General features: G+C 67.7%; 75 protein-coding genes, 2 tRNA genes and 1 pseudogene (1 of these 78 running past the window's edge). 46 read left to right on the top strand and 32 right to left on the bottom strand.

Annotated features, from left to right (window positions below; genetic code table 11):
• Positions 1–74: 74 nt before the first annotated feature.
• Positions 75–725: a DUF480 domain-containing protein gene (locus V3B30_RS13675; protein ID WP_100475070.1), complete on the bottom strand. Its 651-nt coding sequence runs from the start codon at positions 723–725 to the stop codon at positions 75–77.
• 101 nt (positions 726–826) lie between these two features.
• Here V3B30_RS13675 and V3B30_RS13670 point away from each other — a divergent pair, with 101 nt between their 5' ends.
• The 5 genes from V3B30_RS13670 to plsB all read left to right on the top strand — a co-directional run bounded on the left by V3B30_RS13670 (position 827) and on the right by plsB (position 7382).
• Positions 827–1750 (top strand): 5'-nucleotidase, lipoprotein e(P4) family, encoded by a 924-nt coding sequence (locus V3B30_RS13670; RefSeq protein ID WP_100475069.1) that lies wholly within the window; start codon positions 827–829, stop codon positions 1748–1750.
• The gene (pyrF, locus tag V3B30_RS13665) at positions 1747–2472 is read left to right on the top strand and encodes an orotidine-5'-phosphate decarboxylase (protein WP_262084093.1); all 726 of its coding nucleotides are present in this window, start codon (positions 1747–1749) and stop codon (positions 2470–2472) included. The genes V3B30_RS13670 and pyrF overlap by 4 nt, the downstream gene beginning before the upstream one ends.
• A gap of 218 nt (positions 2473–2690) precedes the next feature.
• Positions 2691–3512, top strand: coding sequence for a serine protease (locus tag V3B30_RS13660; RefSeq protein WP_100475067.1), 822 nt, complete (start codon positions 2691–2693; stop codon positions 3510–3512).
• Between the two features lie 280 nt (positions 3513–3792).
• On the top strand, positions 3793–4746 hold the full coding sequence (locus V3B30_RS13655) for a hypothetical protein (RefSeq protein WP_315973637.1): 954 nt from the start codon (positions 3793–3795) through the stop codon (positions 4744–4746).
• Positions 4746–7382 (top strand): glycerol-3-phosphate 1-O-acyltransferase PlsB, encoded by a 2637-nt coding sequence (gene plsB / locus V3B30_RS13650; RefSeq protein WP_262084092.1) that lies wholly within the window; start codon positions 4746–4748, stop codon positions 7380–7382. The genes V3B30_RS13655 and plsB overlap by 1 nt, the downstream gene beginning before the upstream one ends.
• Positions 7383–7508: 126 nt before the next feature.
• Here plsB and V3B30_RS13645 read toward each other — a convergent pair whose 3' ends face one another.
• Positions 7509–7712, bottom strand: coding sequence for a YdcH family protein (locus V3B30_RS13645; protein WP_100475064.1), 204 nt, complete (start codon positions 7710–7712; stop codon positions 7509–7511).
• A gap of 91 nt (positions 7713–7803) precedes the next feature.
• On the opposite strand from V3B30_RS13645, the gene ttcA reads away from it, so the two are divergent.
• The 3 genes from ttcA to V3B30_RS13630 are packed head-to-tail and all read left to right on the top strand — an operon-like array spanning position 7804 to position 10505.
• Positions 7804–8724 carry a tRNA 2-thiocytidine(32) synthetase TtcA gene (gene ttcA, locus V3B30_RS13640; RefSeq protein WP_262084091.1) on the top strand — a complete coding sequence of 307 codons (921 nt, stop codon included), beginning with the start codon at positions 7804–7806 and terminating at the stop codon, positions 8722–8724.
• Positions 8725–8760: 36 nt separating this feature from the next.
• Positions 8761–9666, top strand: coding sequence for a recombination-associated protein RdgC (locus tag V3B30_RS13635; protein ID WP_005411825.1), 906 nt, complete (start codon positions 8761–8763; stop codon positions 9664–9666).
• Between the two features lie 59 nt (positions 9667–9725).
• Positions 9726–10505 (top strand): SprT family zinc-dependent metalloprotease, encoded by a 780-nt coding sequence (locus tag V3B30_RS13630; RefSeq protein WP_100475062.1) that lies wholly within the window; start codon positions 9726–9728, stop codon positions 10503–10505.
• Between the two features lie 406 nt (positions 10506–10911).
• On the opposite strand, the gene V3B30_RS13625 is transcribed toward V3B30_RS13630, so the two are convergent.
• The gene (locus tag V3B30_RS13625) at positions 10912–11778 is read right to left on the bottom strand and encodes a methylglyoxal synthase (protein ID WP_100475061.1); all 867 of its coding nucleotides are present in this window, start codon (positions 11776–11778) and stop codon (positions 10912–10914) included.
• A 167-nt stretch (positions 11779–11945) separates the two neighbouring features.
• Between V3B30_RS13625 and V3B30_RS13620 the strand changes: the two genes are divergently transcribed.
• The gene (locus V3B30_RS13620; RefSeq protein WP_262084090.1) at positions 11946–14354 is read left to right on the top strand and encodes an ATP-binding protein; all 2409 of its coding nucleotides are present in this window, start codon (positions 11946–11948) and stop codon (positions 14352–14354) included.
• On the opposite strand, the gene V3B30_RS13615 is transcribed toward V3B30_RS13620, so the two are convergent.
• The 3 genes from V3B30_RS13615 to V3B30_RS13605 all read right to left on the bottom strand — a co-directional run bounded on the left by V3B30_RS13615 (position 14340) and on the right by V3B30_RS13605 (position 20865).
• On the bottom strand, positions 14340–15785 hold the full coding sequence (locus V3B30_RS13615) for an FAD-dependent oxidoreductase (RefSeq protein WP_100475059.1): 1446 nt from the start codon (positions 15783–15785) through the stop codon (positions 14340–14342). The two genes, V3B30_RS13620 and V3B30_RS13615, sit on opposite strands and share 15 nt — an antisense overlap.
• A 61-nt stretch (positions 15786–15846) precedes the next feature.
• Positions 15847–20301 carry a glutamate synthase large subunit gene (gene gltB, locus V3B30_RS13610; RefSeq protein ID WP_100475058.1) on the bottom strand — a complete coding sequence of 1485 codons (4455 nt, stop codon included), beginning with the start codon at positions 20299–20301 and terminating at the stop codon, positions 15847–15849.
• Between the two features lie 174 nt (positions 20302–20475).
• Positions 20476–20865, bottom strand: coding sequence for an I78 family peptidase inhibitor (locus V3B30_RS13605; protein WP_262084089.1), 390 nt, complete (start codon positions 20863–20865; stop codon positions 20476–20478).
• Between the two features lie 111 nt (positions 20866–20976).
• Between V3B30_RS13605 and V3B30_RS13600 the strand changes: the two genes are divergently transcribed.
• The gene (locus V3B30_RS13600) at positions 20977–22035 is read left to right on the top strand and encodes a DNA topoisomerase IB (protein ID WP_262084088.1); all 1059 of its coding nucleotides are present in this window, start codon (positions 20977–20979) and stop codon (positions 22033–22035) included.
• On the opposite strand, the gene V3B30_RS13595 is transcribed toward V3B30_RS13600, so the two are convergent.
• Positions 22023–22331, bottom strand: a complete 309-nt coding sequence (locus V3B30_RS13595; RefSeq protein ID WP_201117764.1) for a hypothetical protein — start codon at positions 22329–22331, stop codon at positions 22023–22025. The two genes, V3B30_RS13600 and V3B30_RS13595, sit on opposite strands and share 13 nt — an antisense overlap.
• A 195-nt stretch (positions 22332–22526) precedes the next feature.
• On the opposite strand from V3B30_RS13595, the gene V3B30_RS13590 reads away from it, so the two are divergent.
• From V3B30_RS13590 to V3B30_RS13570, 5 genes are all read left to right on the top strand, one after another.
• On the top strand, positions 22527–23633 hold the full coding sequence (locus V3B30_RS13590; protein WP_100475055.1) for an SDR family oxidoreductase: 1107 nt from the start codon (positions 22527–22529) through the stop codon (positions 23631–23633).
• Positions 23634–23749: 116 nt separating this feature from the next.
• A complete protein-coding gene (locus V3B30_RS13585) occupies positions 23750–25159 on the top strand; it encodes an XVIPCD domain-containing protein (RefSeq protein ID WP_262084087.1) in 1410 nt (469 codons plus the stop codon).
• The gene (locus V3B30_RS13580; protein ID WP_262084086.1) at positions 25160–25975 is read left to right on the top strand and encodes a hypothetical protein; all 816 of its coding nucleotides are present in this window, start codon (positions 25160–25162) and stop codon (positions 25973–25975) included.
• A gap of 366 nt (positions 25976–26341) precedes the next feature.
• Entirely contained in the window at positions 26342–26728 is a 387-nt protein-coding gene (locus tag V3B30_RS13575; protein ID WP_014035478.1) for a BlaI/MecI/CopY family transcriptional regulator, read from the top strand.
• 3 nt (positions 26729–26731) lie between these two features.
• Positions 26732–28720, top strand: a complete 1989-nt coding sequence (locus V3B30_RS13570; RefSeq protein WP_262084085.1) for a M56 family metallopeptidase — start codon at positions 26732–26734, stop codon at positions 28718–28720.
• Positions 28721–29247: 527 nt separating this feature from the next.
• Here V3B30_RS13570 and V3B30_RS13565 read toward each other — a convergent pair.
• Positions 29248–31353, bottom strand: a complete 2106-nt coding sequence (locus V3B30_RS13565) for a phosphoglycerol transferase I (protein WP_262083620.1) — start codon at positions 31351–31353, stop codon at positions 29248–29250.
• A gap of 244 nt (positions 31354–31597) precedes the next feature.
• Positions 31598–33253: pseudogene (locus V3B30_RS13560) on the bottom strand (AarF/UbiB family protein); the annotation flags it as partial.
• A gap of 200 nt (positions 33254–33453) precedes the next feature.
• Here V3B30_RS13560 and V3B30_RS13555 point away from each other — a divergent pair.
• Positions 33454–34380 (top strand): DUF808 domain-containing protein, encoded by a 927-nt coding sequence (locus tag V3B30_RS13555; protein ID WP_262083619.1) that lies wholly within the window; start codon positions 33454–33456, stop codon positions 34378–34380.
• Positions 34381–34402: 22 nt separating this feature from the next.
• On the opposite strand, the gene V3B30_RS13550 is transcribed toward V3B30_RS13555, so the two are convergent.
• A complete protein-coding gene (locus V3B30_RS13550) occupies positions 34403–35941 on the bottom strand; it encodes a GGDEF domain-containing protein (RefSeq protein WP_262083618.1) in 1539 nt (512 codons plus the stop codon).
• Positions 35942–36046: 105 nt separating this feature from the next.
• Here V3B30_RS13550 and V3B30_RS13545 point away from each other — a divergent pair, with 105 nt between their 5' ends.
• The 3 genes from V3B30_RS13545 to V3B30_RS13535 all read left to right on the top strand — a co-directional run bounded on the left by V3B30_RS13545 (position 36047) and on the right by V3B30_RS13535 (position 37989).
• A complete protein-coding gene (locus V3B30_RS13545; protein ID WP_262083617.1) occupies positions 36047–36682 on the top strand; it encodes an NAD-dependent dehydratase in 636 nt (211 codons plus the stop codon).
• Positions 36682–37389: a YafY family protein gene (locus tag V3B30_RS13540; protein WP_262083616.1), complete on the top strand. Its 708-nt coding sequence runs from the start codon at positions 36682–36684 to the stop codon at positions 37387–37389. Before V3B30_RS13545 ends, V3B30_RS13540 begins: the two co-directional genes overlap by 1 nt.
• Positions 37390–37602: 213 nt before the next feature.
• Positions 37603–37989 (top strand): VOC family protein, encoded by a 387-nt coding sequence (locus tag V3B30_RS13535; RefSeq protein WP_262083615.1) that lies wholly within the window; start codon positions 37603–37605, stop codon positions 37987–37989.
• A gap of 111 nt (positions 37990–38100) precedes the next feature.
• Here V3B30_RS13535 and V3B30_RS13530 read toward each other — a convergent pair whose 3' ends face one another.
• From V3B30_RS13530 to pdhA, 4 genes are read right to left on the bottom strand one after another with little or no spacing between them, the layout of a single operon-like run.
• Positions 38101–39495, bottom strand: a complete 1395-nt coding sequence (locus V3B30_RS13530; RefSeq protein ID WP_100474262.1) for a dihydrolipoamide acetyltransferase family protein — start codon at positions 39493–39495, stop codon at positions 38101–38103.
• Positions 39492–39845: an SH3 domain-containing protein gene (locus V3B30_RS13525; protein ID WP_005411349.1), complete on the bottom strand. Its 354-nt coding sequence runs from the start codon at positions 39843–39845 to the stop codon at positions 39492–39494. The genes V3B30_RS13530 and V3B30_RS13525 overlap by 4 nt, the downstream gene beginning before the upstream one ends.
• 1 nt (position 39846) lies before the next feature.
• Positions 39847–40914, bottom strand: a complete 1068-nt coding sequence (locus V3B30_RS13520; protein ID WP_006474353.1) for an alpha-ketoacid dehydrogenase subunit beta — start codon at positions 40912–40914, stop codon at positions 39847–39849.
• Complete coding sequence (pdhA, locus tag V3B30_RS13515) at positions 40907–41989, bottom strand: pyruvate dehydrogenase (acetyl-transferring) E1 component subunit alpha (protein ID WP_100474259.1); 1083 nt, start codon at positions 41987–41989, stop codon at positions 40907–40909. Before pdhA ends, V3B30_RS13520 begins: the two co-directional genes overlap by 8 nt.
• A 335-nt stretch (positions 41990–42324) precedes the next feature.
• Here pdhA and V3B30_RS13510 point away from each other — a divergent pair, with 335 nt between their 5' ends.
• From V3B30_RS13510 to V3B30_RS13495, 4 genes are all read left to right on the top strand, one after another.
• Positions 42325–43200: a tryptophan 2,3-dioxygenase family protein gene (locus V3B30_RS13510; RefSeq protein ID WP_262083614.1), complete on the top strand. Its 876-nt coding sequence runs from the start codon at positions 42325–42327 to the stop codon at positions 43198–43200.
• 181 nt (positions 43201–43381) lie between these two features.
• Positions 43382–44881: an oligopeptide:H+ symporter gene (locus tag V3B30_RS13505; RefSeq protein ID WP_014038761.1), complete on the top strand. Its 1500-nt coding sequence runs from the start codon at positions 43382–43384 to the stop codon at positions 44879–44881.
• 16 nt (positions 44882–44897) lie between these two features.
• Positions 44898–45503 carry a thioredoxin family protein gene (locus tag V3B30_RS13500; protein ID WP_262083613.1) on the top strand — a complete coding sequence of 202 codons (606 nt, stop codon included), beginning with the start codon at positions 44898–44900 and terminating at the stop codon, positions 45501–45503.
• Positions 45504–45761: 258 nt separating this feature from the next.
• Positions 45762–46901, top strand: coding sequence for a hypothetical protein (locus tag V3B30_RS13495; protein ID WP_262083612.1), 1140 nt, complete (start codon positions 45762–45764; stop codon positions 46899–46901).
• Between the two features lie 80 nt (positions 46902–46981).
• Here the strand turns inward: V3B30_RS13495 and V3B30_RS13490 are convergent, their stop codons facing one another.
• Entirely contained in the window at positions 46982–47473 is a 492-nt protein-coding gene (locus tag V3B30_RS13490) for a MarR family winged helix-turn-helix transcriptional regulator (RefSeq protein ID WP_057501376.1), read from the bottom strand.
• 129 nt (positions 47474–47602) lie between these two features.
• Here V3B30_RS13490 and hppD point away from each other — a divergent pair, with 129 nt between their 5' ends.
• Positions 47603–48715 (top strand): 4-hydroxyphenylpyruvate dioxygenase, encoded by a 1113-nt coding sequence (gene hppD, locus V3B30_RS13485; RefSeq protein ID WP_202908132.1) that lies wholly within the window; start codon positions 47603–47605, stop codon positions 48713–48715.
• Positions 48716–48819: 104 nt separating this feature from the next.
• Positions 48820–50127, top strand: coding sequence for a homogentisate 1,2-dioxygenase (gene hmgA / locus V3B30_RS13480; RefSeq protein WP_262083611.1), 1308 nt, complete (start codon positions 48820–48822; stop codon positions 50125–50127).
• A gap of 133 nt (positions 50128–50260) precedes the next feature.
• Here hmgA and V3B30_RS13475 read toward each other — a convergent pair whose 3' ends face one another.
• The gene (locus V3B30_RS13475) at positions 50261–50809 is read right to left on the bottom strand and encodes a hypothetical protein (protein ID WP_262083610.1); all 549 of its coding nucleotides are present in this window, start codon (positions 50807–50809) and stop codon (positions 50261–50263) included.
• A 125-nt stretch (positions 50810–50934) separates the two neighbouring features.
• Here V3B30_RS13475 and V3B30_RS13470 point away from each other — a divergent pair, with 125 nt between their 5' ends.
• Together V3B30_RS13470 and V3B30_RS13465 are read left to right on the top strand one after the other, a co-directional pair.
• Positions 50935–51588, top strand: a complete 654-nt coding sequence (locus V3B30_RS13470; RefSeq protein ID WP_262083609.1) for a hypothetical protein — start codon at positions 50935–50937, stop codon at positions 51586–51588.
• Positions 51589–51661: 73 nt separating this feature from the next.
• Positions 51662–52627: a sodium:calcium antiporter gene (locus V3B30_RS13465; protein WP_100474237.1), complete on the top strand. Its 966-nt coding sequence runs from the start codon at positions 51662–51664 to the stop codon at positions 52625–52627.
• A gap of 134 nt (positions 52628–52761) precedes the next feature.
• On the opposite strand, the gene V3B30_RS13460 is transcribed toward V3B30_RS13465, so the two are convergent.
• The 8 genes from V3B30_RS13460 to V3B30_RS13425 form a co-directional block, all read right to left on the bottom strand.
• Positions 52762–53151, bottom strand: a complete 390-nt coding sequence (locus V3B30_RS13460) for a Na+/H+ antiporter subunit G (RefSeq protein ID WP_100474234.1) — start codon at positions 53149–53151, stop codon at positions 52762–52764.
• Positions 53148–53432: a K+/H+ antiporter subunit F gene (locus V3B30_RS13455; RefSeq protein WP_005411334.1), complete on the bottom strand. Its 285-nt coding sequence runs from the start codon at positions 53430–53432 to the stop codon at positions 53148–53150. Before V3B30_RS13455 ends, V3B30_RS13460 begins: the two co-directional genes overlap by 4 nt.
• On the bottom strand, positions 53429–53935 hold the full coding sequence (locus V3B30_RS13450; RefSeq protein ID WP_100474231.1) for a Na+/H+ antiporter subunit E: 507 nt from the start codon (positions 53933–53935) through the stop codon (positions 53429–53431). Before V3B30_RS13450 ends, V3B30_RS13455 begins: the two co-directional genes overlap by 4 nt.
• A complete protein-coding gene (locus tag V3B30_RS13445) occupies positions 53932–55467 on the bottom strand; it encodes a monovalent cation/H+ antiporter subunit D (RefSeq protein WP_262083608.1) in 1536 nt (511 codons plus the stop codon). Before V3B30_RS13445 ends, V3B30_RS13450 begins: the two co-directional genes overlap by 4 nt.
• Positions 55464–55856, bottom strand: a complete 393-nt coding sequence (locus V3B30_RS13440) for a Na+/H+ antiporter subunit C (RefSeq protein WP_049423184.1) — start codon at positions 55854–55856, stop codon at positions 55464–55466. The genes V3B30_RS13445 and V3B30_RS13440 overlap by 4 nt, the downstream gene beginning before the upstream one ends.
• The gene (locus V3B30_RS13435) at positions 55856–58684 is read right to left on the bottom strand and encodes a monovalent cation/H+ antiporter subunit A (protein WP_100474225.1); all 2829 of its coding nucleotides are present in this window, start codon (positions 58682–58684) and stop codon (positions 55856–55858) included. Before V3B30_RS13435 ends, V3B30_RS13440 begins: the two co-directional genes overlap by 1 nt.
• Positions 58685–59017: 333 nt before the next feature.
• On the bottom strand, positions 59018–59503 hold the full coding sequence (locus V3B30_RS13430; RefSeq protein ID WP_100474222.1) for an Mpo1-like protein: 486 nt from the start codon (positions 59501–59503) through the stop codon (positions 59018–59020).
• A gap of 140 nt (positions 59504–59643) precedes the next feature.
• Complete coding sequence (locus V3B30_RS13425) at positions 59644–60570, bottom strand: phosphoribosylaminoimidazolesuccinocarboxamide synthase (RefSeq protein ID WP_162292088.1); 927 nt, start codon at positions 60568–60570, stop codon at positions 59644–59646.
• Positions 60571–60714: 144 nt separating this feature from the next.
• On the opposite strand from V3B30_RS13425, the gene V3B30_RS13420 reads away from it, so the two are divergent.
• From V3B30_RS13420 to V3B30_RS13375, 10 genes are all read left to right on the top strand, one after another.
• Positions 60715–61044 carry a DnaJ domain-containing protein gene (locus V3B30_RS13420; RefSeq protein WP_005411327.1) on the top strand — a complete coding sequence of 110 codons (330 nt, stop codon included), beginning with the start codon at positions 60715–60717 and terminating at the stop codon, positions 61042–61044.
• A 29-nt stretch (positions 61045–61073) separates the two neighbouring features.
• Positions 61074–61748 (top strand): ribulose-phosphate 3-epimerase, encoded by a 675-nt coding sequence (gene rpe, locus V3B30_RS13415; protein WP_100474216.1) that lies wholly within the window; start codon positions 61074–61076, stop codon positions 61746–61748.
• Positions 61749–61806: 58 nt separating this feature from the next.
• A complete protein-coding gene (locus tag V3B30_RS13410) occupies positions 61807–62289 on the top strand; it encodes a GNAT family N-acetyltransferase (RefSeq protein ID WP_262083607.1) in 483 nt (160 codons plus the stop codon).
• A 248-nt stretch (positions 62290–62537) separates the two neighbouring features.
• The gene (yegS, locus tag V3B30_RS13405) at positions 62538–63491 is read left to right on the top strand and encodes a lipid kinase YegS (RefSeq protein WP_262083606.1); all 954 of its coding nucleotides are present in this window, start codon (positions 62538–62540) and stop codon (positions 63489–63491) included.
• 197 nt (positions 63492–63688) lie between these two features.
• Positions 63689–65164, top strand: coding sequence for an anthranilate synthase component I (gene trpE, locus V3B30_RS13400; protein ID WP_049424043.1), 1476 nt, complete (start codon positions 63689–63691; stop codon positions 65162–65164).
• A gap of 67 nt (positions 65165–65231) precedes the next feature.
• Positions 65232–66011: an SIMPL domain-containing protein gene (locus tag V3B30_RS13395; protein ID WP_262083605.1), complete on the top strand. Its 780-nt coding sequence runs from the start codon at positions 65232–65234 to the stop codon at positions 66009–66011.
• 2 nt (positions 66012–66013) lie between these two features.
• Positions 66014–66601: an aminodeoxychorismate/anthranilate synthase component II gene (locus V3B30_RS13390; RefSeq protein WP_100474204.1), complete on the top strand. Its 588-nt coding sequence runs from the start codon at positions 66014–66016 to the stop codon at positions 66599–66601.
• Positions 66602–66617: 16 nt separating this feature from the next.
• Complete coding sequence (trpD, locus tag V3B30_RS13385) at positions 66618–67649, top strand: anthranilate phosphoribosyltransferase (protein WP_262083604.1); 1032 nt, start codon at positions 66618–66620, stop codon at positions 67647–67649.
• A 74-nt stretch (positions 67650–67723) separates the two neighbouring features.
• Positions 67724–68518, top strand: a complete 795-nt coding sequence (gene trpC, locus V3B30_RS13380) for an indole-3-glycerol phosphate synthase TrpC (RefSeq protein WP_100474198.1) — start codon at positions 67724–67726, stop codon at positions 68516–68518.
• Positions 68515–69231, top strand: coding sequence for a haloacid dehalogenase-like hydrolase (locus tag V3B30_RS13375; RefSeq protein ID WP_100474195.1), 717 nt, complete (start codon positions 68515–68517; stop codon positions 69229–69231). The genes trpC and V3B30_RS13375 overlap by 4 nt, the downstream gene beginning before the upstream one ends.
• 73 nt (positions 69232–69304) lie before the next feature.
• Here the strand turns inward: V3B30_RS13375 and V3B30_RS13370 are convergent, their stop codons facing one another.
• A complete protein-coding gene (locus V3B30_RS13370; RefSeq protein WP_262083603.1) occupies positions 69305–70066 on the bottom strand; it encodes a sulfite exporter TauE/SafE family protein in 762 nt (253 codons plus the stop codon).
• Positions 70067–70128: 62 nt separating this feature from the next.
• Positions 70129–70818, bottom strand: coding sequence for a cAMP-activated global transcriptional regulator CRP (crp, locus tag V3B30_RS13365; protein WP_010482649.1), 690 nt, complete (start codon positions 70816–70818; stop codon positions 70129–70131).
• A gap of 149 nt (positions 70819–70967) precedes the next feature.
• On the opposite strand from crp, the gene speD reads away from it, so the two are divergent.
• Together speD and sugE are read left to right on the top strand one after the other, a co-directional pair.
• Entirely contained in the window at positions 70968–71762 is a 795-nt protein-coding gene (gene speD, locus V3B30_RS13360; RefSeq protein WP_014648662.1) for an adenosylmethionine decarboxylase, read from the top strand.
• Between the two features lie 168 nt (positions 71763–71930).
• Complete coding sequence (gene sugE / locus V3B30_RS13355) at positions 71931–72251, top strand: quaternary ammonium compound efflux SMR transporter SugE (protein ID WP_100474189.1); 321 nt, start codon at positions 71931–71933, stop codon at positions 72249–72251.
• A gap of 92 nt (positions 72252–72343) precedes the next feature.
• Here sugE and coq7 read toward each other — a convergent pair whose 3' ends face one another.
• Positions 72344–72988 carry a 2-polyprenyl-3-methyl-6-methoxy-1,4-benzoquinone monooxygenase gene (coq7, locus tag V3B30_RS13350; RefSeq protein WP_100474186.1) on the bottom strand — a complete coding sequence of 215 codons (645 nt, stop codon included), beginning with the start codon at positions 72986–72988 and terminating at the stop codon, positions 72344–72346.
• Between the two features lie 196 nt (positions 72989–73184).
• Here coq7 and rplM point away from each other — a divergent pair, with 196 nt between their 5' ends.
• Both rplM and rpsI read left to right on the top strand, forming a co-directional pair.
• The gene (rplM, locus tag V3B30_RS13345) at positions 73185–73613 is read left to right on the top strand and encodes a 50S ribosomal protein L13 (protein ID WP_005414692.1); all 429 of its coding nucleotides are present in this window, start codon (positions 73185–73187) and stop codon (positions 73611–73613) included.
• Between the two features lie 2 nt (positions 73614–73615).
• Positions 73616–74008 carry a 30S ribosomal protein S9 gene (rpsI, locus tag V3B30_RS13340; RefSeq protein WP_005411311.1) on the top strand — a complete coding sequence of 131 codons (393 nt, stop codon included), beginning with the start codon at positions 73616–73618 and terminating at the stop codon, positions 74006–74008.
• 298 nt (positions 74009–74306) lie between these two features.
• Here the strand turns inward: rpsI and V3B30_RS13335 are convergent.
• Together V3B30_RS13335 and V3B30_RS13330 are read right to left on the bottom strand one after the other, a co-directional pair.
• Positions 74307–74381: transfer RNA gene (locus V3B30_RS13335), tRNA-Gln, on the bottom strand.
• A gap of 55 nt (positions 74382–74436) precedes the next feature.
• A tRNA-Met gene (locus V3B30_RS13330) sits at positions 74437–74513 on the bottom strand.
• A 120-nt stretch (positions 74514–74633) separates the two neighbouring features.
• Between V3B30_RS13330 and V3B30_RS13325 the strand changes: the two genes are divergently transcribed.
• The 3 genes from V3B30_RS13325 to bfr all read left to right on the top strand — a co-directional run bounded on the left by V3B30_RS13325 (position 74634) and on the right by bfr (position 76186).
• Positions 74634–75254, top strand: a complete 621-nt coding sequence (locus V3B30_RS13325; protein ID WP_329809662.1) for an RNA pyrophosphohydrolase — start codon at positions 74634–74636, stop codon at positions 75252–75254.
• Between the two features lie 109 nt (positions 75255–75363).
• Positions 75364–75573: a bacterioferritin-associated ferredoxin gene (locus V3B30_RS13320; RefSeq protein ID WP_262083602.1), complete on the top strand. Its 210-nt coding sequence runs from the start codon at positions 75364–75366 to the stop codon at positions 75571–75573.
• A gap of 142 nt (positions 75574–75715) precedes the next feature.
• Complete coding sequence (gene bfr, locus V3B30_RS13315) at positions 75716–76186, top strand: bacterioferritin (RefSeq protein ID WP_005419804.1); 471 nt, start codon at positions 75716–75718, stop codon at positions 76184–76186.
• A gap of 1 nt (position 76187) precedes the next feature.
• Here bfr and V3B30_RS13310 read toward each other — a convergent pair whose 3' ends face one another.
• From V3B30_RS13310 to V3B30_RS13300, 3 genes are read right to left on the bottom strand one after another with little or no spacing between them, the layout of a single operon-like run.
• Positions 76188–78404 (bottom strand): ATP-binding protein, encoded by a 2217-nt coding sequence (locus tag V3B30_RS13310; RefSeq protein ID WP_262083601.1) that lies wholly within the window; start codon positions 78402–78404, stop codon positions 76188–76190.
• 1 nt (position 78405) lies between these two features.
• Positions 78406–80295, bottom strand: coding sequence for an EAL domain-containing protein (locus tag V3B30_RS13305; protein WP_262083600.1), 1890 nt, complete (start codon positions 80293–80295; stop codon positions 78406–78408).
• 44 nt (positions 80296–80339) lie between these two features.
• A complete protein-coding gene (locus V3B30_RS13300) occupies positions 80340–80957 on the bottom strand; it encodes a DUF4126 domain-containing protein (protein ID WP_262083599.1) in 618 nt (205 codons plus the stop codon).
• A gap of 179 nt (positions 80958–81136) precedes the next feature.
• On the opposite strand from V3B30_RS13300, the gene V3B30_RS13295 reads away from it, so the two are divergent.
• Positions 81137–81880 (top strand): DUF6776 family protein, encoded by a 744-nt coding sequence (locus tag V3B30_RS13295; RefSeq protein WP_315973630.1) that lies wholly within the window; start codon positions 81137–81139, stop codon positions 81878–81880.
• A gap of 4 nt (positions 81881–81884) precedes the next feature.
• Positions 81885–81893: the 5' end (the start) of a polymer-forming cytoskeletal protein gene (locus V3B30_RS13290; RefSeq protein ID WP_100474163.1), read on the top strand. It continues 456 nt past the right edge of the window; the window shows 9 of its 465 coding nt (coding positions 1–9); it begins with the start codon at positions 81885–81887; the stop codon falls past the right edge of the window.

Below are 81893 nucleotides of genomic sequence, written 5' to 3'. Positions count from 1 at the left end.
GTGGCGCCCCCGCCCGGGGGGGCGGCGGGTTTTGGGGGGGGGGGGGCCCCCCCGGGGGGCCCCCCCCCACTCCTTCAGCCGCGCAGTTCAGCCAGTTGCGCCTGCAGTTCGGCCACGGCCGCTTCCAGCTGGGCCACGCGCTCGGCCAGGCCCGGGTCGTTGGCCTCGCTGCCACCACCGCTGCTGGCGTACCTGGCGGCCAGTGCCGCGCCGTCCACTTCGCCGCACAGCAGGTGCATGTAGCGGTCTTCGCGCTGGCCGCTGGCGCGCGGCAGCACCACCAGCAGCGCGCGCTGCTGCAGGCGCTCGATGGCATGGCGGGCCTCGTCGATGTCGGCGAAGCGGTGCAGGCGCTCGCTGCGCGTCACCAGCTCGCCCAGGGTCTGCGGCCCGCGCAGCAGCAGCATCGCCAGCAGCACGGTCTGCTGCCGGGTCAGGTCCAGCGCGGCCTGCAGGCGGTGCTCGTAGCGGTCGGCGCGCGAAGAGAAGTGCTGGCGGGCCAGGCCCAGCGTCTCCAGCTGGCGCAGGGCGTGCTGCACGCTGCCGGCGTCGACGTTCATCACCGGCTCGCGGGCGGTCTTCTGGTTGGCGGCCGACTGCGCCGCGTTGACCGTCAGTGGGTAGGTATCCGGGGTGGTCGCCTCCTTCTCCACCAGGCAGCCCAGCAGGCGGGCCTGCACGGCGTCGAGCAGGGGGACGTCGGGGGTCTGGGCGGAATCGGTCATGGCGGCCTCCGGAAGGGCAACGGGTCAACCGCCAAGCATAGCCGTCCCCGGGCCGGCTTTGCCGGTAAAATGCGCCGGTATATCTGATTGCCGGTGAACCCATGCGTCGTCCCGTTTCCCTGTCCCTGACCCTGCTCGCCACCGCGGCGCTGGGCCTGTCCGCCTGCAAGCGCGTGGAGGCGCCTGCCGCTGAAGCAACTGCCGCGCAGGCCCCGGCCGCCGCCGCCAAGGTTGATGGCGCGCGTGATGCGACCGCCAACGACAACCTCAACGCGGTGCTGTGGATGCAGCGCGCGCAGGAGTACAAGGCGATCACCGAGCAGACCTACCGTGCCGCCGCCGACCACCTGGATGCGGCGCTGAAGGAAGCCCACTGGGACGCGCTGGTGCCGGAAGAGCGCGGCAACGAGGCCAAGGGCCTGAAGCCGGCCGTGGTGCTGGACGTGGATGAGACCGTGCTGGACAACTCGCCCTACCAGGCGCGCCTGGTGCGCGACGGCAAGGAATACGACGAGCTGACCTGGGACCAGTGGGTGGCCGAAAAGAAGGCCAAGGCGATCCCCGGCGTGGTTGATTTCGCCAAGGCCGCCAACGCCAAGGGCGTGACCCTGCTGTACATCTCCAACCGCGCCGTGCACCTGAAGGACGCAACCCTGGCCAACCTGCGCGAACAGGGCCTGCCGGTGGCCGACGACAGCGTGTTCCTCGGCCTGGGCACGGTGGTGCCGGGTTGCGAGCAGAGTGGCAGCGAGAAGAACTGCCGCCGCCGCCTGGCCGGGCAGAAGTACCGGGTGCTGATGCAGTTCGGCGACCAGCTGGGTGACTTCGTGGAAGTGACCGCCAACACCAATGAAGGCCGCGACGCCCTGCTGCAGCAGTACCACGACTGGTTCGGCGAGCGCTGGTGGATGCTGCCGAACCCGACCTACGGCGGCTTCGAGCCGGCGCAGTTCAACAACGACTACAGCCAGTCGCGCCAGGCTCGCCACGACGCCAAGCGCGCTGCCCTGGACTACGCACCGTGAGCCGCGCACCGCTGCCGCTGCGCGATGACGAGCGCCTGATCTTCGCGCTGGACGTGCCTGACCGCGCGCAGGCGCTGGAGTGGGTCGATCGCCTCGGCGACAGCGTGGCGTTCTACAAGATCGGCATGGAACTGCTCGCCTCCGGCGAGTACTTCCAGGTGCTCGATGAACTGGCCCGCCGCGACAAGCGCGTGTTCGTCGACCTGAAGTTCTTCGACATCCCGGCCACCGCTGCGGCGGTGATCAAGCGCCTGTCGCAGTGGCCGGTCAGCTACGCCACCATCCATGGCTGGCACCCGGCGATGATGGAAGCCTGCGCGGCCGCCAACGGCAGCGACATGCGCCTGCTGGCGGTGACCGTGCTGACTTCGATGGGCCGCACCGACCTGGCGCAGATGGGCATCGACCGCGAACCGGTGGAGGTGGTGGTCGAGCGCGCTCTGGCCGCGCAGGCGGCCGGCATCGACGGCGTGATCGCCTCGGGGCAGGAAGCCGGCCCGATCCGCGCCGCCACCGGCGCCGGGTTCTCGATCGTCTGCCCGGGCATCCGTCCCGGTGGCCCGGTCGGCGACGACCAGAAACGTACTGTTGGCGTGGCGCAGGCCTTTGCCGATGGCGCCGATGCCATCGTGGTCGGCCGCCCGATCCGCCTGGCGGCCGATCCGCAGGCCGCAGCGCGGGCGATCCAGCAGGAGATCGCGTCGGCTCTGGCTGCACGCTGAGCCCAGCGCCGACGCCGGTCACGCCGGTACCACGAACGCCATCCCGATCCATGCGGGATGGCGTTCGCATTTGTGGGTCTGCGCCTGTCGCAGGCAGCGCAATGCACCGGAACTGTGCGGGCGTTCGCGCTGTGGGCCTCACCACTGCTCCTCAATCGATGCACCGGCACGGACCGCGGCCGTGCCGGTTCCAACCATCGCTAGAGGAGTACAGGGATATGTATCGCAGCACCTCTTTGTTCATCGGCCTGCTGTTGGCCGCATCTGCCGTACCCGCCATCGCTGCGCCGCAGGTTCGCGAAGCACCGCGCATCATTGGCGGTGAAGCGGCCCCGGCCGGCGAGTACCCGTTCATGGTCAGCATCCAGGGCATCTCCGGCGGCGATTCGGATCATGACCGCCACTTCTGCGGGGGCACCCTCATCTCACCGTCGTGGGTGTTGACGGCCGCGCATTGCATGCAGGGGGAATCGCCTGGCGGCATCGCCGTTGTCGGCAACACCACTGCCCTGTCTACTGAAGCCTCGCCCCGTGCCTCCAACGTCAAGGCGATCCACGTGCATCCTGCATTCAACAGCGGTAATTCGCTGGAGCACGACGTGGCCCTGATCCAGCTCAGCACACCCGTGGACGGTGTACAGCCGGTGGCACTGCGGTTGCGGCCCGACGCCAGCTACCTCAAGCCGGGCCGCGAATTCACGGTGATCGGCTGGGGAGACACCGACATCGGCGATGGCCGGGTCTACCCGACCCAGCTGCAGACCGTGCAGGTGCCGTTCGTGGCGTTCAATGAATGCCAGCAGGCCTATGGCGGGGAACTGTCGCGCGGCAAGGTGATCTGCGCCGGCCGCGAGGGCATGGATAGCTGCCAGGCGGATTCCGGAGGCCCCTTGCTGCTGCGCCTGCGTGAAGGCTGGACCCAGTTCGGTGTCGTTAGTTGGGGTGAGGGTTGCGCGCTGGCCGGCTACCCGGGGGTTTATGCCCGAATCGCCGAAAAACACGCCGTAGATTTCATTGAATCCGTCTGGCAGCACGATTGATTCAATAAAATCAATAACATACATACTATTACGTGAAGTGTTGCCTTAACTTGAAGGGCAGCGTAGGATCGCCGCCATCCGGTCCTCGGACCGGACATGTGCCACACCACTGTCCCCCGGCCTCGTGCCGGTTTGAAGAGCCTGCGATCCCCGTGATCCGGGCTCTTTTTTTATGCCGATCAATGGTTTGTGCTGGCAATGCCGGAAACCGTGACCGCGCGGCTTGCCGCTGTCACGTCGCAGGCCGCAAGATGCGGGCCGGTCCGGGGAGTCCGATTGCATGAGCGTGGCGGTGCGAGGAAGGTCTGCGCGTGGATGGGGGCTGGTGGCCATGCTGCTGCTGGCCGTGGCGGCGTGCCGCGAGTCTGCCAACGATCCGGCCAGCCCGGCGGCCGAGCCGGTGGCCGCGGTGCAGGCGATGGCGTTGCGCCTGGCCGAAGATGATCTGGTCGGCTACGCAAAGCTGTCGGTACCGCCGGGCCAGTACCAGCGCCTGCAACAGGCCTGGGCCGAGGGCCACAGCCAGTGGCCGCTGACCGAGCTGCCGCTGGGGGACCAGCTGCTGCCGATGCTGGCCGCGCTGCGCAAGCCCGATGCCAGCGCCGAACTGCAGCGCAGCTTCGACCGCCAGCTGGCCGGCCAAGCCAGCGCTGTGCGCCAGGCTGCGCAGTCGATGGGCAACTTCGGCGTGCAGTACCTGCGCCATCAGAAGGGCTACACCCCCGGCCAGCAGGCCCATTACATCGCCCTGGTCGAAACCCTCGCCGGGTGGGCGCAGGGCGCGCCGATCAGTGACCGCGCCCGCGCGCGCAGCACCATCGCCGCGCTGGTCGGCGCGGCCGGCAAGGTCGGCTTCGATGACGAGGCAGGCCTGCAGGCCGCGGGCATGGAAGGCAGCCTGCAGCAGCTGGCGCCGTTCATCCACACCCTCAAGGCGGTGCTGGGCAGCTACGGGCTGGGCGTGGACGACGCGCTGCGCAGCGTGCGGGGCGAGCTGCTCTCGGTGGAGGGCGACAATGCGCTGGTACGCCTGCACTACGACCTGGCCGGGCGCGAGATGACCCTGCAGCTGCCACTGAGCCGGCGCGAGGGCCACTGGTACCTGACCCGTACCCTGGCCGACACCGACGCGTTGCTGCGCAAGGCTGACGCGGCCCGCGCTGCTGCGTCGCCGGCACCGGCGCAAGCCCCCGCCGAGGGTGGGGAAGCGGCAACGCCGCCGCCTAAGCCATAATGGCGCCGATGTCGAAACAGAACCCGCTGCCGTTCCCCGGCGAAGAATCCCAGTCGACGCCCGCCGATACGGTGCCGGCGTCCCCCTCGACCGGTACTGGCCCGAACCCGGTACCGCCGCCCGCGCACGCGCGTCCGGCCGGTCGCCGCCCGCTGTGGGCGCGCCTGCTCGGCCGCCTGGTCGAGCCGTGGCTGTCGCTGAAGATTGAACCGGAAGACCCGGGCCAGTACAACGATGGCCGCCCGGTCATGTACGTGCTGGAGGACTACGGCCTGTCCAACGCGCTGATCCTGGACAAGGCCTGCCGCCAGGCCGGCCTGCCGTCGCCGCTGGTGCCGCTGGCCGGTGACCCGACCGGCCGCAAGCGCGCCTACCTGGCCCTGTCGCGGCGCAGCTCCAGCAATTCGCTGATTCCCGAACAGCGCGGCGCGAAGACCCACTCCGATTCGCTGGCCAAGGTCCTGCAGGCACACCGCGTGCGCGATGACCTGGACGTGCACCTGGTGCCGGTGTCGATCTTCGTCGGTCGCGCCCCGGACAAGCAGAGCGGTTGGTTCGCGGTGCTGTTCTCGGAAAACTGGGCACTGGTCGGCCGCTTCCGCCGCCTGCTGGCGGTGTTGCTCAACGGCCGCAGCACCATCGTCCGCTTCGCCCCGCCGATCTCGCTGCGCAGCACCGTGGACGAAGGCCTGGAGCCGGAACGCACGGTACGCAAGCTGCAGCGCGTGCTGCGTACGCACTTCCGCCGCATCCGTGAATCGGTGATCGGCCCCGACCTGTCGACCCGGCGCCTGCTGGTGGACCAGGTGCTGGCCGCCGAGCCGGTACGCGAAGCCATTGCCGCACAGGCCAAGCGCGACAACTCGAAGCCGGCCGACGCCTGGAAGAAGGCGCACGCCTACGCCTGGGAAATCGCCGCGGACTATTCCAGCCCGGTGGTGCGCTCGGCCAGCTTCATGCTCAGCCACGTGTGGAACCGCATCTATGCGGGCGTGCTGGTGCATCACCTGGACAAGTTCAAGGCCGCCGCGCCGGGCCACGAAGTGGTCTACGTGCCCAGCCACCGCAGCCACATGGACTACCTGCTGCTGTCCTACCTGCTGTACGACCGTGGCATCGTGCCGCCGCACATCGTGGCCGGCATCAACCTGAACCTGCCGGTGGTCGGCACCCTGCTGCGCAAGGGCGGTGCGTTCTTCATCCGCCGCTCGATCCGTGGCAACGCGCTGTACTCGGCGGTGCTCAGCGAATACGTCGCGCAGCTGGTGGCCGGTGGCTACTCGCTGGAGTACTTCGTCGAAGGCGGCCGCTCGCGTACCGGCCGCCTGCTGCAGCCCAAGGGCGGCATGATCTCGATGACGCTGCGCGCATTCCTGCGCCAGCCGCGCAAGCCGGTGCTGTTCCAGCCCGTCTACATCGGCTACGAGAAGCTGATGGAAGGTGGCAGCTACCTGGACGAACTGTCCGGCCGGCCGAAGGAAAAGGAATCGATCTGGTCGTTGCTGTGGGGCATCCCCAAGGTGCTCAAGCAGAACTACGGCCAGGTGGTGGTGAACTTCGGCGAGCCGATTGCACTGAACGACGTGCTGGCCGAGAAGGCGCCGGAGTGGAAGGGCGAGGCGGTGTCCGAGGATGAGAAGCCGGCCTGGCTGTCGACCACGGTGGATACGCTGGCCGAACGCATCCAGGTGCGCATCAACGGCGCCGCCGACGTCAACCCGATCAACCTGCTGGCGCTGGCCCTGCTGTCCACGCCAAAGCATGCGATGGGTGAGGCCGACCTGATCGCGCAGATCGAACTGTGCAAGACCCTGCTGGTCGAGATGCCGTACTCGGACCGGGTGACGGTGACCCCGCACTCGCCGGAGCGGATCATCGCCCATGCCGAGGAAATCAACGTCCTCACCCGCATCAAGCATCCGCTGGGCGATGTGCTCAGCGTCAGCGGCGACACCGCGGTGCTGCTGAGCTACTTCCGCAACAATGTGCTGCACCTGTTCACCGCCTCGTCGTGGGTAGCCTGCTGCTTCCAGAACAACCGCCGCATGAGCCGCACCGGCCTGGTCCAGCTGGGCCGCACGGTGTACCCGTTCCTGCAGGCCGAGCTGTTCCTGCCGTGGAGCGAGGACGAGTTCGCCCAGCGCATCGACCAGACCATCGATGTGTTCGTGCGCGAGGGCCTGCTGCAGAACGTCAACGATGACGACGGCGGCATCCTGGCGCGCAATACGGGGCAGACCGACGAGGTGTTCCGCCTGCGTGCGATCGGCCATTCGCTGCAGCAGGCGTTCGAGCGCTACTACATCGCCATTTCGGTGCTGGTGAAGAACGGCCCCGGCGTGCTCGGCGCCGCCGAGCTGGAAAGCCTGTGCCAGCAGGCCGCGCAGCGGTTGAGCCTGCTGTACGCACCGGCGGCGCCGGAGTTCTTCGATCGCGCCCTGTTCCGCGGCTTCATCCAGAAGCTGCGCGAACTGCGCCTGGTGTGGCCGGATGAAAACAGCAAGCTGCTGTTCGACGAACGCCTGGATGCCTGGGCCAAGGATGCCAAGTTCATCCTGGGCCGCGAGCTGCGCCACACCATCGAGCGGGTCAGCCCGGAAGCGGCTCGCCCGGACGAGCCTGCGCCGCAGGATTGACGGCAGCGCCGGGCGATGCGGTGGGTGTGGACCTTGGTCCACACCTTCCAGCCGTGCCAACCCGGGTTGGCACCTACCAGAGCAGTAGGCCAACCCAGGTTGGCACCCCCATGGATGGGCCGTCGGTCAGGCCGGTTCGTCGGGAATCTGCAGGCTCTCCAGCCTGGCGATGCAGTCCTTCAGCTGCAGCTTGCGCCGCTTCAGGCGCTTGGACTCCAGCTCGTCCTCGCCGTTGGCGGCCATGCGGGTGATCTGTTCATCCAGCAGGCGGTGCTCGGCGCGCAGGGCGGCGAGGTGCTCGGCGATCTCGGCGGGGCTGTAGGTGTCCACAGCCTCCGAGCATACACAGCGATGATGACCGCCGGGAGAGGGGAATCCCCGCCCCCGGCCGGGGCGGCTCCGAGCCGTTAGAATGGAACCCATGAGTGCCGTGATTTCCCTTCCCGATCCCCAGCCGCGCGTCGCCCGTGATCCGCGCGTGGCCGAGCGCGAGCAGCACAAGCTGGCCAAGCGCCTGCGCCGCCAGGTTGGCGAGGCGATTGCCGACTTCGGCATGATCGAAGCCGGCGACAAGGTCATGGTCTGCCTGTCCGGCGGCAAGGACAGCTACACCCTGCTGGACGTGCTGCTGCAGCTGCAGAAGAAGGCGCCGGTGCCGTTCGAGCTGGTGGCGGTGAACCTGGACCAGAAGCAGCCGGACTTCCCCGAGCACGTGCTGCCGGCGTACCTGGCCGGGCTGGGCGTGCCGTACCACATCATCGAGCAGGACACCTATTCGGTGGTCAGCCGGCTCATTCCGGAAGGCAAGACCATGTGTTCACTGTGCTCGCGCCTGCGTCGTGGCGCGCTGTACAACTACGCCGAAGCCCATGGCTTCACCAAGATCGCGCTGGGCCACCACCGCGACGACATGGTGGCCACCTTCTTCATGAACCTGTTCCACCACGCCAAGCTGTCGGGCATGCCGCCGAAGCTGCGCAGCGATGACGGCAAGCATGTGGTGATCCGGCCGCTGGCCTACGTGCGCGAGAGCGACATCGTCGACTACGCGCAGGCTCGCCAGTTCCCGATCATTCCCTGCAACCTGTGCGGCAGCCAGGAGAACCTGCAGCGCCGCCAGGTCGGCCTGATGCTGAAGCAGTGGGAAAAGGACCACCCGGGCCGCATCGAGCAGATCGCGCGTGCCATGGGCGAAGTCCGGCCCTCGCAGCTGGCCGACACCACCCTGTTCGACTTCATGGCGCTGGGCCGTCGCGACGACGCGCCGCTGCCCGATGCCCATGCCTGGCTGGCCGGCTCCCCGGCCGACGCCGACGCAGATCCCGAGACGCCCACCGTTTAAGGTCGGTCGCCCTTCCTCTTTGCCATCCGGAATTCCATGTTCTTTCGCAACCTGACGTTCTTCCGTTTCCCGACCACCACCGATTTTTCCGAAGTCGACACCCTGCTGCCGCACGCCCTGCTGAAGCCGGTCGGCGCGCTGGAAATGAATTCGCGCGGCTTCATCTCGCCGTTCGGCCGCGAGGAGAAGGAACTGCTCTCCCACCGCATCGCCGAACACCTGTGGCTGACCGTGGGCGGCGAGGACAAGATCCTGCCGGCGGCGGTGGTCAATGACCTGCTCGAGCGCAAGCTGGAGGAGATCGAGGAGAAGGAAGGCCGTCGCCCGGGTGGCCGCGAGCGCAAGCGCATGAAGGACGACCTGCTGCATGAACTGCTGCCGCGCGCCTTCGTGAAGTCATCGCGCAATGACGCCTTCATCGACCTGCAGCACGGCTACGTCGCGGTGGATACCTCCAGCCGCAAGACCGGCGAGTACTTCATGTCCGACATCCGCGGCCTGCTTGGCAGCTTCCCGGCAATGCCGCTGAACGCCGAAGTCGCGCCGCGCTCGATCCTGACCGGCTGGATCGCCGGCGAGCCGCTGCCGACCGGGCTGAGCCTGGGCGAAGAGTGCGAGATGAAGGATCCGGTGGAAGGCGGCGCAGTCGTCAAGTGCCAGCACCAGGAACTGCGCTGCGACGAGATCGACAAGCACCTGGACGCCGGCAAGCAGGTGACCAAGCTGGCGCTGATCTTCGAGGACAACCTGTCGTTCGTGATCGGCGACGACCTGATCGTGCGCAAGCTGAAGTTCCTCGATGGCGCGCTGGACCAGCTGGAGCATGCCGACGAAGACGGCCGCCGCGCCGAGTTCGACGCCCGCTTCGCCCTGCAGAGCGCCGAGATCCGCCGCCTGTTCCTGTTGCTGGAAGAAGCCTTCAAGCTCAGCAAGGCTGACTGAACAGGCACCCCGTGCGCCGCCGGTCATCCGGCGGCTCGAACCAGCGCTATGCTGGGCGCATGAGCCGTCTGCTGCGCCGCCTGATCTCGCCGACCCCGCCCGCCACCGTGCAGCGCGACACCGTTCGCCTGCGCCTGGAGGATGCCGAGATCGAGGTGCTGCGCGTGCGTGATCCGCGTGCACGCCGGATCAAGCTGAGCGTGGACGAACGCGGTGCACGCTTGACCCTGCCGCCGCGGGCCAGCCTGGTGATGGGCGAGCGTTTCCTGGAACAGCACCGCGACTGGTTGGCGCTGCAGCTGCGCCAGTACCAGAGCCAGGGCCTGCCGGCCCCGCTGCAGCCCGGCGAGGACGGCGTACTGCCACTGCGCGGCGAACTGCTGCCGTTGCGCTGGCAGGAAGGCCGCTATGCGCGGCTGGAGATCGACGCGCGGGGCGCCTGCGTGCAGTGGCCGACCCGTGCCGGCGATGCCACCCTGCGCCGCCTGCTGCGCGAGTTCTACGAAGCACAGACCCGTGCCGATGTCGGCCGCTGGCTGCCGAAATACCTGCCCACCCTGCCACGTGCACCCAGCCGCCTGCGGCTGAAGGTGATGTCCTCGCAGTGGGGCTCGTTGGCCCCCGACGGCAGCATGGCACTGGACCTGGCACTGGTGCTGGGGCGCCCTGAAGCATTCGAGTACGTGCTGGTGCACGAACTCTGCCACCTGATCCAGCCGAATCATTCGCCCGCGTTCTGGCAGGAAGTGGAACAACGCTTCCCCGCCTGGCGCGAACAGCGCGATTACTTCCAGCTCGAAGGCCGACGCTTGAAAGCTATGCTCCGGCAACTGCTGTAGCGCCAGCGCTACAGCAGTTGCCCACGCATTCTTCCTCTACCCCCGCCTTCGGCGCACCCCTTCAACAGAAGGGGCTTCACTCCAGAGCGTGTGCTGAGCAGTCGAGCAAGCTCGACGCTACAGAGTGAAGAACAACAACTCCGCGGAATGGGAGCGCGCCGCAGAGCGCGCGCAGCGCGCGACCCGCTTTCGCTCCTGCTCTTCTTTCTTTCTTCCGTGGTGGGCACACCGGAAACTGTCGAAGGACGGGATGGGTGGGATTGCGGGGGTGTCCGCGGCATGGATGCCGCGGCCAAGCCCCCATGGATGGGTTCACGGCGTCCCCCGCAATTCCACCCATCCCGGCCAACCTCATGACCGCGCAGGCCCCACCCACCACGAGGGGCTCAGCCGTTGGCCGAAACCCTCACCCCGCTCGCAACGCCGCCGCCGCCGCCCAGCGCGCCGCCACCCGCGGCGCCGTGATGCACACCGCCTGGTCGGTCACCGTCGTCACCGCGCGCTCCAGCAGCTGGATATCGGCCTCGTGCTGGCGTGCCACATGCGGGTCCTCGAAGAAGATCGCGCGCTGGCAGCGCCCCTCCAGCACCCGGTCGGCAATCTGTGCATCGCCGCCCATCGGGCCACTCTGGTAACGCGTCACCCACGGCGTATCGCTGGGCCAACCACGGCTCCAGGCCAGCTCGTTCAAGCGCTGGCCGGTGGTGCCCGTCGCAACGCGTTGGCCAAACCGGGCCAGCACATCGAAGTGTTCATCGGCGAAGGCCAGCATTGCCGGCTTCATCGCATCATGCGCGATCAGCGCCAGCGTCTGTGCCTGGAAGGCATGCAGGTCGTCGGCACCGGCATCGGCAGCGAGCCCGGCGTGGATGCGCTCCACCTCGATCCAGTCGCGAGCGGTGGCCACGGTGGAAATGAACGGCTTGCCGTGGATCACGCACTGCCGCTTGAGCGCGGTCGCTTCCGGAAACACCGAGGACGGATCGACAGGGTCGATCAGGTAGATCGCACCATCCAGTGTCCGCTCCGGCCCCATGCCGACCACCTCGGCCACCAGTTTCATCAGGCCGCCCTCGCGGCCATAGGGATACCGGTGCAGGCCACCGTAGCCGGCCAGGAAGCCCTGCCGTTCGATCGCATCGTGGGTGCGCCCGACCGCATGCAATGACACCCCCAGCTCACGCAGGCCTGCCTCGCTGGCACGCAGCCAACGGAACAGCGCGGCGCGCGCATCGTGGTGATGGAGACGGTTGGCGGCCAGGCCGATACGCATCGAGCGCTCCGTTGGGGCAGGTAGAAGCGGCAGTGTATGTCGGCATTAGCCGGTGCGGATGCTTTTCAAATTTTTCTCATTGTCGCGGGGGACTGCCTCGCTAGCGTGGCTGGCAGCGGTACCGCTGCGCGGCCGTGGTTCCTGCCCGCGATATGAGGACGTCTACCGTGAATGTCGCCGGCCGCCGCGCCGCCGCCGCTGTCATGGCATTGCTGTCGCTGCCCGGCATCGCGGCTGCATCCGGCTGTACGAGCCCCTTGCAGGTGGCATGGCGCTCCGATCGGGCGCCGTTGTCATACAGCCTGCAGGGCGAGGTTGCGGGACTGGCCGCAGGTTACCTGCCGCTGTTGGGCATGCCGTCGCCGCCGCATGCCAAGCCGCTGCCGGCTGCGGTGCTCACCGAGGGCTCGCTGCCGGCCGGCACCCAGGTGCTGCTGGGCTGGCCGCGAGCGCAGCTGCCGCCCGACTGGGTGGCCAGCAGGGCCTACCTGGAGGTGCCACAGGTGATCGTGCGGCGTGAGGGCGCCGCTGCCGTGCTGGGGCTGGAGGGCCTGCGTGGCCGCAGCGTGGCCAGTCCGGACAGGGTGCCGCTGGGCGCATTGCTGGCCGAGCAGGCCCCGGGGGCGCAGCTGCTGGCACCTGCGCCGCTGGACCACGCGCTGTCACTGCTGCGCGCCGGGGTGGTCGACGCCGTGGTCGCCAATCTCGCTGAAGTGGAAGCCGCGCTCCGCGCAGAGCCCGGCGACTCCCTGGTGATCGCGGCACCCGCGGGCTTCGGCGATGCGCTGGTACTCGCGGCTGTGCCGGCCTGTGCCGAAGTGGTCGCCGCCTTCGACCGGCAGCTGCTGCAGGAGGGCGATGCGCACCGCGCATCGAACCGCAGCACCTGGCTGCCGGACCTGCCACGCGCGCGGCCCACCGGGTCGGCACTGCGCTGGCTGGTGCCGGCGTCGCTGATCCTGCTCGCGCTCTTTCTGCTGCATGCCTTCGGCTACTGGCGCGTGCACCGCGAGAGCGTGCGCCGCCGCGTGCTGGAGCAGCGGCTGCACGACGTCACCGCGAACCTGCCGGCGGTGGTCTACCAGGCCCGCCGTTCGGCAACCGGCCATTACAGCCTGGCGCAGATCGCCGGCGACGTGCAGGCGCTGTTCGGGGTGGGCGTGGAGACCGCGCGGATCGACCATCTGCAGCTGCTGGCCGCGGTACATGCCGACGATCGCAGCCGGGTGATGGCGTGCATCGAAGCTGCCGCGCTGGTGCGCGGTCCCATCGACGTTACCTTCCGCACCCGGTCGGCGCAGGGCTGGCGCTGGGTCCGTTCGCAGGGACGGCCGCTGCAGTGCGATGACAGCAGCGTGGAGTGGAGCGGCTACTGGATGGATGTCAGCGAAGCACAGGCGCGTGCAGCGGCGCTGGCCGAGGCACGCCGCGCGGCCGAGCAGGCGGCGCTGGCCAAGAGCCACTTCCTGGCGACCATGAGCCACCAGATCCGCACGCCGATGAGCACCCTGCTGGGCATGCTGGAGCGGCTGGCGGGCAGCAACCTGGACGCGGGCCAGCGGCAGGTGCTGACCACGGTGGGTGACGCGGCACAGATGCTGCGGCAGATCCTCGACGATGTGCTGCACAGCCAGCGCCTGCAGCCTGCGCCACTGCAGCTGCAGCCGACCGATCTGGCAGCGCTGGTGCGTGCGGTGCAGCAGCTGTTGATGCCCGTCGCGGCCAGCCGCGGCCTGCACCTGCACAGCGAGATCGACCCCGCGTTGCAGCGGTGGTCGCTGGCCGATGGGCTGCGCCTGCGGCAGGTCCTGTTCAACCTGGCCGGCAATGCACTCAAGTTCACCCTGCAGGGAAGCGTGGTGCTGCAGGTCCATGTGCTGCAGCAGCGCGATGGCGGCCAGCAGTTGCGCCTGCAGGTGACCGATACGGGCGTGGGCATCAGCGTGGAGCGGCAGCAGGCAGTGTTCGCCGCCTACGAACAGGCCGAGACCTCGACCACGCGCCGCTTCGGTGGCAGCGGGCTGGGACTGTCGATCTGCCGCGAGCTGGCGGCATCGATGGGGGGGCAGCTGCACCTGCGCAGCGCACCGGGCAAGGGCACCACCGTATGGCTGGAGCTGGCCCTGGCGGCCTGTGCGGCACCGGCGGCGGTACCGGTGCTCGCGACGGCCGCGCCACGACTGCTGCCGCCGGCGCGGGTGCTGGTTGTCGAAGACCATCCGACCAACCTGCAGTTGCTGGAACAACGCCTGTGCGAACTGGGGCTGCAGGTGCATGCCTGTGGCGATGGGCGGCAGGCTTGGGAGGCGTGGCAGGTGCAGCCCTTCGATCTGGTGATCACCGACTGCCATATGCCGCACATGGACGGCTTCGCGCTGGCACGCGCGATCCGCGGCGATGCCTGCGCCATCCGTGCGCAGGTCCCGATCATCGCGTTGACCGCCAGCGTGCTGGAGCGCACGCGCGAGGCCTGCCGTGATGCGGGCATCGACCATTTCCTGGCCAAGCCGGTGGAGGCGCGCGAACTGCGCGCGATCCTTGAAATGCTGCTGTTGCCGGACTCAGTGCGCCAATAGGCGGACGATGCTGGCAGCGGCATCGCGGCCCTCGGCCACGGCGGTCACCACCAGGTCGGCACCGCGTACCGCGTCGCCACCGGCGAACAGGCGCGGATGCGCGGTCTGGAACGGCAGGCGGTCCTTGCCACCGGCGACGATGCGGCCATTGGACTGGCCTTCCACGCCCAGTTCGGCCAGCCACGCCGGCACGCTCGGCGAGAAGCCGAAGGCAATGATCACCACGTCCGCCTCCAGCAGCGATTCACTGCCTTCGATCGGCACCGCGTTCTGGCGACCGTTGGCATCGGGCTCGCCCAGGCGGGTTTCGACCACCGTCACGCCGATCACTTCGTCATCGGCACCGGCTTCGATCGACAGCGGCTGGCGGTTGAACAGGAAGCGCACGCCTTCTTCGCGCGCATTGGCCACCTCGCGCGCGCTGCCGGGCATGTTGGCCTCGTCGCGGCGATAGGCACAGGTGACCTTGGCCGCGCCCAGGCGCACGGCGCTGCGCACGCAGTCCATGCCGGTATCGCCGCCTCCGAGCACCACCACGCGCTTGCCGTTGAGGTCGGGCAGGGCGATGGTATCTTCCCATCCGGCAATCGGCCGGCCCTTCGGGTCATCGCCGCCGACGATGCGGCTGTTCTGCACCAGGAACGGCAGTGCCGGCAGCACGCCCTTCAGGTCCTGGCCGTCGAGGCCACCATCGGTGTAGCGGTAGGCGCCGGTGCCGACGAACACCGCATCATGGATCTCCAGCAGCTGCTGCACGCTGGTATCGCGCCCGATCTCCACGCCGAGGCGGAACTGCACGCCCATGCCCTCCAGTACCTCGCGGCGGCGATGGATCACGTCCTTGTCCAGCTTGAAGCTGGGGATGCCGAACTGCAGCAGGCCGCCGATCTGCTCATAGCGGTCATAGACCACCGCGGCGATGCCGGCCCGCGCCAGGCGATCGGCACAGGCCAGGCCGGCGGGGCCGGCGCCAATCACCGCCACGCTGTGGCCGGTCGGCTGCACCGCAGCCAGGTCTGGACGCCAACCGCTGGCCAGCGCGGTATCGACGATGTACTTCTCCACCGCCCCGATGGTGACCGCACCGAACTCTTCCAGCGTGCAGCTGCCCTCGCACAGGCGATCCTGCGGGCAGACCCGGCCGCACACCTCCGGCAGCGGGTTGGTGCTGTGGCACAGCGTGGCCGCTTCGTGGATGCGGTTCTCCTGCACCAGCTGCAGCCACTGCGGAATGGCGTTGTGCACCGGGCACTTCCAGCTGCAGTACGGGTTGCCGCAATCCAGGCAGCGACCGGCCTGGTACTGGGCATCTTCCTTGCCGAACTTTCCGTACAGCTCGCCCCAATCGCCGGACGTGCGCAGTTCCACCGGGATACGCTGCGGCATGGTGCGGGGCAGGTCGAGGAACTGGAAGGCGTGCTTGCGGCTCATGGCGGGCTCTGGAATGCGAGGGGGAACGTTGCCGGCCAGCGGCCGGCTCAACCGGAAAACATCACGCAGCGCGGCGCAGGGTTTCGGTCAGCGACTCGATGCTGGCGGCCTTGGGTTTGACCAGCCAGAACTTGCCGATGTAATCGCGGAACTCGTCCAGGATCTGCTGCGCCCAGATGCTGCCGGTCAGTTCGCGATGGCGGCCGATCAGGCGGTGCAGGTGCTGGCGGTAGTTCTCGAAGCCTTCGGCGGACACGCGATGGATGTCGATCAGCTCGTGGTTGTAGCGGTCGACGAAATCGCGGTCCACGTCCAGCACGTAGGCCAGGCCGCCGGTGAAACCGGCGCCGAAGTTCAGGCCGACCTTGCCCAGCACCAGCACCACGCCATCGGTCATGTACTCGCAGCAGTGGTCACCGGCCCCTTCGATCACCGCCAGCGCGCCGGAATTGCGCACCGCGAAGCGCTCGCCGGCACGACCGGCAGCGAACAGTTCACCGCCGGTGGCACCGTACAGGCAGGTGTTGCCGATGATGGCGGTGCTGCGCGCCTCGAAGCGCGCGCCGCGCGGCGGCCGCACCACCAGGCGGCCCCCGGCCATGCCCTTGCCGACGTAGTCGTTGGCTTCGCCTTCCACTTCCAGGTGCAGGCCACCGACGTTGAACGCACCGAAGCTCTGCCCGGCGCTGCCGCGGAAGCGCAGTTCCAGCGGCGCTTCGGCCATGCCCTGGTTGCCATGAGCGCGCGCCACCGCACCGGCCAGGCGGGTACCGATGCTGCGGTCGGTGTTGTGGATCAGGAAGCGATGCTCGCCGCCACGCTTGTGCTCGATGGCCGGGGCCAAGAGGCCGTCCATCTGCGTGGCCAGGCTGTCCGGCGATTCGTACAGGCGCTGCGCCGCGCAGTGGCTGCCTTCGTAGCGGGCATCGGCCAGCAGGCGCGACAGGTCCACGCGCACGCCGTCGCGCGGCGCGGCGTCGATCTGCCGCAGCAGGTCGGTACGGCCGACGATCTCGTCCAGCGAACGCGCGCCCAGGTACGACAGCCAGCCACGCACTTCCTCGGCAAGCAGGCGGAAGAAGTTCTCCACGCGCTCGGGCTGGCCGGTGAAGTGGTTCTCGCGCAGGCGCTCGTCCTGGGTGGCCACGCCGGTGGCACAGTTGTTGAGATGGCAGATGCGCAGGTACTTGCAGCCCAGCACGATCATCGGCGCGGTGCCGAAGCCGAAGCTGTCCGCGCCCAGCAACGCGGCCTTGACCACGTCCAGGCCGGTCTTCAGGCCGCCATCGGTCTGCAGCAGGGTACGCCCGCGCAGGTCGTTGGCCAGCAGCGCCTGGTGCGCCTCGGCCACGCCCAGCTCCCACGGCACGCCGGCATAGCGGATCGAGCTGACCGGCGACGCACCGGTGCCGCCGTCATGGCCGGAGATGGTGATCAGGTCCGCACCGGCCTTGACCACACCCGCGGCGATCGTACCGACGCCGGCATGGCTGACCAGCTTCACCGACACCAGCGCGGTCGGGTTGACCTGCTTCAGGTCGTAGATCAGCTGCGCCAGGTCTTCAATCGAATAGATGTCGTGGTGCGGCGGCGGCGAGATCAGGCCGATGCCCGGGCGCGCGTAGCGCAGCCGCGCGATCAGCTCGTTGACCTTGTGCCCGGGCAGCTGGCCGCCTTCGCCGGGCTTGGCGCCCTGCGCGACCTTGATCTGCAGCACCTCGGCATTGACCAGGTATTCGGCGGTGACGCCGAAGCGGCCCGAGGCCACCTGCTTGATCTTGCTGCGCTTGGCGGTGCCGTAGCGTGCGGGATCTTCGCCGCCTTCGCCGGAATTGCTGCGGCCACCCAGGCGATTCATCGCAATCGCCAGCGCCTCGTGCGCCTCAGGTGACAGTGCCCCCAGGCTGATCGCCGCGGTATCGAAGCGCGGGAACAGTTCGCTGGCCGGTGCCACCTCATCGAGCGGCGTGGGCGTGGCGGCCGGCACCAGTTCCAGCAGGTCGCGCAGCGCCGACGGCGGGCGCGCATGCACCGCATCGCAGTACTGCTGCCAGGCGCGCGGATCGCCGCTGCGTGCTGCGCGCTGCAGGGTGGTGACCACGTCCGGGTTGTACATGTGGTACTCGCCGCCGTGCACGTACTTCAGCAGGCCACCGACATCCACGTCCTGCTGCGCGTCCCATGCCTGCGCGCACAGCTCGCGCGCGTCGGCATCCAGGCGCGCGAAACCGGCGCCGCCGATGCGCGAGGCGGTATCCGGGAAGCACAGGTCCACGACCTCCGGTTCCAGGCCGATGATCTCGAACAGCTGCGCGCCGCGGTAGCTGGCCACGGTACAGATGCCCATCTTCGAGATGATCTTCGACAGTCCCTTGTAGACGCCCTTGCGGTAGCGGCGACCGATCTGCGACTGCTCACCGCCCTTGCTGAGCTTGAGGATGCCGCGGCGGCCAAGGTCGAACAGGGTCTGGTAGGCCAGGTACGGATACACCGCCGTGGCGCCGAAGCCGAGCAGGCAGGCCATGTGGTGCGGGTCGCGTGCGGTGCCGGTCTCGACGATGAGATTCACGTCGCAGCGCAGCCCCAGCCGCGAGAGGTGGTGGTGGATGGCGCTGGTGGCGAGCAGGGCATGCACCATCGGCCGCCCGGCCACCGGGTAGCGGTCGGACAGCAGCAGCATCACCATGCCATCGCGCGCGGCCTGTTCGGCCTCGGCGCAGATGCGCTCGATGCCGGCGCGCAGGCCCTCGCCTTCGCTGTAGGACAGGTCGAGCAGGCGGTTGGCCTGCACGTACTGGTCCATCTTCAGCAGCTGGCGCAGCTTGCGCTGGCTCAGCACCGGCGAATTGAGGATGACGTGGTTCACCGTCTCCGGGCCGGCATGGAAGATGTTGGTCTCCTTGCCGAGCTGTGTGGACAGTGACATCGCGCAGTCTTCGCGCAGCGGGTCGATCGGCGGGTTGGTGACCTGCGCGAAGGCCTGGCGGAAGTAGTCGTACAGCGGACGGCTGCGCTGGCTGAGCACCGCCATCGGCGTGTCGTCGCCCATCGAGCCGGTGGCTTCCTGCTCGGTCTCGGCCAGCGGCCGCAGCACCTGTTCCACTTCCTCGCTGCTGAGCTGGTACAGCTTGTGGTAGCTGCGCAGGGTGCCTTCGTCGAACGGCTCTTCCACCAGCGAAGGGTCGATCAGTTCGGTCTGCAGGTAGGTCACGCCCTGTTGCAGCCATTGCTTGTACGGCGCGCGGCCACGGTTGATCCGGTCCACCGCATCGGAGTCGAGCAGGTCGCCGCGCTTGAGATCGATGGCCACCATTTCGCCGGGGCCGAGCTTGCCCTTGCGCACCACGCGCTCGGTCGGCACTTCCCACACACCGGCTTCGGAGGCGACCAGGAAGTGGCGGTCGGCGGTCAGCATCCAGCGCGCCGGGCGCAGGCCATTGCGGTCGAGGGTACATACGGCGTAGCGGCTGTCGCAGGCGACGATGCCGGCCGGCCCATCCCACGGCTCGCTGTTGAGGCCGTGGAATTCGTAGAACGCGGCCAGGTCCGGATCCTTGAACTCCAGCGACTGGGTCGCCGGCGGCACCAGGATGCGCAGCGCCTGGATCAACTCCATGCCCCCGGCGACCATCAGCTCCAGCATGTTGTCCAGGCTCTGCGAGTCCGAACCGTGCATGGAGATCACCGGATCGAATTCGGCGATGTCGAAACGCGGCGTCTTCCAGACCTTGCTGCGCGCCTGTGCCCAACGCCGGTTGCCTTCAATGGTGTTGATCTCGCCGTTGTGGGCAAGCATCCGGAACGGGTGGGCCAGCGGCCAGCGCGGCAGCGTGTTGGTGGAGAAGCGCTGGTGGAACACGATCGCGCTGGAGGCCAGTTCGCGCCGCTGCAGGTCCGGATAGAAGCGGCTGAGCTTGTCCGGCAGCACCATGCCCTTGTAGCTGATCGCATCCGGCGTGAGGGTGGTCACGTAGAAATCGGCGTGCGCGCGCAGCTGCTGTTCGCTGCGGCGGCGCGCCAGGAACAGCGCCAGCGCGAAGCCGGCATCATCCTGGCCGACGCCGGCATCGACGAATACCTGCTCGATGCGCGGCAGGGTATCGCGCGCCAGCTGGCCGCAGACGCTGTCGTCGGTCGGTACTTCGCGCCAGCCGGCGACCTTGCAGCCGACTGCTTCCACCTGCGCCTGCAGCTGCATGCGGCAGGCGTCGGCGGCCTCGGCGTCGTGCGGCAGAAACACCAGGCCGGCGGCGAAGCGCGCGGCGATGGTGATGCCGGCTTCGCTGGCCAGCAGTTTCAGGAAGGCATCGGGGCGGCGCAGCAGCAGGCCGCAGCCATCGCCGGTCAGGCCATCGGCGGCGACACCGCCACGGTGGGTCATGCGCGAAAGCGCGGCGATGGCGGTATCAACCAACAGGCGCGAAGGTTGATCGTCGAGCTGGGCGACCATGCCAAATCCACAGGCATCGCGCTCGGAGCGCGGGTCGTAAAGCCCTTGGCGGTTGCGGGGGGCCATCTCTACCTCGATGCGTATAGGGTTGGCGGCGACACTCGTCCCCGCCCAATCCCTGGAGCGCATCGTGAGGCCACCGGATGCCTCGACTAGATCACAGGTTGCTGCAGCGCCGCAATACACGGTTGCAGGTGCAACAGAACGCGCCGGCACCCCTGTGCCGGCGCGGGATCGAACTCAGCCGCAGCGCACGCCGCTGACCAGGCCCTTGTCGTCCACTTCGATGTTCAGGCGGTCGCCGAGGAACTCCATCGTGGCGACGTCATTGGGCTTCAGGACACGCAGCTGGTGGGCACCGGCATCTTCCTGCGCCTGCTTGCCCAGCGCGTCGGCATAGGCCTGGCCGACCAGGCTCTGCACCTGGCTGGCATCGCAGGTGCCGACCGGCGGTGCCTCGGTGGCCTTGCCGGCTTCGTCGGCCGGCGCCTTGGCTGCCTCGGCGGCCTGCTGGGCGCGGGCCGTGGCCGAATCCTGTTCATCCAGCGCCGGCGCCTGGCAGGCGGTCAGGGCCAGCACGGCCGGCAGCAGCAGGGCGGAGAGCAAACGGGCGCGAATCGGGAACGACATCATGACTCCGGAAGGGATTGTGAAAACCCGAGCATAGCGGCGAACCGATCCTCACGTGTTTGTCTTGTGTTATCGACAGGATCGCGGCAGCACGGCAGCGACACTGCGCGCATGCCAACCCCCTCCACCCCCGAACGACAGGCCGCGCGCGCTGCGGGCCTGCGCTATGTCGACGACACTCAACCGGGCATCAGCCGCCGCCGCGCCGGCAAGGGTTTCAGCTACCGCGATGCCGATGGCCACGCGGTTCGCGATGCCGCGACCCTGCAGCGGATCCGCGCGCTGGCAATCCCACCGGCCTACACCGCGGTGTGGATCTGTGCCCACGCCAACGGCCACCTGCAGGCTACCGGCCGCGATGCCCGCGGGCGCAAGCAGTACCGCTACCACGCCGATTGGGCGAAGGAGCGCGACGCCGGCAAGTTCGACCGCATCATTGCGTTTGGCGAGGCCCTGCCTACGTTGCGGCGGCGGTTGTCACGGGATCTCAAACGACCCGGGTTTCCGCAGGAGAAGGTGCTGGCCATGGTGGTCGCGCTGCTGGCGGACACGCTGGTGCGGGTGGGCAATGAAACCTACGCCCAGCAGAACCGTTCGTTCGGACTGACCACACTGCGCAACCGTCACCTGGAACTGCTGCGTGGTGGCCGGGTACGCATGCGCTTCCGCGGCAAGTCCGGGCAGCTGCAGGAGGTGACCGTAGGCGATCGCAGGCTGGGGATGCTGGTGCGGCGCCTGCAGCAGCTGCCTGGGCAGGCGCTGTTCCAGTACCGCGATGACGACGGTGCGCTGCAGCCGGTCGACTCCGGCGCGGTGAACGACTACCTGCGCGGGGTGATGGGCGAGGACTTCACCGCCAAGGACTTCCGCACCTGGGGCGGGACCGTGGCGGCGGTGCAGGCGTTCGCGGCTACCGAGCTGCCGGAACCGGCCAGCCAGCGCGCCCTGGCCCAGGCGCAGCGCGCGGTGGTGTGCGAGGTGGCGTCGCTGTTGGGAAATACCCCGGCGGTGTGCCGCAAGGCCTACATCGACCCGTGCGTGTTCGCCGGCTGGGAGCGCGGCGAACTGGCCAGGCTGGCCGGCCTGCGCGGGCCGCGGCAGTGGGAACAGGCCACCCTGCGCGTGCTGCGCAGGGCGCGCCGGATCAGCCAAAGAGGTCAGCCGCAGTAGATCGCGGTGATGTTGTTGGTGCGGCCCTTTTCGATGGTCAGGCGGTCACCGCCTTCGCTGGCCGGCGGCACCCGCGGGCCGTCGTGGCGCAGTACCCGTACGTGCAGGCTGTCGCTGTCCACGCGTGCACGGGCCACGGTGGCGTCGGAGGCGGCCAGGCCGACTGCGCCGCGCACCATGTCGCTGTGGCACTGGCCGGAAATCACGCCGTCGATCGGCTGCACCTGGGCCATCGGCGTGCTGCTGCAGGCGGCGAGGGCGAGACAGACGGCGGCGGTGGCGATGGCATGTTTCATGGAGGCGTTCCTTGTGGGGTTGGGTGCAGCGTGCGACGGCGCACGTGGTGGCGGAATGAATACCGTGCACATCGTGGACACGGTGCGCTCACCGCCGCCAACAGCCTGGGTGGAGACACTGCAGGAGCGGCATGCGCCGCCCCCGGTAGTGCCGGCCGCTGGCCGGCAGCCCCTTTCCCTCCCGAGGAGACCTGCATGGCCACCAGCAAGAAGACCCCCGCCCGCCGCAAGGCCTCGCCCAAGGTGCGCAAAGGCAGCACCGCGGCGAAGACCGCTGCCGACTCCGCTCGCCCGCGTGTGGTGAAGACCGCAACCCGCAAGGCGGCGGCCAGCGATCCCCGCGCCGCCCGCGTTGCGGCCCGGCAGCGGCGCCTGCAGGACCAGGAAAAAGCCAAGGACGTGCGTGCAGCGAAAAAGGCCACAAGGAAGACCGCGACCCAGGCCGGTGCACGCCGGCAACCGGAAGCGATGCCGGCGCAGCAGCTGGCCAAGCCCGGGCATGAGCACGAACTGGAGCTGGCGCCGCGTTTCCTTGCGCCGGACTACGCCGGCAGCGGCAAGCTGCAGGGCATGCGCGCGATCGTCACCGGTGGCGATTCCGGCATTGGCCGTGCAGTGGCGGTGCTGTTCGCACGCGAAGGCGCCGATGTGGCAGTGCTGCACCTGGACGAGGCCGAAGACGCGGACATCACCCGCCAGCACGTGGAGCGCGAAGGCGGCCGCTGCGTGGTGATCGCCGGTGATGTGCGCGATCCGCGCTTCTGCAACAAGGCGGTCAAGCAGGTGGCCAAGGCCTTCGGCGGCATCGACATCCTGGTCAACAACGCCGCGTTCCAGCTGCATTGCGAACGGCTGGAAGACCTGGAAGACGCGCACCTGCAGGAGACCCTGCAGACCAACATCGGTGGGTACATCCAGATGGCGCGCGCGGTACTGCCGCATCTGGGCGAGGGCGCCAGCATCATCAACACCGGTTCGGAAACCGGCATCTTCGGCAGCAAGGCGCTGATCGACTACTCGGCCACCAAGGGCGCCATCCATGCATTCACCAAGGCGCTGGCCAGCCAGCTGCTGCCACGCGGCATCCGGGTCAACTGCGTGGCACCGGGGCCAGTGTGGACGCCGCTGAACCCGGCCGACAAGCAGGCCGAGGACGTCGCCGAGTTCGGCAAGGACAGCGACATGGGCCGGCCTGCACAGCCCGAAGAGCTGTCGCCGGCGTATGTGTTCCTGGCCTCGCCGGTCTGTGCCAGTTACATCAGTGGGGTGATCCTGCCGGTGATGGGCGGGCCACGGGGCTGAGCCAGGGCGCGATCTGCCTGAATGCGGCGTGGCAACAAGGGTGTGCGGTGTGTCAAAAGGCCCGCCGGGGCGCTGGGGTAGGCTGACCTTCCAATGATCACGTTCAAGGACCGACCATGCCCGAGATGGATATCAACGCGGCGGCCAATGAAGTCGTTGCCCTGTTGCGGCAGCACGACGCGCGCGGTGCCGCCGCCCGCCTGGAGGCACTGCACGACGGCCAGAGCGTGGTAGTGCAGGAATCGCTGGATCGCTACATCTCGACGCGTGCTGCCACCGAACTCGAGGCGTTGCGACGCAGCGGCGGCGGCGCGGATGCCGCCACGGTCGGCCCGATGCTGGATCGCCTGCGCGAGGCGGCGCGGCCGCCGCGGATGCCCGATGCTGCGGAGACTGCGGGCCTGAGCCAGGCCCAGCAGTACGACGTGTATGGCAGCATCGTGGCCCAGCGCGGCAACGCCGCGGCGAACGATGCAATGGCAACCCAGGACCGCGTGGTGCTGGGATTGCGCGACGAGAACCGCACGACCGACGCGCGCGGGCGCGGTGTCTACGACGACCGCATCGTGGTGCTGTGGAAGGATGCGCAGGGTCACGGCCATGTGCGCGAGTTCAACCAGGCCACGACCGAGCCGACCGCCCAGTACGATGGTCATGCCAAGACCACGCCGCGCAGCCCGGGCTTCGACAACGTGGCGCCACGCACCAAGACCGAGGGTGAGGACGTCAACGGCGACCGGGTCAAGGACCTGGGGCGACTGGGCGAAGGCACCACCGAGATGCGCGCGACCACCCATCCGCGCAACGGCCATCCCGATGAGTTCGCGCTGCGTCCTTCGCAGGACGCGATCACGGCGGGCGCCGGCCGGGTGGAGCGCGACAGCAATGGCGACGGCTGGTTCGATGCGCGTGATACCCAGGGCGTGCAGGACCTCAACGACACCTTCAAGATCCATCGCGGCAGCCGATCCAACACCGATTCGGCGGGCTGCCAGACCATCGGCGGCGGCGAGTACGATGACTTCGTGTCGACGGTGCGCGGCACGCCCGGGCAGAACCGTTGGCAGTACGTGCTGACCTCGGTTGCACCGGGACAGGCGCGCGGGTTGGGACAGGACACGCCGCTTGCGGCCAATGACGATCCTCGCCAACCCCAACATCGCGATCATGCCCTGCAGCAGCAGATCAGCACGCGCCTGCAGGCCTTGGGTGGGCGCTATGCCGAACACGCCGATGCCTACAGCCTGGTGATGCTGCGTGAAGCGAAGGCTGCGGGCATCACCCAGGTTGACCAGATTGTGGCCAGCAACCCCAGCGCGGGCCGTGCCGCGGGCGAGACGCTGTTCCTGGTACAAGGCCGCCCGGGCGACCCCGCGGCGCTGCGTGCAGGGGTCGATGCGGCCGAGGTGCGCGAGACTGCGGTGGAAACCAGCCTGCGCCAGCTGCAGCAGCAATCACGCGAGCACGGGGTACCCGCGGCGGCGCCCGCACAGCCGCAGGAAGCACCGGCGATGGGAGGGCGTTGAATGAGGGGCCGTCCGCACCTGATGCCGAGCGTTTCGTTGATGCTGCTGCTGGCCTGCAGCGCCTGCGCGCCCGCCGGAGAGCGCGCCACGCCGGCAGCACCGACTGCCAAGCCGGCGCCGAAAACGGAGGCCCTGCCCACGCAGGCAGTGCCCACCGAACGCGGATTGCCTGCGTTGCCGGAAGCCTCGGGCAGCGCCCACCCCGGCGGCCATTACCGCGCATTGCCGGAAGCGGCCAAGCGGGTGCTGACGCAACTGAAGTGCAACGTGGAAGGCGCTGGCGACGTGCAGGTGTTCTCCATTCCCGGGCAGGGCGGCCAGCAGGATGTCATGGTCACCGATCGCGGTGGGCCGCACTTCCGGTACTGGCTCCGCTCCTTTGCCGGCAGCGCCGGCGCCACCGGCTATCTGGTGCAGTTGCAGGACTGCCCGGCAACCACCGCGGGCATGCGCGCCTACGTCGCGCAGGGAACCGCACCGCTGCAGGATGTCACTGCATCACTGCTGGCCCAGGCCGGACTGCCCGACGCGGCGACGATGGCGGCCTACCACGGCAAGGGCGCAGGTGATCTGTTCGCCTTCATCGGAGTTCTGGACAAGGTGCCGGTGCTGCGCTGGGTGGCCGAGGCCGATCCCGAGCAGCCGCTGGCAGGGGATGCGCGCACCTTCGACCATGGCAATGCCGTCCATGGCGGCTTCCTGCGCTGGAACCGGGATCACTTCGAGGTGGCAAAGACGGTGCCCGCCGCCCTGTGGCCGTGCGATGACAGTCCGTTGCTGCCATGCAAGGGCGACCCGTTCGTGACTGGGCGTTGAGGCACCGCGCGCATGCATCGCCGATACCGGCGACAAGCAGGCCCGGCGTGCCCATCGGCCAGGCGCTCTGCACTCCACATGCGCCGCAGGGCACCTCGCTGGTGCGAGGGGCGACGCCGTACGTCGTCACCACATCCGGGATCAGGCCATGGCTCCCGCCGAAGGCGATGCGCGCCTGGCGCGTGCTGCTGAACTGCCCGGTGGCGAGGCAGCGTCCGTAGCAGGAAATGCCCGATTGCAGCGCGATGCATCAAAGGCGTGAGTGCGCGGGGGGCCTACCGTTCGTCGGCCCATGACTTCCGGGGGGTTGACTACAGCTGTCGTCAAGCCGACAGTGGCGACACGTGTAGTCAAGGGAGTGGTGTCATGCGTGGCAAGACGATCGGGGACCAGGAACTGGCCCTGCTGCAGTACATCGATGAACATGCGCCGGCCACGGTCGGCGAGGTCGCCAGTGGCTACGGCGAGGCCCGAGGCCTGGCCCGCTCCACCGTGCTGACGATGATGGAGCGGCTGCGGGCGAAGGGGTATCTTCAGCGCCAGCAGCAGGATGGTGTCTACCGCTACCAGGCCACCCGTGGCCCGGAGAGCGTGCTGCAGGGCGCGGTGGCGCAGTTCGTCGACAACACCCTGCAGGGCTCGGTGTCGCCGTTCGTGGCCTACCTGTCGCAGCGCCAGCAGGTCAGCGACAACGAGCTGGCCGAGCTGGAAGCGCTGGTCGCCCAGCTCCAATCGCGCCGCCACGAGGGCTGAGCCATGGACACCACGATGCTGATCCCGATGTTGGAACGGCTGGGCTGGACCAGCCTGCAGACCGTGCTGCTGGTGGCCCTGGTGTACGGCGTATGCCGCGCGCTGCCGTCGCTGTCGGCGGCCACCCGCTGCCGCCTGTGGTGGCTGGTCTCGCTGCAGGCCGTGCTCGGCCTGTTCTGGAGCCAGCCGCTGCAGCTGGCCTGGCTGCCGGCCCCGCAGGCGGCGGCGATGAGCGCGACCGATGTGGCCGCCGAGATGGTCTACCCGCTGGCCCCGGAAGCTTCGGCACAGCTGTTGGCTGCAATGCCGATGCCGGCCGCAGACGTACCGGCGGTGGCGTGGTGGGCTGTCGTGCTGGCCGCGCTGTGGATGTCCGGCGTGGTGTTGATGGTGCTGCGTACCTTCGGCGAGTGGCGCCGCTGCCGTGCGCTGCTGGCAGCGGCCTATCCCTGCGAGGACCAAGCACTGGTGCAGGCCCTGCAGCTGGCTTCGGATGCGCACGGCGTGCGCCCGGCACCGCGGCTGTGGATGAGCGCGCAGGTGGACGCACCGCAGCTGGTCGGTCCGTTCCGCCCGGTGCTGCTGCTGCCGGCTGGCGATAACGCCCTGCAGGGTGATGCGCTGGACCTGGCACTGACCCATGAACTGCAGCACCTGCAGCGGCGTGACCTGCAGTGGGGCCTGCTGCCCGCACTGGCCCAGCACCTGTTCTTCTTCCACCCACTACTGCGCCTGTCGGTGCGCGAATACGCACAGGCCCGCGAAGAAGCGGTGGACGCAGCGGTGGTCGGCCAGCATGGTGCGAGCCGCCAGGCCTATGGCCGCCTGCTGCTGCAGCTGGGCGTGGCACCGCAGCCGCACCTGGGCGTGGCCAGCGCCGCACCGAGCACCACCAGTCTCAAGCGTCGCCTGCTTTCGCTGCAGCCGCGCCGGGCCTGCCCGCGCATCCTGGCGATGGCGCTGACCGCCGCCGTGGTGCTGGTGGGCGTGGCGCCGATGCGGCTGGTCGCAGCGCCGGTGCCGCCGGCACCGCCCGCGCCTCCTGCGCCTCCTGCGGCGCCGAAGGCCGTGGTGCCGCCGCCGCCGAAGGCGCCGCCCGCACCGCCTTCGCCCGCGCGTGTTCCGGCCGTGCCGGTGGCGCCCGCGCCGCCCGCCGAGCCGGCTGACGTCGAGGCGTTGTCAGGTCCGGACGATGCGGATGTGGCGGTCGACGTGGATGCGGATGTCGATGTCGATACCGGCATGCACAGTCAACATTCGACCTCCCGCACTACCTCCATCACCACCTACGGCCGCCTGGACCTGGGCAAATCGCCGCCGGAGGCCTTCGTGCTGGTCGATGGCGATTCGACCTTCGCCAATGGCGGCATGGACGACGTGACGGTCGCCCGCAGGCAGCTCGGCAAGGGCCCGGCGCTGTGGTTCCGCCAGGGCGACAAGCGCTATGTAGTGCGCGACCCGATGCTGATCCAGTCCCTGCAGCGTGCCTACAGCGGCGCGGCGGATCTGGGCCGCCAGCAGAGCGAACTGGGCCGGCAGCAGAGTGCGCTGGGTCGCCAGCAGGGCGAACTCGGCAAGCAGATGGGCGAGATGGGCCGCCTGCAGGGCGAGGAGGCGCGCCGCATGGCACTGGCTGCCGCCGAGGCCGCGCGCAGCGCGATGGCCGCCCACGACATCAACCGTGAGGCGGCCGCGGAAGCGGCGAAGGCGGCGCACGCTGCGACCAGCGATGTGGCCGCTGCGCGCGAGGCCGCCGCCGAGGCGCGTCGTGCGATGCAGGAAGCCCGCAGCGAGGCTGCGCAGTCCGGCCGCAGCCGTGACATGCAGCGCCTGGCCAGCCAGCAGTCGGAACTGGCCAGCCGCCAGGCGGCACTGGGCAGCCAACAGGCCGCGTTGGGCGAGCGCCAGGCACGCGTGCATGCGCAGGCATCGCAGCAGGCACAGCAGGTGATCGCGCGCGCGCTGGCCAGCGGCAAGGCCGAGCGACTCTGATCGGTAGTGCCGGCCGCGGGCCGGCCATGTGGGGGGGGGGGGCGGGGGGGGGGGGGCCCCCCCGCCCCCCCCCCCCCCGCCCCGGCGCGGGGGGGGGGGGGGGGGGGCGCGGCCCCCCCCCCCCCCGGGCGGGGGGGCCCGCCCCCCCCCCCCCCCCCCCCCCCCCCCCCCCCCCCCCCCCCCCGCCCCACCTCTGACAGATTCCTGCGGCTGTCGGTAGGTGCCGACCTTGGTCGACACGTTTGTCAGATAGCGAAATCAATATGGGGTCAGATCCGTTTTCCTCTGGAAAACGGATCTGACCCCAATAGTATTTCCGACAGATCGTGGAAAACTGTCGAAGGCGGGGTGGGTCCGGTTGCGGGAGTGTCCGCGGCATGGATGCCGCGGCCAAGCCCCCATGGATGGGTTTACGGCGTCTCCCGCAACCGGACCCACCCCGCCATCCCACGGAATGCCCGCTGTTGCCGTTGCTGTTGCTTCGGCCGTTGCTTCGGCGGGTGCAGGGCGCAGCCCTGCAAAGAACCCTACCCCCGCGGTCGGCCGCGTGACGGCACCAGTGCGAACGTGTCCACCGCCAGCTTCTCGGCGTGGTTCAACCACGCGCGGATCTCCAGATCATCCACTTCGTGGTCCAGCCCGAACGACACGTTGATCTTGCCGTTGGCATCGGGCTGCACCCACTGCTGGGCCAGCACCACCTTGCGCTGCGAGGACACCGCCTCGATCCAGAAACCACGATCCGGGCGCGTGCTTGCCACCAGCTGCAGCATGTACTGGCCGGCACGGGTGCGGCGGCCCTTCTGGGTGATCATGTGCGCCTGGCGCACGCTCGGGCGCGGGCCCTGGAACGCATCCAGCGGTGCGTCCACCGCAATGCCACCGCGCAGGTCGTTGTCGCGGTACAGCTTGATGCCGTTGTCGCGGTTGACCAGCAGGGCGCACCAGTCGCCGTCGGCCGAGCCATCCTCGAATGCGGTGCAGCGGTCGACGTAGGCCAGGGTGTTGTCCGGGTTGGCATCATCGAACTGGCGCGAGGTGTTCTCCAGGTACACCGACTTCAACCCCCAGTCCTTGTCGTACTCCAGCAGTACCGGCGGCTGCACGTGCTGCAGGCCGACCACCACCTGGTCATCGCCATCGATCTTCAGTTCTCGGGTCGGTTCGCCCAGCCACAGCGACCGCGCGAAGGCGAGGTATTGCGGATAGTCACGACCGCCATCGCGCTGGGTGGCTGCGCTCGCGCTCGGCGCGCGCTGGCTGTCGATCAGCGAACGGCCAAAGCCCATCGTCTTCAGGTTCGGGTCCAGCAGGCTGAGCAGGGTCGCACCCGAATCCAGGGTAGTGCCGGCGTCGGCGCTGAGCTGCTGCGGGGCAATGCCATCGCCCAGGAACAGCAGCAGGTTCTCGCGCTTCTGCCGGGTCAGGATGTGGGTCAGATCGTTGGGCATCGCCAGATGGTCAGAGGCGATCACGATCAGCGTGTCCTTGCCGTACGGGCTGGCCTGGATGCGCTGCACAAGCTGCGAGATCAGCCGGTCGCTGCACTTGAGCGCGTTGAGCATGCTGATGTTGCCGTACTGGCTCTGGTAGCGCTCGCCCTTGCACGACACCGGCAGGTGGCCCGCCGGGTGATGGGTATCCATGGTCAGCGTGGTGAGCATGAACGGTGAACCCGCACGCGAGAGCTGTTCGAAGCGCTGGTAGGCGGTATCCAGCAGCACGTCGTCGTGCACGCCCCAGGCCGAGTAGTGGATGCGACCGATTTTCTTCTGCTGCTTGAACCACGCCAGGTCGTGCACTTCATCGAAACCGTGGCTGGCCAGGAACTGGCCCTTGCCGGCGAACTGGCCATTGGCGCCACCCAAGTAATGGTTGGTGTAGCCCTGCTGCTTCAGGTAGTCGCCCAGGCACACGGCCTTGGGCAGGAAGCTGCCCATGCGATCCATGCTGTTCTCGTCGCCCTGCGAGGTGGTCAGCGGCACGCCGCACATTGACGACACCAGGCCGGCGATGGTCCAGCCGCTGCCCTCGGCCGAGCCCAGCCCACGCACGTCCAGCGACTGGTTGGCGAGGCGATTGAGGTTGGGCATCAGGCCCGGGAACACGCTTTCATCCAGGTAGGTGCGTTCCAGGCTTTCGCCGTAGATCCAGACGATGTTGCGCGGGCGCTGCAGCGGCTGCGTGGGCACCTGGTACTCGGGGGCGATGCGTGCGAAGTCGACGGGACGCAGTTGCTGGTACAGGCGCTGGCCGTCGCGGGCCAGCGGGCTGATCATGATCGTGGCCACCCACACGGCCGCGAAACCGGCGAACAACACGCCACCGTGGCCCGGCCGACGCCAGCGCTTCACCCGCGTGGCGAACAGCGGCAGCAGCGAGACCAGCGCCAGCACGATGAAACCGGCGATATAGCCCTTGAAATCGGAGACGCCGGCGCCTTCCATGTCGGCGCCCAGGTGGTACAGGGTGGCGGCATTGAGCCCATCACCGGACAACTTGTCGATCAGCCACCACGCGCTGAGCATCAGCAGCAGCAGCGAGAACGCACCGGCCTTCCACCACACCCACTTGTCGGACGCGAGGAACAACCAGCACAACAGCAACAACGACAGCAGCAGTATCCAGAGCATAGGCAGCTTCGGCAGTGACGGGGTGGTGGTGATGGACGTCGTACCGACGCGTGTCCATCCGACCAGCGCTGCCACAAGCACATGCACATGACAGGCCGATGACCCGATAGTGCATGCACGAACCTGACTGAAATGTTTGTTGAAATGACGCGCGCGCAATCGCGCTCAGAAGGTAAAACGAGCGTGAAAGGCTTCGTTGGATTGCATTAAAAACCGCATGAATACGGGTATTTTCGTCGATGCGCTAGCGGTGTCCGCGCTCTTCGCGTGCCCGTGCACGACGGTCGAACAGCAATGCGCTGGTCACGATGCCCAGGCCGAGCACCACGCCGATGAACAACAGGATCAGGGCGATGAGCGGGTAGCCGAACAGGTGCCAGCCGGTGTCGATCTTCATCATCATCGCGGCGGCCATGATCAATGCGGCGCTGATGATGCCGGCCGCCACGCGGTTGGCGATCTTCTGCAGGTTCTCCATCAACCGTGATTCTTCCAGGCCGGTGACCTTCATCTGCAGGCGGTTCTCGGCCAGCAGCGCCATGATGTCCGACAGCTTGCGCGGCCCATCGCGCAGCAGCTGCTGCAGCTCCATCGCCTCGCTGGCGATGTTGGCGGCCGACAGCGATTTCTTCAGGCGCGCACGCATCACATGCTGCAGCTGGCGCTCGACGATGCGGCGCGTGTCCAGTTCTGGCGCCAGCAGCCGGCAGACGGTTTCCAGGTTGAGCAGGGCCTTGCCCAGCAGGCTCAGTTCCGGCGGCGTGCGCAGGCCGCAGGCGGTGGCGATGCGCACCATGTCCAGCACCACGCGGCCTTCGGAGAAACTGCCGCTGGCGGCGTAGCGCGCGATCAGCTGGCCGGTCTCACGCAGGTAGCGCTCTTCGTCGAAGGCCTCCAGCCGCGTGCTGATGCTGATCAGGTCGTCGGCCACTTCTTCGCCGCGGCCATCGACGGCAGCGAACAGGATCTTCAGCAGCCGCTCGCGCAGGCGCGGCGGCATGTGCGCGACCATGCCCAGGTCGAAGATGGCCAGCCGGCCATCGGGCATCACCCGCAGGTTGCCGGGGTGCGGGTCGGCATGGATCTCGCCATGCACGAAGATCTGGTCCAGGTAGCCGCGGATCAGCGCCGCCGCCAGCGGGTCCATCGACTGCTCGGTACGGCGCACATCGGGAATTGCATCCACGCGCACGCCGGTGGCCAGTTCCATGGTCAGCACGCGTTGGCTGCTGAAATCCCACAGCGGCTGCGGAATCCACAGGCGGCGGAACGGCTTGAGATGGCGGCCGAAGCGGGCCAGGTTCTCGGCCTCGGCGTGGTAGTCCAGCTCCTGCATCAGGGTCTTGGCGAACTCGTTGAGCCAGTCGCGCAGGCGCACGCGGCGGCCTACCTGGGTCAGGTGGTCGGCGGCCAGCGCGAAGCTGCGCAGTGCCTCCAGGTCCGAACGCAGCTGCGCGGCGACCTCGGGCTTCTGCACCTTCACCGCCACCTGGCGGCCATCGTGCAGCACCGCGCGATGCACCTGCGCGATCGAGGCGCAGCCCAGCGGCTCAGGATCGAATGCGGCGAACAGCTTGTTCACCGGCGCGCCCAGTTCCTGCTCGACGATGGCGTGGATGCGCTCGACCGGAATCTCGGCCACTTTCTCCTGCATGCGCTCCAGCGCTGTAGCGAACTCCACCGGCACCATGTCCGGGCGCGTGGACAGCATCTGGCCCAGTTTGACGAAGGTCGGGCCCAGGGCTTCCAGGTCGCTGACGAACTGCTCCGGGTTGCCGTCGGCGGGTACGTCGGCCTGGTGGCTGGCGGCGTCCAGGTTCATGCCCGAGAACACGCCCGAATGGCGGTAGCGCATCAGCAGGCGCAGGATCTGGCTGCGCCGGTTCATGCCTTTGACCAGCGGAGGATTGCCATTGGCGGTGGGCGGATTGCTCAAGCGGAACTCCTTGCAGACGACGGCCGGTAGCGCCGGGGCATGCCCGGCGGAACGGGATCACGCCCCAGTCTGGCCGGGGCGGGGTCGTCACGTGGTGAACCCGATATCTTCCGCAGTCCACGCCGGATCAGTCAGAATCCGCTCATTCCCTCTCTGGACTTCCCATGGCCGGTGCCAGCCTGTTTGCCCTGCTCGACGATATCGCCTCCCTGCTCGACGACGTCTCGGTGCTGACCAAGGTCGCGGCGAAGAAAACCGCCGGCGTGTTGGGCGACGACCTGGCGCTGAACGCGCAGCAGGTCACCGGGGTCAATGCCAACCGCGAGCTGCCGGTGGTATGGGCGGTGGCCAAGGGCTCGCTGGTGAACAAGGTGATCCTGGTGCCGGCCGCCCTGGCGATCAGCGCCTTGGAGGCGTGGCTGCACAGCCGCGGCTGGAATGTGCCGCTGATCGTGCCATTGATGATGATCGGTGGCGCCTTCCTGTGCTTTGAAGGCGTGGAGAAGCTGGCGCATCGCTTCCTGCACTCGGCCGAGGATGACGCCGAGTATCAGGCCGAGCGGCGCAAGGCGCTGGCTGATGCCGAGGTGGATATGGTGGCGTGGGAAAAGGACAAGGTGAAGGGCGCGATCCGCACTGACTTCATCCTCTCGGCCGAGATCATCGTGCTGACCCTGGGCGTGGTCGCCACCGCGCCGTTCACCAACCAGGTGGTCACGCTGGCCGTGGTTGCACTGGCGATGACGGTCTTCGTCTATGGGCTGGTTGCGGGCATCGTGAAGCTTGATGACGCCGGCCTGTATCTGTCGCGCAAGGGTGGGGCTGTGGCCGCCTTTGGCCGCGGCCTGGTGGCCTCGGCGCCGTGGCTGATGAAGTTCCTGTCGGTGGCCGGCACCATCGCCATGTTCCTGGTCGGCGGCGGCATCCTTGTGCACAACGTGCCGGCGCTGCACCACGCGGTGCAGGCGCTGGGCGGCGATGGCCAATGGGGTTGGCTGGTCAATGCGGTGGGCAACATGGTGGTCGGCATCATCGCCGGTGCCATCGTGTTGGCGGCAGTGACCGGTTTCCAGAAGCTGCGCGGGAAGTAATCCCGTAGACCCCATTCCGCGATCAACCCGCCTGCACCCGGTTCTTGCCCTGCCGCTTGGCCGCATACAGCGCGTCATCCGCGCGGCGCAGCAGGGTCTCGGTATCGTCGCCGGGCTGCCATTGCGCCAGCCCGGCACTGAAATGCACGGGCACGCGGCGGTCCTGCACGGTCAGCACCCGGTGCGCCAGCGAGCGCTGCAGGCGCTGCACGGTGGCCATGCTGTCGGCACCCTGGGTCTCTGGCAGCACCAGCACGAACTCGTCGCCACCCAGCCGCGCGATGCCATCGGTGGCGCGCAGCAGCAGCTTGCACACAGCCACCAGGTGCTGCAGCAGTGCATCGCCACCGGCATGGCCATGTGCATCGTTGGTCTGGTGGAAATCATCCAGATCGATCACCGCCACGCCCAACGGTGAGTTGTTGCGAGCGGCGCGCGCCAGTTCGCGTTGCAGCAGTTCGTCCAGGCCACGGCGGTTCAGTGCCTGGGTCAGCGGATCGATGCGTGCCAGGTCACCGGCGGCGCGCAGTTCCTGCTCCAGCTCGGCAATGCGCTGTTCGGCGCGTTCCACTTCCTGGCGTGCGTTGGCCAGGTGATCGCGCGCCTGCGCGGCCTGCTGCTGCACCTTGCCGGTGTCGCGCATCACGTCCTGCAGCAGCTGGTTGAGATCGGCGATGCTGCGTGCCTCGCGCAGCTGCAACGCGTAGCTGCCGATGCGGTCGTGGTATTCGCCGGTGCTGGTGGCCATGCCATCCATGCGCTCGATGAACTCGCCCATCAACCCGCGCATCGCCGCCTTCGAATCGTCGATGCCCTGGCGCAGCAGGCCCTGCTTGTAGATCACCTCGCGCAGCTCGGCGCGGGTGCGCTCGACCGCTTCAGCTTCCAGCGGACCATCCAGCAACTGGCGCACCGCAGCGATCTGGCCCTGCAGCCAGCTGCGGTCATCCAGCAGCTCGCTTACGTTCTCCAGCAGCAACGCAAACAGTTCAAGCAGCAATGCCTGCTGCTCCTGCCAGCTCTCGGCACGCACACCAACCTGGTGGCCGAGTTCGCGCACGCCCTGTTCGATCGGTTCCAGCGCCGTGCCCGGCTGCCACTGCCGCAGGTGCATGGCCAGTGCCTGTGCTTGTTCGCGCAGATCGGGGTCGTGCTGCAGCAGGGCCACCACCGCGCCGCCCAGCAGCAGGCGCAGCTGCTCGGACAGGCGCAGGCTTTCCGGCTGCCCGTCCGGTGAATGCTGCTCGATGGTGCGGATGTACTTGTCGATCAGCTGCCGCATGGCCCGGCCATAGCGCGGCCAATCGGCACTGGCCTGCGCCGATTGCAGGCGGTCGCCCATGTCGCCCAGTTCACCGGGCAGGGTGGCCATGCCGTTGGCGAAGGCGGCCAGCAGCGGCTCCGGCGCGTCGGCGCCGGCGAACAGCTGCTGCAGGGCCACGCCACCGCCGCCCTGCAGCACCACGCGGTCACCCAGTCCGTCATCCACCACCGCGCGCATGCGTGCCGGCGGCCCAAGGGCGGTACCGGGGGCAGGGCGGTGGTCGGGCTGGTCCGTCATGGAGCGAATCCTGGGGCTGGCAGGGACTGGTTCCAGCATATCGGCGCGGCCGCCGACGGCTTGAACGGCTAGGATGGGCGACAGGATGCCGCAGTGGAGGTGGTGATGCGCGTGATGTTGCTGGGGGCGACCGGGCTGGTGGGCGGGCTGGCCCTGCGCAGGCTGCTGGACGACCCGCGCTGCAGCGCCGTGATCGCTCCCACCCGCCGCCCGCTGGGCGTGACCCACGGGAAGCTGGAGAACCCGGTGCTGGCCTTCGATGCGCTGCCCGCCGCGCCTGGGTGGGCGCGCGTGGATGCGGTCATCTGCGCGCTGGGCAGCACCATCGCCCAGGCCGGCAGCCGCGAGGCCTTCCATCGCATCGACCATGATTACCCGTTGGCGTTCGCCCGCCTGGCACAGGCGCAGGATGCGCAGACCTATGTGCTGAATTCTGCGGCCGGCGCCAACCCGCAGTCGTCGATCTTCTACAGCCGGGTGAAGGGCGAGCTGGAGCGTGACCTGCGTGCGCTGGGCTTCGCTTCGCTGACGCTGGTACGCCCGGGGTTGATCGGTGGCGAGCGCAACGAGGTGCGTCGCGGCGAGCGCCTGGCACTGTCGGTGTTGGGTGCACTGGGGCCGGTGTTGCCACGGGCGTGGCGGATCAATCCGGCCAGCGAGATCGCCAAGGCACTGGTCGAGGCCGCGCTCGCTCCGCAACCGGGCGAGCACGTGGTGGCATCCAGCGAACTGGTCGGTTGATGTCGCGTGCGCTGCGCCTGACCCAGCTGCTGCAGCTGCTGCGCCGCCATCGGCGGCCGGTCGCGGGGCAGATGCTGGCCGAAGCGCTGGGCATCAGCCTGCGAACGCTGTACCGCGATATCGAGACGCTACGCGAGCAGGGCGCCGACCTGCGCGGCGAGGCCGGGGTCGGCTACCAGCTGGCGCCTAGCGATACCTTGCCTCCCATGACCCTGCCACCGGCCGAGATCGACGCACTGGTGTTGGGCCTGCGCTGGGTCGCGGCACGCACAGAGCCGGCGCTGGCCGAGGCCGCACGAGACGCCTTGGCGCGCATCGCGCATGTATTGCCTGCCCCGCGTCGCGAAGCGCTGCGTGACAGCGGCCTGCGTGTGGGTCCTTCACGTGCGACGGCGAAGGTGCCGCACGCACGCCTGCAGGCTGTGCGCGAAGCGATGAGCGCGCAACAACGACTGCAGTTCGGCTACCAGGATGCGCAGGGCCAGCGCAGCGAGCGCATCGTCTGGCCGTTCGCACTGGGCTACTTCGATGAAGTGCCGATGCTGGCGGCGTGGTGCGAAGGCCGCGAGGACTTCCGTCATTTCCGGCTGGACCGCATCCGCCAGGTGCGCGTGCTGGAGGATCACTACCTCGTGCCCCGCGCCACCCTGCTGCGGCGCTGGCAGAAGGCGCAGGGCATCGCGCCGGACTGGTTGGACCGTTCGTAGCGTCGAGCCTGCACGACTGCTTCCGCGCTTCACTTCCTGCTTCTGGTAGGGGTCGAGCTTGCTCGGCCGCCTTTGATCTTCGCGAACAGCAGTCGAGCAAGCTCGACATCTACCAGAGCAACCGCAACGGCAGTCGAGCAAGCTCGACGCTACTGACAGAATCTGTCAGCAGGGCCGCACCACCATGAACGCTCCCAACAATGGAGCTTCCCCATGTTCACCCCCAGCACCCTGCTGCAGTACGTGCGCGACGTCGCCGCCAGCGCCACGTTCTACAGCGGCATTCTCGGCAAGCCACCGGTCGAGCAGTCGCCCGGCTTTGCCCTGTTCCTGCTCGGCGATGGTGCCGCACTGGGCCTTTGGCAGCGCGACGACGTGCAGCCGCCGGTATCCGCGCAGGCCGGTGCCGCCGAACTGGCGATGGTGGTCGCCAGCCCGGAGGCCGTGCAGCAGATGCACGATGCGTGGCACGCACTCGGCGTGCAGATCCTGCAGGTACCCGTGACATTGGAATTCGGCCATACCTTCGTCGGCGCCGATCCGGATGGCCACCGCCTGCGTGTGTACAGTCGCGCCGAAGGCATGGTCGCGCGCGATTGATCGCCCGCATTGTGTAGATCCACGTGATGCGTGGGTGCGAGAAAAAGAACGCCGGGCATTGCCCGGCGTCCTTTCCAAGTCATGTGCCAACCAAGGTTGGCACCCACCTGATCAGCTGGCCAGCGCCAGGTCGTCCATCATCGCGCGCAGGAAGCGGGCCGCTTCGCCACCGGTAGCCGCGCGGTGGTCGAAGGTGACCGACAGCGGGATCACCTTGTGCGCTTCCACGCCGCCCATCACCGGGGTCATCTGGTGGCGGGCACGGCCGGCACCGACGATGGCCACGCACGGCGGCACCACGACCGGGGTCGCGTAACGGCCGGCGAACATGCCGAAGTTGGACAGCGAGATGGTGTAGCCGCTCAGTTCCGAGGCGGCGATCGAACGCGATTCCACCTGCTCGCGCAGGCGGTTGACGCCTTCGCGGATGCCGCGTGCATCGAGCATGTCGGCGTTGCGCAGGGCCGGCACGAACAGGCCGTCGTCGGTGTCCACGGCGATGCCTATGTCCACCTGCGCGTGCAGGGTACGGGTCAGCGCTTCACCGTCAAACCAAGCGTTCATCGCCGGCACCTTCTGCGCGGCGACCACGATCGAACGCACCAGGCGCGCGGTGACGTCGTTGCCCGGCAGCCAGGCATGGATGTCGGCGTCGTCATTCAGCGTGGTCGGCACGACCTTGCTGTGTGCGTCGGCCATCACGCGGGCCATATTGCGGCGCACGCCCTTCAGCGGTTCCGGCTGGCCCTTGGCGACCACGCCCGGCGGCTGGGTACGCATCGGCTTGCCGGCGGCCGACAGCGGGGTGCGCGCTTCGCTCTGCACCGGGGCAGACACCTGCGCCGGGGCCGGCGCGGCATAGGCGGCAGCAGCGGCCGGAGCCGGAGCCGGAGCGGCACCGAGCTTGGCGGTGCCGTTGGCGGCGGCCTGCTTGACGTCGGCCATGGTGACCGCGCCATCGGTGCCAGTGGCAGGCACGCGGCTCAGGTCCACGCCCAACTTGCGGGCCATCGCGCGCACGGCCGGCACGGCCTTGACGCCACCGACGGCCAGCGCCTGTTCGGCATGCACGGTGTTGGAGCTCTGCATCGCGCCGACCACGGTACCGGCGTCATCACGCTCGGCGGCGGCGGGCTTGGCAGCTTCAGCGGCCACCGGTGCGGCAGCAGCGGGAAGCGGCGGCGGCGTCGGTGCAGCGGCAGGTGCGGCGTGGCCATGGCTGTGGCCGGTGTCCTGGCCATCGGCGCGCTGCGGCAGGTTCGGGTCCAGTTCGAAGCTGGCCAGCACCGAACCGGTCGGGATGATGTCGCCGGCAGCGCCGGACAGCTTCAGCACCTTGCCGGAGAACGGCGAGGGCACTTCCACCACGGCCTTGGCGGTCTCCATCGACACCAGCGGCTCGTCCAGCTTGATCACATCGCCTTCCTTAACGAACCACTCGACGATGGTCGCGTCCGGCAGGCCTTCGCCCAGGTCGGGCAGGTTGAAGTTCTTGGTCTGGCTCATTTGCAGTTCTCTTCCAGCAGTTCCAGTTCGCGGGCCGGCAGCCAACCCGTCGCGCCATTGGCGCGCTCGGACCACCACCACCCACCGTGTTCGTGATGAAGCTTCACCATCTCGCCGCTTTCCACATCCAGCTCGCGGGCGTCGTAGTCGCACAGCGCTTCGGCGCGACCCTCGTCCAGCAGCTGCAACCACGCAATGGGCGCCCATCCAGCGCGCCCATCGTTGGTGCGTACCCAGGCAAACGCCGGCCATTCCTCGTCACGGACACCTACTTCGACGATCTGGCCGGTGTGGAACCGGAGCGGGTTGGGATACTGGCTGCGGTAAGCCCCCAGAAGGCGGGCCCGCATGTCAGCCGGCCGCCACCGCGCGCTTGGCCGCAGCCACGATCCGCTCGACGCTCGGCAGGTACTTCATTTCCAGGCGGAACAGCGGAATGTGGGTGTCGTAGCCAGTGACGCGCTCGACCGGGGCCAGCAGGTCGTAGATCGATTCCTCGGCCAGGCGCGCGGCGATTTCGGCGCCGAAGCCCGCGGTCTTCGGGGCCTCCTGCACGATCACGCAGCGGCCGGTCTTGGCCACCGATTCGGCGATGGTGGCGAAGTCCAGCGGACGCAGCGTGGCCACGTCGATGACTTCGGCGCTGATGCCTTCGCCGGCCAGCTTGTCGGCCGCTTCCAGCGCTTCCTTCACCTGCGCGCCCCAGGTCACCAGGGTCACGTCGGTGCCGTCGCGCAGCACGAAGCAGACGTCCAGCGGCAGGGCTTCGCCGTCGTTGACGACCACTTCCTTGTACTGGCGGTAGATGCGCTTGGGCTCCATGTAGATGACCGGATCCGGTTCGCGGATCGCGGCCAGCAGCAGGCCGTAGGCGCGCTGCGGCGACGACGGCAGTACCACGCGCAGGCCCGGCACGTTGGTGAAGATCGCCTCGTTGGCTTCGCTGTGGTGTTCCGGCGCGCGGATGCCACCACCCCACGGCACGCGCAGCACCATCGGGCAGTGCAGGCGGCCACGCGTGCGGTAACGCAGGCGTGCGGCGTGGCAGACGATATGGTCGACCATCGGGTACATGAAACCGTCGAACTGGGCTTCGGCCACCGGCTTCATGCCCTGTGCCGCCAGGCCGATGGTCAGGCCGGCGATGGTGGTTTCATCCAGCGGGGTGTCGAGGATGCGCTCGGAGCCGAAGCGCTGCTGCAGGCCGGCGGTGGCGCGGAACACGCCGCCGTTGACGCCCACGTCCTCGCCCAGCACCAGCACCGACGGGTCGTGCTCCAGCTCCCAGGCCAGTGCCTGGGTGATGGCTTCGATCAGGGTGATGGGGGTGGTGGTCATGCTCTGTTCTCCGCGCGCGACGGCAGCGCTGTCGGCGGCGTTGGTGTGCGCGCCGGGCGCGCCGTTCTTGATCTCATCCATGGCGCTGCTCCAGGGCGATCGCCTGGGCACGCTGGGCCAGCAGGTCCGGCGGCGGATCGGCGTACAGGAAGTCGAACATCGCCTCGACCGGCTGCACCGGCGTGTTGAGGTAAAGGTTCACTTCCTCGTCCACGCGCGTGCCGCACTCGGCGGTCCAGGCGGCTTCTTCTTCCTCGCTCCACACGCCGGCGTTGATCAGGTACTTGCGCAGGCGCAGCATCGGCTCGCGCTGCCACGCATCCTTCACTTCGGCGTCGTCGCGGTAGCGGCGCGCGTCATCGGCGGTGGTGTGGTCGGACAGGCGGTAGGTCATCAGTTCCAGCACGGTGCCGCCATCGCCGGCCAGCGCACGTTCGCGCGCCTGCTCCATTGCCGCCAGTACTGCGATCAGGTCGTTGCCGTCCACCTGCAGGCAGTGCAGGCCACCAGCCAGGCCCTTCTGCGCCAGCGTTTCGGCACCGGTCTGGGCCGAACGCGGGACCGAGATGGCCCAGCCGTTGTTGACGATGCACAGGATCAGCGGCAGCTTGTAGGCGCCGGCCGAATTCAGTGCCGCGTAGAAGTCGGTCTTCGAGCTGCCGCCGTCGCCGCACACGGCCACCGCGATCTGCGGTTCCTTGTTGAGCTTGAACTTCAGCGCCGCGCCTGCGGCATGCAGGCACTGGGTGGAAATCGGCACGCAGAACGGGAAGTCCTTGGCCGCGTTGCCGCCGTAGTCATTGCCGCGCTCGTCGCCGCCCCAGTACATCAACACGTCGTGCGGGCGCACGCCACGCATGAACATCGCGCCATACTCGCGGTACGAGGGCGCGAACACGTCGTCCTTCTGCATCGCAGCGCCGATACCCACGTGCGCGGCTTCATGCCCCAGGCAGGCGGCGTAGGTGCCGAGCTTGCCGGTGCGCTGCAGCGCGATGGATTTGCTGTCGAACGTACGTACGAACAGCATCTGCTTGAACAGCGGCACCAGGACCTTGGGGTCGCGCAGCGACGCCGGCAGGTCATCGCGGACGAGCTTGCCGTCCGCGTCCAGGTACTGCAGGTATTCGATCTTGAATTCAGCGGCAACCGTCATTGCGTACTGCACCTTCGACAGAGAAGTTACAAATGATATGAATCGCCATGTTAAGGAACGCGTACGGAATAGCCTTCCTGCGCCGCAACACGGCGATTCCCCGTTTTACCCCTGCCGGCGGGTGGGGGGCCAGTAACAACAACGTATTCAGTCGTTGCTGCAAAGCATCAGAATACGCCTCTGGCTGACCGCCAGTACAACGGCGCGGACGGTTCCACGCGCAGGCCCGGCATCGGCCGATGCTCCACGGCCAACCGCACGCCCCGGTATGGACCCGGCGGCTGCCAGCGCGGCGGCAACGCGCTACCCTTGCCGCCCCCGATCTGGTCCCGCCCATGTCCGTCGACAACAACCAACGCGATCTCGAAGCCGGCATCCACACCGACCTGCAGGGACGCCTGACCTACGGCGGCTACCTGCGTCTGGACCAGCTGCTCAGCGCGCAGCAGCCGCTGTCCAGCCCGCCGCACCACGACGAGATGCTCTTCATCATCCAGCACCAGACCTCGGAGCTGTGGTTGAAGCTGCTCGGCCACGAACTGCGCGCGGCGATCGGCTTCCTGCAGCGCGATGAAGTCTGGCAGTGCCGCAAGGTGCTGGCGCGCAGCAAGCAGGTGCTGCGCCAGCTCACCGAGCAGTGGTCGGTGCTGGAAACGCTGACCCCGTCCGAATACATGGGTTTCCGCGACGTGCTGGGCCCGTCTTCGGGCTTCCAGTCGCTGCAGTACCGCTACATCGAGTTCCTGCTGGGCAACAAGAATGCGCAGATGCTGCAGGTGTTCGAGCACGACCCGGCCGGGCAGGCGCAGCTGCGCACCGTGCTGGAAGCGCCCAGCCTGTACGAGGAATTCCTGAAGTACCTGGCCCGCTTCGGCCATGCCGTGCCGGCGGTGTACGAATCCCACGACTGGACCCAGCCGCATGTGGCCGACGACGCACTGCAGCCGGTGTTCGAGCGCATCTACCAGGACACCGACCGCTACTGGCGCGAGTATTCGCTGTGCGAGGACCTGGTCGACCTGGAGACCGCCTTCCAGCTGTGGCGATTCCGACACATGCGCACGGTGATGCGCGTGATCGGCTTCAAGCGCGGCACCGGCGGCTCGTCCGGCGTCGGCTTCCTGGCCAAGGCGCTGGAGCTGACCTTCTTCCCCGAACTGTTCCAGGTGCGCACCAGCCTGCAGGCGGCGCCCCCGGCAGAACGGGGCTGACCCCCATTCAGCTTGGACCCCGGCCATTGGCTGGATCGTTTCAGATGCAAGTTCAGCGAGCAGGCTGGCACCTGCCTCAAACGGCGTGTATTTGACGTGAACGCCAGAAGTCGGTGATCCTCGCGCGTTGCTCCAACTGCACAGCGGACGTGCTCGTCATCCACCGAACCAGGAAATCCGCATGAGCGTAAACGCCACTGCGAACACCCCAGAGCCGGCGCTGCCGGACTTCAAGACCACGCTGGGCCATCCGCGCCCGTTGTGGATGCTGTTCATGACCGAGTTCTGGGAGCGCTTTGCGTTCTACGGCATCCGCTGGGCCTTGGTGCTGTACATCGTCGCCCAGTTCTACAACGGCAGCGCTGCCGGTGAAGGCGACGCCAGCCGCATCTACGGCGCCTACCTGGCCCTGGTGTATGCCGCGGCGATCTTCGGTGGCTACGTGGCCGACCGGGTACTGGGCTACCAGCGATCGATCCTGACCGGCGCGATCATCATGGCCGCCGGCCTGTTCATGATCTCGCTGCCGCAGGAGCACATCTTCAAGCTCGGCCTGGCGACCATCATCGTCGGCAACGGTCTGTTCAAGCCCAACATCTCGACCATGGTCGGCAAGCTGTACGGCCTGAAGGACGAGCGCCGCGACTCGGGCTTCACCATCTTCTACATGGGCATCAACATCGGCGCGATGATCGCCCCGGTGCTGACCGAGTACCTGGCCCGCAAGGTGTTCGGTACCGACGCGATGCCGTCCTACAAGGTCGTGTTCATCGCCTCGGGCGTGGGCATGCTGATCTCGCTGGTGTGGTTCTACATCGGTCGCGCCGGCCTGAAGGGCATCGGTGCACCGCCGGCCGGCGCTGAAGGCTTCGGCCGCATCATCATGGTGCTGGCCGGTGCCGTGGTTGCCATCCCGGTCGCGTACTTCCTGCTGGCGACCGGCGCCACCGCACTGGCCTGGATCCTGGGTGCGATGTTCACCGCGCTGGCCATCCTGCTGCTGGTCGAGGGCATCCGCGAGGGCAAGGTGCAGCGCGACCGCGTGATCGCCATGCTGATCATCTTCGCCTTCAACGTGATGTTCTGGATGTTCTTCGAACAGGCCGGCAGCTCGTTCACCTTCCTGGCCGAGAACATCGTCAACCGCCAGTTCGGTGACTGGACGTTCCCGACCGCGTGGTTCCAGTCGGTCAACTCGGTGGCCATCATCACCCTGGCGCCGATCATCGCCTGGATCTGGGTGGCCATGGGCCGCGCCAATCCGTCCATCCCGCGCAAGTTCGGCCTGGGCCTGCTGTTCAACGGCGCCGCCTTCGCGCTGCTGATGTTCGCCCTGTCGCAGATGGTCGTGGACGGCAAGATCCCGTTCTGGACCCTGTTCATGGTCTACGTCATCCAGTCCGTGGGTGAGCTGTGCCTGTCGCCGATCGGCCTGTCGATGGTGACCAAGCTGGCCCCGGTGCGCCTGGTCGGCTTCGGCATGGGTGGCTGGTTCCTGTCCACCGGCATCGGCAACAACCTGTCGGGCATCTTCGCTGGCGTGGTCAGTGGTGAAGGCGGCATGACGGTCGAGTCGGCCCTGAAGGGGTATACCTTCGGGTTCTGGGCCCTGATCGGCTCCGGCGTGGTGCTGTTCCTGGTCGCCCCGCTGATCAACAAGCTGATGCACGGCGTCAAATGATGAGAGGGCAGTAGGCATGCGCAGCAAGCTCGGTGGTGCAGTGGTGGTGGTCTGTGCGGCGCTGATCGGCGCCTGTTCCCAACCGCAACCGCCTGCCGCCGCCGAGCCCACGCAGCCTCTGGATACCCGACCCACCGAGCCACCGGTCGCTGACCCCAGCGAACCGGTGGCCTCGGGCAACACCCCGGTGGCGGCGGACATCGCCGCCATCGCCGGGCTCGGTGCGCAGTTCGACCCGGCCCGCGACCCCGCCGACGATCTGGCCACCGCCAAGGTGGAAGCCCAGCGCGGCAAGAAGCGCATCCTGCTGGAGGTCGGCAACGCCGCCTGTGATCGCTGCCGGGCGCTGGACGACGTGGTGGAAGGCAACGGCGACCTGCGCCGCTTCCGTGATGCCCACTACGTGTGGGTGAAGGTCAACGCCAGCGACGAACAGCCCAATGCCGCCTTCTTCGCCCAATACCCGGTGATGGAACGCGACTACCCGTACCTGCTGGTGCTCGACGCAGATGGTGGCCTGCTGGTGTCGCAGGCGACCGGCGAGCTGCGCAAGGGCGAAGCTTTCCAGCCTGCGCGCGTGACCGCGTTCCTCAAGCAGTGGGCACCTGACAAGCCGGAATAGGATAGTGCCGGCTGCTGGCCGGCAATCCAGGTGGGTGCCGACCGTTGGTCAGCATGCCCTGGTGGGTGCCGACCGTTGGCCGGCATGCCTTGGTGGGTGCCGACCGTTGGTCGGCACTGAGGTGCATCCACGCCCTGCGCGGCTCTACTGCGCGCACCGTCACACTCTCTGAACCGGCGTCTCAACTTCACCGTGAGCACGCCGTTACCGGCAAGGACCTCAGTCGACGCCCTGTCGACGCAACCTACCGGAACGCCCATGCACAGCGACCACGCCGAACGATTGCCCGAACCTGCCAGCGACCTGGCCGAGGGTGGGGCAGGCGAGGGCGTGACCCTGCCGCCGCAGGAGGCGCTGCTGGATGACGCCGGTACCGGCGAGGCCACCGTCGAACTGGCACCGCCACGCCACCGCCTGCCGCAGATCGCGCTGCCCGACAACGTGGTGCTGAAGGGCGCGGTGCAGAAGCTGGTCGAGCAGAAATCGAGGCTCGATACGCTGGCGGCCGAAGGCCAGCTGGCGGGGTTGCTGCCGCCGGAATGGCAGGGTCACGGCGCGCGCGCGATCGAACTGTCCACCTTCATCCAGGGCGTGCTGCCGTTCCTGCAGACCGGCGAGCGTGGCGAAACCGCGCCTGCCCGTCTGCCGGTGCGCCACGTACTGGGGGACGACAGCCGCTGGGGGCTGGACGATGTGTCCGAACCGAAGTCATTGGCCTGGTACCTGGCCAGTGACGAGCGCGCCACCGCCGGCAGCAAGGACGTGGCCGAGGCGTACCTGGTGGGGTCACTGGGGCTGGCGTGGATGCAGGAAGGGCGCAGCCGCCCGGGCTTCCTGCGCGTGATGGGCCAGGACAGCCTGGCGGCGCGGGTGACCATGCTGGGCTACCCGCCGGCCAACGAGCTGGCGCTGTACAGCGTCACCGCGCACGGCCAGCCGCAGATCTGGTGCGTGCATGGCCGCCGTCGCATGCGCCCGCTGGTGGCGCCGTGGCTGAGCGTGCCGCTGCTGACCGCCTACGGCGTGCCGGCACCGGCCGCGTGGCCGTCCAGCTTCCCGCCGGTGGAGGCGGTTGCGGAGCTGCTGGCAACCGCACGCCTGGGACGCGCGCTGCCGGAAGTGGACCTGGGCAAGGTCGTGGCGAAGATCGCCGAAGATGCCGCGTCGGATGCCTGGCAACCGGTCAGCCTGCTGCAGCTCAACACCTGGTCACCGCGCTGGCACTTCTTCCTGGGCACCTTCGTCGGCCTGCCGTCGCTGCTGCTGGTGGCTGCAGCACTGGCGCTGCCGGGGGCCGTCGAAGCGGCCACGGTCGCGGCTTCACTCGGCTTCGCCGGCGGTGCCATCGCCGCGCTGGCAGTGCCGTGGATCCATGCACGCCGCAAGCACCTGAGCTGAAAAAAGGGGACGGAGGGAATTAAGTCGCATCAGGCACATGTGTGCAGATTGCGACTTAATTCCCTCCGTCCCCTTTTTTCTCAGACCCCTTCGCCCATCCGCTCCAGCCCTTCCCCGGCCAGGCGCAGGATCAGTTTTTCCAGCACCTGCTCTTCCTCGTCGCTCAGCACCGACATCAGCTTGCGGGTGATCTCGATCACCATCGGCGCGATGGTCTCATACACCTCGAATCCGGCCGCCGACAGTGCCAGGACCGAGCGGCGGCGGTCGTCGCCGTGGGTCTCGCGCTTGATGAAGCCGCGCTCCAGCAGGCGGGCCACGGCGCGGCTGACCGCCACCTTGTCCATCGCCGTGCGGTCGGAGACCTCGCTGGCCGAGGAGCCCGGGTACAGCGCCAGGATGGTGATCACCCGCCACTCGGGAATCGCCAGGCCGTAACGATCGCCGTACAGCTTGGCGATGTTGCCGCTGACCCGGTTGGACAGCACGCTCAGCCGATACGGCAGGAACTGTTCCAGGTCGAGCAGGACGTGCGAGGCACGCAGGCGGGTCGAGGCGGGATCGGGGCTCATGTTGCGGTGCACCTTGCTGGTGGTTTCAAGTGTAACTATAAGGGGTGGGTCCAGACCCTGCATTCTCGCCGGGTCCCTACCTGCCCGCACCTGGTTTGTACCGATGCGGTACCGATTCGGAGCCACGCCATGAATACCGCAGTCCCGACCGCCTCGCATCCCAACCCCGGCATGCAGGTCACCACCTTCGAGAACCCGATGGGCATCGACGGCTTCGAGTTCGTCGAATTCGCGGCCCCGGCCGGCCGTGGCCAGGAGCTGCACGAGTACTTCCGGAAGATGGGCTTCAGCGCGGTGCTCAAGCACAAGCAGCGTCCGATTACCGTCTATCGCCAGGGCGACGTCAACTTCCTGGTCAATGAAGACCCGGATTCGTTCGCCTCGGACTTCGCCGAAAAGCATGGCCCGTGCGCCTGCGGCTTCGCCATCCGCTTCAAGAAGCCGGGCCAGGAGGTGTACCAGACCGCGCTGGGCAACGGCGCCGAAGCCATCACCTTCAAGCCGGACAGCAAGGCGGTCAGCGCGCCGGTCATCAAGGGCATTGGTGACTGCATGCTCTACCTGGTCGACCGCTACGGCAGCGCCGGCAGCATCTTCGACGGCGACTATGAGCCGATCGCAGGCGCCGACCTGCACCCGTTCGGCTTCGGCCTGACCTTCATCGACCACCTGACCCACAACCTGTACTTCGGCAACATGCAGCAGTGGTCGGACTACTACGAGCGTCTGTTCAACTTCCGCGAGATCCGCTACTTCGACATCAAGGGCCTGAAGACCGGCCTGGTGTCCAAGGCGATGACCGCGCCGGATGGCATCGTACGCATCCCGCTGAACGAATCGTCCGACCCGAAGAGCCAGATCAACGAGTACCTGGATGCCTACAAGGGCGAGGGCATCCAGCACATCGCCTGCTTCACCGAGAACATCTACGAAACCGTCGAAGCGATGCGCGCGCAGGGCGTGGACTTCCTCGACACGCCGGAGACCTACTTCGACGTGATCGACCAGCGTGTTCCGAACCACGGTGAAGACGTGCCGCGCCTGGCGAAGAACAAGATCCTGATCGACGCCGATCCGGAAACCCACCAGCGCAAGCTGCTGCAGATCTTCACCCAGAACTGCATCGGCCCGATCTTCTTCGAGATCATCCAGCGCAAGGGCAACGAAGGCTTCGGCGAAGGCAACTTCACCGCGCTGTTCGAGAGCATCGAGCGCGACCAGATCCGCCGCGGCGTGCTGTAAGGTCCTGGGCGGCGCCGGGGCATTCCCCGGCGCCTGCTTGCCTGTAGAGCCGAGCCATGCCCGGCTGCTTTCCGTTCCGGTCTCGCCGTCTTCCAGGAGCCCCCATGTCCACCGCCATCACCGCCCGCGGCTACCAGTCCGGTTTCGGCAACGAATTCGCCACCGAGGCCGTCCCCGGCGCGCTGCCGGTCGGGCAGAACTCGCCACAGAAGGTGGCCCACGGCCTGTACGCCGAGCAGTTGACTGGAACCGCCTTCACCGCGCCGCGCGGCAGCAATCGCCGTAGCTGGCTGTACCGGATCCGTCCGGCGGTGACCCATGGCGAGTTCACCCCGTTCGCGCAGTCGCAGCTGCAGTGTGATTTCGGCGCCCAGCCGGCTTCGCCGAACCAGCTGCGCTGGAGCCCGCTGCCGCTGCCGGAACTGCCGACCGACTTCGTCGAAGGCCTGTACACGATGGGGGGCAACGGCTCGCCCGATGCGCATGCCGGCGTGGGCATCCACCTCTACGCTGCCAACCGCGACATGGTCGGCCGCTACTTCTACGATGCCGATGGCGAGCTGCTGATCGTCCCGCAGCTGGGCGCGCTGCGCCTGCTGACCGAGCTGGGCGTGGTCGAGATCGAGCCGCAGCAGATCGCGGTGATCCCGCGCGGCGTGCGGTTCCGCGTCGAATTGCCCGACGGCCCGAGCCGCGGCTACATCTGCGAAAACTACGGTGCGCTGCTGAAGCTGCCGGACCTCGGCCCGATTGGTTCCAATGGCCTGGCCAACCCGCGCGACTTCGAGACCCCGCACGCGGCGTTCGAGGATATCGATGGCGATTTCGAGCTCATCGCCAAGTTCGACGGCCGCCTGTGGCATGCACCCATCGACCACTCGCCGCTGGACGTGGTGGCCTGGCACGGCAATTACGCGCCATACCGGTATGACCTGCGCCGCTTCAACACCATCGGTTCGATCAGCTACGACCATCCGGATCCGTCGATCTTCCTGGTACTGCATTCGCCCAGCGACACGCCGGGGACCAGCAACATGGACTTCGCGATCTTCCCGCCGCGCTGGCTGGTGGCGCAGAACACCTTCCGCCCGCCGTGGTTCCACCGCAACATCGCCAGCGAGTTCATGGGCCTGGTGCATGGGGCCTACGATGCCAAGGCCGAAGGCTTCGTGCCGGGCGGCGCATCGCTGCACAACTGCATGAGCGGCCACGGCCCGGATGCCCCGACCTTCGACAAGGCATCCAATGCAGACCTGTCCAAGGCGGACGTGATCAAGGACACGATGGCCTTCATGTTCGAGACCCGCGCGGTGATCCGCCCAAGCGCGCAGGCCTTGGCTGCCGGCCATCGCCAGGGCGACTATCAGCAGTGCTGGAATGGCCTGCGCAACAACTTCCGGTCGTCCCGCTAGCTGGGTGGGTGCCGACCTTGGTCGGCACGGATCCTGACCGTATCCACGCATGGTGTGGATCTACCGGAGGGCGGTCGGGATGTGGAGCCGTAGATCCACGCCATGCGTGGATGATGACCGCCGGAACCTGCGCTTACGCCACTTCGGCGAACGCGTCGCAATGCTCCAGCGGCAGCGCTTCCAGCAGGCGCTGCCGCACGCGCTGGCAATAGCCCTCCGAGGTCAGCCCGGGCAGCATCTGCATCGCCGACTGCAGCCGCTGCAGCACCTCTTCCTCTGCACGCGCCTGTTGCAGGTCGCGGAACAGCGCTGCCGCCTGCGGGTGGCGCTGCATTTCCAGGATGCCCAGCACGTAGATGCGCGCGGCCACCAGCGAGCGGCGGCGTTCGACGGCTGTGCCCGGGGGGGCAGCGGGCGCCGCGGCGGGTATTGCGGGCTGCAGCGGCTCTACCGCGGCAGCCAGCGACGGCGGAGGGGCTGTGGCACCGGTACCGGTGCTCAGGTAGCCGGCCTGCACCAGCTGGATGACCATCGCCGGAGCCTCGGGGCCGAGCAGCCCGGTCAGGTCGGAGATGCTGCGTTGGCCATCGCACAGGATCAGCAACCGGCGCTGGCGCATGTCCAGCGGCGCGCGGTGGGCCTGCAGCGCGGTTCGGGCGAGATCGGTCTTGCGCGGTTGCATGGAAGGGACAGCCAAGTCGGTGCACGCCGAGCCTGAACGAAGGCGATGAAACGGCGATGACAATGCAGTGCCTGCACACGGGATGGGCTAGCGTGCAGCCACCTTCGTGCCAGGGAACCGCATCGATGAAGCACCTTCCGCTTGCTGGTCTGCTGCTGCTTTCGCTCACCGCCTGCGGCGGCCATGACAAACAGGGGGCAGCCGGCAGTGGCAGCGACACCCCGGCCGAAACCGCTTCGGCAACGGGGCCCGCGCAGTCGACGGATCCTGATCTGGCAGCCCGTCCAGCCGATGACCGCCGCGAAGACAGTCCCGCGCGCCTGGATGGCTTCGCCGGTGCAAAGCTGGGCGCTGGTATCGCCGAGGTCCGCAGCGGCTTTGGCACACCGTTGCAGGGGCTGGGCACCGACGCCAGCGGCAAGCCGCTGCCGGCCGACGACGGCAATGACGGCTGCTACGTCCTGCGCCCGCGGGACGCCGAAGACCCGCGCCTGATGATCGAAGGACGCAAGCTGGTGCGCTACGACGTGCGCAGCGCGGCCATTGCCGCACCGGGTGGCGGCAGGGTCGGCATGACCCTGGGCGAGCTGCAGGTGCTGTACCCCGAGCGCGGCGACGTCGGCCCCGACAAGTACGACGAAAAGGCCCAGCACCTGCGCGTGCGTCCGGCGCAGGAGGGTGGGGCGGTGATCGATTTCGCGCTCGGTGCCGATGGCCGGGTGGGTGCCTGGCGCGTCGGGCAGACCCCGCAGGTCGATTATGTGGAGGGCTGCGGCTGATCCTTGATCCACGGCCCAGCCATGCGCGCGGGGCCAGCGTAGAATCGCGCCACGACCGCTGGGGGAGTGCTCGATGATCACCATTGCCATTGCCTGGTTCCTGCTCGGCCTGCTGTTGCTGGCGCTGGGTGGGGACTCCATCGTCAAGGCCGTGTCCGGCCTGGCCCAGCGCTTCGGGGCCAGCCCGTTCACTGCAGGGCTGTTGCTGCTCGGGGTGGCCACCTCGTTGCCGGAACTTGCCGTCAACGCGCGCGCGCTGGCAGTCGGCCAGCCGGAACTGGCACTGGGCAATGCGGTCGGCAGCAGCATCGTCAACCTGGGCTTGACTCTGGCGGTGGCGGCGATTGCCGCGCCCCTGCTGCTGCGCGCGCGCCTGCAGACGGTGCTGTGGTGGTCGCTGCTGGCGGCCGGCGTCCTGCTGATCCTGTTCGGTCTTGATGGTGGCCTGGCGCGCTGGGAGGGCGGCGTGCTGGTGGCCGGCTTCATCGTCGTGCAGGTACTGCTGCTGCGCCGCGGCCGTGTTGAGAGCGCCGAGGTGCAGGCGGCCATCGCCGAATCCGCGCTGAGCCGCACCAGTCTGCCGTTGAACATACTGCGGGTGCTGATTGCCGCGCTGGCACTGTACTGGGGCGCGCGGCTGGTGGTGGGTGCCGCAGCGGACTTCGGCGCGGCATTGGGCTGGACGCCGCTGCTGGTCGGCCTGCTGCCGGTGGCGATCGGCACTGCACTGCCGGAGGTGGCCACGGCCATCGCCGCCGCGCGTCGCGGTCATGGCGACATGGTGCTGGGCCACGTGCTGGGCTCCAGCGTGGTCAACCTGCTGCTGGTGATCGGTGCGATGGCGCTGCTGCAGCCGCTGGCGTTGCCGGCCTCGTTCGTGCGCCTGGAACTGCCGGCGCTGCTGGCGTTCGCGCTGGTGCTGTACCCGATGCTGCGCGGCGACCTGAAGATCAACCGTGGCGAAGGCGGCATCCTGCTGGTCGCGTTCGTCGGCTGGTTCGTGCTGGAGCTGCTGCTGGTGGGCGCACCGGCGTTGTAGATCCACGCCATGCGTGGATGCGGTTGATTTCGTGCCGACCCACGGTCGGCACCCACCACCGAACATCCGGTGGATGCCAACCTTGGTTGGCACTTGGGGAAACGAAGCGCCGACCAAGGTCGGCCTCTACCGATTTACCGGTTCTGCGAGGTCTCTTCTTCCCGCACCGGTTCCGGCGGCGGCAACTGCTCCTCGGCGGCCGGTTCGTTGCCCGGCAGGCTGGGGCGGGTTTCCATCAGCAGCGACAGTGCGGCCTTGGCCATCATGTGGGCGCTGATCGGCGCGGTGATGAACAGGAACACGGTGATCAGCAGCTCGCGCGGCTGCGGGTCCTGGCCCAGGAAGATGTGGTAGCACACCGAACACACCAGCACGCAGCCCACGCCCAGCGTGCTGGCCTTGGTCGGTGCATGCAGGCGCTTGAAGAAGGTGGACAGCTTCACCAGCCCCAGTGCGCCGACCAGGATGAAGAAGCAGCCGAACAGCAGCAGGATCGACAGGCCGATCTGGATCGCGGTGATCATTCGACGATGTCCCGGCGCAGCACGAACTTGCTCAGCACCACGGTGCTGCCGAAGCCCAGCATGGCAATGATCAACGCGGCCTCGAAGTAGATCGGCGAGTTGAGGTACATGCCGAACAACATCAGTTCGGCGATCGCGGTCACCGACAGGGTATCCAGTGCGAGGATGCGGTCGGGCACGGTCGGCCCGCGCAGCAGGCGCCAGGTGGCCAGCAGCATGGCCAGGCCGACCACGTGCATGCACACCACCAGGGTGGTCTGGATGACTTCAAAACCGGTCATGGGAAGATCTCCATCAACGGCGCCTCGTAACGGCGCTTGATCGTATCGATCAGGTCCTGCGGGTCCTCCAGGTGCAGCACGTGCACCAGCAGGAACTTGCGGTCGTCGCTGAGCGCGGCCGAGACCGTGCCCGGGGTCAGGGTGATCATGCTGGTCAGCGCGGCGATGCCGTGGATGTTGGCGATGTCCAGCGGCAGCCAGATGAAGCCCGGGTGGATGTTCTTCTCCGGGCCGAGCACCTGGAGCGCGACGCGGATGTTGGACATCAGGATGTCCCACAGGGTCACGCACAGCAGCTTCGGCAATGGGCGCAGGGTGCCGATGCGGGCGAACTCGCGGTCCAGGCGTGCGGCGAACAGTGGCACCACTACACCCAGCAGCAGCCCCAGCACGATCTGGCCGAGGGTGAAGCTGTCGGACATCAGCAGCCAGAACGCCACCACCATGATGCTGAGCATCGGCGAGGGAATGATGCGGCGGAACAGGGAGCGCTGGGCGGTCATGGCTGGCGGATCTCCGGCGTGGTCGCACGCAGCTGCTGCACATACTCGCTGGGGTGCAGCAGCTGTGCGGCGGTGGCGTCGGTGTAGCGCATCAGCGGTGCGGCAGCCAGGGTCATGCCGATGCCATAGGCCAGCAGCAGGCACGCGGCATACAGCTCGACCCGGCGCAGGCGGGCCTTGCGCGGTTTCGGGGCATCGGCTTCCACCGGCGGCACACGCCAGAACAGGCGGATGCCACCGCGGGTCAGGCCCATGATCACCAGCAGGCTGCTGACCAGCACGGCGGTCCAGACCGGGCCGGTGTACTGCGCCGGCATGCCGGCCAGCAGCGCGGCCTTGGCCAGGAAGCCGGACAGTGGCGGCAGGCCCGCCACCGACACTGCGCCGATCAGGAACAGCACGGCCGGGGTCTCCTTGCCCGGCATCGGCGCGACCACTTCCTTGCGGTCGCTGGCACCGCCACGACGGCGGCGGATCAGATCGGCGATGAGGAACAGCGCAGCGGCCACGAAGCTGCTGTGCGGCAGGTAGTACAGGCCGGCCGAGAGCACCTGCGGCGTGCCCACCGAGAAGGCGATGAACAGGGTGGCTGCCGACACGATCACCAGGTACGAGATCAGCACGCGCAGGCGGGTTGCGGCCAGTGCACCCAGGCCACCCAGCACCAGCGTCGCCACGCCGGCCCACAGCAGCCAGTCGCGGCCATAGCCGGCCATCGCACCGGCATCGTCGCCGAACCACAGCATCTGGATGCGCAGCACCGAGTACAGGCCGACCTTGGTCATGATCGCGAACAGTGCAGCGACGGCCGCCGGTGCGCGCGAATAGGCTTCCGGCAGCCACAGGTACAGCGGCATCAGCGCGGCCTTGGCGCAGAACACCAGCAGCAACAGGCCCATCGTCGCCTTCACCAGGGTCAACTGCTCCGGCGGCACCTCGGCGATGCGCTGCGACAGCTCGGCCATGTTCAGCGAGCCCAGCGACGCGTACAGCAGGCCCAGTGCGATCAGGAACAGGGTCGAGGCGGTGACGTTGAACACCACGTAGTGCAGGCCAATGCGCATGCGCAGGCCACGGCCGCCGCTGAGCAGCAGGCCGTAGGAGGCGATCAGCATCACCTCGAAGAACACGAACAGGTTGAAGATATCGCCGGTCAGGAACGCACCGTTGAGGCCGACCAGCTGGAACTGGAACAGCGCATGGAAATGCGGTGCGCGCCGGTCCCAGCCCGAGCAGGCATGCAGCAGGCAGGGAATGGCCAGCAACAGGGTGGTCAGCAGCATCCATGCCGACAGCCGGTCGGCCACCAGTGCAATGCCCAGCCGCGACGGCCAGTCGCCGAGCAGGTAGACGTTGATGTCACCGCTGGCGGTGGAGGCAAACAGCAGGCCCACCGCCAGCGCCAGCGCCGACAGTGCGGTCCAGGCCACCGCGCGCTGCACCCTGGGGCCATAGCGGCGGTGTTCGACGAACAGCGACAGCGCGGCGCCCAGCAGCGGAATCAGGATCGGCAGGATCACCAGGTGGTTCATGCGCGGTCCTCGCCCTGGCGCGGCGGCACGCCCTCATCCTGCAGGTCGTCATCCGGCTCGTGGGCGTCCACATGGTCGCTGTGGTTGTCGCTGCGGCTGCGCATGGCCAGCACGATGCTCACCGCCGTCATCGCGAAGGCGATCACGATCGCGGTCAGCACCAGCGCCTGCGGCAGCGGGTCGGTGTAGTTGCCGAGGTGGCTGTCCACGCCCTCCTGCAGCACCGGCGCCTTGCCCAGCACCACGCGGCCGCCAGCGAAGATCAGCAGGTTGGTCGCATAGGACAGGAAGGTCATGCCGAGGATCACGTCGAAGCTGCGCGCGCGCAGCAGCAGGTAGATGCCGATGGCGGTCAGCACGCCGATCGCGGTCGCCAGGGCCAGTTCCATCAGTGCATCTCCCCGGTGCGGGCCGAACGGCGTTGCAGGTCGATCTCGCCCTTGCGGGCGGTACGGGTGCGTGAGGGCTTGATCGTGCCCATCATCGACAGCATCAGCATGGCGCCGCCGAATACCACCAGATACACGCCGATATCGAAGCCGATGGCGCTGGCCAGAGGGACCTCGCCGATCAGCGGCAGGTGCAGGTCGAGATGGCCGCTGGTCAGGAAGGGCACGCCGAACAGCATCGATGCACTGCCGCTGAGAATGGCGATCAGCAGGCCCATGCCGATGCAGCGGATGTAGTCGAAGCCGAAGCGCGATTCCACCGATGCAGTGCCCTGGATCACGTACTGGATCAGCAGCGGTACCGCCAGCACCAGGCCGGCGATGAAGCCACCGCCCGGGGCATTGTGGCCGCGCAGGAACAGGAAGATCGACACGGTCAGGGTCAGCGGGAACATGATCTGCGCCAGGTCGGCCGGTACCGGCAGCTTGATCGGCGGGCCGGGCATGATCTGCTCCGGTGCCATCCGCGTGCGCCGCAGCAGGGCATGCACCACCAGCGCGGCGATGCCGAACACGGTGATCTCGCCAAAGGTATCGAAGCCGCGGAAGTCGACCAGGATCACGTTGACCACGTTCTGGCCATAGGCCTCGGGCAGGGCACGGGCGAGCAGCTCGCCGGCCATGGTGTTTGGCGGCAGGGTCATCGCGGAATAGGCCAGTGCGCCAAGCCCGGCACCGGCGATGATCGCGATCACTGCGTCACGGCGCTTGCGCCAGCGCGGCCGCTCCGGCCCGGACTGCGCCGGCAGGTAGTTCATGCCCAGCAGCATCAGTACCAGGGTCACCATCTCCACCAGCAGCTGGGTCAGGGCCAGGTCGGGCGCGGACAGGAACACGAAGGTCAGCGCCACCATCAGGCCGACGCCGCCGACCAGCAGCACCGCCAGCAGGCGCTGCTTGTAGATGCGCAGGGTGGCGACCGCGCAGGCCATCATCACCAGCCACAGTGCCCAGCCCAGCAACGGAATCGGCTGCGGCGCGGTCCAGTCCGGCGAGGCCGGGTTGGCTACGAACGGCGCGGCGGCGACCACGATCGCCACCAGCACCAGGCCCAGCAGCATGCGCTGCAGGCTGCCATTGGCGATGCCGTTGGTCAGGCGCATGGCCAGCGCGGAAACCGCATCCAGCTGCGCATGGAATACGTTGCGACCGGTGCTGACGTTGGTTACGTCGTGCAGGTTGATCAGCTTGCGCAGCCCGAAGTACAGCACCACGCCCCCGACCACGCCCATCGCGCTCATCGCCAGCGGCAGGTTGAAGCCGTGCCACACCGCCAGGCTGTACTCGGGCATCGCCGGGCCGAGGATCGACGCCGCGGCGGCATGCAGCACCGGTGCCACCGTCAGCGCCGGGGCCACGCCCACCGCCACGCAGATCACCACCAGCAGTTCCACCGGCACCTTCATCCAGCGCGGCGGCTCATGCGGCACGCGGTCCAGATCGTGCGGGCCGGGGCCGAAGAAGGTGTCGTGCACGAAGCGCAGGCTGTAGGCCACGCCGAACACACCGGCCAGCAGCGCGGCGATCGACACGGCCGCGCGCATGATGCCCGGTCCGCCCGCGGTAATGGCTTCGGCGAACAGCATTTCCTTGGACAGGAACCCGTTGAGCAGCGGGATGCCGGCCATCGCCAGCGAGGCGATGATCGCCAGCGCGCTGGTGAACGGCATCAGCCTGCGCAGCCCCCCCAGCTTGCGCATGTCACGGGTGCCGGTCTCGTGGTCGATGATGCCGGCGGCCATGAACAGCGAGGCCTTGAAGGTGGCGTGGTTGAGGATGTGGAACACGCCGGCGACCACCGCCATCGGCGTGGACAGCCCGAACAGCAGGGTGATCAGGCCCAGGTGGGAAATGGTCGAGTACGCCAGCAGGCCCTTCAGGTCATGCTGGAAGATCGCGTTCCAGGCGCCGATCAGCAGGGTCAGCGCGCCGATACCGCTGACCGTATAGAAGAACAGATCGCTGCCGGCCAGTGCCGGATGCAGCCGCGCCAGCAGGAACACGCCGGCCTTCACCATGGTGGCCGAGTGCAGGTAGGCCGACACCGGGGTCGGCGCCGCCATCGCGTGCGGCAGCCAGAAGTGGAACGGGAACTGCGCGCTCTTGGTGAAGATGCCGGCCAGCACCAGGAACAGGGCGTACGGGTACAGTGCGCTGGCGCGGATCTGCTCGCCGGCGGCCAGCACCACGTCCAGGTCGAAGCTGCCGACGATGCGGCCGATCAGCAGCACGCCACCGAGCAGGGCCAGGCCGCCGCCGCCGGTGATCACCAGCGCCATGCGTGCGCCTTCGCGGGCATCCTGGCGGTGTGACCAGAAGCCGATCAGCAGGAACGAGCTGATGCTGGTCATTTCCCAGAAGATCATCAGCAACAGCAGGTTGCCCGACAGCACCATGCCCAGCATGGCACCCATGAACAGCAGCAGATAGCAGTAGAACCGGTGCGCGTTGTCCTGCTGGCTCAGGTAGTAGCGCGCATACAACACCACCAGCGCGCCGATGCCGAGCACCAGCCCGGCGAACATCCAGGCCAGCCCGTCCAGGCGCAGGGTGAAGTCCAGCCCGATCTGCGGCAGCCAGGGCACCAGGGTGCGGACCACCTGGTCATCGAGTACGGACGGGGTCAGCCAGCCGAGGATGGCCAGCCCACCCAACGGCGCCAGCGCCGCCAGCCAGGCAGCAGTCGAGCGCGAACTACGGGGGAAGGCCGCAACAGCCGCTGCCATCAGGAACGGCAGGGCCAGCAGCAGGGGCAGGCTGGGGAGCATGCAGGGAATCCATGATTCACGAGCAGGTCAGGGAGGATAACAGGCTGCGAAATGTCGCCGAAACCCATCGAACAGCGATCAATTGCATGTAACGTTCGCTGATTCATTTTTTCTGCGGCGCAACATCACGTTCCCGCATCACTTCCCTGGTTGCCCTCAGGGGACACCCTACGCCCACGCAGGGAGACCGCAGGCCCTGTCGCACAGGGGCTGCCGTAGACGGGCGGGCGATGGGGAGCGGATCACCGGCGCAGGCTCGCAGGGGTCCCGTGGACTACGGGTGACGGAATCCGCCCGTTCAGGAAACGACGGTCGCTGTCGGCCACCACCAGGTCAGTAGCGCCAGTCGAGCTTGCGGTAGACCTTGGCCATCACCCAGGCCGGGCCGATCAGCAGGTAGGTCAGGTCGGTCAGGAAGCTGGGCTTGCGGCCCTCGAACGTGTGGCCGATGAACTGCGCGATCCAGGCCACCACGAACACGCCCACCGCCAGCCAGCGCAGGGCCTGCAGGCCGATCTCGGCCTCCAGCAGCCGGCACAGGCAGCCGAACACGAAGAACTGGATGAGCATGCCGATGCCCAGCGGGCGCGACAGCTTGTTGTAAAAGCACCAGGCGCTGAACATCGCGAACGCCGACCAGATGCCGTACTGGAACCAGGTGATCAGCGGTGGCAGGCACCACAGCAGGGCCACCACCGACCACAGGATCGCCGGGACCGCCACCACGTGGATGCGCTGGTTGATCACATTGCGGTGGTCGTCGGAGTAGCTGGCGAAATAGCGGTCGATCGGCCGCGCAAGCTCGGTGGATGTCTGCATGCGGCCAGCATACTCCCGCCGGGGCCCGTCAGTGGAGCCAGGCCATGCCTGGCTGCAGGTTCACGGGGTTGCCGGCCAGCGGCCGGCACTACCGCATTCAGGACGCCCCCCGCCTTTCCGGCCGGGGGGCGCGCAGGGGATCAGTCGACGCTGATCCCGGCCAGGCGCTGCAGCGCCTCGGCGTACTTGGCGCGGGTGCGCTCGATGATCTCTGCCGGGATGCCCGGGCCCGGGGCGGTCTTGCCCCAGTCCAGCGTCTCCAGGTAATCGCGCACGAACTGCTTGTCGTAGCTCGGCGGGCTGGTGCCCACTTCGTACTCGTCGGCCGGCCAGTAACGCGAGGAGTCCGGCGTCAGCATCTCGTCCATGATGTACAGGCGGCCATCGGCATCGGTACCGAATTCGAACTTGGTATCGGCCAGGATGATGCCGCGCTCGCGGGCGTAATCGGCCGCGAACTTGTAGATGCGCAGGGTGGCATCGCGCACGCGCTCGGCCAACTCGGCGCCGACCTGCTTCACCATCGCATCGAAGTCGATGTTCTCGTCGTGGTCGCCGACAGCGGCCTTGGTCGAGGGGGTGAAGATCGGCTCGGGCAGCTGCTCGGCCTGGCGCAGGCCGTCGGGCAGGTCGATGCCACTGACCTTGCCGGTGCGCTGGTAGTCCTTCCAGCCGCTTCCGATCAGGTAGCCGCGGGCGATCGCTTCCACCGGCACTGGCTTCAGCTTGCGGGTGACCACCGCGCGCTTGGCGTACAGGGCCGGGTCCACGCCTTCGGGCAGCACGCTGGCCACGTCGATGCCGGTCAGGTGGTTGGGCATCAGGTGCGCGGTCTTGGCGAACCAGAAATTGGAGACCTGGCAGAGCATCTCGCCCTTGCCCGGGATCGGGTCGGGCAGGACCACGTCGAACGCCGACAGGCGATCGGTGGCCACCATCAGCAGGTACTCGCCCGGCGGGGTTCCGGCGGGCAGCCGCTCGCGCGGGATATCGAACACATCACGCACCTTGCCGCGATGGCGCAAGGGCAGGCCGGGGAGATCGGATTGCAACAGCGTGGTTGGCACGGGCACTCCTGGGGCGTTGTCGATACGGCTGCTGCCCAACGGACCCGGCGGGCCCGCTGACCAGCGGGCGGCCTAGTGTAAAGCGGTCCGGGCCCGCTGTGACGTAAAATGAGCGTCCATTTCGTCGGTCGACCCCGGAGCGCCATGCGCTGGTACGGAAAACTGCTCGGATTCATCGCCGGCGCCCTGCTGTTCCGGCCCAATCCGCTGTTCGGCGCGGTGGTCGGCCTGCTGATCGGCCACGCCTTCGACTCGGACTGGTTCCGCCTGAACAAGGAGAACCCGTACCGGGAGCTGGGGCTGACCTCCGAGGCCACCGATGCCGAGGTCGAGCGCGCCTACCGCAAGCTGATCTCGCAGTACCACCCCGACAAGCTTGGCGGCGCCGCCCCCGAGCTGCAGCAGCAGGCCGAGCAGAAGTCGCGGCGGATCAATGCCGCCTACGACCGCATCAAGACCCTGCGCAAGCGCTGACCCCTTTCCCCTCGTAGCAAGGCCCGGCCATGTCCCACTGCCTCATCGCCCCCTCCATCCTGTCCGCCAACTTCGCCCGCCTCGGCGAGGAAGTCGACAACGTCCTCGCCGCCGGCGCGGACTGGGTCCACTTCGACGTGATGGACAACCACTACGTGCCGAACCTGACCATCGGCCCGATGGTCTGCCAGGCGCTGCGCAAGCACGGCGTAACCGCACCGATCGACGTGCACCTGATGGTCGAGCCGGTGGACCGCATCATCCCGGACTTCGCCGAAGCCGGTGCCACCTACATCAGCTTCCACCCGGAGGCCAGCCGCCACGTGCACCGCACCATCCAGCTGATCCGCTCACTGGGCTGCAAGCCGGGCATCGTGCTCAATCCGGCCACCCCGGTGGACATTCTCGACTGGGTGCTGGATGACCTGGACCTGGTGCTGCTGATGTCGGTCAACCCGGGCTTCGGTGGCCAGGCCTTCATTCCCTCGGCGCTGGACAAGCTGAAAGTGGTGCGCAAGATGATCGATGCCAGCGGCAAGGACATCCGCCTCGAGATCGACGGCGGCGTGAAGGCCGACAACATCGGCGAGATCGCGGCCGCCGGCGCCGACACCTTCGTCGCTGGCTCGGCCATCTTCAATGCCAAGACCAGCTACCAGGACGTGATCGCGCAGATGCGCGCCAACGTTGCTGCAACCCGCTGACAAAAACGGGAGGAAGGGGATTAAGCTCGCCGGATCCCCTCCTTCCCCGTTTGCGCACATGTCACTGCTGAACATCCGCCCGGCCACTGTGGCCGATGCTGGCCTGATCCTGCATTTCATCCGCGAACTGGCCATCTACGAGAAGGCCGAGCATTCGGTGCAGACCGACGAGATCGGCATCGCCGAAAGCCTGTTCGGCACCGATGCCACGGCGCGCGCGCTGATCTGCGAAGCCGACGGTGAAGCGATCGGCTATGCGGTGTACTTCTACAACTACTCCACCTGGCTGGGCCGCAAGGGCATCTACCTGGAAGACCTGTACGTCAGCCAGGAAAAGCGCGGCGCCGGTGCCGGCAAGGCGCTGTTGAAGTACATCGCGCGCCAGGCCGTGGCCGAAGGCTGCGGTCGCTTCGAATGGTCGGTGCTGGACTGGAACACCCCGGCCATCGAGTTCTACACCGCTGCTGGCGCCACGCCCCAGGATGAGTGGACCGTGTACCGGTTACAGGGGCAGGCGCTGCACGATTTCGCCAACGGTTGAGGCGCATGGTGGGTGCGAACCCAGCCGGGTGGGGGCGAACCTTGGTTCGCACTCCCAGCGCACCCAAAAAAAAAGCCACGCCAATCACTGGCGTGGCCTCGCTGCATGCGTGGGAGGCTGATCCTGCCTCCATCCGTCGTCCCTGCTATGGCCTTCCATTCTCCGGTAGCTGAATGACACCTGCGTGACATTCACTGCGGACAGACAGCGCATTGCTAGCCTGTCCGCCCCCGACCTGGAAGCACCGCATGACCACCCCGCGCTGGCGCCTGATCCTCAACGGAAAATCCGCAGGCAATGACGAGCTGCGCGACGCCGTCGGCCACTGGCGCGGGCAGGGCGTGCAGCTGGACGTGCGGGTGACCTGGGAGGACGGTGACGCCGAGCGCTACGTGGCCGAGGCCATCGATCATGGCGTGGACGTGATCGTCGCTGCCGGTGGTGATGGCACGCTCAGTGCCGTGGCGGAGACGCTGGCGCACCGCGAGGAAGCAGCCGATGCGCTGCCATCGCTGGCACTGATCCCGATGGGGACCGCCAACGATTTCGCTACCTCGGCTGGCATCCCGACCGCGCCGAAGGAGGCCTTTGCATTGATCGCGCAGGCCCTGCCGCATGCCATCGATCTGCTGCGCGTGGACGCCGATGGCGTGCAATGGTGGTGCGCCAATCTCGCCAGCGGTGGCTTCGGCACGCAGGTGACGGTGGAGACCGATGCCGGCTTGAAGAAGATGCTGGGTGGGCTGGCCTACGTCATCACCGGTATCGCCAAGCTCGGGAGGATCGAACCGATCAGCGCGCGCCTGTCGGGTCCGGACTTCGCGTGGGAGGGTGACTTCATCGCGCTCGGCATCGGCAACGGCCGCCAGGCCGGCGGTGGCCAGCAGTTGTGTCCGCAGGCACTGATCGACGATGGCCTGCTGGACGTGACGGTGCTTCCGGAGCTGGAAGGTGAAGTCACCGCCACGCTCGGCCAGATGCTGAAGTCCGGCACCCAGGCCGCACTCGAACAGCTGGCCACGCGCGCGCGGCTGCCGTGGCTGCAGGTGGAATCCGAGCGCCCGTTGACGCTCAACCTGGATGGCGAGCCGGTGCAGGCCCGCCACTTCCGCATCGAGTGCGTGCCGGGCAGGGTGAGGATGCACCTGCCGGCCGGCTGCCCGTTGCTGGCCGGTGCATCCGCCGCGAACGCCACGGCGTAGCGGCGGTCTCCGTAGTCGTCCCGGGCGTCCCGTGGTTCAGTTTCACAGGGTTCCCCTCCCGTCCAAGCTGCGATACAGTCAAGGGGTGTCCAGCCTGACGACCCCGCATACCCTTTCTTCCGCACGCCGTTGGTGGCGATGGTGGCCCGTTGCCGTCGTCCGCCCCCATAACGCTGTGTCCCGGAAGGAAAGTCGTCTTGAACTCGCACGCTCAGTTTCAGCTGCAGGCCGCTGAAGGCCACACCCATATTCCCGTCGTCCGTGAAGTGCTGTCCGACCTGGACACGCCGCTTTCGGTCTACCTGAAGCTCGCCGACGGCCCCAATACCTACCTGTTTGAATCCGTCGAAGGCGGCGAGCGCTTCGGTCGTTACTCGATCATCGGCCTGCCGGCGCGTCGCGTGTACGCCTTCCACGGCCACACCCTGACCGTGCGCGAGGATGGGCAGGTGGTGGACACCCGCGAGGTGGCCGACCCCTTCGCCGAGGTCGAGGCGCTGCGCAGCGCCCACTCCGTGCCCAAGCTGGAAGGCCTGCCGGGCTTCACCGGCGGCCTGGTCGGCTGGTTCGGTTTCGAGTGCATCGGCTACATCGAGCCGCGCCTGGCCCCGCCGGCCGGCCGCGATGAGCTGGGGACGCCGGACATCCTGCTGCTGGACTCCAACGAGCTGGCGGTGTTCGACAACCTCAAGGGCCGCCTGTACCTGATCGTGCACGCCGACCCGCGCGTCGAGGGTGCGTTCGAGCAGGCGCAGGCGCGCCTGGATGCGTTGACCGCCAAGCTGCGTGCACCGGGCGCCGGTTATCCCGCCCCGCTCAACAGTGATGTGCTGGACGAATCCGATTTCGTTTCCGGTTTCACCCGCGAAGGCTTCGTCGATGCGGTCCAGCGCAGCAAGGAATACATCCGTGCCGGCGACATCTTCCAGGTGGTGCTGAGCCAGCGCCTGAGCGTGCCGTTCAAGGCGCGCCCGGTGGATGTGTACCGTGCGCTGCGTGCATTGAATCCGTCGCCGTACATGTATTTCCTTGATGTCGGCGACCTGCAGGTGGTCGGTTCGTCGCCGGAGATCCTGGTGCGCTTGCAGGACGGCGAAGTCACCGTGCGCCCGATCGCCGGTACCCGCCCGCGTGGTGCCACCGTCGAGCAGGACCTGGCGCTGGAAGCCGAACTGCTGGCCGATCCGAAGGAACGCGCCGAGCACCTGATGCTGATCGACCTCGGCCGCAACGACGCCGGCCGCGTATCGAAGGCCGGCACCGTGGAAGTGGGCGAGCAGTTCGTGATCGAACGCTACAGCCACGTCATGCACATCGTCAGTGAAGTGACCGGGCAGCTGCAGCCGGGCCTGAGCTATGCCGACGTGCTGCGTGCCACCTTCCCGGCGGGTACGGTCAGCGGCGCGCCGAAGATCCGCGCGCTGGAAGTGATCCGCGAGCTGGAACCGATCAAGCGCAATGTCTACGCCGGCAGCATCGGCTACATCGGCTGGCATGGCGATGCCGATACCGCGATCGCGATCCGCACCGCGGTGATCAAGGATGGCCGCCTGTACGTGCAGGCCGGCGCCGGCATCGTTTACGACTCGGACCCGGACAAGGAATGGGACGAGACGATGAACAAGGGCCGCGCGCTGTTCCGTGCCGTCGCCCAGGCCGCCAAGGGCCTGTGACTCTCCCCGTGCCGTGGCCTGCGCCGCGGCACCTTCCGCTGTTCCCGTTCAAGACAAGGAGTACCGCATGAAGCTGCTGAGCGCATTGCTGTGGTCGTCACTGCTGGCCACGATGGCCCCGTCTGCGTGGGCGCAGGCCAATACCATTCCCTCGCAGCCGCACCTGCTGGTGAAGGGCGAGGCGCGCCGCGTGGTGATGCCGGACCGGTTCGGCCTGCAGTTGAACATCGAGGAAACCGACATGGATGCGGATGCGGCGCGCCGCCGCGTGCAGGACAACGTTGCCCGCGTGCTGGCGCTGTTCAAGCAGTACAAGGCGGTGGAAGGCAGCGTACGTGCGGACAACCTGCGGATCGGCCCGGCAACCCGCTATGAGCAGAACCGGCAGGTCTTCATGGGTACCCAGGTGTCGCGCCAGTTGCGCGCCAGCTTCGCCAGCGCGAAGCAGATGCAGGACGTGCTGGGTGCGCTGAAGGCCAATGAGAACGTGCAGGTCAGCAGCGTCGCCCCGACCTACTCGGGCGAAGTGGCGCTGCGACGCGAACTCAAGGGCGAGGCGGCGGCCAAGACCCGGGAGTCCGCGCAGGGGCTGGCCAAGGCCTATGGAACAAAGGTGCGCGGCCTGTACAGCATCTCCGATGTGGCGCCGAACTTCGCCTATGGCATCCAGGCCGGGCAATGGCCGCAGCTGGGCGAGGATGGTGAGTATCTGGACAGGATCTCGGTGACCGGCAGCTACGCACCGGCCTCGGCGCCGGCGCCCGCTGAACGCGAATCCATCGAAGCCGGCCCCATCACCTACACCGAAAACGTGTACGCCATTTTCCTGATAAGCGACGGAACCTGACCATGTTGTGGATGATCGACAACTACGACAGCTTCACCTACAACCTCGTGCAGTACCTGCAGACGCTGGGCGCCGAGGTGAAGGTGGTGCGCAACGATGCGATGAGCGTGGACGAGATCGCCGCGCAGAAACCCGAGCGCATCGTCATCTCGCCCGGCCCGTGCACGCCCAACGAAGCAGGTGTGTCGCTGGAACTCATCCAGCGCCTTGGCCCGACCACGCCGATCCTCGGCGTGTGCCTGGGCCACCAGGGCATCGGCCAGGTCTACGGCGGCACGGTCATCCGTGCCGGCAACATCATGCACGGCAAGACGTCGCCGATCCGCCATGAAGGCAAGGGCGTGTTCGCAGGCCTGCCGGACCGCTACCAGGCCACCCGCTACCACTCGCTGGTGGTGGACAAGAACCGCCTGCCGGACTGCCTGGAAGTGACCGCCTGGACCGAGAACGACGACGGCTCGATCGAAGAGATCATGGGCCTGCGGCACCGCCAGTTCCCGGTGGAAGGCGTGCAGTTCCACCCCGAATCCATCCTCACCGAACACGGCCACGCCCTGCTGCGCAATTTCCTGCAGCGCCCGGCGGCCTGATCCAAGGAGCATTTCCATGAGCTTCTCCCCCCAGGAAGCCCTGCAGCGCACCATCGAACACCGCGAAATCTTCTTCGACGAAATGGTCGACCTGATGCGGCAGATCATGCGCGGCGACGTCTCGCCGATGATGACCGCCGCCATCCTCACCGGTCTGCGCGTGAAGAAGGAAACCATCGACGAGATTGCCGCTGCGGCCACGGTCATGCGTGAATTCGCGCTGGCGGTGCCGGTGGCCGACCGCACCCATCTGGTCGACATCGTCGGCACCGGTGGCGATGGTTCGCACACCTTCAACATCTCCACCTGCGCGATGTTCGTCGCCGCTGCGGCCGGTGCGCGCGTGGCCAAGCATGGCAACCGCAGTGTGTCGTCCAAGTCCGGCAGCGCCGATGCGGTGGAAGCACTGGGCGCGGCCATCGAGCTGCAGCCGGCCCAGGTGGCCGCGGCGATTGACCGGACCGGCATCGGCTTCATGTTCGCGCCGATCCATCATCCGTCGATGAAAGTGGTCGCGCCGGTACGCCGCGAGATGGGCGTGCGCACCATCTTCAACATCCTCGGCCCGCTGACCAACCCTGCCAGCGCGCCGTCGGTGCTGATGGGCGTGTTCCATCCCGATCTGGTGGGTATCCAGGCGCGCGTACTGCGCGAGCTGGGCACCGAACGCGCCATGGTGGTCTGGGGCCGCGACAACATGGACGAGATCTCGCTGGGTGCCGGTACCCTGGTGGGCGAGCTGCGCGACGGCACGGTGCGCGAGTACGAAATCCACCCGGAAGACTTCGGCATCGCCATGTCGGCCAGCCGCAACCTGCGCGTGGACAGCCCGGAGCAGTCCATCGCGATGCTGCGCGCGGTGCTGGACAACGAGCCCGGCCCGGCGCTGGACATCGTGGCGCTCAATGCCGGCGCCGCCCTGTACGTGGCCGGCGTGGCCAGCGACATCGGCGACGGCCTGGCCCGCGCCCGTGCCGCCATCGCCAACGGCAGCGCCCGCCAGCGCCTGCAGCAGTATGTGGACACCACCCGCGCGCTGGTTGCCTGAGCACGCGGTTCAGCCTGACCCCGTCGATGGCCGATAATGGCCGTCCTCACCGCCCCCGCACCGAACCGAAGACGATGAGCGACATCCTGCAGACGATCCTGGCCCGCAAGGCCGAAGAAGTAGCCCAGCGCCGCGCCCAGCGCCCGCTCGAGGAGCTGCAGGCCGCCGTGGCCAGCGCCCCGCCGGTACGTGGCTTCGTGCGCGCGTTGCAGGCGGCGGTGGCCAGCGGCGACCCGGCGGTGATTGCCGAGGTGAAGAAGGCCAGCCCGTCCAAGGGCGTCATCCGCCCGGATTTCCGCCCGGCCGACATCGCGGTCAGCTACGAATTCGGTGGCGCCAGCTGCCTGTCGGTGCTGACCGACGTGGATTTCTTCCAGGGCGCCGACGCCTACCTGCAGCAGGCCCGTGAAGCCTGCACGCTGCCGGTGCTGCGCAAGGACTTCGTGATCGACGCCTACCAGGTGTACGAAGCGCGTGTGCTGGGCGCCGACTGCATCCTGCTGATCGTCGCCGCGCTGGACGACACCCAGCTGGCCACGCTGTCCGAACTGGCGCTGTCGCTGGGCATGGACGTGCTGGTGGAAGTGCACGACATCGATGAGCTGGAGCGCGCGCTGCAGGTGCCGGCGCCGATGATCGGCATCAACAACCGCAACCTGCGCACCTTCGAGGTGTCGCTGCAGACCACGCTGGACATGCAGAATGCGGTGCCGCGTGACCGCCTGCTGGTCACCGAGAGCGGCATCCTCGGCCCTCAGGACGTGGCGCTGATGCGTGATGCCGGCATCCATGCCTTCCTGGTCGGCGAGGCCTTCATGCGTGTGGAAGAGCCGGGCGAGGGCCTGCGTCAGCTATTCTTCGCGGCATGACAACGCACTATCCAACGCCGCGCGAGGATGCGCCGCTGGTGGTCTTCGACTTCGACCACACCCTCTACGATGGCGATTCGGGAACCCACCTGTTCGCCTCGCTGATCAAGCGCAACCCGCTGCGCATGCTGGCGGCGCTGCTGGTCACGCCGATCGCCGGACCGATGGTGGCGATGCTGCCGACCCGTCGCGCGGGCATCTCGGTCTACGTGTGGATCGGCAGCTTCGGCCTGCACCGTGCGCGTGACTTCAACAAGGTCATCGACGCCTACGTGCTGCGCCATCAGGCACAGATGCGCGCCAAGCTGCTGCCGCAGGCGCTGGAGGTGTTCGCCGCGCATCGCGCCAAGGGGGACCGCGTGGTGGTGGCCACCGGTGCGCCGCCGGAGCTGGCGCGCGCGATCCTGGCTTTCGTTGCCCACCAGGACGTGCCGGTGATCGGCACCGAGGTCGGCCCGCGGCTGGGCGGCGTCGGCCCGACCCGCCACTGCCACAACGAAGAGAAGATGCGCATGCTGCGCGAGCGCGGCTATGGCGACATCGACATCGCGTACTCCGACAGCACCGCCGACCTGCCGCTGCTGCTGGCCGCCAAGGCGCCGGTGGTGGTGAACCCGAAGCCGGGGCGGGTGGACTTCTTCCGCCGCGTGCTGCCGGCCGGCACCCGCATCCTCAACTGGGGTTGCGTGGACCGCGGTGGCGACAAGGCGTGACGCGGTAGTGCCGGCCAGCGGCCGGCGCTACCGGCGTTCACACAGGTAGCGCAGGGCCATGCCCGGCGAGCGCTCAGCGCGCCAGATAACCGGTCAGCGCATGGCCGATCTGGAACAGGCTGATGCCCAGCACCAGCACGCCCACCGCTACCAGCACCCACCGCTCCTTCAGGCGCTTCACCAGCAGCGCGGCCACCGGTGCGGCCATCATGCCGCCGATCAGCAGGCCGGCCACGATCTGCAGGTGATGCAGCCCCATCGACAGCAGGAACGTTGCTGAAACCGTCAAGGTGACCACGAACTCGGCCGCGTTCACCGTGCCGATGGTGGTGCGCGCCTGGCCGCCGCGGGCCAGCAGGGTGGAGGTGGCCACCGGCCCCCAGCCGCCCCCGCCGCTGGCATCCAGGAAGCCGGCCACGAGGCCCAGCACGGGTACCCGCTTGACCTCTCCCTTGGGCATCAGGCGGCCGGCGGCACGTGCCAGGATGATGATCGCCAGCACCAGCAGGTAGAGATAGATGAGCGGGCGGATCACTTCGCCGGGCAGCTGGGTCAGGCCGTAGGCACCCACGGCGCCGCCCACAGCGCCGGGCAGCGCCAAGCGGAGGAACAAGCGCTTATCGACATTGCCGGCGACCAGATGCGACACACCGGAGGCGCCAGTGGTGAACACCTCGGCGGTGTGGATGGCGGCGCTGGCCTGTGCGGGCGGAATGCCCATGGCCAGCATCACCGACGACGACACCAGGCCGAACGCCATGCCCAGCGCGCCGTCGACCAGCTGGGCGCCGAGGCCGATGAGGATGAACCACCAGAATTCGCTGCTCAGTTCCATGCACCGAGCCTAGCGCGCGAAGGAGTGCGGACCAAGGCCCGCACCCACCGGGTGCTCAACGGTCAACGGGTGCCGTACAGCACCACGGTCTTGCCGCGGGCATGCAGCAGGCCGTCGGTCTGCAGCTTCTTCAGCACGCGGCCGGCCATTTCGCGCGAGCAGCCGACCAGGCGTGCCAGCTCCTGGCGCGAGACGCGCAGCTGGCTGCCCTGCGGGTGGCTCATCGCCTCCGGTTCCTGCGCCAGGTCGTGCAGGGTGCGCACGATCCGGTCGGTGACGTCCAGGAACGCCAGGCGGCTGGCCTTGCGGCTGGTGTCGAGCAGGCGCTTGGAGATCTGCTGGCCCAGCGCGTACAGCAGGCGCGGGGCATCGGCCGACAGCGGGCCGAGGAACAGCTGGTGCAGGCGCTCGTAGCTGATTTCGGCCAGCTCGCAGGCGGTGCGGGTCCTCAGGATCACCTCGCGGCGGTCCGATTCGACGAACAGGCCCATCTCGCCGACGAACTCGCCGGCACCGAAGTAGCCCAGCACAAGCTCGCGATCGTCATCTTCCTCGGCCATGATCGAAACCGAGCCGCTGATGACGTAATACAGGGTTCCCGCCGGGTCACCGGGTCGGAAGACGTCGGTACGGGTGGGGTATCGCCGCCTGTGGCTGTGCGCCAGGAAACGATCGATTGTGGCGATATCCAGGGCCAGTGGACTGCTAGCTAGGCGCACGGTTGACACGATAGGAGCGCTCCCTCTGCGCATGAACGGATTCACGGGGTCGATAGCGGAGCTTAACCAGCGCAATTGTTAAGGGCAAACAGTGTGCCAGATGTGAGCGGTCTTCACGTTCCCCCCGGGGACAGTTTGCCCCATAATTCCCCCTTTCCCTTCTTACACAGGAATCGACCGCCGTGGTCAAGCCGTTGCCTCGCCTGAGGCTGCAGGGTTTCAACAACCTCACCAAGGCGCTGAGCTTCAACATCTATGACGTGTGTTACGCGCGCACCGAAGAGGAGCGTCAGCGTTACATTGAATACATCGATGAAGAGTACAACGCCGACAGGCTGACTCAAATCTTGACCGATGTCGCCGAGATCATCGGCGCCAACATCCTGAACGTGGCCCGCCAGGACTACGACCCGCAGGGTGCCTCGGTGACCATCCTGATCTCCGAAGAGCCGGTGATCGACAAGAAGCAGGCCGGCAAGGAGCTGATTCCCGATGCCGTGGTCGCGCACATGGACAAGTCGCACATCACCGTGCACACCTATCCGGAAACGCACCCGCAGGAAGGCATCGCCACCTTCCGCGCCGACATCGACGTGGCCACCTGCGGCGTCATTTCGCCATTGAAGGCGTTGAACTACCTGATCGAAAGCCTCGAGTCGGACATCGTGATCATGGACTACCGCGTCCGTGGCTTCACCCGCGATGTGAAGGGCAAGAAGCACTACATCGATCACAAGATCAACTCGATCCAGAACTTCCTGGCCAAGAACATCAAGTCGCGTTACGAGATGTTCGACGTCAACGTCTACCAGGAAAACATCTTCCATACGAAGATGCACCTGAAGGACTTCGACCTGGACCAGTACCTGTTCGAGGAGAAGGCCAAGAACCTGTCGTTCAAGGAACGCATGAAGATCGAAGCGCTGCTCAAGCGCGAGATCGAAGAGCTGTTCCACGGCCGGAACCTGTCCGAGTAAGCCCCATGCGCGATGCCCGCAGGCATCGCCACCCAGGCGGGACGACCCGCCCCGTGGAACTGGTGTCGCTCAAGCGATATGGTTCCACGGTGATGTACCGACCCACGGCCCGGTGTGAAAACACCGGGCCGTTTCGTTTTTTTCAAGAAAGGTAAGGAGCCCCCACCCATGCCCTGGATCTACCTGCTGCTGGCCGGCCTGTTCGAAATCGGTTTCGCCCTCGGAATGAAGTACTCCGAAGGCTTCAGCAGACCCCTCCCCACCGCTGCCACGGTCGTGTCCGCGCTGATCAGCCTGTACCTGATGAGCCAGGCGATGAAGAGCATCCCGGTCGGCACGGCCTACGCGATCTGGACCGGTATCGGCGCCATGGGCGTGGCGGTGCTGGGCATCTACCTGTTCAACGACAGCGCATCGCCGGCCCGCCTGGCCTGCGTGGGCCTGATCGTGGCCGGCGTGATCGGCCTGAAGCTGGTCTCGCCGAACTAAGGCGGGCCGACGGCCCGACCAACGGTCGGGCCCCACCGCCGGGCCCCACCGCACCTCCTGGTAGGCCCCCACCGTTGGTGGGCGCGCCCCGGTCAAATGCGGTACGCGATGGTCTTCATCACCTTGGAGGCCAGCGCCATCGCGCCCGGAATCGGGAACGGCAGGCGGCGTGCGCCGGCCTGCTCGGCGTGCTCCGCATGGCGGGCCTCGTCTTCCTTCATCACCTGGATGACCGCGCGGCTGCGCAGATCGCCGGCCGGCAGGTCGACCAGGTGCTCGTCCAGGTGGGCTTCCACCTGGCGCTCGGTTTCGACCACGAAGCCCAGGTTCCAGCCATCGCCGCGCAACCCGGCCAGGGTGCCGATGGTGTAGCTGCCGGCGTACCACAGCGGGTTGAACAGGCTGGGGCGGCTGTCCAGTTCGCCCAGGCGGGTGGCGCACCAGGCCAGGTGGTCGGTTTCTTCCTGGGCCGCTTCCAGCAGGTGTTCACGCGTGGCCGGGTCGCGGGCCACGGCGGCCTGGCCGAAGTACAGGCCCTGTGCGCAGACCTCGCCGACGTGGTTGATCCGCATCAGCCCCGCCGCGTGGCGGCGCTCGGCATTGTCCATGCCCGGCTCGTCGGTCTCCGCAGCCGGGTAGGGGCGGGCCGCCGGTGGATTGCCGAACACCGTGTCCAGGGCGCGCTGCGCCTCGGTCAGCAGGTGGTCCAGCGGGGTGGTCTGGCGGAGCACGGTCATGGCGGTACGCGGTGAGGCGGAAGACCCGCCGATTCTCGCCCGCCCCCGCCCCCCTGCCAACCCGGGGCAGGGCCAGCTTGCACCGGGGGCTTGACCTGCGTACAATCCCGCCTCTTACGCTTCACCTTTCACAACGCGTGGCAGAGTTCCGGCGAGTCGTTCGCCGCAATGAGCCCGACCTAACCTAGAGTTCTTCATGAGCACTTTCACTGCCAAGAACGAGACCGTCCAGCGCGACTGGTACCTCGTCGACGCCGAGGGCAAGACCCTGGGCCGTCTCGCCACCGAGCTGGCCCGCCGTCTGCGCGGCAAGCACAAGCCGGTCTACACCCCCCACGTTGATACCGGCGACTACCTGGTCGTCATCAATGCAGAAAAGATTGCCGTCACCGGCAAGAAGCTGCAGGACAAGATGTATCACCGTTTCACCGGCTACATCGGCAACCTGAAGACCGAGTCCCTGGCCCAGGCGCTGGAGCGCCACCCGGAGCGCGTGATCGAGATCGCCGTCAAGGGCATGCTGCCGAAGGGCCCGCTGGGTCGCCAGATGTACCGCAAGCTCAAGGTCTACGCCGGCACTGAGCATCCGCACGCCGCACAGCAGCCGCAGGTTCTGGATATCTAATCATGGCTATCACTCAAAACTACGGCACTGGCCGCCGCAAGTCCTCCACCGCTCGCGTGTTCCTGCGCAAGGGTTCGGGCAACATCACCGTCAATGGTCGTCCGCTGGACGAGTTCTTCGGTCGTGAGACCGCGCGCATGATCGTGCGCCAGCCGCTCGAGCTGACCAAGAACACCGAAAGCTTCGACATCCTGGTCACCGCCGCTGGCGGCGGCACCACCGGCCAGGCCGGTGCGATCCGTCTGGGCATCGCCCGTGCTCTGGTCGAGTACGACGAAACCCTGAAGTCCGAGCTGCGCAAGGCTGGCTTCATGACCCGTGACGCCCGTGAAGTCGAGCGTAAGAAGGTCGGTCTGCACAAGGCCCGCCGCGCCACCCAGTTCTCCAAGCGCTGATTCACCGCGCCTGGCTGGGCTCCTCCGGGAGCCCGCTGGTTGGAAAAGCAAAAGCCCGGCTTCGGCCGGGCTTTTGTCGTTCTGGGGTTGCGCATTTCGAGGTTGCCGGCCAGTGGCTGGCGATGGGGTGGGGTCAGAGCCTTTTCCTTTGGAAAAGGATCCGACCTTGGGCGCCTCTCTGGAGAAGAGCCTCCTTGATGTTCAAGGGGGCGCGCCGACAGGCGCGGGGACAAGGTGGAATGCGACCAAATTAAAAGCAAAAGGCCAGATCTTTCGATCTGGCCTTTTGCTTTTAATTTGGCTGCCCCGGATGGATTCGAACCACCGAATGCCTGAGTCAGAGTCAGGTGCCTTACCGCTTGGCGACGGGGCAAAACGTGCAACTATTTTCTCACTTTTCACACTGGAAAACAACTTGATTTTCAGTGTGGTGGCTATGGGTGGACTCGAACCACCGACCCCAGCATTATGAGTGCTGTGCTCTAACCGGCTGAGCTACATAGCCTTGGTGAGCCCGCTATTCTGCGGATGTGTATCGCCCCTGTCAACACTTTTGTGCCGCGCTTGTGGGCCGACAGAGGGCATGGGATAGTCCCGACCAGTAGATTTTTTAGGAGTCCGCATCGTGATCGATCCGGACGGCTATCGACCGAACGTCGGCATCGTGTTGATGCGGCAGGACGGCCAGGTGTTCTGGGCACGACGTGTGCGCCGGGACGGTTGGCAGTTCCCGCAGGGCGGGATGAACACCGACGAGACGCCTGTCGAGGCCATGTATCGTGAACTGCAGGAAGAGACCGGCCTGCTGCCTGAGCATGTGGAAGTGCTCGGGGCGACGCCCGGCTGGCTGCGCTACAAGTTGCCGGCGCGCGCCATCCGCCGCAGCGAGCGACAGGTCTGCATCGGCCAGAAGCAGGTCTGGTTCCTGCTGCGCCTGACCGGCGACGAATCCCACGTGAAGCTGGACCACACCGACTCGCCCGAGTTCGACCACTGGCGCTGGGTGGACTTCTGGTACCCGGTGGAGCACGTGGTGATGTTCAAGCGTGGCGTCTATGCGCGCGCTCTGCGACATCTGGCGCCGCTGGCGCGAGAGGTGGCCGGGCAGGGCGTTACCGCCATGCCCAAGAGCGCCGCCGAGGCCTGGATGCCAGGGCACACGGCCGGGCACGACCGCCCGCGCAAGCGCCCGCGGACCCGCGGCTACTGGCCGAAGAAGGCCACGGGTGATGGCCCGGCCAGCTGAACGGCTGAACGGTATCGAGAATGGTTCAGGTCTCTGATTGACAACCATTCTCGTTTCCATTGGAATAGCCAGCAGGCCGCTTCTGGCCTGCCAGCCCCGGTTCCCGCCTGTGTACGTCTGCATCTGCAACGGAGTCACCGACCACCAGATCCGCGAAGCCGCCAGCCATGGCGTCAGCACGGTGGCCGAACTGACCATGCGTACCGGTTGTGGCGCCACCTGCGGTTCCTGCCTGGACATGGCCGGCGAATTGCTGGCCAAGGCACGTGCGACCCACGTTCTGCCGCTGCCGGTACTGGGCCTGGCCCAGGTCGCCTGATCGTCTCTTCGCGGCGCGTTGACGCCGCGCTTTCGCATCCTTCACGCGTGGCCGCACAGGCCAATGCACACGATTCGCGTTCCTTCACGGCTGCACGCAAGGCGTTAAAGTGCCTGCGTTTTCAGCGTGCAGGAGCATCCCCATGAAGGGCGACACCAAGGTCATCGAATTCCTCAACAAGGTCCTCTACAACGAGCTGACCGCGATCAACCAGTACTTCCTGCACGCCAAGATGCTGAAGAACTGGGGCATCAAGGAGCTGGCCGAACACGAGTACAAGGAATCGATCGACGAGATGAAGCATGCCGACATGCTCGCCGACCGCATCCTGTTCCTTGAAGGCCTGCCGAACTTCCAGGCACTGGGCAAGCTGCGCATCGGAGAGAACCCGACCGAGATCCTTCAGTGCGACCTGTCGCTGGAACGCGATGGCGTGGTCACCCTGCGCGAGGCCGTGGCCTATTCCGATTCGGTCGGCGACTACGTCAGCCGCCAGCTGTTCGTGAAGATCCTCGACTCGGAAGAAGAGCACATCGACTGGCTTGAAACCCAGCTCGACCTGATCGAGCGCATCGGTGAGCCCAAGTACCTGCTGAGCAAGCTGGAAGAGTGAGTCAGCTGCCCTGGCCGGCGCGATGCTGTGCCAGGTAGCCCGTCAGCGCCACGCGCGCGCGGGCGAATTCGGCAACCAGCAGCGCCACCGCTACGGCGGGGCGCTGCAGGCTGCCATTGCGGGCTTCATGCTCGATCCGCTGCGCGACTGCCGACAGCGACAAGGCCCCCACGTTCGCACTCGATGATTTCAGGCTGTGCGCGACTGCCTGCAGGCGTGGTTCGTCGCCGTTCTGCGCCGCTTGCTGCAGCTGCTGCACCATCACCGGCGCATCTTCAAGAAAGACCGTGACGATCTGGCTGGCGGCGTCGCCGATTACTGCGTGCAGTTCGTCCAGCACATCACGGTCCAGCACCGGTTGCGGAGTGGCTTGGCTTTTTGTGTCTTGTAGAGCCGAGCCCTGCTCGGCTGGCGGCGCTCGATCTACTGCGGGGGCGTAGCAGTCGAGCAAGCTTGACGCTACGGCATCGCTCGACCGTTGCCCCCAGCGCTTCAACAGCGCATGCAGCGTGGCGCGCGCGATCGGCTTGGACAGGTAATCGTCCATGCCCGCCTGCAGGCAGCGCTCGCGATCACCGGCCATGGCATTGGCGGTCATTGCGATGATCGGCAATCGCGAACGCCCCGTTTCCGCTTCTTCGGCGCGCCAGCGGCGCGTGGCGGCGTAGCCGTCCAGCACCGGCATCTGGCAATCCATCAGCACGATGTCCACGTCGCCTTCGCGGAGAACGGCCAGTGCCTGCTCGCCATCGGCGGCGTTGCGCACCTCGCACTCGAACACGCGCAGCAGTTGTTCGGCCACCATCCGGTTGACCGTATTGTCCTCCACCAGCAGCACACGCAGATGCAGTGGCGGCAGCGTCGGCGCGGGCATTCCGTCTTCGGCATTGGCCAGCAGTGCGGCAGGGCGGGCAGGCGTGGCAGGCGCAGCCAGCAGTCCATGCAGGGCTGCATCATCGAAATGCGGGAGCAGCTGGCGTTGGCGCGGGCGTTGTGCAGGCGTGTCTTCCTGCAGCCACAGCACCTGCAGTGCATCGTCTTCGCCGCGCTCGGCCAGTGCCTGCTGCAGCGTGGCCTCACCGTTGCGGCGGGCGCGGGCATCGACCAGCAGCCATGCCGGTGCCGGTTGTCCGGGCCGCGCGGGAGCGCGCAGGCGCTCGACCACGGCATCCAGCTGCGCCAGCACCTGTACCTGCAGCCCATGGTGGGCGGCGATGCGCTCGATGCGTGCCTGCAGCGTTGCATCGGCACTGAACAGCAGCAGCGGTGCCGGTGCGCGCACCATCGCCGGCAGGTCGCCAGGGACCTTCAGCAACGGTATCTCAAACCAGAATGTCGCGCCCTGGCCGGGCGTGGACCGCACGCCGATATTTCCGTGCATCAGGTCGATGATGCGCTTGCAGATGGCCAGGCCCAGGCCGGTGCCGCCGTAGATTCGGGTGGTGGATGCGTCGGCCTGGCTGAAGGACTGGAACAGGCGTGCCTGCAGCGCGTCGTCGATGCCGATGCCGGTATCGATGATCTCGAAACGCAGCTGGTGCTGCGCGGCACCTTCGCCCAGGCGCAGCACGCGCAGCTGCACTTGGCCGCGGGCGGTGAACTTGATGGCATTGGCCAGCAGGTTGCTCAGCACCTGGCGCAGGCGTACCGGATCGCCGCGCACGGGCAGGCGTACCGATGGATCCAGTTGCAGGCCCAGGGCCAGGCCCTTGGCGTCGGCGGCCCGCTGCATCAGCTGCACCACGCCATCGAGCAGGTCGCGCAGGTTGAAGCTGGTGATCTCCAGTTCCAGTGCCTGCGCTTCCAGCCGGGAGTAGTCGAGGATGTCGTCGACGATGCGCAGCAGCTGCTGCGAGCTGGCCGAGGCGGTAGCCAGCATCTGCCGCTGGTCTTCGCCCAGCGGTCCGCGCGCGATCAGCTCCAGCATCGGCAGGATGCCGTTCAGCGGGGTGCGGATCTCGTGGCTCATCGTGGCCAGGAACTCGCCCTTGGCCAGCACGGCCGCCTCGGCGGCCTGCTTGGCCTGCAGCAGCTGTTGTTCCAGCTGACCCTGGCGTTCGGTGGTATGGCGAAGCTGGTCGCGTTCGGCGGCCAGCGCGCCGTGCGTGCGCTGCAGCTGCGCCAGCGCATGGTTGCGCGCGCGAAGCCGCAGGCCCAGCACCGTCAGCGCGATGGCGGCCGCGGCAAGGGCAACCAGCAGCAGGCCCCACAGCGGCACGTCAGAGCACCGCGTTGTGGAAGTCGAAGCTCAGGTCGCTGCCGGCCGACTGCACCATGTTGCCCTGGATGAAGTCGACGCCACCGACCCACATCGCTGCTGCAGCCTGCGGATCCTCGATCTGCTGGCCGATGATCTGCAGCCCGGCGGCATGGGCCTGTTCGATCGCCTTGCGCAGTTCCTCGCGGGTGGCTGGATTGGAATGGCTGCTGGAGAAGCGCGCAGCCATGCGTACGAACGACAGCGGCAGCTGGGTCAGCAGTGCGTCGGCCTCGCTGCCGGGTTCGAACTGGCTCAGGCAGAAGCGCACCCCGGCACTGGCCATGCGCTGGCAGAACTGCTGCAGCGGCACGGTGTGGATCAGTGCGTCGGGCAGGCGCACGTCGATCACCAGCGCACTGCCGGGCAGGTCACGCTGCTGCAGCGATTCCAGCAGCCAGTCGGCGAAGGCATCGCGCTGCAGGGTGCGCAGTGACTGCGAGACGAACAGGTTCAGCGGCTGCGTTGCGTGCCGGTACAGATCCAGCAGGCCCAGTGCGTGGTCCATCACCTGCTGGTCGAGGTCGGCAATGCGCCCGGCGGCTTCCGCAGCCGGGATCACCTGGCCGGCCGCCAGTACCGTGCCATCGGTCTGGCGCAGGCGCAGCAGCAGCTGGTATTGCGCGGTGTTGCCACCTGCCACGGCGACGATCGGCTGGTAGGCCAGTTCCAGCTGGCCTTCCAGCAGCGCCAGGTGTTCCTGTTCGGTGACCGCCTGGCGGTGCACATGGCCCGCCACGCCGGCGCTGAGCAGGCGTGCCTGCAGGGTGGTGCGTTCAACTGCTTCCAGCGCACTGTTGGCATCCTCGAAGCCCGGCGACAGCGGCGCGTAGCCGACCACGCCGCGCAGGTGCACGGATTCGTCGTCGCGGATCACGAACGCACGTGCCGACAGCTGCTCGCGCAGGCTCGCGGCGATGCCTTCGAGGGCGTCCTCGTCGGCGTTGCGGGCCAGCAGCAGGAAGCTGTTGTCGTTCAGGCGCGCCAGCAGGTGCGGATGGCCGGCCTCGGCCAGGCGCTGCCCGGCCTGTACCATCAGCCGCTCAAACGCGGCATAGCCATAGCGTTCGCGCAGGCCCAGCGCGCTGGCCACTTCGATGAAGAACACGCCGCCCTGGTCACGGTGGGCGAGTGCGGTATTGAGCTGCTGCAGCACGTGGTGGCGCGTCGGCAGGCCGGTTTCCGGATTGCTGGTGGCCGGTGCGCCGGTGGCACCGGGCAGGGTCGCGGCCTGGGCACGTGCGCGGCGGATGCGGTTGGCCACCGCTGCGATCAGGTGGCGGGGCCGGATCGGCTTGCTCAGGTAGTCGTCGGCGCCGCTGTCGAGTACTTCGAACTGGCGCTCCGGATCCGGATCGCCGCTGAGGAACACGATCGGCAGCAGCTGCAGGCCAGGCTGCTGGCGGATCAGCGCGGTCAGGCGCATGCCATCCAGCCCGGGCAGGTGCAGGTCCATCAGGATCAGGTCGGGGCGGTGCTCCTTGATCGCCTGCAGCGCGGCATCTGCATCGCTGTGCACGATGGCCTGCATGCCGGCGCCATGCAGCACGCTCTGCGCGAACAGGGCCTGTGCACGATCGTCTTCAACGATCAGCACGCGATAGGGCGAGTCCGATGGCGGTGGGGCCAGATCGTTGTTCCCGGCTTCGGCCAGTGCGATCGGGCCGGGCAGCGGCGGTGGCGCGCTGTTGACGGGCGAGTGCGCATCGGCCGCGACCGGCGGCGGGGTCGCCATCATCGGTGCGGCCACAGCGGGGCTTGCCGCCTCGGGGACCCAGCGCTGCCAATGATCGGCCGGCGGGGTTTCAGCGCGTCCCGGGCGGGCGCCCGCGGGGGATTCGTTTGCGGCCATCGGTGCTCCTGGTGTTCGCGTCCATTATGCGACAAGCCCGGCGCTCAACCGGTGCCGGTGTGCCCTGGCGGTGGTGCCGATGCGCCGCGCGCCAGCCAGCGCACGCTCTTCCACAGTGCGCGCCAGACCAGCCACACCAGCAGTGCGCCGGCCAGGCTGCAGGCCAGCACCACCACCAGGGCGATCCACGGATGCGCCAGTGCCAACGCCAGGCCGCCGATCACCACGGTGTCTTCGGCGGCAGAGGCGACCCAGTTGCTGGCCGGTTCCGGCGAGGTGTTGAGCAGGGCGCGGGTACCGGCCTTCAGGCCATGGCTGGCCAGGGCTACACCGGCACCGGCGGCGAGCGCACCAGTGCCCAGCTGGCCATCCGGCGACAACGTGGCCGCCGCGAGGAACGCGCCGGCGGGTACGCGTGCGAGCGTCTGCACCAGGTCCCAGGCCGAGTCCACGCCGGGGATCTTGTCGGCGAAGAACTCGGCGATGGCCAGCGCGGCCGATGTGCCCAGCACCCACCATGATTCGGTGGCCTGCAGGGCGGGTGGCAGGTCGACCCAGCCGAGCAGGCCGGCCAGGCCGACGCCGAACACGGTGAGGTAGACGCGGATGCCGGCCAGCCAGGCCAGCAGGATGCCGATCACGAACAGGTGGGCTTCGGTCATGGCGGTGCTCCGGCGACGGAACTGTGCAGGGGGCCACACTATCGACGATGGCGTGCCTGAACGCCACAGACCGTGGCCGGCCACTGCGCAGGAAACCCACCCGTCCTGTCATACACTAGCCCGTCGTTTGCCACAGGGGCCGTACCGGTATCGCCCTTGCGATACCCCGGAAACCACCCATGACCAACCGTCCTCCCATGCGCGTGCAGGTACGCCTGCCCGGCGCGCCGCAACCGCCGATGGACCGTCGCCGCCTGCTGATGATCGGTGGCATCTGGCTGCTCAGCCTGGTGCTGGCCGCGCTGGGTGGCTGCTGGATGGCCACGCCGCGCGATGTCCAGGGCCAGCGCCTGCAGGCCGCGGAGAAGCGTGCCGAGACGCTGCAGGCGCAGCTGACCGAACTGCGCCAGAAGCAGGCCACGCTGGAAGCCTCCGACCGCATCAGCCGCGCTGCCAATACCGAGGTGCAGTCCTCGCTGGCCGAGCGTGACGAAGAAATCGCCGGCCTGCGTGCCGACGTCGCCTTCTACGAGCGACTGGTCGGCTCGACCAGCCAGCGCAAGGGCCTGAACACCCACTCGATCGAGTTCAGCCCGGAAGCGGCCGGCACGTGGCAGTACACCGCCGTGCTGACCCAGAACCTCAACCGCGGCGCCATCAGCCAGGGACAGATGCGCTTCACCGTGGAAGGCGTGAAAAACGGCAAGCTGGCCACGATCAGTTGGGATGATCTGCACCAGCGCAGCAAGGTGCCGGGACAGGACTACTCGTTCCGGTACTTCCAGCAGCTCACCGGCAGCGTGATGCTGCCGGCTGACTTCACCCCGCAACGCGTGCGGGTGACATTGGGGAGTGGTACGGGGGGTACCACCCAGGTATTCGACTGGAAACAGGCCGGCGCGCCGGCCAGCAAAGGGGAGTAGGCAGATGTTCGGA

The sequence above is a fragment of the Stenotrophomonas sp. SMYL41 genome (genome assembly GCF_036319965.1).
GTDB classification, from domain to species: Bacteria; Pseudomonadota; Gammaproteobacteria; order Xanthomonadales; family Xanthomonadaceae; genus Stenotrophomonas; species Stenotrophomonas maltophilia_R.
Note: the sequence above shows the minus strand (reverse complement) of the source record. Positions and strands in the feature narration are given on the sequence as shown.

Coding starts and splice junctions, on each gene's coding strand:
- bfr (WP_005419804.1), top strand. CDS start 75,716: ATGAAGGGCGACACCAAGGTCATCGAATTCCTCAACAAGGTCCTCTAC.
- V3B30_RS13570 (WP_262084085.1), top strand. CDS start 26,732: ATGGACACCACGATGCTGATCCCGATGTTGGAACGGCTGGGCTGGACC.
- V3B30_RS13590 (WP_100475055.1), top strand. CDS start 22,527: ATGGCCACCAGCAAGAAGACCCCCGCCCGCCGCAAGGCCTCGCCCAAG.
- plsB (WP_262084092.1), top strand. CDS start 4,746: ATGGCGCCGATGTCGAAACAGAACCCGCTGCCGTTCCCCGGCGAAGAA.
- V3B30_RS13540 (WP_262083616.1), top strand. CDS start 36,682: ATGTCGCGTGCGCTGCGCCTGACCCAGCTGCTGCAGCTGCTGCGCCGC.
- V3B30_RS13595 (WP_201117764.1), bottom strand. CDS start 22,331: ATGAAACATGCCATCGCCACCGCCGCCGTCTGTCTCGCCCTCGCCGCC.
- V3B30_RS13410 (WP_262083607.1), top strand. CDS start 61,807: ATGTCACTGCTGAACATCCGCCCGGCCACTGTGGCCGATGCTGGCCTG.
- hppD (WP_202908132.1), top strand. CDS start 47,603: ATGAATACCGCAGTCCCGACCGCCTCGCATCCCAACCCCGGCATGCAG.
- V3B30_RS13625 (WP_100475061.1), bottom strand. CDS start 11,778: ATGCGTATCGGCCTGGCCGCCAACCGTCTCCATCACCACGATGCGCGC.
- sugE (WP_100474189.1), top strand. CDS start 71,931: ATGCCCTGGATCTACCTGCTGCTGGCCGGCCTGTTCGAAATCGGTTTC.
- V3B30_RS13655 (WP_315973637.1), top strand. CDS start 3,793: ATGAGCGTGGCGGTGCGAGGAAGGTCTGCGCGTGGATGGGGGCTGGTG.
- V3B30_RS13575 (WP_014035478.1), top strand. CDS start 26,342: ATGCGTGGCAAGACGATCGGGGACCAGGAACTGGCCCTGCTGCAGTAC.
- V3B30_RS13495 (WP_262083612.1), top strand. CDS start 45,762: ATGCACAGCGACCACGCCGAACGATTGCCCGAACCTGCCAGCGACCTG.
- V3B30_RS13465 (WP_100474237.1), top strand. CDS start 51,662: ATGATCACCATTGCCATTGCCTGGTTCCTGCTCGGCCTGCTGTTGCTG.
- V3B30_RS13670 (WP_100475069.1), top strand. CDS start 827: ATGCGTCGTCCCGTTTCCCTGTCCCTGACCCTGCTCGCCACCGCGGCG.
- coq7 (WP_100474186.1), bottom strand. CDS start 72,988: ATGACCGTGCTCCGCCAGACCACCCCGCTGGACCACCTGCTGACCGAG.
- yegS (WP_262083606.1), top strand. CDS start 62,538: ATGACCACCCCGCGCTGGCGCCTGATCCTCAACGGAAAATCCGCAGGC.
- V3B30_RS13585 (WP_262084087.1), top strand. CDS start 23,750: ATGCCCGAGATGGATATCAACGCGGCGGCCAATGAAGTCGTTGCCCTG.
- V3B30_RS13630 (WP_100475062.1), top strand. CDS start 9,726: ATGAGCCGTCTGCTGCGCCGCCTGATCTCGCCGACCCCGCCCGCCACC.
- V3B30_RS13390 (WP_100474204.1), top strand. CDS start 66,014: ATGTTGTGGATGATCGACAACTACGACAGCTTCACCTACAACCTCGTG.
- V3B30_RS13510 (WP_262083614.1), top strand. CDS start 42,325: ATGTCCGTCGACAACAACCAACGCGATCTCGAAGCCGGCATCCACACC.
- V3B30_RS13455 (WP_005411334.1), bottom strand. CDS start 53,432: ATGACCGGTTTTGAAGTCATCCAGACCACCCTGGTGGTGTGCATGCAC.
- V3B30_RS13370 (WP_262083603.1), bottom strand. CDS start 70,066: ATGGAACTGAGCAGCGAATTCTGGTGGTTCATCCTCATCGGCCTCGGC.
- V3B30_RS13600 (WP_262084088.1), top strand. CDS start 20,977: ATGCCAACCCCCTCCACCCCCGAACGACAGGCCGCGCGCGCTGCGGGC.
- crp (WP_010482649.1), bottom strand. CDS start 70,818: ATGCGCAGAGGGAGCGCTCCTATCGTGTCAACCGTGCGCCTAGCTAGC.
- V3B30_RS13440 (WP_049423184.1), bottom strand. CDS start 55,856: ATGGAACTGGCCCTGGCGACCGCGATCGGCGTGCTGACCGCCATCGGC.
- ttcA (WP_262084091.1), top strand. CDS start 7,804: ATGAGTGCCGTGATTTCCCTTCCCGATCCCCAGCCGCGCGTCGCCCGT.
- trpD (WP_262083604.1), top strand. CDS start 66,618: ATGAGCTTCTCCCCCCAGGAAGCCCTGCAGCGCACCATCGAACACCGC.
- V3B30_RS13490 (WP_057501376.1), bottom strand. CDS start 47,473: ATGAGCCCCGATCCCGCCTCGACCCGCCTGCGTGCCTCGCACGTCCTG.
- V3B30_RS13450 (WP_100474231.1), bottom strand. CDS start 53,935: ATGACCGCCCAGCGCTCCCTGTTCCGCCGCATCATTCCCTCGCCGATG.
- V3B30_RS13525 (WP_005411349.1), bottom strand. CDS start 39,845: ATGCGGGCCCGCCTTCTGGGGGCTTACCGCAGCCAGTATCCCAACCCG.
- V3B30_RS13580 (WP_262084086.1), top strand. CDS start 25,160: ATGAGGGGCCGTCCGCACCTGATGCCGAGCGTTTCGTTGATGCTGCTG.
- V3B30_RS13535 (WP_262083615.1), top strand. CDS start 37,603: ATGTTCACCCCCAGCACCCTGCTGCAGTACGTGCGCGACGTCGCCGCC.
- V3B30_RS13295 (WP_315973630.1), top strand. CDS start 81,137: ATGACCAACCGTCCTCCCATGCGCGTGCAGGTACGCCTGCCCGGCGCG.
- V3B30_RS13615 (WP_100475059.1), bottom strand. CDS start 15,785: ATGAGCCGCAAGCACGCCTTCCAGTTCCTCGACCTGCCCCGCACCATG.
- V3B30_RS13430 (WP_100474222.1), bottom strand. CDS start 59,503: ATGCAGACATCCACCGAGCTTGCGCGGCCGATCGACCGCTATTTCGCC.
- V3B30_RS13470 (WP_262083609.1), top strand. CDS start 50,935: ATGAAGCACCTTCCGCTTGCTGGTCTGCTGCTGCTTTCGCTCACCGCC.
- V3B30_RS13475 (WP_262083610.1), bottom strand. CDS start 50,809: ATGCAACCGCGCAAGACCGATCTCGCCCGAACCGCGCTGCAGGCCCAC.
- V3B30_RS13305 (WP_262083600.1), bottom strand. CDS start 80,295: ATGGCCGCAAACGAATCCCCCGCGGGCGCCCGCCCGGGACGCGCTGAA.
- V3B30_RS13505 (WP_014038761.1), top strand. CDS start 43,382: ATGAGCGTAAACGCCACTGCGAACACCCCAGAGCCGGCGCTGCCGGAC.
- V3B30_RS13460 (WP_100474234.1), bottom strand. CDS start 53,151: ATGATCACCGCGATCCAGATCGGCCTGTCGATCCTGCTGCTGTTCGGC.
- V3B30_RS13530 (WP_100474262.1), bottom strand. CDS start 39,495: ATGAGCCAGACCAAGAACTTCAACCTGCCCGACCTGGGCGAAGGCCTG.
- gltB (WP_100475058.1), bottom strand. CDS start 20,301: ATGGCCCCCCGCAACCGCCAAGGGCTTTACGACCCGCGCTCCGAGCGC.
- hmgA (WP_262083611.1), top strand. CDS start 48,820: ATGTCCACCGCCATCACCGCCCGCGGCTACCAGTCCGGTTTCGGCAAC.
- V3B30_RS13420 (WP_005411327.1), top strand. CDS start 60,715: ATGCGCTGGTACGGAAAACTGCTCGGATTCATCGCCGGCGCCCTGCTG.
- V3B30_RS13605 (WP_262084089.1), bottom strand. CDS start 20,865: ATGTCGTTCCCGATTCGCGCCCGTTTGCTCTCCGCCCTGCTGCTGCCG.
- V3B30_RS13300 (WP_262083599.1), bottom strand. CDS start 80,957: ATGACCGAAGCCCACCTGTTCGTGATCGGCATCCTGCTGGCCTGGCTG.
- V3B30_RS13550 (WP_262083618.1), bottom strand. CDS start 35,941: ATGACGGACCAGCCCGACCACCGCCCTGCCCCCGGTACCGCCCTTGGG.
- V3B30_RS13635 (WP_005411825.1), top strand. CDS start 8,761: ATGTTCTTTCGCAACCTGACGTTCTTCCGTTTCCCGACCACCACCGAT.
- rpsI (WP_005411311.1), top strand. CDS start 73,616: ATGGCTATCACTCAAAACTACGGCACTGGCCGCCGCAAGTCCTCCACC.
- V3B30_RS13395 (WP_262083605.1), top strand. CDS start 65,232: ATGAAGCTGCTGAGCGCATTGCTGTGGTCGTCACTGCTGGCCACGATG.
- trpC (WP_100474198.1), top strand. CDS start 67,724: ATGAGCGACATCCTGCAGACGATCCTGGCCCGCAAGGCCGAAGAAGTA.
- V3B30_RS13675 (WP_100475070.1), bottom strand. CDS start 725: ATGACCGATTCCGCCCAGACCCCCGACGTCCCCCTGCTCGACGCCGTG.
- pdhA (WP_100474259.1), bottom strand. CDS start 41,989: ATGACGGTTGCCGCTGAATTCAAGATCGAATACCTGCAGTACCTGGAC.
- V3B30_RS13500 (WP_262083613.1), top strand. CDS start 44,898: ATGCGCAGCAAGCTCGGTGGTGCAGTGGTGGTGGTCTGTGCGGCGCTG.
- V3B30_RS13545 (WP_262083617.1), top strand. CDS start 36,047: ATGCGCGTGATGTTGCTGGGGGCGACCGGGCTGGTGGGCGGGCTGGCC.
- V3B30_RS13660 (WP_100475067.1), top strand. CDS start 2,691: ATGTATCGCAGCACCTCTTTGTTCATCGGCCTGCTGTTGGCCGCATCT.
- V3B30_RS13445 (WP_262083608.1), bottom strand. CDS start 55,467: ATGAACCACCTGGTGATCCTGCCGATCCTGATTCCGCTGCTGGGCGCC.
- V3B30_RS13555 (WP_262083619.1), top strand. CDS start 33,454: ATGGCCGGTGCCAGCCTGTTTGCCCTGCTCGACGATATCGCCTCCCTG.
- V3B30_RS13520 (WP_006474353.1), bottom strand. CDS start 40,914: ATGGATGAGATCAAGAACGGCGCGCCCGGCGCGCACACCAACGCCGCC.
- rplM (WP_005414692.1), top strand. CDS start 73,185: ATGAGCACTTTCACTGCCAAGAACGAGACCGTCCAGCGCGACTGGTAC.
- rpe (WP_100474216.1), top strand. CDS start 61,074: ATGTCCCACTGCCTCATCGCCCCCTCCATCCTGTCCGCCAACTTCGCC.
- V3B30_RS13565 (WP_262083620.1), bottom strand. CDS start 31,353: ATGCTCTGGATACTGCTGCTGTCGTTGTTGCTGTTGTGCTGGTTGTTC.
- V3B30_RS13435 (WP_100474225.1), bottom strand. CDS start 58,684: ATGCTCCCCAGCCTGCCCCTGCTGCTGGCCCTGCCGTTCCTGATGGCA.
- V3B30_RS13375 (WP_100474195.1), top strand. CDS start 68,515: ATGACAACGCACTATCCAACGCCGCGCGAGGATGCGCCGCTGGTGGTC.